The sequence below is a fragment of the Brachybacterium sacelli genome, from assembly GCF_017876545.1.
In the GTDB taxonomy this organism is placed as follows: Bacteria; Actinomycetota; Actinomycetes; order Actinomycetales; family Dermabacteraceae; genus Brachybacterium; species Brachybacterium sacelli.
In genome coordinates, this window is the sequence record NZ_JAGIOD010000002.1 from 1,644,219 (window position 1) to 1,728,701 (window position 84,483).

General features: G+C 65.7%; 85 protein-coding genes and 2 pseudogenes (1 of these 87 cut by a window edge). 45 read left to right on the forward strand and 42 right to left on the reverse strand.

Features of this window, described 5'->3' with window-relative positions; translation table 11 throughout:
• Positions 1 to 838: pseudogene (locus JOF43_RS23345) on the reverse strand (multicopper oxidase family protein); it reaches 665 nt to the left of the window's first position.
• Positions 835 to 1,107, reverse strand: coding sequence for an SHOCT domain-containing protein (locus JOF43_RS21965; protein ID WP_209905247.1), 273 nt, complete (start codon positions 1,105 to 1,107; stop codon positions 835 to 837). The pseudogene JOF43_RS23345 and the gene JOF43_RS21965 overlap by 4 nt, the downstream one beginning before the upstream one ends.
• Positions 1,108 to 1,269: 162 nt before the next feature.
• Between JOF43_RS21965 and JOF43_RS21970 the strand changes: the two genes are divergently transcribed.
• Positions 1,270 to 1,980 (forward strand): response regulator transcription factor, encoded by a 711-nt coding sequence (locus JOF43_RS21970; RefSeq protein ID WP_245354659.1) that lies wholly within the window; start codon positions 1,270 to 1,272, stop codon positions 1,978 to 1,980.
• Positions 1,981 to 2,047: 67 nt separating this feature from the next.
• Positions 2,048 to 3,124, forward strand: coding sequence for a sensor histidine kinase (locus JOF43_RS21975; protein ID WP_209905248.1), 1,077 nt, complete (start codon positions 2,048 to 2,050; stop codon positions 3,122 to 3,124).
• Positions 3,125 to 3,151: 27 nt separating this feature from the next.
• Here JOF43_RS21975 and JOF43_RS21980 read toward each other — a convergent pair whose 3' ends face one another.
• From JOF43_RS21980 to JOF43_RS21995, 4 genes are all read right to left on the reverse strand, one after another.
• Positions 3,152 to 3,919 carry a cytochrome c biogenesis CcdA family protein gene (locus JOF43_RS21980; RefSeq protein WP_209905249.1) on the reverse strand — a complete coding sequence of 256 codons (768 nt, stop codon included), beginning with the start codon at positions 3,917 to 3,919 and terminating at the stop codon, positions 3,152 to 3,154.
• A complete protein-coding gene (locus JOF43_RS21985; protein WP_209905250.1) occupies positions 3,919 to 4,542 on the reverse strand; it encodes a TlpA family protein disulfide reductase in 624 nt (207 codons plus the stop codon). The genes JOF43_RS21980 and JOF43_RS21985 overlap by 1 nt, the downstream gene beginning before the upstream one ends.
• A gap of 35 nt (positions 4,543 to 4,577) precedes the next feature.
• On the reverse strand, positions 4,578 to 5,141 hold the full coding sequence (locus JOF43_RS21990; RefSeq protein ID WP_209905251.1) for a CueP family metal-binding protein: 564 nt from the start codon (positions 5,139 to 5,141) through the stop codon (positions 4,578 to 4,580).
• Positions 5,142 to 5,230: 89 nt separating this feature from the next.
• Positions 5,231 to 5,824 (reverse strand): YdhK family protein, encoded by a 594-nt coding sequence (locus JOF43_RS21995; protein WP_209905252.1) that lies wholly within the window; start codon positions 5,822 to 5,824, stop codon positions 5,231 to 5,233.
• 222 nt (positions 5,825 to 6,046) lie between these two features.
• Between JOF43_RS21995 and JOF43_RS22000 the strand changes: the two genes are divergently transcribed.
• Positions 6,047 to 6,457: a four-helix bundle copper-binding protein gene (locus tag JOF43_RS22000; RefSeq protein WP_209905253.1), complete on the forward strand. Its 411-nt coding sequence runs from the start codon at positions 6,047 to 6,049 to the stop codon at positions 6,455 to 6,457.
• Between the two features lie 76 nt (positions 6,458 to 6,533).
• Here JOF43_RS22000 and JOF43_RS22005 read toward each other — a convergent pair whose 3' ends face one another.
• The 6 genes from JOF43_RS22005 to JOF43_RS22030 form a co-directional block, all read right to left on the reverse strand.
• Complete coding sequence (locus JOF43_RS22005) at positions 6,534 to 7,358, reverse strand: C40 family peptidase (RefSeq protein ID WP_209905254.1); 825 nt, start codon at positions 7,356 to 7,358, stop codon at positions 6,534 to 6,536.
• A gap of 390 nt (positions 7,359 to 7,748) precedes the next feature.
• On the reverse strand, positions 7,749 to 8,066 hold the full coding sequence (locus JOF43_RS22010; protein WP_209905255.1) for a histone-like nucleoid-structuring protein Lsr2: 318 nt from the start codon (positions 8,064 to 8,066) through the stop codon (positions 7,749 to 7,751).
• Between the two features lie 76 nt (positions 8,067 to 8,142).
• Positions 8,143 to 9,135, reverse strand: a complete 993-nt coding sequence (locus tag JOF43_RS22015) for a hypothetical protein (protein WP_209905256.1) — start codon at positions 9,133 to 9,135, stop codon at positions 8,143 to 8,145.
• The gene (locus tag JOF43_RS22020) at positions 9,132 to 9,584 is read right to left on the reverse strand and encodes a hypothetical protein (protein WP_209905257.1); all 453 of its coding nucleotides are present in this window, start codon (positions 9,582 to 9,584) and stop codon (positions 9,132 to 9,134) included. The genes JOF43_RS22015 and JOF43_RS22020 overlap by 4 nt, the downstream gene beginning before the upstream one ends.
• Positions 9,585 to 9,594: 10 nt before the next feature.
• Positions 9,595 to 10,524 (reverse strand): hypothetical protein, encoded by a 930-nt coding sequence (locus JOF43_RS22025; protein WP_209905258.1) that lies wholly within the window; start codon positions 10,522 to 10,524, stop codon positions 9,595 to 9,597.
• Positions 10,509 to 12,320: a CpaE/TadZ family protein gene (locus JOF43_RS22030; protein WP_209905259.1), complete on the reverse strand. Its 1,812-nt coding sequence runs from the start codon at positions 12,318 to 12,320 to the stop codon at positions 10,509 to 10,511. The genes JOF43_RS22025 and JOF43_RS22030 overlap by 16 nt, the downstream gene beginning before the upstream one ends.
• Positions 12,321 to 12,427: 107 nt before the next feature.
• On the opposite strand from JOF43_RS22030, the gene JOF43_RS22035 reads away from it, so the two are divergent.
• From JOF43_RS22035 to JOF43_RS22070, 8 genes are all read left to right on the forward strand, one after another.
• Positions 12,428 to 13,117: a hypothetical protein gene (locus JOF43_RS22035; protein ID WP_209905260.1), complete on the forward strand. Its 690-nt coding sequence runs from the start codon at positions 12,428 to 12,430 to the stop codon at positions 13,115 to 13,117.
• 321 nt (positions 13,118 to 13,438) lie between these two features.
• Positions 13,439 to 13,801, forward strand: coding sequence for a cupin domain-containing protein (locus tag JOF43_RS22040; RefSeq protein ID WP_209905261.1), 363 nt, complete (start codon positions 13,439 to 13,441; stop codon positions 13,799 to 13,801).
• A gap of 1,022 nt (positions 13,802 to 14,823) precedes the next feature.
• Positions 14,824 to 17,886 carry a toprim domain-containing protein gene (locus tag JOF43_RS22045; RefSeq protein ID WP_209905262.1) on the forward strand — a complete coding sequence of 1,021 codons (3,063 nt, stop codon included), beginning with the start codon at positions 14,824 to 14,826 and terminating at the stop codon, positions 17,884 to 17,886.
• Between the two features lie 143 nt (positions 17,887 to 18,029).
• Complete coding sequence (locus tag JOF43_RS22050; RefSeq protein WP_209905263.1) at positions 18,030 to 19,493, forward strand: RecB family exonuclease; 1,464 nt, start codon at positions 18,030 to 18,032, stop codon at positions 19,491 to 19,493.
• A 3-nt stretch (positions 19,494 to 19,496) separates the two neighbouring features.
• Entirely contained in the window at positions 19,497 to 20,051 is a 555-nt protein-coding gene (locus JOF43_RS22055) for a hypothetical protein (protein WP_209905264.1), read from the forward strand.
• 196 nt (positions 20,052 to 20,247) lie between these two features.
• Positions 20,248 to 20,802, forward strand: a complete 555-nt coding sequence (locus tag JOF43_RS22060) for a hypothetical protein (protein WP_209905265.1) — start codon at positions 20,248 to 20,250, stop codon at positions 20,800 to 20,802.
• 52 nt (positions 20,803 to 20,854) lie between these two features.
• Positions 20,855 to 21,901 carry a hypothetical protein gene (locus JOF43_RS22065; protein ID WP_209905266.1) on the forward strand — a complete coding sequence of 349 codons (1,047 nt, stop codon included), beginning with the start codon at positions 20,855 to 20,857 and terminating at the stop codon, positions 21,899 to 21,901.
• Position 21,902: 1 nt separating this feature from the next.
• Positions 21,903 to 24,419, forward strand: a complete 2,517-nt coding sequence (locus JOF43_RS22070) for an ATP-binding protein (protein WP_209905267.1) — start codon at positions 21,903 to 21,905, stop codon at positions 24,417 to 24,419.
• Between the two features lie 257 nt (positions 24,420 to 24,676).
• Here JOF43_RS22070 and JOF43_RS22075 read toward each other — a convergent pair whose 3' ends face one another.
• Positions 24,677 to 25,411: a hypothetical protein gene (locus JOF43_RS22075; RefSeq protein ID WP_209905268.1), complete on the reverse strand. Its 735-nt coding sequence runs from the start codon at positions 25,409 to 25,411 to the stop codon at positions 24,677 to 24,679.
• Between the two features lie 281 nt (positions 25,412 to 25,692).
• Here JOF43_RS22075 and JOF43_RS22080 point away from each other — a divergent pair, with 281 nt between their 5' ends.
• The 3 genes from JOF43_RS22080 to JOF43_RS22090 are packed head-to-tail and all read left to right on the forward strand — an operon-like array spanning position 25,693 to position 29,424.
• Positions 25,693 to 26,847 (forward strand): hypothetical protein, encoded by a 1,155-nt coding sequence (locus tag JOF43_RS22080; protein ID WP_209905269.1) that lies wholly within the window; start codon positions 25,693 to 25,695, stop codon positions 26,845 to 26,847.
• On the forward strand, positions 26,844 to 27,233 hold the full coding sequence (locus tag JOF43_RS22085) for a hypothetical protein (protein ID WP_209905270.1): 390 nt from the start codon (positions 26,844 to 26,846) through the stop codon (positions 27,231 to 27,233). Before JOF43_RS22080 ends, JOF43_RS22085 begins: the two co-directional genes overlap by 4 nt.
• Before the next feature lies 1 nt (position 27,234).
• Positions 27,235 to 29,424, forward strand: a complete 2,190-nt coding sequence (locus tag JOF43_RS22090; RefSeq protein ID WP_209905271.1) for a DEAD/DEAH box helicase — start codon at positions 27,235 to 27,237, stop codon at positions 29,422 to 29,424.
• A 228-nt stretch (positions 29,425 to 29,652) separates the two neighbouring features.
• On the opposite strand, the gene JOF43_RS22095 is transcribed toward JOF43_RS22090, so the two are convergent.
• The 6 genes from JOF43_RS22095 to JOF43_RS22120 all read right to left on the reverse strand — a co-directional run bounded on the left by JOF43_RS22095 (position 29,653) and on the right by JOF43_RS22120 (position 33,841).
• Positions 29,653 to 30,162 carry a hypothetical protein gene (locus tag JOF43_RS22095; RefSeq protein ID WP_209905272.1) on the reverse strand — a complete coding sequence of 170 codons (510 nt, stop codon included), beginning with the start codon at positions 30,160 to 30,162 and terminating at the stop codon, positions 29,653 to 29,655.
• Complete coding sequence (locus JOF43_RS22100; RefSeq protein WP_209905273.1) at positions 30,155 to 30,529, reverse strand: helix-turn-helix domain-containing protein; 375 nt, start codon at positions 30,527 to 30,529, stop codon at positions 30,155 to 30,157. The genes JOF43_RS22095 and JOF43_RS22100 overlap by 8 nt, the downstream gene beginning before the upstream one ends.
• A 33-nt stretch (positions 30,530 to 30,562) precedes the next feature.
• Positions 30,563 to 31,105, reverse strand: a complete 543-nt coding sequence (locus tag JOF43_RS22105) for a hypothetical protein (protein ID WP_209905274.1) — start codon at positions 31,103 to 31,105, stop codon at positions 30,563 to 30,565.
• Between the two features lie 423 nt (positions 31,106 to 31,528).
• Positions 31,529 to 31,795, reverse strand: coding sequence for a hypothetical protein (locus JOF43_RS22110; RefSeq protein ID WP_209905275.1), 267 nt, complete (start codon positions 31,793 to 31,795; stop codon positions 31,529 to 31,531).
• A gap of 48 nt (positions 31,796 to 31,843) precedes the next feature.
• On the reverse strand, positions 31,844 to 32,362 hold the full coding sequence (locus JOF43_RS22115) for a helix-turn-helix domain-containing protein (RefSeq protein WP_209905276.1): 519 nt from the start codon (positions 32,360 to 32,362) through the stop codon (positions 31,844 to 31,846).
• A 336-nt stretch (positions 32,363 to 32,698) separates the two neighbouring features.
• Complete coding sequence (locus JOF43_RS22120) at positions 32,699 to 33,841, reverse strand: ATP-binding protein (protein ID WP_209905277.1); 1,143 nt, start codon at positions 33,839 to 33,841, stop codon at positions 32,699 to 32,701.
• A 158-nt stretch (positions 33,842 to 33,999) separates the two neighbouring features.
• On the opposite strand from JOF43_RS22120, the gene JOF43_RS22125 reads away from it, so the two are divergent.
• The 4 genes from JOF43_RS22125 (at position 34,000) to JOF43_RS22140 (ending at position 38,100) form a co-directional block, all read left to right on the forward strand.
• The gene (locus JOF43_RS22125) at positions 34,000 to 35,073 is read left to right on the forward strand and encodes a hypothetical protein (RefSeq protein WP_209905278.1); all 1,074 of its coding nucleotides are present in this window, start codon (positions 34,000 to 34,002) and stop codon (positions 35,071 to 35,073) included.
• Between the two features lie 65 nt (positions 35,074 to 35,138).
• Positions 35,139 to 35,867, forward strand: a complete 729-nt coding sequence (locus JOF43_RS22130; RefSeq protein WP_209905279.1) for a hypothetical protein — start codon at positions 35,139 to 35,141, stop codon at positions 35,865 to 35,867.
• Between the two features lie 58 nt (positions 35,868 to 35,925).
• The gene (locus JOF43_RS22135) at positions 35,926 to 37,125 is read left to right on the forward strand and encodes a site-specific DNA-methyltransferase (protein WP_209905280.1); all 1,200 of its coding nucleotides are present in this window, start codon (positions 35,926 to 35,928) and stop codon (positions 37,123 to 37,125) included.
• A gap of 219 nt (positions 37,126 to 37,344) precedes the next feature.
• Entirely contained in the window at positions 37,345 to 38,100 is a 756-nt protein-coding gene (locus JOF43_RS22140; protein WP_209905281.1) for a hypothetical protein, read from the forward strand.
• On the opposite strand, the gene JOF43_RS22145 is transcribed toward JOF43_RS22140, so the two are convergent.
• Positions 38,081 to 39,091 (reverse strand): IS481 family transposase, encoded by a 1,011-nt coding sequence (locus tag JOF43_RS22145; RefSeq protein WP_209897794.1) that lies wholly within the window; start codon positions 39,089 to 39,091, stop codon positions 38,081 to 38,083. The genes JOF43_RS22140 and JOF43_RS22145 overlap by 20 nt on opposite strands.
• A 320-nt stretch (positions 39,092 to 39,411) precedes the next feature.
• On the opposite strand from JOF43_RS22145, the gene JOF43_RS22150 reads away from it, so the two are divergent.
• The 4 genes from JOF43_RS22150 to JOF43_RS22165 all read left to right on the forward strand — a co-directional run bounded on the left by JOF43_RS22150 (position 39,412) and on the right by JOF43_RS22165 (position 41,893).
• Complete coding sequence (locus tag JOF43_RS22150) at positions 39,412 to 39,564, forward strand: hypothetical protein (RefSeq protein ID WP_209905282.1); 153 nt, start codon at positions 39,412 to 39,414, stop codon at positions 39,562 to 39,564.
• 102 nt (positions 39,565 to 39,666) lie between these two features.
• Positions 39,667 to 40,188 carry a hypothetical protein gene (locus JOF43_RS22155; protein ID WP_209905283.1) on the forward strand — a complete coding sequence of 174 codons (522 nt, stop codon included), beginning with the start codon at positions 39,667 to 39,669 and terminating at the stop codon, positions 40,186 to 40,188.
• Positions 40,185 to 40,595, forward strand: coding sequence for a hypothetical protein (locus JOF43_RS22160; RefSeq protein ID WP_209905284.1), 411 nt, complete (start codon positions 40,185 to 40,187; stop codon positions 40,593 to 40,595). The genes JOF43_RS22155 and JOF43_RS22160 overlap by 4 nt, the downstream gene beginning before the upstream one ends.
• Before the next feature lie 62 nt (positions 40,596 to 40,657).
• Positions 40,658 to 41,893 (forward strand): hypothetical protein, encoded by a 1,236-nt coding sequence (locus JOF43_RS22165; RefSeq protein WP_209905285.1) that lies wholly within the window; start codon positions 40,658 to 40,660, stop codon positions 41,891 to 41,893.
• 79 nt (positions 41,894 to 41,972) lie between these two features.
• Here JOF43_RS22165 and merA read toward each other — a convergent pair whose 3' ends face one another.
• Positions 41,973 to 43,421, reverse strand: a complete 1,449-nt coding sequence (gene merA / locus JOF43_RS22170; protein ID WP_245354660.1) for a mercury(II) reductase — start codon at positions 43,419 to 43,421, stop codon at positions 41,973 to 41,975.
• 71 nt (positions 43,422 to 43,492) lie between these two features.
• Between merA and JOF43_RS22175 the strand changes: the two genes are divergently transcribed.
• Positions 43,493 to 43,882, forward strand: coding sequence for a heavy metal-responsive transcriptional regulator (locus tag JOF43_RS22175; protein WP_209905287.1), 390 nt, complete (start codon positions 43,493 to 43,495; stop codon positions 43,880 to 43,882).
• Positions 43,883 to 44,373: 491 nt separating this feature from the next.
• Here JOF43_RS22175 and JOF43_RS22180 read toward each other — a convergent pair whose 3' ends face one another.
• Together JOF43_RS22180 and cmtR are read right to left on the reverse strand one after the other, a co-directional pair.
• Positions 44,374 to 44,976, reverse strand: a complete 603-nt coding sequence (locus JOF43_RS22180; protein ID WP_209905288.1) for a cadmium resistance transporter — start codon at positions 44,974 to 44,976, stop codon at positions 44,374 to 44,376.
• Positions 44,973 to 45,332, reverse strand: a complete 360-nt coding sequence (gene cmtR / locus JOF43_RS22185) for a Cd(II)/Pb(II)-sensing metalloregulatory transcriptional regulator CmtR (protein ID WP_209905289.1) — start codon at positions 45,330 to 45,332, stop codon at positions 44,973 to 44,975. The genes JOF43_RS22180 and cmtR overlap by 4 nt, the downstream gene beginning before the upstream one ends.
• A gap of 717 nt (positions 45,333 to 46,049) precedes the next feature.
• Here cmtR and JOF43_RS22190 point away from each other — a divergent pair.
• From JOF43_RS22190 to JOF43_RS22205, 4 genes are all read left to right on the forward strand, one after another.
• Positions 46,050 to 46,352 (forward strand): hypothetical protein, encoded by a 303-nt coding sequence (locus JOF43_RS22190; RefSeq protein ID WP_209905290.1) that lies wholly within the window; start codon positions 46,050 to 46,052, stop codon positions 46,350 to 46,352.
• A gap of 39 nt (positions 46,353 to 46,391) precedes the next feature.
• On the forward strand, positions 46,392 to 46,865 hold the full coding sequence (locus JOF43_RS22195) for a hypothetical protein (protein ID WP_209905291.1): 474 nt from the start codon (positions 46,392 to 46,394) through the stop codon (positions 46,863 to 46,865).
• Positions 46,865 to 50,428: a TrbL/VirB6 family protein gene (locus tag JOF43_RS22200; protein WP_209905292.1), complete on the forward strand. Its 3,564-nt coding sequence runs from the start codon at positions 46,865 to 46,867 to the stop codon at positions 50,426 to 50,428. Before JOF43_RS22195 ends, JOF43_RS22200 begins: the two co-directional genes overlap by 1 nt.
• 95 nt (positions 50,429 to 50,523) lie before the next feature.
• Positions 50,524 to 51,222: a hypothetical protein gene (locus tag JOF43_RS22205; RefSeq protein ID WP_209905293.1), complete on the forward strand. Its 699-nt coding sequence runs from the start codon at positions 50,524 to 50,526 to the stop codon at positions 51,220 to 51,222.
• A gap of 122 nt (positions 51,223 to 51,344) precedes the next feature.
• On the opposite strand, the gene JOF43_RS22210 is transcribed toward JOF43_RS22205, so the two are convergent.
• The 7 genes from JOF43_RS22210 to JOF43_RS22240 all read right to left on the reverse strand — a co-directional run bounded on the left by JOF43_RS22210 (position 51,345) and on the right by JOF43_RS22240 (position 57,342).
• On the reverse strand, positions 51,345 to 51,896 hold the full coding sequence (locus tag JOF43_RS22210; RefSeq protein ID WP_209905294.1) for a GNAT family N-acetyltransferase: 552 nt from the start codon (positions 51,894 to 51,896) through the stop codon (positions 51,345 to 51,347).
• A 47-nt stretch (positions 51,897 to 51,943) separates the two neighbouring features.
• Positions 51,944 to 52,516, reverse strand: coding sequence for a crossover junction endodeoxyribonuclease RuvC (locus tag JOF43_RS22215; RefSeq protein WP_209905295.1), 573 nt, complete (start codon positions 52,514 to 52,516; stop codon positions 51,944 to 51,946).
• Complete coding sequence (locus tag JOF43_RS22220) at positions 52,513 to 53,475, reverse strand: hypothetical protein (protein ID WP_209905296.1); 963 nt, start codon at positions 53,473 to 53,475, stop codon at positions 52,513 to 52,515. Before JOF43_RS22220 ends, JOF43_RS22215 begins: the two co-directional genes overlap by 4 nt.
• Before the next feature lie 73 nt (positions 53,476 to 53,548).
• The gene (locus tag JOF43_RS22225; RefSeq protein ID WP_209905297.1) at positions 53,549 to 54,058 is read right to left on the reverse strand and encodes a hypothetical protein; all 510 of its coding nucleotides are present in this window, start codon (positions 54,056 to 54,058) and stop codon (positions 53,549 to 53,551) included.
• 144 nt (positions 54,059 to 54,202) lie between these two features.
• On the reverse strand, positions 54,203 to 54,454 hold the full coding sequence (gene nrdH / locus JOF43_RS22230; RefSeq protein ID WP_209905298.1) for a glutaredoxin-like protein NrdH: 252 nt from the start codon (positions 54,452 to 54,454) through the stop codon (positions 54,203 to 54,205).
• A 170-nt stretch (positions 54,455 to 54,624) separates the two neighbouring features.
• Positions 54,625 to 55,890, reverse strand: a complete 1,266-nt coding sequence (locus tag JOF43_RS22235) for an AAA domain-containing protein (RefSeq protein WP_209905299.1) — start codon at positions 55,888 to 55,890, stop codon at positions 54,625 to 54,627.
• A 135-nt stretch (positions 55,891 to 56,025) separates the two neighbouring features.
• Positions 56,026 to 57,342 carry a vWA domain-containing protein gene (locus JOF43_RS22240; RefSeq protein WP_209905300.1) on the reverse strand — a complete coding sequence of 439 codons (1,317 nt, stop codon included), beginning with the start codon at positions 57,340 to 57,342 and terminating at the stop codon, positions 56,026 to 56,028.
• A gap of 156 nt (positions 57,343 to 57,498) precedes the next feature.
• Here JOF43_RS22240 and JOF43_RS22245 point away from each other — a divergent pair, with 156 nt between their 5' ends.
• Together JOF43_RS22245 and JOF43_RS22250 are read left to right on the forward strand one after the other, a co-directional pair.
• Positions 57,499 to 57,738, forward strand: coding sequence for an addiction module protein (locus JOF43_RS22245; RefSeq protein ID WP_209905301.1), 240 nt, complete (start codon positions 57,499 to 57,501; stop codon positions 57,736 to 57,738).
• A complete protein-coding gene (locus tag JOF43_RS22250) occupies positions 57,735 to 58,055 on the forward strand; it encodes a hypothetical protein (RefSeq protein ID WP_209905302.1) in 321 nt (106 codons plus the stop codon). The genes JOF43_RS22245 and JOF43_RS22250 overlap by 4 nt, the downstream gene beginning before the upstream one ends.
• Positions 58,056 to 58,094: 39 nt before the next feature.
• Here the strand turns inward: JOF43_RS22250 and JOF43_RS22255 are convergent, their stop codons facing one another.
• From JOF43_RS22255 to orn, 7 genes are all read right to left on the reverse strand, one after another.
• The gene (locus JOF43_RS22255; RefSeq protein ID WP_209905303.1) at positions 58,095 to 59,204 is read right to left on the reverse strand and encodes a sigma 54-interacting transcriptional regulator; all 1,110 of its coding nucleotides are present in this window, start codon (positions 59,202 to 59,204) and stop codon (positions 58,095 to 58,097) included.
• A gap of 38 nt (positions 59,205 to 59,242) precedes the next feature.
• Positions 59,243 to 60,361: a hypothetical protein gene (locus tag JOF43_RS22260; protein WP_209905304.1), complete on the reverse strand. Its 1,119-nt coding sequence runs from the start codon at positions 60,359 to 60,361 to the stop codon at positions 59,243 to 59,245.
• Positions 60,358 to 60,585, reverse strand: coding sequence for a hypothetical protein (locus tag JOF43_RS22265; RefSeq protein WP_209905305.1), 228 nt, complete (start codon positions 60,583 to 60,585; stop codon positions 60,358 to 60,360). The genes JOF43_RS22260 and JOF43_RS22265 overlap by 4 nt, the downstream gene beginning before the upstream one ends.
• A 38-nt stretch (positions 60,586 to 60,623) precedes the next feature.
• Positions 60,624 to 61,493, reverse strand: coding sequence for a hypothetical protein (locus JOF43_RS22270; RefSeq protein WP_209905306.1), 870 nt, complete (start codon positions 61,491 to 61,493; stop codon positions 60,624 to 60,626).
• 24 nt (positions 61,494 to 61,517) lie between these two features.
• Complete coding sequence (locus tag JOF43_RS22275) at positions 61,518 to 61,802, reverse strand: hypothetical protein (RefSeq protein WP_209905307.1); 285 nt, start codon at positions 61,800 to 61,802, stop codon at positions 61,518 to 61,520.
• Positions 61,803 to 62,211: 409 nt separating this feature from the next.
• Positions 62,212 to 62,982 (reverse strand): DUF5677 domain-containing protein, encoded by a 771-nt coding sequence (locus JOF43_RS22280; RefSeq protein WP_209905308.1) that lies wholly within the window; start codon positions 62,980 to 62,982, stop codon positions 62,212 to 62,214.
• Between the two features lie 94 nt (positions 62,983 to 63,076).
• A complete protein-coding gene (orn, locus tag JOF43_RS22285; protein WP_209905309.1) occupies positions 63,077 to 63,667 on the reverse strand; it encodes an oligoribonuclease in 591 nt (196 codons plus the stop codon).
• Between the two features lie 116 nt (positions 63,668 to 63,783).
• Between orn and JOF43_RS22290 the strand changes: the two genes are divergently transcribed.
• From JOF43_RS22290 to JOF43_RS22315, 6 genes are all read left to right on the forward strand, one after another.
• Positions 63,784 to 64,227: a hypothetical protein gene (locus JOF43_RS22290; RefSeq protein WP_209905310.1), complete on the forward strand. Its 444-nt coding sequence runs from the start codon at positions 63,784 to 63,786 to the stop codon at positions 64,225 to 64,227.
• Positions 64,228 to 64,235: 8 nt separating this feature from the next.
• The gene (locus tag JOF43_RS22295) at positions 64,236 to 64,550 is read left to right on the forward strand and encodes a hypothetical protein (protein WP_209905311.1); all 315 of its coding nucleotides are present in this window, start codon (positions 64,236 to 64,238) and stop codon (positions 64,548 to 64,550) included.
• A gap of 38 nt (positions 64,551 to 64,588) precedes the next feature.
• Positions 64,589 to 64,948, forward strand: coding sequence for a hypothetical protein (locus tag JOF43_RS22300; protein ID WP_209905312.1), 360 nt, complete (start codon positions 64,589 to 64,591; stop codon positions 64,946 to 64,948).
• Between the two features lie 333 nt (positions 64,949 to 65,281).
• Positions 65,282 to 67,978, forward strand: coding sequence for a class I SAM-dependent DNA methyltransferase (locus tag JOF43_RS22305; protein WP_209905313.1), 2,697 nt, complete (start codon positions 65,282 to 65,284; stop codon positions 67,976 to 67,978).
• Positions 67,979 to 67,986: 8 nt separating this feature from the next.
• Entirely contained in the window at positions 67,987 to 69,948 is a 1,962-nt protein-coding gene (locus JOF43_RS22310) for a DEAD/DEAH box helicase (RefSeq protein ID WP_342592263.1), read from the forward strand.
• Entirely contained in the window at positions 69,945 to 71,138 is a 1,194-nt protein-coding gene (locus JOF43_RS22315; protein ID WP_209905315.1) for a GIY-YIG nuclease family protein, read from the forward strand. Before JOF43_RS22310 ends, JOF43_RS22315 begins: the two co-directional genes overlap by 4 nt.
• Positions 71,139 to 71,222: 84 nt before the next feature.
• On the opposite strand, the gene JOF43_RS22320 is transcribed toward JOF43_RS22315, so the two are convergent.
• A complete protein-coding gene (locus JOF43_RS22320) occupies positions 71,223 to 71,828 on the reverse strand; it encodes a hypothetical protein (protein ID WP_209905316.1) in 606 nt (201 codons plus the stop codon).
• Positions 71,825 to 72,487 carry a hypothetical protein gene (locus tag JOF43_RS22325; protein ID WP_209905317.1) on the reverse strand — a complete coding sequence of 221 codons (663 nt, stop codon included), beginning with the start codon at positions 72,485 to 72,487 and terminating at the stop codon, positions 71,825 to 71,827. The genes JOF43_RS22320 and JOF43_RS22325 overlap by 4 nt, the downstream gene beginning before the upstream one ends.
• A gap of 1,050 nt (positions 72,488 to 73,537) precedes the next feature.
• On the opposite strand from JOF43_RS22325, the gene JOF43_RS23230 reads away from it, so the two are divergent.
• From JOF43_RS23230 to JOF43_RS22345, 4 genes are all read left to right on the forward strand, one after another.
• Complete coding sequence (locus JOF43_RS23230) at positions 73,538 to 74,020, forward strand: tyrosine-type recombinase/integrase (protein WP_342592047.1); 483 nt, start codon at positions 73,538 to 73,540, stop codon at positions 74,018 to 74,020.
• Positions 73,998 to 74,348: a helix-turn-helix domain-containing protein gene (locus tag JOF43_RS22335; RefSeq protein ID WP_209897632.1), complete on the forward strand. Its 351-nt coding sequence runs from the start codon at positions 73,998 to 74,000 to the stop codon at positions 74,346 to 74,348. The genes JOF43_RS23230 and JOF43_RS22335 overlap by 23 nt, the downstream gene beginning before the upstream one ends.
• A gap of 515 nt (positions 74,349 to 74,863) precedes the next feature.
• Positions 74,864 to 75,805, forward strand: coding sequence for a site-specific integrase (locus tag JOF43_RS22340; protein ID WP_209897634.1), 942 nt, complete (start codon positions 74,864 to 74,866; stop codon positions 75,803 to 75,805).
• Between the two features lie 107 nt (positions 75,806 to 75,912).
• Positions 75,913 to 77,078, forward strand: a protein-coding gene (locus JOF43_RS22345) for an IS3 family transposase (RefSeq protein ID WP_245353964.1) whose coding sequence is annotated in 2 segments (ribosomal slippage) — positions 75,913 to 76,197 and positions 76,200 to 77,078 — 1,164 coding nt in all. Because the reading frame shifts where the segments join, the coding sequence is not laid out codon by codon here.
• Here JOF43_RS22345 and JOF43_RS23235 read toward each other — a convergent pair.
• On the reverse strand, positions 77,075 to 77,401 hold the full coding sequence (locus JOF43_RS23235; protein WP_342592048.1) for a type IIL restriction-modification enzyme MmeI: 327 nt from the start codon (positions 77,399 to 77,401) through the stop codon (positions 77,075 to 77,077). The genes JOF43_RS22345 and JOF43_RS23235 overlap by 4 nt on opposite strands.
• An 89-nt stretch (positions 77,402 to 77,490) precedes the next feature.
• Here JOF43_RS23235 and JOF43_RS22350 point away from each other — a divergent pair, with 89 nt between their 5' ends.
• Positions 77,491 to 78,246 (forward strand): SDR family NAD(P)-dependent oxidoreductase, encoded by a 756-nt coding sequence (locus JOF43_RS22350; RefSeq protein ID WP_209897636.1) that lies wholly within the window; start codon positions 77,491 to 77,493, stop codon positions 78,244 to 78,246.
• Positions 78,247 to 78,290: 44 nt separating this feature from the next.
• On the forward strand, positions 78,291 to 79,235 hold the full coding sequence (locus JOF43_RS22355; RefSeq protein ID WP_209897638.1) for an SDR family oxidoreductase: 945 nt from the start codon (positions 78,291 to 78,293) through the stop codon (positions 79,233 to 79,235).
• A 109-nt stretch (positions 79,236 to 79,344) separates the two neighbouring features.
• Here JOF43_RS22355 and JOF43_RS22360 read toward each other — a convergent pair whose 3' ends face one another.
• A complete protein-coding gene (locus JOF43_RS22360) occupies positions 79,345 to 80,112 on the reverse strand; it encodes an SDR family oxidoreductase (RefSeq protein WP_209897641.1) in 768 nt (255 codons plus the stop codon).
• Positions 80,113 to 80,212: 100 nt separating this feature from the next.
• Between JOF43_RS22360 and JOF43_RS22365 the strand changes: the two genes are divergently transcribed.
• From JOF43_RS22365 to JOF43_RS22380, 4 genes are all read left to right on the forward strand, one after another.
• Positions 80,213 to 81,064, forward strand: a complete 852-nt coding sequence (locus JOF43_RS22365) for a helix-turn-helix transcriptional regulator (RefSeq protein WP_209897643.1) — start codon at positions 80,213 to 80,215, stop codon at positions 81,062 to 81,064.
• Positions 81,065 to 81,157: 93 nt separating this feature from the next.
• On the forward strand, positions 81,158 to 81,943 hold the full coding sequence (locus JOF43_RS22370; RefSeq protein ID WP_209897645.1) for an SDR family NAD(P)-dependent oxidoreductase: 786 nt from the start codon (positions 81,158 to 81,160) through the stop codon (positions 81,941 to 81,943).
• Between the two features lie 87 nt (positions 81,944 to 82,030).
• A complete protein-coding gene (locus tag JOF43_RS22375; RefSeq protein WP_209897647.1) occupies positions 82,031 to 82,201 on the forward strand; it encodes a hypothetical protein in 171 nt (56 codons plus the stop codon).
• Between the two features lie 85 nt (positions 82,202 to 82,286).
• Positions 82,287 to 83,429 (forward strand): AAA family ATPase, encoded by a 1,143-nt coding sequence (locus JOF43_RS22380; RefSeq protein WP_209897649.1) that lies wholly within the window; start codon positions 82,287 to 82,289, stop codon positions 83,427 to 83,429.
• Between the two features lie 134 nt (positions 83,430 to 83,563).
• On the opposite strand, the pseudogene JOF43_RS22385 reads toward JOF43_RS22380, so the two are convergent.
• A pseudogene (locus tag JOF43_RS22385) lies at positions 83,564 to 84,483 on the reverse strand (IS3 family transposase); the annotation flags it as partial.

Genomic DNA, 84,483 nt, shown 5'->3' on the forward strand with positions numbered 1-84,483 from the left:
CGGCGGAGGCATTGATCAAGCGGATGCGCACGCGCTGGCCGGGCTTCGCCTCGAATGTCTCCGGCGCTTCGGGAACTCGGCCGTTGATGAGGAAGTGGGGGTAGGTCACGTCACCGGCGTCGCCCCAGGGCTCATCACCCATCGGCATGTCGCCATGGTTAATGACGGCGGATCCGCCGTCGCCCATGGGCATGTCGCCATCGTCCATACCGCCGGCATCCTAGGGACCGGAGCCGGTCAGCGCGGCCAGGACCTCGTCGGGTGTTTGCCCGGTGCCATCGATCCAGTCATCGAGGGTCACGATCCATTCCGCGTCGTAGTCACCGGGTTCGTCGGGATCGTCGATGATCAGCGGGGCGTAGAGCCCGCGGTCGAGCTGCAGGCCGACGTGGGAGTGGAGGAAGTAGGTGCCGGGGTCGGGGGCGACGAACTCGTAGGTGAAGGAGGTATCCGGCTCGACCGGGTCCTGCGTCATCCCCGGCACCCCGTCTGCCGCGTTGTGCAGCCGGATCCCGTGCCAGTGGATCGTGGAGGTCTCGGGCAGGCGGTTCTCGAGCGTGATGCGCAGCAGATCGCCGGCCGTGGCCCGGATCAGCGGCCCGGGGAGGTTCTCGCCGTAGGCCCAGGTTGAGACCGTCTTCCCTCCAAGATCCACGATCGTCGGGGCCGCGGTAAGGGTCTGGGTGACGACGTTCTGACCGGCGTTCGGAGTCAGCACAGGAGGCGGCGAAAAAGTTCCTGCTTCGGTCGGGGCGGTGCGGTTGCCACATGCGGCGAGCGTCAGAGCTGCCGCGCCGAGACCCCCGGTGAACACGGTGCGGCGGGAAATACTCTTCACAGGCGCAGTCCTTCTGAGTTGAGGGGAGGATTTTGCGGTCGAAAGACGTCCATGACCAGTTGTCGCTGCTGCTCGAACTCGTCGACCGAGATCTCACCTCGGGCGAGACGCAGTGAAAGTTCCCCGATGGCCTCGTTCTCATCCCGAGTGCGTCGGGGGCGCCCGGGCAGCACGGTGCGTGCCAGCAGCAGCGCTGGGGCCCAGAGGAGAACGACGAGACCGGCGACCATCGCCCACATCAGCCACGACATCGCATCGGTCGGCATCATCGAGCGGCTCCCTTGGTCGAGTACGTACGCGACACGGTCCCCACCAGGTTCCCCCGGGGCGGTCGAAGTTCTCGTCGAGAGTTCCTCAAGATCTGGTCCAGATAGTCCGCCTGCACCTCCGTAGACGCGCGGTGTCCAGGAACGGAGACCAGACTGGAGCTCATGAGGAGTGAAGCGGATCAAGCAGCGGCGATGGTTCTCGTCGTCGAGGACGAGGTCGCGCTGTCGGACGTTGTCCAGGCGTACCTGGCGAAGGCCGGCTACGCGACTTCGAGCGCGCGAAGCGGTCCAGAGGCGGTGGAGATGGCCCGCACCATGTCGCCGGACGTGATCGTCCTCGATCTCGGCCTGCCTGGTCTCGATGGCTTGGAGGTGATGCGCAGGATCCGCGCCTTCTCGGACTGCTATGTGCTGATCACGACGGCGCGATCCGAGGAGGTGGACCGCCTGGTGGGGCTGTCGGTGGGGGCGGATGACTACCTCACCAAGCCGTTCAGCGTGCGTGAGCTCGTCGCTCGGGTCCAGGCCGTGCTGCGGCGGCCTCGCGTCGAGTCAGGGAATGCTTCAGGCATGGTGCGTACGTTCGGAGAACTCGAGATCGATACGACCGCGCAGGAGGTGCGGTTGGCCGGCCGGCCCGTCCCGCTGACGCCCACCGAGCGCGGCCTGCTGATGACCCTGGCGCACCGGCCGGGCCAAGCCTTCAGCCGCGGCCAGCTGATGGAGGCCGTCTGGGGCGACAGCTGGATCGGAGATGACCATATCGTCGATGTGCACATCGCTAACCTGCGACGAAAGCTTGACGAGACGGCTGAGTCCGCACGGTATGTCACCACGGTTCGCGGTATCGGCTACCGGATGGGGAGGGGGTGAGCTCGTGACTGCACCCAGGTCATCGGCGCGAACAGTTCGCCGCGGCACGAGTCTGGCCTCACGTCTGATGATCGGCCAGCTCATCGTGCTGTTTGCCGGCGCCCTCAGCATCGCGGCACTCACCGTGATGATCGGGCCCGCAGTCTTCCACTATCACCTGCTCCAGACTAATCTTCCCGTGGGCAGCGCGGAACTCATCCATATCGAGCGTGCCTACCGCGACGCGCTCGCACTTGCCCTGGGAGTAGGGCTGGTTGTCTCGCTTCTGGCGGCAGGTCTTGTGACCTGGAGCCTGGCACGACGACTCCGTCAGACGCTCCACGGCCTCGCCTGGGCCGTCGACGAGCTGTCTCGGGGCCACTACTCGACACGTGTCCCCTCCGTCGGGGCCGGGACCGAGCTGGACTCTCTGGCCGCCACGCTCAACGACATGGCTGCACGTCTGGACACCGTCGAAGAACACCGCCGCCAGCTGCTCTCCGACCTCGCCCATGAGCTGCGTACTCCGATCGCCACCCTCTCGGCACATCACGAGGCGATGGCCGATGGTGTCATCGAGCCCGACTCGGCCATGCCCATCCTCGCCAGCCAGACCGTGCGACTGTCGCGGTTGGCTGACGACATCAGTGAGGTGTCCCGGGCTGAGGAGGGGCAGCTCCCGGTGGAGCTGCGCCCCCTCGCTGTCCATGACCTGCTGGCATCGACCCTCCAGGAATGGGAGGAAAGGTTCGAGACGGCCGGGGTGGCGTTACGACGAGAAATGGCCTTGCGTCACTCTCCGACCATTCAAGCGGACCCGGACCGCCTCGCCCAAGTCCTCGGGAACCTGCTAAGCAATGCTCTGCGGCACACCTCACCCGGAGGCATCGTCACGGTCTCGGCAACTACCAACGCCAGCACGGTAGAGATCGCGGTAACCGATGACGGCGAGGGATTCACCGCTGAGGACAGCTCACGCCTGTTCGAACGCTTCTTCCGCGCCGACAGCTCGCGCACCCGTGAGAATTCTGGATCAGGCATCGGACTGACGATCAGTCGAGCCCTTGTCGATGCGCACGGCGGGACCATGGCTGCAGCCAGCGAGGGCCCGGGACGGGGAGCCACCTTCACCATCAGCCTTCCCCGAGCGACTGCTGACCGCTGAGCCCGCCGCACATGGCAGGCTCAGCGATCAGACGATCGTGGTGAAGCTGCCGATCCGCACCTGCAGCAGGGCCATCCACTGCTCCCAAAGGCCGGTGACCAGCAGGAGTCCGATGACGATCAGGACGGAGCCACCGACGACCTGGAGCGTGCGGCGATGCCGGGACAGCGCTCGGGAGATGCCCAGGGCACGCCGAAACATGAGAGCGAAGAGGATGAACGGGATCCCGAGCCCGATCGCATAGCCGAAAGCCAGGAGAGCGCCGCGACTGGCGGACGCCTCCCCGAGGCTGAGCGCCGCGACTGCGGCGAACGTCGGCCCGATACACGGGGTCCACGAGAAACCGAACGTGATCCCGAGCAGCGGGGCGCCGACCAGGCCGGCATCGGGGCGCTTCCGGATCCTCTTCTCACCGGAGAGGCGTGGGAAGATTCCCACGAACACCAGGCCCATGAGGATGACCAACACCCCGGAGATCCGATTGATCGCGCTCGTGTACTGGACCATCAATGACCCGAGGGCACCGACGAACCCGCCGATGACCAGGAACACCGCCGTGAAGCCCGCGACGAACAGCACAGCTCCGGCGACCAGGCGCCACGGCCGCTCTCCCGGATCGCTGGTGCGGCGCACCCCAACAGCCTGTCCGGTGAGTCCCGTGATGTATCCGAGGTAGCCGGGGACCACCGGGAGCACACATGGGGAGAGGAACGCGACCAGACCGGCCACTATCGACAGCAGCAAGGCTACGGCCAGCGGCCCGCTCAGCACGGTGGTGGCAAACTGTTCACCCATCAGGCGGCCTCCTCCAACACGATATCCAGGAGGCTCTCGAGGGTGCTCTGATCGGCCGCGCCCGCGATCCGGGCGGCTACTCGTCCTTCAGCATCCAGGATCAAGGTCGTAGGGACAGCGTTGGGCGAGACGCTGCCGTCCATGGACGCGATCACCGCGCCGTCGGCGTCGGGGATCGAGGGATAGGTGATGCCGAAGCTATCCTCGAACGCGGCGGCCGGCCCGGCCTTGTCGCGCGTGTTCACGCCCACGAATCCCACTCCCAAGGCGCTGTACTCGGAGTGCACCGCCTTCAGCGCCGGTGCTTCGACCCGGCACGGCGGACACGACGCATACCAGACGTTGATCAGCAAGGGCGCACCGCGCAGCGCCGTGGAGTCGAAGTCGGCGCCGTCGTAGGTCGTTCCCTGTATCTCCAGAGGATCGGCGCGACCCTCCGGAGGGATCTCGACGACGACACCATCGCCGGAGACGTACCCGGCGTTCGCCTCGCTCGCCACATCCGAGGAATTGCTGCACGCCGCAAGGACGGGGGCAAGGAGGAGCAGGCTCCCGCCCAGCCGCAGCGTGGTCCGCCGATTTGGACCGGGTCGGGCCCCGCTCCACGCAGCGGGGCCGACCACCGAATGCCAGAAGGCGGACTGGGTGCTTCGCCTGCTCACGTCAGCTGGAGACTGGTCAGACAGGTCAGATCATCCTCCGCCTGAGTCGAGATGGGCGCGGTCCCTGTGTAGTCCTCGAGGGTGCACGTGAGCTCTGCGGTGATCCCGCGCGGCAGCCAGAGACCGAGGAACCCGTTGTCATGCGTGGCGCGAGCGCCCTCCTCAAAGATCTCGCCTGAGCTGCTGTCGACCACGCTCACAGTGATCTCGCGGCTGCGCAGTTCTCCGCGGCACGTGGTCAGGCTGTGGAAGGCGCACTCGTGGGTGGTCTCGACGAACGGGGCCACCGACAAGTAGAACTGGTCCTCGGGAAGGGGCAGCTCGGCCTTTCGCTCAGCATCGTCCTGGAGCTGGAGAGACGTCGCAGTGACGCTGGCAATCAGGTTCTGCGGTCGCTCAGCCACCGGGAGCGCCTCGAGCTGGTCAATGATCTCGTGTGCGTCGGCGTCTTCGAAACCGTGTTCCTGGAGTAGGTCCTCGTCACCCGTGACCGAAGTGGGCTCGGATCCGCGGGTCCCGCAACTGGCGACCACTAGCGGGAACAGGCCGGCACCGAGCAAGAGCGATCGTCGGGGCAGCCGCACGGTGCGACGACGGGGCCCATCTCGGGAGGGGGCGAGCGGGCCGTGAGGGCTCGACGGGGTGGTCATCACGCAGGCTCGATCTCGCTCTCGACGACCCACTTGTGGTTCGTCATCATCATCCCGTCGACCTCGTAATCGACCATGTACACGGTCTCTTCGGTGGCACTGTCGATGGTGGCTTCAGCGCCCTGCATACCCTCCATGTGATCGGCGGTGATGGCCACCTCGGTGCCCTCCGCCAGCGGCGCCTCGCCCGGGTTCTCGAGCTCCTCGTGGACGACCCACTTGTGGTCGGTGACCGGATCACCACCATCGGTCGGCGTGAAGCTGACCGAGTAGGTCGTGGTGTCGAAGGCGCCGGAGATCGTCGCCGTCGCCCCCTCCATGCCCTCCATATGGTCCGCCGTGAGCGTCACCTCCCTGCCGATCGGGAACTCGGGATCCTCCGCAGGCGCCATACCTTCGGGCGCAGGGCCGCCATCCATCGGGTGCTCCATGCCGCCGTGGCCATCACCATCGGACGCCTCCGACGCCTCCGACGTCTGACTAACGTCAGACCCGTTGTCCCCGTTGTCGGAGCATCCGGCAAACACAATTGCACCGGTGAATACGACGGCCGCGAGGCGACCGAAAGAACGACGAGAACCACGAGAACGCATAATCTCTCCTAGTCAGAGGACACTTTTCGCCAGCCTACGACCGTCAGATCAAGGTCTCCTCAAGGTCAGATCTGGACTTCTTCAGCACAGCGCTGACTAGTCAGCACGCACTGCCTCCGAGACGAACGGTCTACTTGCTTCCGTCACTGGTGATGCCCTGGCTATCGTCGTCGGGGCGGGCTGGTATCCGCCGGTCCGTTCGGAGCGAGAAGGAGCACCGCCATGAACCATCACGTCGCCTCAATGCTTCAGACCTACCCGAAGGACCTCGGCAACATCGACCAGCAGAAGCTCACTGAATGCATCGAGGCCTGCTTCGAGTGCGCCCAGACCTGCACAGCCTGCGCGGACGCCTGCTTGGCCGAGGACATGGTGGCGGAGCTGACTCATTGCATCCGCCTGAACCAGGACTGCGCCGACGTCTGCGAGACCACCGGCCGAGTCCTATCCCGTCAAACGGGCAAGGGCGTCGCCTTCAATCGTGCCCTGCTCGAGGCGTGTCAGGCAGCGTGCCAGTCCTGCGCCGAGGAGTGCGAGAAGCACGCCGATATGCACGAGCACTGCAAGGTCTGCGCCGACGCCTGCCGTCGCTGCGAGCAGGCCTGCGCCGAGCTGCTGGCCTCGATCAGTTGACGACGCTGCCTCTGCACGCAGAGGGAGCCCCGACCGGTGGTCGAGGCTCCCTCTGTGTTGGCGTTGTGGCGTGCGGTCAGCGGAAGGTGACGAAGGTCGGCGAACCCCAGATGGTCCGCTCGGTGACGGCACCCGGGGTGCGTCCCGCGTCGATGATCGTGTCGCCGCCCGCGTAGATCCCGAGGTGGCCGGGCCACACCACGAGGTCGCCGGGCTGGGCCTCGGACTTCGAGATCGTGGTGCCGGCCGAAACCTGCTGCGAAGATGTGCGGGGCAGATCGATACCGGCCTGTGCGTACGCGTAGGAGCTCAGGCCGGAGCAGTCGAAGCTAACGCCCGGCTTGGAGGTCCCCCAGGAGTAGGAGGCGCCGATCTGGCTGCGTGCGGCATCGACGATGGCCTGCCCCGAGCTGCTTGTGGACGAAGCGGGGGCGGAAGCAGACGTTCCACCGGTGGAGGCCGAAGCGTCGCTGCCGCTCAGTGCTGCCTGGGTCTTCGGACCCACGACTCCATCGACCTGAAGGTCCTGGCTGCGCTGGAAATCCTTCACAGCACCATGGGTGAGCTTGCCGAACTTACCGTCGACAGACAGCGATGCGCCGTGCTCGTTCAGTGTCGACTGGAGCTGGTCGACGGCAGTTCCCTCGGAACCCCACCGCAGCTTCTCGGACGCCACGGCAGACTTCGCGTGTGCAGGAGCCGGAGCGGCAGCTACAGCCGAAGCGGCAGGCGCGGCAGGCGACGCAGCAGGCGCGGCCTGTGCCGGGCCTGCCAGCAGTGCGGAGCCGATGACGACTGTGCCGAGGACAGCGGCACCGCCGGTGCCCCGCAGAGCGCGGCCAGCGGTCCCGACGGGGGTGACAGCGCGGCCGAAGGCGCGGTGGGTGTTGTTCTGGGCCATGGTTCTACTCCGTAATTTTCCCTCCTCGATACGAGAGGGAGTCGATGACTTCGTCAGCGCCACAGGGACGGCAGAGCGAGCAACGAAACGCTGGCTCAGGTCGTGGGCAGTGGGACCAACGTACGGGCCAACCTGCGCGAACTACGGAAGCATGGGGCGACCTGCTTGAAGCTTTAACCGCGTCTTTACGTGCGCTCCAGGGATACCCCCGGAGGGTAGGCGGGACCTTTACTTGTACCGTCGAAACGATGACGCGCACCATCGAACGCGATCTTAAGATTGTGTTTAGACGGCGCTCCGCCACTCAGTGGACAAGCTCTGCTGACGAGACAGACGCACTGCAGCCCGGCACCCCTCAGAGCGTGCCGGGCCGAGAAAGGAAGGGCGGAGTCAGTGCACCTGGGCGTACGCCTCGCGGATCTCGATCGGAATGCGGCCACGCTCGGAGACCTCGTAGCCGTTCTCGGTGGCCCACAGCCGGATCTTCTTCGCATCGCCGCCCGCGCCAGCTCCAGTGCCACGCTTCGCGCGACCGCCGGTGCGCCGCGCCAGAACGGTCCACTTCTCCAGCTCGGAGCGCAGCTGGCGAGTGTTATCGTCGTTCAGATCGATCTCGTACGAAACGCCATCCAGTCCGAACGTCACCGTGTTCGTAGCATCGGATCCGTCGATATCATCAACGAGGAGTACTTGGGTCTTGCGGGACATTGTGACCTCCATTGATTAGAGTGTTTGCGCGGACAGTCTAGGCACACCTCCCTTGAGGAGTCGTGCATATTGGCGGTCATTGGGCGTTTCGGTAGTCCGCGAACCGTCGGCGAGAGATCGCGAGAATCTCATTCAGATGCGATCCGATCTCGCGACGGCCAGCTGGCTCGGTCACCCCGAGCTCGGCGACCAGTTCCTTTCGGGTGGGGAACTCTCCCTCGCCGTGATGCGCGAAGAACGCCCGTGCCACGCTCGCCATCATCACCGGCTGACGCTTCGGCGCGCGAATACGCGCAGCCTCTCGTTCGGCGTCTCTCCGCGCGCATTCGGCCACGATCGACCGAATACGCTCAGTTCGCTCAGACGCCGCCTCATCCGGTACATCCCTCCAGGCCAGGCGATCCTCACTGAACAAGGACGGATCCTCCAACGGTATCGACCGGAGGCTGCCGAGACCCCGGATCGTGATCAGGACGGACTGCCGCGCGGCATCCTTCCGGGTCGCGTGCATGCGCGTGTTGTGGAAGTCGACGAGTTCGACATCGGAGGGGGTGCGCGCGTACTCGGCCTCGAACAGCTCACGGGAACGCTTCACGAGCTTCGCCCGACGATCGTGAGAACTGTCGCCCGGCACCCCCGCAGTCCCGTTGAGCAGACCCTTCCGTCGATCTTCACGGATCCAGTACCGCGTCTCCGCCTCCAGGATCGTCGGCAGGTTCCTCGAGTAGTTGAATATGGGACTGGTGCCGGGCTCGGACTTCGCCCTCCACCGCGTCTCGAGCATTCTCATGAGCGCGTCACCGAAATAGGAAAACACGAGATCCTTGTCACGGTAGTCGAGATGCGAGATGTGCTGTGCCCGCTTCAGGACCCGCGCGATCGCCGCTTCATGAGCGAACAGGAATTCGTCCAGCAATGCCCGCTTCTCGACCCGGGTACGGGCATGGAGGATCTGGCACATCTCAGCCTTCCACGGCGTCTCGAGCGTGTCCCGATCACACTCACAGCGGCGATCGTGCTCGGCTCGACGACGAAGCCTCGCAGCGGAATCCAGCAGCAGGGCAGTCATCGTGTGTCCTCCCGGGGGAGAGGGGCGGCGGCGAATGGGAACCCCGGCCACACGGTCAGATCCTGGGCCTGCTGGATCAGTCCGTGGGAGATGAACGCGTCCAGCACCGCCAGGAGGCGCCGGCCGCGGGCCTGCTCGTCGAGGATGTAGGCGAGGGTGACGTGTCCGGTCGCGGTGCGGGACTCGGTGGCCCCGAGGATGTGCAGCACCTGGGCGATGACGCGGCGGGCGCGGGCCGCGCCGATTCCTGGGCCGGCGGTGATGATCTGCTCCAGGCGAAGGCGCAGCAGCGGCTTCTCGCCCGACGTCGCGGCGGCGATGATCGCCTCCCACGGGCTGACGGTGCCGTCGGTGATCAGCTGCAGGAGTTCACCGCGTGCCGCGTTGGCGACGCGCCGCTGGCTGATAAGCAGGGTCATGTCGATCTCGTCGGTGGGGTGCTCAGACATCACTGGCCTCCTAGACGTCGCGGACCGCGGTGGATTCCAGAGACGGGGCCACGGTCAATGCCCGGATGGCGCGAGTGGTGGATACCCGGTCGGAAGGGTGGAGGTCGTTGTAGCGGGAGATGATCTCCTCGAGATGTGCTCCGGTGCCGAGCGAGCGGGCGACGCGCCGAACTCGGGGGCCGACCTGCGGGTCGCCAATGGCGACGCGCACCTGGTCGCTGAGGTCCCGTCGGATCTGAGTGGTGAGATAGCGGATCGGGTCGACGTTCCGGGTGGTGGCCGGGTCCAGGCAGCGGTCCAGGGAGCGCAGGACGCGACTGTCCGGGCCGGCCGAGCCGTAGAGCACGTGGGTGACGACGAGGTTGAGCTGCTGATCATCTAGCAGCCGCACCGCGGTCTCGTGATCCTCGATGCCGGTGATCTCCCGGCAGATCGATGCCGCGATCTGATGGACGCATTCGTGGGCGAACTGCTCCAGGTGCGCCAGCATCGTCCACCGCGCGAGCTCACCGCGCTCAGTGAATTCATCGAGCTGGCGCGTCGCCTCATACGCGCGCAGCACGGGTGCCCGGTGCGTCGGCCACATCGAGCCCGTGGGCCGGCCGAGGTCGGTGTGTCCTTCGGTGAGGTCGGTGGTGCCGTTCAGGTGGGTGCCGGCGGCATCCACCCTCCATCCTGCCGAGACAGGTCGTTCCGTGGCGGGGTCGGCGGCTTGCAGGACCCCGTCCCGCCAGGCGATGGTGGCAGGCAGGGATCCGGTCTGGGTGGCTTTGTGGCCTCCGACGCCGCGGGCCGGTCGGATCCACATGGTCGGCGGTAAGGCGTGCAGCCGCACGGGACGACGCGGCCGCGCATGCTCGGTTGCGCAGCGCGCCCAGATCATCTGGTCCAGCAGCGTGCACAGCTGCTCGGAGGTGGCCCGGTTCATCGGTGGAGCCACCGCTTCCACCACGGCCGTCCTGAGCGCACCGTTCCTGGGTCCCGTAGGTCGAACTCCGGGTCGCCGGTGACGGAGAGGAGGACGTCCATGACGACGCCGTACAGGGTCGGGACCGCGTAGGGGATGCGCCGGGCGACGAGGTCGTCGTAGATCCGGTCGTCGTAGTGGATCGCTCCCTTCCACGTCGAGTCTCTGCGCAGAAGCTGCGGCAGCTTGCCGTAGTCGGTGATCGACGGCCGGACCTTGTTGGCCAGTGACATCATCCGCGCACCGTCGGCGCCGTGCTGACGCAACGACTCCATTGCCACCAGCAGGTTCTCGACCCCCGGGGTGGTGAGCTCGCAGATCCCGACCCCGTAGCCACCGCGGGCGAGCAGCGGCGCGATGAGCCGGTCGATCACGCCGGTCGTGTCCAGCCCTTCGGTGATCTGGGTGTCGATGATGACCAGGTCGAAGCGGTCGCGCGCGATTTGGAGGACCTCGGTGTAGTGCTCGGCCGTCACCGTAGCGATCTCGGCAGAGATATCGCCGCTGCCCTTCACCGGACGGGGTGCTTGGACGAACGAGAAGGCGAGATGGTCGCCCTTGCCGTTGCGTGCCTGGTTCAGCTGGTCGGGGGAGAGGATCGCCGAGGCGGGGTCACCGATCATGACGGCGTCGTAGATCGAAGGGAGGTCGGTGGGCCGCACCCGCAGATACAGGCCGAGATCGCCCTGGGCCCGGTTCGCATCGATCAGGCACACCGACTTGCCCCCGACCTCTGCGGCCGCCTGCGCGAGTGCGAGCGCAAGGGCGGACTTGCCCTCCCCGCCCTTACCGGAGAAGCACGTGATCACCTCGGCCGGGGCAGTGCTGCGCCGGGTGCGCCTGGAGGCACTGGCCCGGGTGACGTCATCCAGTGCGGTATCGGTATCGACGTCGTCCTCGACATCCGTTTCCTCGAGGGTGTCCGTGAGGTCGTCGAAGAGTTCCGCATCCAGGGGATCGAGACGCGGATCCGGGTCGGTCACCGGCGCCGAGTCCATGCCGGTCGCGAAGGCCGGCAGGGCGATCCGGCGCCTACCAGGAAAGATCGGCGAGCTCTCGTCCGGCTCCATCTCGGTGCGGTGGCTGCGCGTGATGGGCCCGGAAGTGGGGGAGTGGAACCCGTCGAGTTCCTCCTCGTCCGCCGCAGGAACTTCCGGTCGCTGTTCCATCGCCTCTGGGGCATCGCCGTCGTCCTCGAGCCAATCCGACAGTGCCGACTGTGCCGCGGCGGGCTCGGTGTACGGAGCAGGCTCGGCGGGAATCGGTACGGGGGGCGCGTCATCGTCGCTGAGCCAATCCTCGACGGGATCGACAGACGCCGAATCGGGTGAGTCGGGCTCGGTCGCGGACGAGGCGTTGTCGAGGCTCTGCGTCCGAGGAGTGGGCGCGTCGGGCAGAGGCTGGAGGATCGTGCCGTCGGCCTCGACGCGGATGCTCTGCAGCTCCGGGTCGAGATCCTGGAACCCGAGCGCTCCGAGGTAGTCGCCGAGGCTCGAGGCCAGCGGGATCGAGCTACGCGTCTCACCCAGGATCGGCTCAGCCCCACGCACGATCATCACCGGAGCGGTCTCGGGCAGGCGCGAGATCAACTGCTCGAGCCCGATCTGCTTGTGATCCTCGACCAGCACCGGCAGCGCCGAAGTGGCCGCCGCCTCACGGATGCGCCGAGAGGCCTCGGGGAATCCATCGCCCGAGACGACCTCGAATCCGAAGCTCTCCAGCGCTTCTCGCACGTGGGGCAGTCCGATGACTGCGAGTGAGTTGCTCATACTGGTTATATGCCACGGTGCACCGAATCAAGTGCACGAGACTTCGTTCCTGCAGGCAGACATGGAACGATGACCTGATGCAGTTCGAGCGGACGACGGGCGGAATTATGGAGATCACACGCGAGGAAGCAACCTCGCGCCGGCGCACATTCGCCCAGTGGGCCGCCGCCGCGCACGACCCCCTCGTGCCCATGACGACCCGCGTCGACATCGACCGCCGCTTCCGCGAATGGACCCGCCGCACGCCCGCCTTCACCATCGCCTGGGCCACCGGCGTGACCGCCACGATCCTGGACACCCTGCCGCCCTCGGACCCCTGGCGGACCCCCCACCCGGGCTTCGGCACCTTCCGCGACGGCAGCGACGTCACCTTCGTACCCGAGGACGAGGAAGAGTGGGATCGCGAACGCCTGCTGCTGGACATCAACCTGATCGCCATCGCTGACCCGATGCCGCCTGGCGCGGCCCGCGTCATGGCTGCGTGCGCCGCCAGCAGCGAAGACGGCCAGTTCACCCTCACCGAGCTCCGCAAAGCGACCGAGAGCCGCCGCGACGCCGTCACCGCTGACGTCGCCCAGTCGATCGTCCTCTGGTCGCTATGGCGCCGACGCAACTACTGCGGCAACGACGACGAGTTCCCCTTGTCGATGATGTACGGCTGGCTCTCCTACGCCTCCGCCGTCGAAGACGGACGCCCCGTGCCCCACGAGATCATCGACCCCGACATCTTCACCGCAGCACTCACCGACGAGGACTACCGCGCCACCGCTGCCACCGAGGATCAGCGCGAGATCTGACCGCCCACGCCGAACGGACGGCAATCCTCGGCCCCGGAATCGACCGAGCCGTTCTGGTCGGTGTGCTCGCCAGTGTCCTCGACTTCCGGTGGGCCTTCCTCATCATGACGGGACTCCCGCTGCTCGCGAGTGGCACCTTGTTCCGTCCCCCAGGGCCACGGCGCCTCCTGACAGTTCACGAGGACACCAAAGGGCGGGGATCGAGGACAATCTAGTCACTGGGACGGCGCCCGACGCTCTGTTGGGGCGTCCGCCGACCCCCGCAATCAACGACCAGATCTTCACGCCCCCGACGACGATTCTGAGGTGCAAGCTGGACCTATGCGAATATTTGCCGTCCCCACCCGTCAGATCACTGTGCATGCCAGCCATGGGGTTGTGATGGACTTCCTCCCGCGAATGGCGCGCACTGACGGCATCCGGGTCAACATCGCCCGCATCGAAGCAGGCGGAACCATCGGTGAACACCGGGCACCGGTGCGGCAGATCTTCGCAATCGTCGACGGACGCGGCGAGGTAGCGGCTGGCGGGGGTTCGCGGCGGCAGATCGAAGCGGGCCAAGCTGCAGTGTGGGAACCGGGGGAGATGCACCAGTCGTGGGCGACCGTGGACATGCTTGTCGCCATCGTCGAGACGCAAGGTGAGATCGAGCTCGGTGAGCAATTCGTGGAGATCCATGACTAGCGCGTCGGGGGTCATGCCTTCGCAACGGCACGAGGTCATGGTGGACGCCCGGTGTAGCCGGGGCCCTCGGGGCTGCGTTCGAGAACCGATAGAGATTTCCCCTATAAGGTCATACTGGGGAACATGGGATATGTACGCAAACCCGGCCTGACCTGCACGCTATGCGTTGGCACCACGGTGGCACTGCGATCTCTGTCCGGAGCTCGAAAGCAGGCCTCACCTGCGCAAACGGATGAAACGTGCACGGCCGCAGATGTTGGCGCTCCGTTGGTGAACCCGGAATGACCTGCACGGATGGCGACCCCGGACGTCTGGAGCCGTTTTGAGGGACCGATAGACATTTCCCTTATAAGGTCATACCGGGGAACGTGGGATATGTACGCAAACACGACCTGGCCTGCACGTTATACGTTGGCACCATGGCGGCGCTGCCCTCGCCGGACGAGTGGCGCAAACGACTCCCGACCTGCACGAACAGACGAATCTCGTGGGGAACGCGGCTGTTGGCGCACCGTTGGCAAACCTGGGGTGACCTGGGTAAACGATCAACGCCCCTGAAGTGGTCCAGGACACCGAATGGGCTGGGGTCCCGCCTGTCGAGGCGTGCATGGTGGCGCAGCGCCAACGAACGCCGCAACAAAACTCCAGGTCAGACTGGGTTTGCCAACACCGCCAACGGAGCGCCAACGTCTGAAGGTCGGTGTTCGTGCAGGTCAGACCCCGTTTGACACCAAATCCCACATTGCGCGCCGGAAACTGCATACGTATAGGGGATCTGGTTTCATATCTCCTCTTACTACTACTACCTACTTCTCTATAAAGGTTATAGTGGGAGATGTGGGATATGGGGGTAAACGCAGACTGACCTGCACGTTTGATGGGTGGAGCGCGTTGGCGTTGGGGTGGAGAAAATCGCCGAATGCGTATGTGACCTGGGCGAACGCTCCGTTGGCGCATGTTGGCGCTAGTCGATCTGTGGGCGAGTGTCCTGCGAGAGTTCGGCTCCGCCCACTGCGGCCATCATGAACACCCCGGATCCGCGCGCTCAGGCCCAGCACCCCGCCGATCAGGACGCCCACGCCCACCCCGCAGTCCCGAACCCGGCCGCCGACGAGAGCGACGACGCCGCGTTCGACGAGGACGACGGACTGTCGGTCGCCGACATCGAAACCGCGATCTCGGCCATGCGGGAAGAACCCTTCCCCGCCTCGCACTACGCCGGCTCCATCGGCGACGTGTCCGTCACGAAGCTGCGCTCCTCGATCGTTGCTCCGCTCGTTGCCCAAGCCCGCGGCTACCGCACGATCTCTGGCACCGACGACGCGAAGGATTCCCTGCGCCGCTTCGGGTTCGACGGACGCCGGAACCCCGGCCGGCACCTGCTGAGTCTTGCCCGGCAAGGCGCGTGGATGGAGATCCCCTACTTCAAAATGGATTCCATCGCCCGGGGCGAACCGATCCTCGGCACGCTGCAGCTGCGCCCGGAGAACGACCCACCTGCGGGGTCCAGCTGGGCGAAGTACATGTTCCTCGCTGGTTCCGGCACCGCGATCGACGCCCATCCCGCCACACCGCCGGCATGGTTCGCCGACCCCACGGTCCCGATCCTGTTCACCGAAGGCGTCGTGAAGGCCGACTCGGTCCTGACCGCCGTCCTGCGCGACAGCGGCGTCACCAGCGAGACGTTGCGCACCGCCGTCGGCGCCACCGACCCCCTCAAGCAGCTGCAGAAACTGCTCACGGCCATCCCGGCAGCGAAGCGGATCCTGGTCCTCGCGATCCCCGGGGTGCAGTCCTGGCGGCGCAACGACGAGTGGAACACCGTGAGCATGCGCGACCGGGACGCGATCATCTGCTTCGACGGCGACATCGCCCGCAACGCCGCCGTCTGGGACGCCGCCTACGGCCTGATGGACTTCCTCGCCAAACGCAACGTCGCCTCCACCGGACTGATCGACCTGTCTCCGCGCGGTGACGAGACCGTGGACCCCAAGCGCGGCATCGACGACTTCCTGGCCTACTCCGGCCGCTGGAGCGACGCCCTGGACCTGCAGATCACCGACCTGCCCGAGCGGCCCGTGGACGACACCGGCGAGAAGGGCCAGACCCGCGTCTCCCAGGACGGGTTCGCGATCGAGGTGTGCAACGTCCGCCCCGACCCCGCCGGCGGCCCCGAGCTGAAGAACTGGCAGAAGATCGACGACCTCGGCGGACGCCTGGTCAGCTTCGAAGAGTTCCGCCTACCCACCGCGGACGAGCTCGACGGCGGACGGATCATCCCCGGCGCCGTCTCCCGCACCGAACGCCAAGTGGTCGTCGCGGTCCAGTGGCGCACGGCCGACGGCCTGGTCGATACCGCCACGATCCGCGGCCCCAAGGCGATGCTGGATGAGGACCCCGCGAAGTGGGAGACCCGCTACGGCGCCGACATCCCCACGAAGGTCTCCGCCCTGCCGTCCTGGCCGCCCCGCTCCGGAATCAACTTCACCCGCGCCATCAAGGACTACCGCGCCTCGGAGACCACTGACGACGTGCTCTGGGGCTGTCAAGGCTGGGTCCCCACAAAGGACGGCATCCCCTCGTTCATTGCCGGACGCCAGGTGATCGGACCGGCCGGAGCGAGCGACGAGCGCGCCCAGGCCGGCCTGACCGCCGACGAGTTCGCCACCATCGACGACTTCGGCGTGATCGACGAGGAGATGAGCCCGGATCAGCAGCGCGACCTGCTGCGCCGCATCATCGACGCGTACACGTCCCCGGACACGTTCGTCGATGCGCGCTTCGGGATGGTCGCCCTACTCGCCGGGATCCGACCCATCGTCCCGATCACGCCGCACAGCGTCCTGTACATCGTCGGCGGACGCCGCTCGGGCAAGTCCTGGCTCGCCTCGATGATCCAGGGCTTCTGGGCCTCCCGCGGCGGGGCCTGGAGCGCCGAACGACTGCCCGGCTCAGCCATGGACACCAGGGCGTGGATGGAGAACTCGGTCTCGAAGTCAATGATGTGGGTGATCGATGACTTCGCCCCCAACTCTGATCAGCGCCAGTGGGAGAAGCAGACCAGTGACCTCGAGGCCATGGTCCGCTCCGCGTTCAACGGCGCCGGCAAGGGCCGCATGACCTCGGATATGAAGACTCGCGTGCAGAACCCGCCGCGCGCGTTCGTGGTCGTCACCGCCGAGAACGAGCTGCAGATCGACTCGGTCCGCGATCGGATGCTGACGCTGTACTCCGACGGCGGGGGAGGGTTCATCAACTCCGCCACCGCCGATCCGCTCGCGACGCTGAACGACATGCTCGCAAGTGGCGACCAGGCCCGCCTGTCCGCGCAGATGCTGCGCTGGATGGGCAGCTGGTCCGCCCGGACCGGATACCCCGCGGTCCGGACCACGTTCGTGCTCGAACGGGACGACTCAGCCCGCGACGCCAAGCGCCACGTGGAGGCGGCGCTCGGCAGCAAGGTCAACGCCACCCGCCACTCACAGATCATGAGCGAGTACCTCCTCAGCGTCGCCCTGCTCGAGCAGTACGCGATCGGTCTCGACATGGACGAGGCGTTCCTCGCGCGCATCGAGGCGATGCGGGAGGACCTCGCGGAGCTGACCGTGGACCTCTCCCGCACCCAGCAGCAGCGCACAGCCGGCCACGCCCTGGTCGACTCGCTGAGATACCTGCTGGAGAGCCAGAAGGGGTACGTGGAGTCCGTGGTGCCCAAGGATGTCGGGGCGCCGCCGACGAATGACACGAGCCTGAACCTGCGCCTGGGATGGCCGGCAGGCCGGGACCCGCGCGGCGAGCTCCTGGGACGCTATGTCGCTGATGCTCGCGGCTCTGGTCGCGATGTCATCGTGTTCAACCGCGACGCGTTCCAGGTCGCTCGCCAGCAGGCCCGGCACCTGATCCCGGCCGGGCAGACTGCCCGCACGAGCTGGCAGGCCGTCTGGCACGAGGGGCTGGTTGCGGAGGGGATCTGGGAGCCGCGGGTGCGTGACGGGCTACGGACCGGAGACGTCGAGACTCGCACTGGTGGGGCTCGGGTACGTGGCGTCCCGATCGAGCTGAGCACGCTGTTCGATGACGTGTGACGGAATCACAGAGGTCGTCATTGAACACTGATGTCGTCACTGAGGCATCACTGAGCCGGCAGTGACGCGACGACGAGGTGTCCTGCCAGGGGACGGGTTCGCCCACTGTCACCTGGTCCACGATCCTCACGAAGGGAGCAGGCATGGTCTCGACACTGACCCGGCAGGGCCTGCACCTCGACGCGGCTGATCTGGCCCAGGTGCGGCGCACGGCGCTGTCTGCGTCGACGGCCAAGGCGCTGTCGCACAACTGTGCGGCGGGATACGCGTTCGGCAAGCTTCTCGGTGAGCAGGCACCGGACCCGTTCGCTGCGACGACGCAGGGCACGGCAGTCCACTCCGTGCTCGAGGAGCTGTACAAGCTGCCGGGCGGCAAACGGACTAGGCGGCGGGCAGCGAACATCCTGCTGTCGATGGTCGCGCAGTGGCGCCATGGTGACTTCCCGCAGCTGAACGATCCGGTGACCCGGCAGTTGTTCATCGCCGACGTGATCGGCAAGTACCAGGGGATCTTCGACATCGAGGACCCGCGCGAGGTGGACGTGGTGGCGACCGAATGGCCGCTGCGGGGGATCGAGCTCGGGGGAGTGCCGTTCATCGGCTTCGTCGACCTCACCCTGCGCGTCACTGCACGCGGACGGACCGGACTGCGCCCGGTGGACTTTAAGACCAGCAACAAGATCCCTGACAAGCGGAAGCTCGAGCTGTACGGCGATGACCACGGCGACCAGATCCGTCTCTACGCCGCCGGGCTGCGGAAGGTCCAGGACGAGCCGGTGATCGAAGGGCGCGTGAACTACACCCGCCACGGTAAGTCCCGGGTCGTTGCCGTCTCTGAGAAGCGGGTCGCCCAGACCGTCGGGGAGTTCGCCCGCGCCTGGGATATCCACAACGAGATGGTGCAGGAGGCGATGTTCCCGACCCAGACCGGGCCCCTGTGCGGGTGGTGCCCCCTGGTGAACCTGTGCCCGGCCGCGCAGGCCTCGAAGTTCAACACTGATCGGACCGACTCCCAGACCGCTCTCTGCCAGACGGATCTGATCGACATCGAGGCTGCGGTCCCGTCCCGCGAGGACCAGGCTTCGCCCACTGCCGTGGTGTCCCCGGCAGAGCCGGGAGAGACGACGGAGACTTCGATGGAGGGACTGATCATGGCCGAGCACGCACTTGCCGAGGACAAGCCGTGGGAGGAGGTCGTGCGGGGCAAGCTCAACGGGGCCAGCTACGCGGCGACCGGCTACTTCGGCATCTCCAGCCTGGCCTACGAACTGCTGGGCACGCACGGCGTCCCGATCCAGCGCATCGCCGTGGACGCCATGACGAACGTGCTCGCCTCGATCGTCACCGATGTGCAGGAGGGCCTGTCGGGGTCGACCTCGTTCCAGGAGGGCACCAACACTCGCATCCGGGGCGTGCTGCGCACCGTGCTCGTCTCCGTGCCCCCGCCGTTCGGGGAGGACGCCGAGACGTGGGCGACGTGGATCAAAATGGTCACCGGTCACACCCGCTCGATCGCCGCGGCCGCGGTACGCCTGGCCGGGACCGACGAGATCACCGCCGACATCGACACCCTCGCGAGCATCGCCCCGATGCGGAAGGAGGCCTGACCCATGACCGCGACGACCGATCACGTCCAGATCATCATGGCCGCCCACGACCGGGTGGCGAAGCTCGAGGTCACCGACGACGGGCTCGTGAAGGTCCCCGGTATCGAGCGGGCCGTGCCCCGCCAGGTGGCGGTGTCCAAGGCGATCCGAGAGCTCGTCGCCGAACTGTCCGAAGGCTCCACGTCCTGGAAGCTGATCGACCGGCTCACCGGCGGCGCCGACGGGTTGGAGCTGAAGCGCTTCGTCGGCACGATCGTGAAGGTGACACGGGAGAAGTCCTCCACTCGCGGGAAGCTGCTGCTGTACACGGGCACGAAGAAGGAGATCGACGGTGTAGAGCCGGGCTACGAGATCGCCCGCACCGAGCGGACCGATGACCCCGAGGGGCTGATGCTCGCCTCCGAGGCGAAGGCCCTGATCGGCCACCGCGTCCTGCTGTGGGTGATCCTCGAGCCCTGGGCCAACAACCCGGACAAGAAGACCCGCGTGGTCCTGCACCTCATGGACCTCGGCGAAGACTCCCACTTCGACGCCGACAGCCAGTCCATCGCCGCCTGACCAGACCACCCTCGACGAAAAAAAGGGGGGTCATCGGGGCCGCATCCATCCCATCACCGGGGGTGGGTGTGGTCCCTTCCCCTGCTCCGCCAGGGGTAGTGAGTGGGCGGGCATGGGGTGGTCGTGGCGACGAGTAGGAAATTCTCCGCCCACTACCGATCCCGATACCGACCCCGTGCACCTGTGAGGAGCATTCATGAGCGAGCAGACCGTCCTCGACCCACCCGTCCAGGCAGATCCGCCCGAGGCACCTGACGACGCACCTGTAGTGCCGAAGCCCCGCAAGCGCCGGGCCCCCTCGGCGAAGAGTGCGGGCAAGCGGGGGCGTCCCTCGACCCGGACCGTGAAAGCCTCGCTACGACGCATCGCCGTGAAGGCCGAAGAGATCGCGGAGACGGACGATGACACCCGCCTCCTCGCCGCCGAACTCACCGGTGCCCCCTCGCCAGGCATCGCGGATCTGACGACCACGATTATGGCCGCGAAGACCTCCCCGCTCGAGGCAGCGGTCGCGGACCTCACGATCATCCAGGCCGGGTCCGTCCCCGAGGCCGTCGTGCACCTGGTGGGCATGTCCCAGCCGGAGCTGCAGGCACTGACCCAGCTCGTCGATGCGTTCTCTGACCAGGCGCTGCCGGGGGAGCTCCCCGCGAAGTCGACCGACGCGGCGCTAGTGCTCGTGGACCCGGTACGGGCAGCCCAGATTGACGACAGCGCCCTCCAGCGACTCCTCGCCCTGCTGGCCACGTGAGACCGCCGGCCAGGACCACACGCACGCTGAGCTGACAGGGAGAGGGATTCGGATGCCGACCAGGAGACGCCATCAGGTCGATGACCTGTTCGACACCGCCGAGGCCGTGCCGGACCTCTCCGCGCGAGCTCGGGGCATGCGCCGCTACCGCGCTGCACGCCGTGCCGTGTTCGCCAGCGTGATCCTGGCCCCGCTGAACGTGCTCGGCCTGATCCTCATGTTCAGCATCGTCCTGAACGGGGTCGAGACCACCGGGCCCGGGACCGCACAGGTCGAGGCGACCCAGACCGGCCGTACCCAGGCAGAACGCTCCCTGGAGCAGTGGCTCGCGGCCGACGAGTCCGTGTTCGCCGGCGCCGAGATCACCTCTTGGGACGGGACCAGCCACGTCGAGGCGGTCGAGGCGACTGCGCAGGACATCGGCTACCAGCTGATGACCCACGATTTCACCCTCCGCACCGCTGACGGGGTCTACTACCGGGCCGCAGTCCGCACTGCCTACTCACCATCGAAGGGAGTCAAGGTGCTGTCCACACCGACGGTGACGCCGCTGCCACCGAGCGCCGTCGCCGACTGGGAACCGACCGAACCCACCGAAGGATGGGAGACCACCGGCGACTCCGCGTCGACGACCGACGCGATCACCTCATGGGCACAGGCACTGGCCACCTCACCGAACGAACTCAAGCTCGCCACCCGCGACGAGGACCCCGCCCACGTGTACTCCACCCTCACCGGAGTGGACGTCACCTCGGTGTCGATCATCCAAGCCGTCTCACCCGTCAGCGATGACGGGGAGATGGACTCTTCTACTGTCGTCGCGACAGTCTCGGTTGAGCTCACCGATGCGGACGCCGAGGAGAGCACCGGGGAGGCCTCGACGACGGTGCAGTACGACGTGCTCGTGCGCGGCGCCGACACGGCCGCACCGTACGTGACCGCCTGGGGCGCGACCGGATCCGGGACCGGGCTGAGCGACTACGAGAATGCCGCCTCGCTGGACGGCGACGTCGACGACCCGACAACGGACACGTCGGCTGCTTCCGATGGTGGGGGAGAGACCGCCGAGCCGGCACCGACCACGGAAGGGCAGGAATGACATGGCGACCGCAACGATGAGAGACGTCCGCCTGGAGGACCACAAGGTCCCGAAGATGCCGACGGCTACGAGGGTCCGCTACGGCGACGGTCGCGTGCTCCCCGTCGGCGGCGGACTGTGGCTGTACCGGAAAGCACCCCTGGCACCCGTCAAGGACGCGAAGACCCATGCCAAAGCTCTTGAGGTCGGCGACCCGATTGCTGCCGCGATCGAAGAGCTCGCCGCCGAAACTCCGTATACGACCGCGCGCCGCTCGATGGCCCGCGCCCGCTACCGTCCCTTCCACCTCCTGCTGGTGAACCTGCCGCGCCGGTACTCGCCCCCGGAGGGCTCACGCCACGGCGAGACGCTGCAGCAGTGGTTCGGGGATGAGCGCACCCAGGACCGACTGCTGCTGATGGGCACCCGGCTGAACGACATTGTCGGCGGGGCTGATCGGAGCATCGGCGATGTCATCGACTCGGTCGCGACCTCGATGACGACCTATGAGGTGCCGATGGTCGACTACCAGCAGGACCTCGAGGACGTCGGCGACATGATGACCCGCTCCGGGTTCACCATTCCGACCCCGAAGGACTTCCACCTCGCCGAATCCTGGTGGGCAGCGGGCGGATCCACCGGCGCCTCGCTCCTACCCCACGCCGATCACCTGCACGTCTTCCGCACCGTCGCCGGGTCGCAGACAGCCGCCCGGCACGACGTCGACTCCTGCGCGTCCTGGCCCACAGGGATCGAAGGCCACCACGTGCTCCGCATGGGATCGGTCTACGGACTGGATCTGCCCTTCCAGGGTGCCGCGAACTCGCTGAGCACCTGGGCCTCGACCCTCCTGGACCGCGGCGCGGTGATGGTGTCGATCCGGGGATTGATCGAGCCGAGCCCGATCACGCGGAAGGAGCTGCGCCGACAGCGGGACCGTTACCTGCGCGACATCCGCAACGCGAAGGCCCAGGGCAAGCTCGATGACCAGCAGCAGGAGGAGATGGTCCAGACCCTTGAGCAGGTCGAAGGCGCTTACTCCACCGGGAAGGCATTCCCGACTCTTGTAGAGACGAGTGTGGTCGCGGCGTTCACCGGGCAGGGCAAGAAGCGCCTGGACACTCTCGGCAACGGCACCGCGTTCGAGGTCGCCCCGATGGACAACCGCCAGCCGCTCGCTCTCGCGGAGTCCTGGATTGGTTCCCCAGTGCGCGCGAACCCGAACCTGATGGATCTGCCGTCCTCGAGCGTGGCCTACTCGGGCATCGCCTCACTCGGGACGGTCGGCGACGCGCATGGCGCAAACGTGGGGTTCACGATCCGTGACCGACAGGAAGCGCTCATGAGCGCCACGGCCTCCTCGGACACTGACGTCTACCCAATATTCGGGTGTGTGGGCAGTAGCGGAGCGGGAAAATCGCAGTTCATGGCCTACTCCGCGTACCAGTACGCGCTCGAGGGCCGTCCCGTCATCGTCATCGACCCCAAGAAGAACAGCGACTTCTCGGAATCGTTCGGGGATCACGGGACCACGTTCTCACTCGACTCCTTCGCCGGAGGCTCCGGGGGCTTGGGCGGTGCCGGCGGTACGGGAGTGTTCGACCCGCTGCGATTCTCGAAGACCCCCGGCGACGGGATCAACACCGCCGTCTCGATGCTGCACGCGGTCAACGTCTGGCCGCACTCCACGCAGAACTTCGAAGCGGACCTGCAGGAGGCGCTGAAGTACGGAGTCACCCGCGGCGCGAAGGCCATCGGCACGACACTCGAGATCGCGAAGGCGGACGGGAAGGCGACTCCGGAGCTTGTCGATCCGATCCTTCGCCAGTCGAAGAACGACCCTCTGTTCGGTGCCATGGTCGGTCTGCAGGACGATGGGGAGGTCCTCAGCGCCGCCGAAGGCATCACCTACATCAAGGTCGGCAACGCCAACCTCGAGCTCCCGCCGATGGGTGTCGACCAGGCCACCCTCGGTCTGACGCAGAGAGTCTCTGCCGCACTCATCCGCATGATGGTCTTCGGATCCGCCGAAGCTCTCCGAGGACGCCGCGGTGTACTGATGCTCGATGAGGCCTGGGTGTTCCTCGGCGCCGGGGCTGAGGAGATGGAACGCCTCGGCCGGCTCGCCCGCTCCCTCGAGGTCTTCCCGATCCTCTTCACCCAGCGGATCTCCGACCTGATCGAAGCGAACCTCACCCACCACATCGCCCGCGGGATCATCCTGCACACGAAAGACCCCAAGGAAGCAGAGGCCGCGTTCCAGCTGTTCGGCGTCGAACCGACCCCGGAACGTCTACGGTTCACGACGGCACCGGAGCGCATCGGCAAGGGCGGAGCGAACTTCGGCAGCCGCAAGCCGCTGTTCGAGTACGACGACAAGGACAACCGCGTCCGCCTGATCCGCGGGGCCATCGGCCTGTACTGCGACCTCGACGACCGCGCTGTGGATGTGGAAATTAAGATCCCGCCGGACTTCCTGGCTAAGTCCTCTACCAACGCGTTGGACCGTGCGCGCCGCGAGGGCCGCATCGTGATCTGACCCATCTACCGATCCGGCTCCGCTTGGCGATTCTTGAGACGAACCCAGGCCATCTCGGTAGTCCTCTATCGGGCGCCCCAAGCTGCGCAGTTGCTGGCGACGAGGTTGCGACGACGTGGGAGTGGGCGCGTGGCGATCTGATCTTTGGGGGACTTCAGTCAACTGATCGTTTATCAGCCCCTCAGTGCCTCGCATATGGCCTCTTCACCGGACCAATCAACGGACAGGTCTTTCGGGACGCCCTGCCAGGGCCACAGCTATTCTCCCAGTCCGGCCGTGGGTGTGTCCGATGAGGTTTGATTTTGCGGCACCGCAAATGCATTAGTGATCGCGACGAGCAAAGCATCGTCGTCATCTGGGCGTCCCCAGGTGACGACCCCGTGGCGAGCCGTGCCGGGTGGCTTCCCCGAGGTCACTAGGAGGGAGCCAATGCCCGCCGGCCCTACCCGCTCCAATGACCGCAGCCACTGCGTTAACTGGTGGGTCGACGGCGGCTCGTCGGACCATTTGCATTCCACGCGCGCTATCGCTCCATCCCTCGAGCGCTGTACCTCGAAGTCAAACGGGCCGCTATTGGGCCCATCGGCCACCTGCCACTCTGCTCCGCCGATTCGCGTCAATGCCTCGCCCACGTCGGCTTCGTACTTCATGGCTTGATCCTGCCGCGAGAGGATCTGCTGTGTGGCGCGCCGCAACGGCGGAGGAAGGGCTACGTCTTGAACGTGATCACTAATGCGGGCCTTGACGGTTTCGGGTACTTCGGGATCGCGCAGGGTCTGTGTGACCGCGTCCGCCAGTGTCGCCTCCACGCCACCGGCCTTAAAGGCCGTGATCTGTTGACCGGTGTAGGCGACATACACGAATAGCGCGCCTACCCCGAATGCAAGGAGTGCGATCGATTCCATGTTCTCTAGGAGCCCCCATACGAGCACGGCAACCATGGCGAGGGCGCCACCAACGCCGAGCACCCATCGGACCGAGACCTGGTTCATGAGCTGAGTGTAGGGGTCGAAGACCCTCTTGACCACGTTAGGTTCTGCGAGCACCTGTAAGGCACCACATGGTTGCTCGGAGCGTGCCGGTGCGGGATTTGCCTGCGGTCCGCCGACGCTCAGTTGAGAAGAATTGCGTACGCACGGGGCTTGACCCTGAATGTGAGGCCTCATGAGTTTTACGGAGATCGCGCACGGCAGGTCACCGCGGGGTCCGCCAGACAGATCACGTGACAACTCGTAACGTCCCGTGAGGGGATTGCCTCGCCCACTGCGCTGGCATGAACCCGCGTGCCTACGTCCCCTCGGCGGCCTCCGGCCTGTTGGACGAGCGTGCCCGGATTCTCGGCCAGCAGTTCTGGACCGGGACGCTGACGCGGAGTGAGGCGGCCGCGAAGATCCTCTCGGCGGCTGTAGACAGCGGGGTGGCCCAGCTGATGTGCCACCGCCACCATGGCCGGCTGGCTGAGGTGTGGGGGAGTGACGAGGTCACCGCCGCGGTGACGTCCATGCTGGTCCGCTACGCCCTGGGACGCGCCGAGCATGACGGGCACTTGGACCCGGATCGCTTCGCCGATGGCAAGTTGTCGGCTGCGGGTTGGATCGGCAAGGTCATCGGTACCATGCGCACAACCCGGATCCTGAGGGAGATGTCCGTCGAGACCCGCGAGCTGGCCGCTCCGCTGGTACTCGAGCAGGCGGCGGTCGTTAGCGCGGAGGATGCGGTGCTGGCAGGGACTGTGCCCGAGGTCGATGAGTCCACGCGCGGTCTACCGGCGACCAGCGCGACGATCCGCTTGGTGCATGCCTCTGCGCTCCACCAACTGCTCGGTCTGCCGCCGCTGAGCCCGTGGAACCTCGCCGACGAACAGCGAGCTGACCTGCAGCACGAGCTCGAGTCCCGCCCTGATTCGCTACGCCGAGTACTCGCCGGGGAACTCGCGGGGATCGAAGGATCGGTGCGCGAGTCGGTCGGCCTGCTCTGGGCAGACTGGAACCGAGATGACGTGGCGGCGTTGCATGCGCTCACCACGTCCGAGCGGGACATCCCCCGGGTGCTGGCCAGTGCCGCGCTGCGACCACTGCCGCGACCTACTGCCCGGTCCGGCGACCTCGAACGGTTGCGAGCTCGCGCCCGCGACGGTGTCCCTGCGTCTGCAACCACCGTGGTCAGTGAGGCGTTCGAGGCGTTCCTGGATTGCCAGGTGGAAATCCACACGGACTTCGACCGGATTCGCCGCCGGCTCACCGCTACCGAGACCGCGCGACGGGATGCTTCCCGAGAGGCACTTCCCTTGCTGTTGCGGCGAGCCTCGTTGCAGGTCGGCGTCGATCACTTGGACCTGCTCTCGGGGCTGATTGCTCTGTTCATCGAGCCGCTGCCCGTCGCCGACCCCGCCTATTTCACCCCGACCTCTTGGAGGTTCCCAGCATGACCACTTCCTCGGCCCGCACCCGGTCCGCCACCGGCTCTGACCCGCGACGAACGCGCGCTGCGGCAGCGACCGCGACCAGGTACCTGTTGCCGTTGGCGACCAGCGTCGGAGGAGCGTCTTTGTGGCTGATCGTGATGTCAATGGTGACCGAGGCGACCGGCAGTTCACTGCTGGTCCTGGGTCTCGCGGGACTGCCTGGCGCTGTCGTCATGGGCATCTCAGCCCGGGAGCGGAAGCACTGGTATGAGTACGTCCTGGTGTGGATCGGGTTCTTCACCGCCGTGCCCCTGTACGGCATCGTCCTGCTAGTCGGCGGGTACGGGATCGTCCTCGCCCGGGCTTGGCGACGCCGCCGGCCCCACCCCACCGAGCACGTCGGGGAGTGACGTGCGCTTCGCAGCACTGGTCGGCGACCGACATCGGCCTCGACTGGAGTTCACGGTGCTGGCTGGGGGAGACCTCGCCGCGCTCCTGCACACCGTCGATGGCATCGACGTCGACGACGCCACGGGACGATGCAGCGCGACCGCCCCGACGTCTCGGATGCTCGAGGCGCTGGCCCGGGCGGGGATCGTGGTGGATTCGTACGAGTTCCCCGAGACGCTCGCGTCACTTCAGAACCCGCTCGTCCTCGACACCGGCGACGGAACGGCGCGCGTGTTCCCGCGCCTCGCCGCACGGGCCGACATCGCCTACGAGCTCGGCGACGACTCGGCCTTCGACCCCGACGCCGGCGCATTCATCGCACCGGCGTCGGCCGTCGCGGACTGGCCCGAACACCTGCTGCCGGATTCGCTTCGCGGACGCAGCACCGCGAGTAGCGCGAAGCCCGACGTCTCTGCTCCAATCGTCGGTCTGATCGAGGACCCACAGACCGTCACCGATGCGGTGCAGAACCTCGCCGGGTCGTCCGGAACAGACGGACACCAGAGAGAGATCGACATTCTCACGGATGTCGTCGGCGATGTGCCCGACTGGTTTGGCATGACCCCCTACCCCTACCAGCGCATCGGTGCCCTGTGCGTCGCTGCCGGCCGCCGACTCCTCGCCGACGTCCCGGGCCTCGGCAAGTCCGTCCAAGCCATCCTCGCCAGCGTTCTCCTCGGCGCAAGGCGGTGGATCATCGTGTGCCCACCGGTCGCGCAAACGAGCTGGGCCACCGAGGTCCAGCGCTGCCACGTCCCCGAACACCTAGAGGACGCCCCGATCGTGCTGATCCGGCCGGGCCGCAAGGTGCCCGAGCTCCCGGCCACCGGGATCGTCATCGTCACCGACTCCCTGCTCGCCGCCCCCACCCGGCGACCCCTGCTCGAGGACCTGAAGACCTGGGCCGCGGACGTGCTGATCTACGACGAAGGCCATCGGGCGAAGAACTGGCACTCTCGCCGGGCGAAAGTGATGCGTGAGCTTGCCGCCACCGTCACGGACCGCATGGTGCTGACCGGCACCCCGGTGATGTCGAACCCCGCCGACCTGCCGTCGCTGCTGGCGATCACCGGACAGCTGCAGCCCATCTTCGGCTCCCGCACCGCCTTCATGTCCCGCTACACCCGCACTTACGAGATCCCTGTCGGGCGGCAGACCATCGAGAAGGTCGTTCCGTACAAGCGCCTGCTTCCGGAGCTTGGACGGATCCTGCCCGAGCAGGTGTGGGTGCGTCGGACGAAAGATCAGGTGCTGCCGGACCTGCCGGAGAAGCAGTACTCGACCATGATCGTCGACGTCCCCACCACCGAATACCGCACCGCTACCCGCGACGTCCAGGCGAGAATCTCGGCTTATCTGCGCGAACGCACACGAGAGCTAGGAGAGGCACCATCGGAGAAAGAGATGCGTGCCTGGTGCTCGGACCAGATGGGCTGCGTGTCGATGCTGCGCCGCGCCGCCGGGCTCGCGAAAATCCCCGCCGCCGCCGAGTACATCGCCGACTGGGTTGATTCCACTAGCTCCGACGACGGTGAGGAGGTGGTGTTCGAGCGGCCGCTGATCGTGTGGGGGATCCACCAGATCGTCATGGACACCCTCGATGCGCACCTCGACCAGCTCGGCGTCCCGCACGCGGTCATCAACGGCAGCACCTCACTCACGCAGCGCGACCGCATCACCCGCGACTACCAGGACGGCAAGATCGCCGTGATCCTCGCGAACATCGTCGCCGCCGGCGTCGCCATCACCCTCACCCGCGGCTCCGACGCCCTCTTCGTCGAAACCGAATGGCTGCCCGACCTCGTCTCCCAAGCCGTGGACCGCCAGCACCGCATCGGTCAGAAACGCACCGTCATGGTCACGACCATGGTCGCCCCCGGCACACTGGATCACACCATCCAGAAAGTGCAACGCTCCAACATCGACGTGCTCGACCAGCTCGTCGGCGGCACCGGACACCACGTCTCAGTCGAGGAGGATGACATGACCTCCCTCGCCATCGGGGATGTCATGTGGGAGCTCGCCGAGCCAACGTGGCGGAAGTTCCTCCGGTCCGTCAGATGGGGAGAATCGCACGAAGGGGGAGTGCACGACCGAAGCTCACTCACCCGGCAGGTGCGGCATCGGTGCTCAGCCACTTCCGAGTGCTGAGTATCCAGAGCAGGGTGCCATGCGCAACGAGTGCGGTCGCGTGCTCTGCAAAGTTGCTGCAATCCAACCAATAGTTGTTTACGGCGAAATGGACCACCTATCGGTGACGATCCTGTGAGAAGTGCAGCTCGGAAGCGACGCGGCCGCCTGGTGCGCACGCCTCTCCGGAGTCGGTGTCTTCTCGGATTCATCTATGACCCACACAGAATCTAGAAAGATCTACACGCGTTAGTCTTCGGTGTTAAATTTTTCGTTCGTAAAGCTGACATCACCCTGGCGGATCGTGGGGAGCAGAAAGCTCGTGCCGACGGTCCGCTGCGTCAGGTTGCCGACAGTCTCCCGAATATATGGGTAGAGGGTCATCACGCCGACCTTGTCGGCAAAGTCGACACGAGCCGCCTCAGACGCGACGAAGGCCTCATTCGCCTCGAACTCTGCGGAGACGTCTAGGGAGACGCGCCAGGTCTCCTGCGACGCAGTGAACTCGATGCGGACGCCGATCAATCGCCCGCTCTGGCGCGTTCTCAGGCCGATATCTACCGCGATATCGGCACCCTCTTCGTCGTCATCCGCGGTCAAGTCGCCGACTGAGGTTTCGTTCTGGCTTGAAGCGTCATCCGCCTCGACGAGCTCCGCCGAGATCTTGAAGAATCGGACGTCGCGGAGTACAGGCGCCGGCCCGCGCACAATCTCCTCCGCGCTCTGTAGCTCGGGGCCAGTGGCTTCTTCTTCAGGCATAAGTGAGCTCCGAGAACCGCGCCCGGGGCGCAGATCGTCGCGGGGTCCGAAGGCGCACACTCCGCTCGACAGGATCGGACCAGTCACTCGGGATGCCATTACCGCAGTCGTCGATGACGCGAGTGTGCAAGACCGCGTCAACGGCCATGGCGTAGCGCTGGATCGTGGCCAGGGTTGGGTTGGAGTCATAGTGCTCGAACGCTGCAACGGTGGGCTGACTGACGCCCATACGCTCAGCAACGTCCTTCTGCGTGAGGTCGTGCTCGCGGCGCAGCGCTATCAGAGACTTCATAAGTTCGTCGCGATCTTCGACGAGCCGTTCCGCCCGCTGCTCGAGCCGGTCCGCATCAACGTGGGGTGCTGACATAGATTGGACTCTATATCCCTTGCTAGCTGATGATCAACCTGCGGTGCGTCTCTTCACGCCCCAATGGCGCGGGGCTGCCTCGACGTAGATGCTGGCCGCTGTGTCGATCTCCACGTCCTGGGCCCGCTTGATCTCGTCATCTGTGCCCCAGTACTGCTTCTCGTGGGCGTGCAGACCGATGAAGCTGAGGCTTAGCTCGTGAGGCTCGCCGTGGATGAGTCTCACCTCGACGTCGAAGAAGCGTTCAGGGCTGCCGTCTTCGGGGCGCTCGCGTACATGGATGGCGCTCCACCGGATCTCGTAGAGGGGAAGCCGACCGTTTCCTAGGGGTTTGAGCTCCTCAGGTGGCTCGAGTTCGCCCCGAGCGGCCTTCTCAATCCGCTTCTTGAACCCCGCCTTCACCAATGCAGTGTTCTGCGGGGACCACAGTCGGACACCGGGGATGCTGATCGCCGCGATGAGCGCTTCGACGGCCTGCGAGATGTGGTCTGACTCGTCTTCTGAAGGGTTGTCCACCCAGTGGAAGTTGACCTGGACGCCCAGGCAGACATTTGAGCGCACCTCAGACCAGTCCATGCAGCGATTGTATCGACGCGTTCCGACGTTCGGGAGGCGAATGCTTTGGGGCCAAGTGGACTGACGAGACCGAGGGGCGCGACTTGCTCGGTGAGGCGTGGGCGGAACAGGCTAAGACCTCAACGTCCATTCCACCGATGTCCTTGCAGGCGGGTCGCACCGTCCCTCGGCGGGCTCCGATGGACGCCCTGTAGGAAAGACGTCGAGCGTCGATCTTCGGGAAGGCCTATTCCTTGTCCCGGTGAGTGATGAGCGCCGGAGGCGTACATCATGAGCCGGAAGCTCAACGTCTCGCAGAGGGCGGTTCTCGAAAGGCTCTGCACGTATCCAGAGAGGCCGCCTTCGTCAGAGACCTGGAGGCACGCGACCCGGGCGCTTGAGGGAGGTGGGCTAGTCCCCGTCTCCAGTGTCGGCCAAAATTGCTCAGCGCTGCTCGTGTCGGCCGATACATGCTGGAGTACGGCGAATATCCAGAGAGCAGTGCGGGCAGGCGTTGGATGCCTTCGGCATCGTCGCGATCAGCCGGTCCGATCGTGCCTCTGCATCGGCATCAGGAGTCCCGCGTCGGATCAGCTTCTGGGCTTCGTGGTGGACCAGCTCGTCGAGGATCGCTGAGCTCCGCAGCGGTCGGTAGGTGCCCTCGACAGCCAGGGACAGCAGGAAGTCCCGCTGCAGGGTGGGCCACAGCACGCTGGTGTCGAGGACGGCGGCAAATATCTGGCCAGTATGTCAGCGGGCTCAGCGACCTCGACGCGCGGCGGTCACGGCCTTCCGTGCTGACTTGAGATCGTTCAGCACCTCGTCGATGTCGTCCGACTCGTTGACATCGACTGACAGGGCCTCGATCGCCGCGTACTGGTCCCGTCGTCGCTGCTCGCGATAGTCCAGGACATCGGTGAGCGCCAGGCGCCTGTGCGCGCCGGATCTCGTGAAAGGCAGCTTGCCGTTATCGAGCGCCTTGATCAACGTCGGCCGACTGATGTCGAGCAGGTCGGCGGCCTGTTGAGTGCTCAGCGTTTGCGAGGTCGGCGAGATCGTGACTGACAGACCCTTCTGCATTGCGTCGACGACGCGGAGAAGGACACGGTAGACCTCCTCGGGAAGCTCGACCGGATCGTCGGAGCCGCCGCCGACGAGGTAATGGCGGGGGACGGGTTGCGTGGCCTCGTCCGCGGTGAGCAGTTCGTAGACGCGACCCAGCTGGTGTACGTCGCTCTCGGTATGCGTGGACGATGCCAGGATGCTTGCGGCGGCCATGGAGAACTCCTCAACTACAGGTAACGCAATAGGTTGCGTCTACTGCGATTGGGTATAGCGGTCTGATATTTACCGGGGGGAAGGACACCGAACTTTGGCGCCACGCCGCCGACAGTTCGACGTCGTCTCAAGCCGTCGACCGGCAGCACCGCATCGGTCAGAAGCGCACCGTCATGGTCACGATCATGGGCCCCCACGGAACCGTGGACCACACCATCCAGAAATGGTCGCTCCAACATCGACGTACTCGACCAGATTGTCAGCGGCACCGGCCACCACGTGACGGAGGACGAGACGGACATGAACTCCCTCGCGATTGGCAGCGTGAGTTCAGGGTCAGCGGTCCTCGAGCGAGATGACGTGCTCGATGAACCCTGGGGCGGTGAACGACAGCAGCCCGTGACCGGCGATCTGGATGATTCCCTTGTCCAAGAGCGACTGCCGCACGGTACCCAGTGCCCCGCTTGTCACGCCGAGGGCTTTGGCGATGTCGGCTCGGACGACGTCCACGCTTCCGAGGTGGGCCATCGCCGAGAGAACCTCCCGCTCACGGGGTGACGCCTTCGACCATCGGGCGCGGTGCAGCGCTGACATGTCCTGGTTCACCGAGTTCTGGGCTTCATCGAGGGACTCGGCACCGATGACGCCTCCTCGGTCAGGGGAGCCCGCTGCCTGCCACATGGCATCGCCCCACAGCTGGACTGCGTACGGGTAGCCCTGGGAGCGCTGGACGACTTCCTGAAGAGCGGGTGTCTCCCAGCGGACGCCGAGGTCTGTCGCGGGCTGGGTGAGCGCCTCACGCACTTCGTGATCCTCCAGGTCTCGCATCGTGCGGAACTGGAAGCGTTCGGCGCTGGTGACTGCTGCCGTGACGACGTCGGCAGTGTGGCTGAGGCCCGCGGCGACGAACACTGCTGGCGTTTTGCTGCCCTGGAGTTCCTGCCACGCATAGGCGATCGTGCGCAGGCTCTCTTCATCGGCGTCCTGGAGCTCGTCGACGAGGACTGCGATGCCCTTCAAGCCCTGGTTCAGGGCTTCCTTCGACATCTTCTCGAGGAGCTTGCGGAATGCTCTCGTCGCCTGGGGAGAGGACACGCCCGGGCTGGTCTCCGCGGTGACTTGTGCGATCCCGGGGACGCCGAGGGTGACCGAGAGCCGGTCCAGCCAGTCGCTCGTGGCGCTCGGTGCTCCCCACTCGCCCACGAGCGTGCGGGCTTCATCGGCGATCACTGCGGCCAGTGGGCCGTTTCCGGCGGTGACGTAGAGCGGTGCGAGGCCGAGCAGGATGGCGTCTTCTTGGACGCGTCGCAGGAGGCTGGTCTTTCCGACGCCACGTGGGCCGACGTCGACCCTGATGCGGCCGGAAAACCTGCCGTGCAGTGCGGGAAGGGTCAGCATGCCGCCGATTTGCTGCAGCTGTGCCTCACGGCCGGGGACCTCTCGGGCGACTTCGCCGGGGGTGTACGGACTCAGCTGCATCTCGACTCCTACATATGCCTACAGATAGCTTCAAGTGTAGGGAAGTGTCTGACGAACGAAGGGCTCCCTTGGGCTCTGTGGATACCCGGCAGTTGCAGGGCCCCTGTACAGCCTTCGCGGATGTCCTGCGGGCGCGGCGCCTCGCCCACTGGCTAGTCATGAGGACGAAAGCCGAGAAGGGCAGGGCCCGCCACCGCGACATCATCACGCGTTACAAGCGCAACGAGCCCGCTTGCCCGAGCGCCCACCGCGCACCGAACGCCGTAGTGGTCCTGGTGCATCCCGAGCCGGAGGCGATCCGGTTTCGGGAGGTGGAGCAGGAGCGGGTTCATGATCGCGAGACGCTGCTGGGGGCGTGCCGGCGCGTGTTCGATCTGCAGGCCCGGGCGTGGGCGTACTCGAGCCGCCACCGCGAGGACCTCGTCCAGGACTCGTGCGTGATCGCGATGTCGAAGATCGTGCGCGCCGAAGCCGAATGCCCCGGGGCGGAGGCTCTGGTGCCGGAGGGGCTGGTGTACAACATCGTGCGTGGCGCGATGAGGCACCGTTCCGAGGGTGATGGCCGGTACATGGCTACCGAGTCCGGGCAGGGACGCGAGATCCTGATGGGCCGGTGGGAGGAGCACGTGAAGGCCGGTGGGATCGAGTCGATGAAGCGGTTCGAGGAGATGGCCGACCAGGTCCGGTCCGCCTTCCCGATCGGGCGCCGCCCGACCCGCGGCTACCACCTGGGTCGACTCGAGCAAGCCCACGTGTACGCACGGGAGCTGGCCGAACTCCAGGCCCGCCGCGACCAGGATCCCGACCCCACCGCCACGGCGGCGTTCGCCCGCGACCCGGAGACGTGCCCGATCGACCTCACCGAGTCGATCGCACGGCTCGTTGAGAAGCGCGCCGCACGAGGACAGTCCATCGGGCAGCTGGTGACGTTCGCGTACCGGCTGCCGACACCGCGCGGCAGTGCTGCGGTCCGGCGTGGCCGCGAGGTCGCGGAATACGTCCTCGAGCAGTACGGCGACCACGTGGACGCCCACGCAGCGGCCGCGCTGTGGCGGCACCGAGGCTGGTCACCGCTGGAGACCGTGTTCGCCATTCGCACCATCGAGGATCGAGACGTCGTGCTCACCGTGCTCGAGCGGCTCGATGGCGACCAGGCCGATGCCTTCCTCCACTCTGTGCTCGAGGACTTGGCTACTGGGGTCACGTACCTGCGCCGACCCTCTGCCGCGTGAGGAGTGGGGCCCCGCCCACTTGACGGGGACAGACCAGTGCGGCGACAGCAGATGGAGGCAGGATCATGACGATCGCCAAGAAGGACACCGAGACGGCCGGGGCTGTACGGAAGGCCTCGGGTTCCGCAGGGCACCGACCGGAGGGAGGAGCTCTCCGGAAGGATTCGAGTTTCGGGGGGAGCCGACCGAAGGGAGGTGCCCCCCGGAAGAAGGACACGGGGGAGCGGGGCAACGGCGGTCAGTTCGGTTCGCTGGCGCGGACGGACGCCGACATCGCAGTGCTGACGCCCGATCCCGTCGAGGGGATGCGGGCGCAGGGACGGTCTGGGAAGCTCATCGCCAACCTGTGCGACGAGATCGACACGGAACGGGACGGGTACGCAGGCGCGCTCGAGGTCGCGGCCGCGGACGGGCCCCGCGAGTACTACCTGCGCCCGGACGGGCCCGACAAGATCCACGTCGAATACCTCCACAACCAGGACAGCAACGACGGCACTCTGTCCCAGGCCTCGTTCGATCTGAGCACCGGGAAGGCCAACTTCATCTACGACTTCGAGGAGACCTACCCGGGCATCGGGAACGACGCCAGCACCGAGGCACGATTCGATCCCGACGGGGATCCGAAGCAGATCTCGCAGCTCATCCAGGAGTTCTCCTTCGATGATGGGGGAGCCGAGGACCAGATCAAGGAGTCGTTCGAGGACCCCGATGAAGCGGCTCGCGACGCCTACCTCCGCGGCATCGGCGTGCGCCGGCACAGCTACGTGACCGCGCCTCGTCCGCTGCACTGGTGACCGGCCGGAGCACCGGCACATCGCAGATCGGGTCTGCCCCCGCGCACTGGGAAGGGGTATGACCACCACAGCGCCCCATCCCGTCCACATCGGCGACAACCTCGACGTCCTGCCACACCTGGAGGGCCCCTTCGACCTGATCTACCTCGACCCGCCCTACAACACCGGCGGCCGGGTCGTCACCGGCTACACCGACAGGTTCGAGGACTGGACCGGCTTCATGGCACCCCGCCTGGCCCACCTCCCGCGCCTCCTCGCCGAGCACGGCATCGTGATCGCGTCCATCGATGACCGGGAGATCCACCACCTCCGCGTCCTCCTCGACGACGTTCTCGGCGCCGGCAACCATGTCGGGACCGTCGTGTGGGACGGGTCGACCATCAACTCCTCCCACCTCCTCAGCGTCTCCCACGACTACCTCGTCATCTACGCGAAGAACCACGCCGCGCTCAAAGCCTCCGGGACAATGTGGCGCCAGCCGCGGGATGACGCCCAGGCCATGCTCGATGCCGCCGCGACAGCCTGGCGAACGGCAGCCGGCGACCGGGCCGTCGCGCAACAGCGCTTCCGGGCCTGGCTGACACCACGGCGCTCCAGCTTGCCCCGGGGCCTGACCGAGTACGACCGCATCGACGAGACCGGAGCGCTGTACCGGGTCGGCGACCCCGGCGCCCCCTCCGTACAGGCCAGCAGGTCCTTCCGCGAGCTCACCCACCCGAGAACGGAACTCCCCTGTCCGGTGCCGAAGCGGGGGTGGCGGATGAACGACGCGTCGATGGACCGCATGCTCGAGACCGGACTGATCGAGTTCGGCCCCGACCACACCACCCAGCCAAAGCTCAAGCGGATGCTGGCCGACAACGCTACCGCCGTACCCCGCTCCGTGTTCCGCCAAGAACGTGAAGGAGCCCGGCACCTCGCCGGCATCGACGGGGTCGGCGAGTTCCCGTTCCCGAAGGACCTCGCCGTGCTCGCCCGCTGGTTCGACACCGTCACCGGGCCGGACGCACGAATACTGGATCCGTTCCTCGGCTCTGGCACCAGCATCGAGGTGGCGATGGCGCTGAACCTCGCAGACGGCGGCACCCGGCAGGTCACCGGGATCGCGCTCGATGAGGGTGGGATCGTGCAGGATGTGCTGGTCCCGCGCCTGCGCCACTGCGAAAGAACCTACGGACAGACGGTGTCATGGAGTGGGACCAGTTCGTCGTCGCTTGCCGGCAAGCGTCCGAAGAGGGGTAGCGAATCGGCGGCATGACGGCCGGGACAGTCTCCGAGCGTCGGAAGTACGGCATACCTCCTCAGCTCCGACCCCAGGCTGTGCTGGTCGTCGTCGGCCGTCAAGGAAGTCAATCTCTCCGTCAACACGCTGAAGTTGACGGCTAGCGAAGAAGGGAAATGTCTGCCCCAGGGCCTACGGTGAGGGAACATCAACGGCATTGCGCGACGGCCATGACAACTCACAGAGAGCAGGACCATGACGAGTCCGGACCGCACGTTCCCCTACGACGCGTTCTACGATCATTTCGACCGCTCTGCACTGCTGGCGATGCTCAAGAGCGCAGGACTCTACCTAGACGACATAGACGATCTGACTCGCGCAGAACTGATAGACACCATCATCGACAGCAACATCGAGGCCGAGTACGACGCGGAAGAGATGGGTGACGACTACCCGTTGCGGCGTCCGACTCAGCCGCAAGACCTTTCGACTCTTCGTGAGATCACTCGGGGCGACGGGAACCACGTGTACTGGTGTTGGATGGACGATTGGGAAGTTGCCGTCGAAGCGCTCGTCGGTGACTTGACGGAGGTCTCCTGGGGTCTCCCTGCGGAGGTTCGAGCGGGTGATGTGGTCGTGACGGCCGTGAACTCGGAGCCGAGCCTCGTGGCCTGCGTGGAACAAGTCAGCCGCGTCGATGGTGGGACTGTGTTCGTGGAACCTCGCTGGACGATCGACCAAGCGGTTCCGGTGCGTCGGTTGGAGAGAGGGGTCGGAGCGCTGCTTCCTCACGCCACGACGGTATTGGCGGACGGGACGGGAGATGCACTCCTCGATCTACTGGGCGACATGCTCGAGCAACCGAAACCCACATTTGTCGTCGCTGGTAATTGCAACACCGACGGGCGCAAGAATATGGGATCCGCGGTTCATGCTCTCCGTATCCTGCAGGACAACGAAGTGACGTGTGCAGCCTGTGGTGCTGACGGTGTTAGCTGTAGTTGGTCATGACGTTGTCGACGCCGGTGTGAAGTCGTGAGGCCGGGGGCTGGTCGCCGCAGGCGGTGTGGGGTCGGTGGAAATTGTAGTGATGGACCCAGATCGCGATCGCTTCGCGCCGCTCGGTCTCGGAGCCGTAGGGGCGGGCGTAGAGGCACTCCTCGGCCAGGATCCGCTGGTAGCGCTCGATCTTGCCGTTGTGGCGAGGTGTGTAGATCCTCGTACGCTGGTGCCGGGAGATGAAAGCGCAGGTCGATCGCCGAAACGCTGAGGCGGTGTAGTTGCTGCCGTTGTCGGTGACCAGCCGCGTGATCCAGGTGATGCCGTGCGCGGCGAAGAACACGCGGGCGCGATGGAAGAACCCGATGGTCGTGATCGCTTTCTCGTCCTCGAGCGACTCGGTGTAGGACAGGCGGGAGAAGCCGTCCTCCATGGAGTGGAGGTAGGTGTAGCCGACCTTTTGCTTGTGGGCGCGCTTGCCGGCGAGGGCCAGTTCGCTGCCACGACCATGGGCCCGCCAGCCGCCGCCGTCGGGAATCTGACCGACCTTCTTGACGTCCATGTGGACTATGTGGCCGGGGTAGCGGGCGGTGATCTTCCCTGGTGAACGCAGGTTCTCACCGTCTGGGGTGATATCGCGGATCCGGTTCAAGCCGAGGCGGTCCAGCCACCTCGTCACCGTCCTCACGCAGCACGCGAACCCGTGGCCGTCGGCGAGCTCGCGGGCGATCCGGCGCGCGGACCACTTCCTCTTCCGCCGCCAGGACTCGATCAGCTCGAGCACCCAGATCGGGAGGCGGGTGGGGCGGTTCGCCGGCGCGCTGGAGTGGTCTTGCAGGCCTGGGTCGCCGTGCTCGCGGTAGCGGCCGACCCATTTCGAGAGCGTGGTGCGAGCGATGTGAAACTCGGCCGCGACGTGGGCGATCGGGCGACCGGAGTCGATGACCTGCGCGACAGCTCGCTGCCTTCCAACGACGGTCAGCGGCGCATTACGGTGGTGCATGGAACGGGCCTCTTCCTGCGAGACGGTTGCTTAGACACCACCCATCGTGCAGTCCAGGGGCCCGTTCCTTCATCCCATACGCCGTGACCACAACGTCATGACCCGCAACAGTTAGCTTCGAGCTGCACTACTTCCGTCCAAGGCATTTTGATCTTCAACTGGAGGTCCAGGACCAGCTTGACGACGCTGCCCAGCTGTGCTCCGATTGCCACCGGATGTGCCACTCACCGAGCCTGAAGAGGCTCCGTGACTTCGTGCGTCCGATGCCGTTGAAGTGCCCTGAATGCGGAGCGGGCAATCCGCGAGAGCATGTCTGGGGAATGCCTGCCGATCCGGACATCTTCGAGTCTGACGACTTCGTCATCGGCGGTTGTGTGCTTCCGGGCGGACCGGCTCCTGAGTATCAGTGCCGTGCCTGCGAGACGGACTTCAGCGTCGTCCGCACCATGGATATGTCGGAGCCGCAGTTCTGATCTGCGCCTTCAAGCTACGACGTCGCCACCGGCAGCTGTCGGAGTTGAGCTGCAGCAGGTGTCTTTGTCCCACGAGGTGATGGGCGCGCCCACTGCGGCCGCATGAACGATGTTCCTACGAACGATGCCGTGTTTTCCATGAACGCGGCCCTGAACTCCGCCCTGCTCACCCTCGACGCCGGACGGGTCGATACCGCGCCAGGCCTTGAGCAGGACGGTGCCTACCTGTACGCCCGAGGCCTGCGCCATGAGGTCCTGGCCAACAATCGCGGCATCTCCGAGCTCTTCGCGCCGTACCTGATTGCCGGGATCGTGTTCGCCGGACTCGAATCGCGCAGCATCCCCCACCACCCACAGGAACTCCTGGCGAGCATCGAGTTCGTCTGCCTCGAGGAGACCTCGTCCTGGGACCCGCGGCTCCTCTATGCCCGGATCCTCCAGCGCATGTCCGAGCCAGACCTGACCCGGGCCCTCGTGCTCGTGTGCGCGGGGATGCTGTCCGGGATCGCTGATGTCGTGGGCACCACGCCCGAGGACCGTGCCCGCGAGCACCGGTGGGCGTTCAGCGAAGACATGGTCACCAGCGTCGACTGGGACGCACTGCTCGGCAGGCAGCAGCCATGACCGGCTTCACCATCCAATGGGCGCTCGAAGACCACCTCACGAACCGGGCCCGCGCCGTCCAACACGCCCTGGTCATCCTGCAAGCAGCGAAGGTCACCACCTGGGACGAACTCGCCCACATCCTCAAGACCGACCCGGACCGTGCAGCCGAGATCCGCGCCGGCGTGAACCTACCGCTCCACGACCTCGAGAACCTCGACGCCCACGAACAGACACTGCGCGGCCTGCGCCGACGAGTCGGCACCCGAGCCGCCGTGGTCACCACAATCCTCGAATGCGGCACCTGCCAGCGCTGGGGATACATCGCCGGCGGGGCCCCGCCCAAGAACTGCCCCTGGACCACCCGCTGCACGGGAAGCGTCGCGAAGATCGGCCCACCCGACGCTGTCCTGCGGGTCCGCTCCTGATCACTCGAGCGTGAATTCGCCGCCCACTACCCCTCGTGACGGCACACGAGTGGGAGGGCGCGATGAGCAGCACCACGAACAGAGCACACACCGACACGGGGCACCGGCCGAAGACCCTGCGGAAGGGTTTGGATCATCCAGGTGTCCTGCGAAAGAAGGACACGGGGGAGCGGGGCAACGGCGGCCAGTTCGGGACCCTCACCCGCGACGACGCCGACATCCAGGTCCCCGCGGACGATGGGCCGGAGATCCGCTACCTGACTGTCGGCTGGTACAACGAGAAGCTCGGCGACCACTTCGACGCCTCGGCACTGCTGACTCGTGCTGAAGTTGACGCCAATCGCGAGCTGCTCGACGAAGAGGCCGTGTTCGAGCGGATCCGGCAGGACGCCGAGAAGCTGTGCCGGCGCCGCGGCGCGATCGAGCACACCGACGACGTCATCGGCGACACCGCGTACGACGTCATCAAGCGGATCCGCGACAGTGAGGACCGCGATGCCGGGATTCGAGCTGTCGCCACCGCTGCCCTGGTGCGCCGCATCGTCCACGGCCACCTCGACCACCGACTCAGCTCCGGCGAAGTCGAACGCTCCGAAGTCCGCTCCGGACAGGCACGGCTGGCCCGGCGCATCGGCCAGATGCAGCAGGAGAAGGGCCGCGAACTCTCCGGTCGGGAGATCGACCATCTCGCCGCCGAAGTCCGCGCCGGATTCCGGGCCAACAACCGGCCCCCGGAGGGCTTCCACATCTTCCGCAAGTCGCGCCACGTCCCCATCGACGCGCAGGACAACCCCGGCAACCTGCTCTCCGTCCCCGCCGACGAATCCGTGCTCGATGAGTCCCGCCGCGATCCGTTTCCCGAAGCGATCGACCGCTCGAGGATGGACGCCGCCGAGATGCTCTACTTCGTCCAGCACCGCGACCAGTCCCCGGTCCCGATCCACTCCCGCAGCACCGGCTCCACGATCTACAACACGATCGCCCAGTCCATGCGCGTCCCACCCGCGCAGCCGGACTCCATCTCCCACCGCCAGGCCCTGTCCGCCGGCCGCACCGTCCGCGCCCACGATCGAGGCGTGCAAGGAGTGTGCGCCGACTACCTCAGCGGAATCCGGGACGAACGCACCGACGCCCTGTTCCTCCCCTTCGGCGACATCGACGAGGAGCGGCGTGAAGCGTTCGCGACCCGCTTCGAGGACAACGCCTACGCCGAAGAGATGTGGGGCTCAGCCCTGAAATGCGCCGACCCGCAGCTGAAGAACGTCGAATTCCCGACCCAACTGAACCAGCCGGCGTGAACACCCAAATGACTGTCGGCTTCAACGGTCCGTGGCGCGGAATCTTCAGCGCGCGGCGTGACGCATCGACAGGTCAGGCTCAGGCGGCGCAGCAGGAGAGTCTGGTGACGTCGGTGGTGAAGGACTGGGCGGTGAGCTTGAGGCCTTCAGCCATGGTCAGGTAGGGGCTCCAGAGGTTGGCGACCTGGTCGACGGTCATGCCGGCCTCAAGGATGTAGACACCGGCGGCGGCGAGGTCTCCGGCGTCCTGGGCGAGGGCGGTGATGCCGACGATAACGCCGGTGTCGGCGTCAGCGACGATCTTGATGAGCCCGCGGGTGCCCCTGTTCACGATCGCCCGCGGGACGTGCTCTAGGGGCAGGACGCGGCAGTCGCAGCGGATCCCGGCGGCGCGGGCCTGGTGGTCGGTCATCCCGACGGAGGCCAGGGCGGGACTGGTGACCACGACCCGGGGCAGGTGGCGGTAGTCGACCTCACGGCCGGCGCCGGTGAAGGCGTTATCGGCGACGAGGGTGCCGTGGGCGGCGGCGACGTACACGAACTGCGGGTGGGCGGTGACGTCTCCGGCCGCCCAGATGCGCGCGTTGGTGCTCCGCAGGTGGTCGTCGACGATCACCTCGCCGCGCTTACCGGCGCGCACGTCGACGGTGTCGAGACCGAGCGTGCCAGTGACCGGGCGGCGGCCGGTGGCGACGAGGACCTCGGCACCCCGGATCTCCTGTGAGCCGACGGCGGTGGTGGCGGTGACCGTAACCTCACCGCCGGCCGGGTCGCGGCGGACCGCGCTGGGCAACGCCCCGCGGATGATCTGGATGCCCTCATCGGCGAAGATTTCTTCCAGGGCGGTGGCGGCCTCAGGTTCCTCGTGCGAGGCCAGGCGTGAGCGGACCAGCATGGTGACCCGGGCACCGAGCCGGGCGAAGAGCTGGGCCTGCTCCATGGCGACGTAGCCACCGCCGATGACCAACAGCGATTCCGGGACGTAGTCCAGCTCCATCGCGGTCGTCGAGGTCAGGTAACCGGCCTCCTCGAGACCGGGGACCGGCGGCGCCCAGGGGGTGGAGCCGGTGGCGATGAGGAAGTGCGCGGCGCGGACCGTCTCCACCGTGCCGTCAGGGCCGGTGACGTGAAGTGCCGGCTCGGTCGGTGTGCCGACGAATGTGGCCTCCCCGGGGAGGAGGTCCCATCCGTACGCGGTAGCCAGGTCCAGGTACTTCTCGCGACGCAACGATCTGACGAGCTCATCCTTACCGGCGACCAGGACGGGCATGTCCACCGGTCCGACGTCGGGGAGCGCTAGGCCGGGGAACCGGGTGGCGTCGAGTGTGACGTGGCGGGCCTCGGCGGCCGCGAGTAGAGCCTTGGAGGGCACGCACCCGGTGTTCACGCAGGTACCGCCGACGGTGCCGCGCTCGATCATCACCACCCGCTTGCCCAGGTTGGAGGCGCGGATCGCGGCCGCGAACGCCGCCCCACCGGACCCGATCACCGCCAGGTCATACCACCTGCGCTTAGCCGCTGCACTCATGAGCTCCTCCTTCATCTCCCTCAGGATCGACCTTCCAGTGCACTGGAAGGTCAAGAGGGAGAATGAGTGGCATGCGGATCGGTGAGGTGGCCCAAGCGTCAGGCACGACAACCAAGACCCTGCGGTACTACGAGGAATTCGGACTGCTGCCGGCCGCGGACCGGACCCCGGCGGGTTACCGGGACTACGGCCCCGACGTGCTCGACCGGCTGGACTTCATTCGCCGGGGGCAAGCCGCCGGGCTGGCCCTGGCCCAGATCGGCCAGGTGCTGGGCATCCGTGACCGGGGGCAGGCCCCCTGCCAGCACGTCACCGACCTGCTCAACAGCCGCCTCGAGGTGATCGACCAGCAGATCACCCAACTCCAGCAACTGCGCACTACCGTCACCGCCCTGCGCGACGAGGCCGCATCTGCCGACCCGGCCACCTGCTCGCCCGGAGACGTCTGCCGCTACCTCTGACCCACTGACTCCCGATCCGGCTACGTGGCACCATCTCGGACATGACCGATGACAAGAGGTTGCGGTGCTCCTGCTGCGGACTGCTCCGGCCCCGCACGTCCCTTCACGCCCTCGGCAGTGAGCCCGCCTACATCTGCCGGCGCTGCGGACTCTGGGTCGCACTCCGGCTCCATAGCGACTACTGACAGCGCGTCACTTGCTCCGTGAACCGAACCAGGTCGGCTGCCGCTACCTTGCGGGCTCTCGATAGCCTGCTCCCTCGCGGCCTCGTCGAGCCGGTACCAAACAGGGGCACCCCAGCAAGCCAGTTACGTGCCGGTAGTTTACGGATGCCAATAGGGTGTGAATTCGTCTACCAAATGGCGGGGTTTTTCCACCGCTCCGTGGCGCCCTACCGCCGCGGTTCCGCGGACAACAACTGAGTGCAAGCGTCGCGATCCGTACGGCAACGGGCGCATCTGATCGAACCGTTGGCGCCCGTTGCTGCCCAATCAGAGACCGAAGGCTCCGCCGGTGACGAGGATGACGATGCCGAGGCCGATGAGAACGATGGGGAAGAGGATGTGCTCCCAGCGTTCGAGGACTTCGGCGATCGGTGGGCGGGTGGCGACGAACTTGGCCAGCACCACCAGGACCGCGACGAGTGCGAGGAAGACGATGCAGTATGCGACCACTGCGAGAGGCTCCACGCTCAGGAAGACCGGGGTGTAGACACCGATGTTGTCACCGCCGTTGGCGAGGGTGACGCCTGCGACTGTCCACACGCCGACCTTCTTGCCGGCAACCTTGGCCTCGTCATCATCGTCGTCATTGTCTCCGCGCCAGGCTTGCCACGCGGCCCAGAGACCGAGGCCCAGAGGGATGAGGCCGAAGTACGGGATGGCTGCCGATGGCAGGAACGCTCCGGCGCCGATGGTCACCAGAACAGCGGCACCGAGGATGCCGGCGAACCCGAGGTACTGCCCGGCGAGAATGCGGGCGGTGGTGCCGCGCTGGCCCGCGCCTCGGGCGAAGAAGAGGGAGAGCACGATGATGTCGTCGATGTTGGTCGCTACGAACAGGCCCACCGCCTGCAGGACCGAGGCGAGGATCACGCGCCCTCCCCAGCTGCGTCGCATCCGTAAACGGAGCAGGCAGGATCGATGCACGGGGCATCTTCGTCCACTGCCAGGGTGGCATCAACCAGCGCCGTCAGCGCCTGCGCCAGGTGCGAATCGGCGATCTCATACCGTGTCCGGCGACCCTCGGGCTCGGAGACGACGATCCCGCAATCGCGCAGGCATGCGAGATGGTTGGACACGTTGGGGCGCGTCAGATCCAGATCTCGGGCCAGTTCCGCCGGGTAAGCGGGCCCATCGAGCAGAGTCAGGATGATCCGGGACCGGGTCGGGTCGGCCAGTGCGCGACCCAGGCGGTTCATCACGTCGAGACGTGAAGCAATAGTCAGCATGCACTGAACTATACAGCGCGGCTTGAACAGTCGATGACCGGCGGCCTGGTGTTCTCGATCTCGTGACCCATTGCACGGCTATCGCAGCTGGAATCCTTCGGACAGTGAGGCGGCGACGTCGCCGGGGGTCAAGTATCGAGACGCTTCGGCAAAGCCCGTCCTCGGCGGCGCCCCATGATAAACGTGCTCGGGTGCGTCCCAAGAAGCTTCAGCTTTATGGGGCACGCGACTGGGCCCTTGTGGACTCGCCTCGAGCTGGGTCGATAGTGGGCCGGGATGTCTCGCGAAGCCGTCGCACCGTATTTCGTCTCAGATCTTCCGCGTGCTGGTGAGCCAGGCTGTCACTATCGGGTACACCCCAGCGCGACAGTCTGTGCCGAGGGGTGCCAGCCGTGTCAGTGAGGTCATGCTCGGCCCACTGCGACAGTTCTGCCCGAGGGTCTAAACACGGTGAAACCCTCCGGGCAGCGCGTGGCCCACGTATGTCGGCTTCAACGGTCCGGGGCGCGGAGTATTCGATGCTCCAGGGCCCGAGCTCTGGGCCGTGCGAGGCCTATCTGATCTATCCCTGGCACGTCCCATCGCCAGGGCCGCGCCCCGAGCGATCACCGCAATACTCGGCGACGAGTTGAGAAACCCCCGCCCACTACTCACGCCGAAAGGGCACCAGCCCGCAGCATCGACTTGTGAAGGAGGCAGCGGGAGACCGCGACTCGTATGGATGCAAGCTCCGTCGACCTCAGCGGCGCCTGGTCGCAGATCTGGGCCCGCATCGCCCCGGAACTGCAGGGCTTCGACCTGTTCCTCATCTTCCTCGCCGTGGCGGTCGCCGTCGTGGTGACCGTCAAGTACATCTACGACAGCCGACGCAAGGGCGGCGGTGACGTGCGCTCCGTGACCGTCGGACTGGTGATCGCCGCACTGCTCGCCGCACCCGGACTGATCATCCCGCTGCTGCTACTCATCGCGGATGGCCTCATCGCGATCTTCATCGCCATCATCGGCCTGATCGACATGTAGCCGAAAGGTCCAGGACAGCAGCAGAGGGAGGAGTCGCGGGTGAACGACGAGCAGACTGCCGACCGGGAGGTGTACCTGTACAACCTCACCGACATGACTGGCAAGAGCGCACAGGCCGAGCGCCGGTCCGTGCACTTCACTCTCGAGATGCGTCGCGGAACGCTGATCGCCAACGTCCTCGCCGTCCTCACCTCAGTCCTGGTCATGCTGATCGCATTCCCCGTCGTGCGCCTGCTCCCGCTGGTGCCATTCTGGGCGGTCGTGATCCCCGGGACGGCGGCCTACGTCGCGATCCTCGCCATCACGCTGCTCCGGCAGCGACGGGGACTGCGGCTCTCGCAGTGGCGAGCGTTCTACGACAAGAAGCGCGCCCAGACCGGCGTGTTCATCCAGTGCGGCGCCGTCGTGGACCCGCTGTCCTCGACCGCCGTGCTGATCACGCCCTCGAGCACCTCGAACGAGCACCGCCCCAACTGGGACCCTGACCTGATCCTCGACGAGGTGAACGCCTGATGAGCTCCACGAAGCAGTGGGTACGCATCCTGGCCCCGCTGGCACTGATGATCGGAGCATTTTCTCTCCTCCTCGGACCCGCGTACGGTGACGACCTCTCCGCGCCGGGAGAGACGATCACCTCTGCCCCGCAAACCGTCATCCTCCAGGCCGCCGGAGTACAGCCTGCCGTGCTGGACAGGGGCACCCCGGCGGACAATATGCCCGCCTGTGCGAGCGTTGGTGGTGGCGAGGACCCCATCAAGTGCCTGCCCATCGTGCGCTGGGCGAACGCCATGCAGCTCGGCGACAGCGTCGAGTTCAACGTGACCCAGCCGCTGCGCAGCGTCGAAGTCAACATGATCGAGAAGACCAGCTTCACGGGAATCCTGGCCGTGGGAAACTTCGCCTGGCTCGCCGCGGCACTGCTGGTAAACGCCGTCACCAACTTCCAGGTCAACGCTCTCCTGGCCAAGCCGCTGAACGACTTCGCGGCCACGTTCGGCAGCTCGATCATCGAGTCCGGAGCGATCTTCCTGATCCTCACCGTCGGCCTTCTCAGCTTGATCCTCGGAGCATTCAGGGGCCAGTTCGGGCTGCGGCGCCTCGCGATGATGATCCTCAGCCTCGGCATCTTCACCGCCATGGTGATGGGGTCGATGAATGATCGAGGCCAAGGGACCACCTACGAGCCCGGCACGTTCTCGCCCGCCTGGATGGTCCAGGAGCTCTCCGCTGCCTTCTCTGCGGCGTCCGACGCCATCGCTGCGCCGATCTCGAACCGATCCTCGCAGGCGTCCACCGTGTTCTCCACGGAGGCGAAGGCTGACCCCACGTCGTGCAAGTCCTATATCGACACGCTGCATGCCCAGTACACCGGCTACTACGAGGACACCGGCCAGACCGCCCCCGCCGCGCTGGACGTGATGTCCCGCTGGTGGGAAGAGACCGCCTACCGGGCCTACGCAGCCATCCAATACGGGGACCAGTCCAGCCTCGGCGCCGACTACGCCGCCTGCCAGCAACTCGAGACCAACGCCAACATCGACCCTCACGACCGCGCGGCGATCCTCGAGGAGGCCTACTCCAGCGGAGAGGATGACTACTCCGCTGCGGTTCCGCCGGCCGGATCGCCCATGCTCGATGGTGGATTCACCAACGACGACCGCGCAGCCCGCCAGAACCAAGCCTGGGGCCTGTGCCAGGTCGACGCGTCGGGCAACTACACGCTCCGCTCCGACCTGCCCGCCGAAGGTATCGAGGGCGGCAAGATCGGCGGACCCCTGACCCCCGAAGCCTGTACCCAGATCTTCACCGGTGACGGCGTGAACAACGAGACGGGGGTCGTGTTCGCCCTGCCCTTCGCCGACAAGGTCTCCCCGGACGTTACCGTCGACAAGGTCAAGAAGATCCAGTTCGCCGTCGTCGGCGACGCGAGCCTCCTGTCGGACCCCGAGAACGGACTCGCTGAGTACCCCGAGGCGTACTCCTACGTCTCCAACTCCGCTGGCACGATCCGTACCTCGACCACCATGCTCGCCATCACCTACATGATCAGCGCGCTCATCGGCGCCGCGGCCATGACGGTCCTCGCCACCGCCCTGTTCATCATGAAGCTGCTCTCCCACGTCATGGCGTTCTTCCTCATCATCGCGGCACTGGCCGGAGTCATCTCCCAAGGGTTCGGCTCCGCCGCCAGCTTCTTCAAAGGCTGGATCGGCTACACCGCCATCACCTCCGTCACGACGCTACTGTTCGCCCTCGTCCTACTGATCGCCACGGCTCTCATCCGCGCCGGCGACGCCGTCCTCGGCGGCTGGGCCACGGCCATGATGCTGTGGATCGGGATCTGCCCCGCCATGTCGATCCTGCTGTTGAACTGGATGTTCAAGCGACTGTTTCGGACCCACAGCCCGTTCACGCTACGAGGGATGCAGGCCATGGCCGGCAACCCCCTGGCCGTCGCAGGCGCCGTTGGCGGTGGGGGAGCACTCACCAAGAATCTGCTGGAGCAGGGCCGCAGGAAGCTCACCGGAGCCGCGATGGACACCGCGAAGGGCCGACTCCTCGGACGCAAGGACACTGCCAACTCCAAGTCCGCAGCCGCCAACGAAGAGCTCGTCGGCGACGCCACGAACACGCCCCAGGTCGACTCCGATGAGTCGAAGCAGAAGGAGATCACAAGCGGTGCCGAGGACGCACAGAGCACCGTCGCCGACGGCGCGGAGGACTCGGGAGATGACCAGGCTGTCGCGGGGGACAGCGAGAGTGCCGGAAGAGTCACCGACGGTTCGGACTCCTCGGCGACTGAGCACGATGGGGACCTCTCGTTCGAGACCGGAGCAGACAGCATCGGGATAGTTGCCGACACGATCGACGGGCCCGAAGCTGAATCGCGAGCTCGCATGCCCTTCAGTGCGCGACTGGAGGCGTTCGAGGCTGGCGGCCGCCACGATGACCGGCTCGACGATGCGACCGATCATGCTGCCGGCATGGCAATTGCTGCCGGATCCGAGACGAAGTCCCTTGGCCGTCACGGTCGGCTCGCGATGCACCGGATCCGCTCGGTCCCGGACAACGTACGCCGACAGATCAGCGGCAGTGCCGGACTACTCCAGCAGAAATGGTCTGAGGGCAAGGCCACCCGCAGCGCGATCTGGAACAACAAGGCTCTCACCGCGCAGTACCTCGCCACCCGCGGTGTCGGCGCAGCCACCAAGGTTGTCGGCACCGCAGGCACCAAGCTCGCCGCGGCCGCCACGAACCCCACCACCTACAAGGCCGCAGTGAAGGGTGCCGCCTTGTACGGGGGCCTGGCCATGGCCTCGGGCGGTCTGGCCGTTCCCGCAGCAGTGATGGGTGGACGAGCCCTGTTGAAGCACCGCCGGAACATCGCCCAGGGCACCGCGACGGCCGCCGGGACCGGAGCCGCAGCGTTGACCGGCTTGGCCAAGACCGCATACCGGGCCGGCATCCCGGAGATGTCGACCGATGACCGGCAGGAGGTGGTGGAGTCGATGGAGCTCGAGACCCGCATCCGCGCCGACCAGTCCGAGAACACCCGCGCCCCGATCACGGAACTCGCCCACGGCCTGCCGGTGGTCCAGGAGCGTCAGCTCGCCGCCGAGATGCGCGATGCCACGGCATCGTTCGATGCCTTCGAGGCGGAGAACGGCCGCTCCCCCGATGCAAGCGAGCGCGCCGCGATGGTCGACGGGCTGCCGTTCTTCGCGTCGATGAACCAGGACGCCCAGCTGAGAACCCTGTTCGAGCAGAAGGTCGCCGCCGAGTCCGCGCAGGCGCAGGAGATCTTCAACGCACACGCCGAGGAGCACGGCACGCAACTGGAGCCCGACCAGATGGAGGCACTGACCAAGCAGCTGCCGTTCTACGCCCAGTCCATCCGTGGACTCGACCCACGCCAGGGCACTCTCGAACTCACCGGCACGGGCAACGACTCCGCGCCCCGTCTCGACACGGTGGACGAGCTCCGGTCGTATGACCCGCTGGCAACATCCGCGCCCGTCGCTGTGCCGGTTGGACAGGGGGCGTTCGACCTCGAAGGGAGCCGTGAGCAGCGATGACGACGCAGCCACGCACCCCGTCCGGAAGTCCTGAAGGCGGGCAGTTCGAGCGCACCCCTCGTCCCGAGGCGCTCGTGGGTGCCACACTCGTGCCCATGAGCGAGAACGGAACGAACGGGTCGATCTACTTCCCCGAGCGCCTCCACAGCGCCGACGAGCACCTCGCCTGGTGGTCCACCGTGCCCGTTCCCGATGAAGTCCTCCAGTCCGTCATGGACGACTACAGCAACAGCCGGGTCGTCACCGTCAACTCGATCGTGGGCAAGTACCAGCGGATGCAGAAGCAGCCCGAATGGAGCGACGCGGAGTACGCCGCGCGGGTCAAAGACGATTCTCTGGACTTCGATCGCCGCGTCCAACAACTGAAAGAGCGGATCCCCGAGAAGCTTGATCGATTTGCAGTCCGCGATGCCGTGCGCACCCACCTTGCCTGGAGCTACCGCTACACCCTCCCCGCCGATGAGCAGGCCAAGGTCGAACAGGCACAGGTCACCGTCGGCGACTTCCGCGGCACACCGGCCGAGGTCTCCACGCATTACGCAATGCCCGGCTTCGCCGCCCGCCATCCGGAAGCATTCACTCGCCTGCCCGACGACAACGCCGCCGTGCGCCAGCAGCTCGCCCAGCTCCGCGCACAGATCGACGCAGTCGACACGACCACCAAGAAGATGTACGTCAGCGACATGGTCGAGCAGGGGTACACCGCCGACCAGATCGAAGCCGACTTGCGCGGTGAACGTCCCGGGGCTCCAGTCGGCGGCAGGAAGGCGCTGAAGAGCTTCAAGAAGGGTTGACCTATACGCGCCTTAACCGTCCGCTTCCGGCATTGGCGAATTCATCGCACGACGTCGCCCACCGCATCGGAGTGGCTGTGCCGGGCTGGCGGCTATAAGTCCTGCTGGCCACGCTCTCGGTGTCAACGCTCGAGCCGCTTGTAGAACCAGAACGCGGCGTCTGTGGCATGCGGTGGCACCCACTCGACTCCTTTGAACGGTGGGAGACGAGCTCCGTCAGGAAGCACTGTGAATCCCAGTTTCTCGTAGAAGTTGCGCAGACGATCAACGTCCAGATCGCTCGTAACGCACCCGAACCAGTACTTCGTGCCGCGCACCTTGAGAATGGATTCTGACTCGGAGATGAGGGCACTGCCGATCCCCGTTGATCTTGCAGAAGGATCCACGGCGATGAGGTCTAGCTCAGCATGCAGAGGCGTCAGGCGACGAACCTTGTCCATGTGCTCGTCTATCCCCTCCGGTGCCATGAACGCTGCGGACGCGATCTGCGTGTAGCAGGAAAGTAGACCGGCGATCAGCTTTCCTTCCTCGCGGACCGTAAGCGCAATCGTTTCGTAATGTCTGTCCCACTCAGGTTTTGGAACTGCATCAGGGGCAATATCGTGAAGATGTTCCGCGAGGAAGTCGCGAAGCTCCATGCGCTCTTCTGCCGAGCTGGCGTGGGTGATGTTCATGGTCTGAGTATCACCCATTCCGCTGTCTCGCGTGGCGCGAACGGGCCTCAATAGTTGGTAGCCGAGGCGAGGTCCATTTCGGTGGGGAGCCGTACCTTCTCCAGAGCTCTCATTTTTGCCTGCGCGGGCTCACGTAGCTCGATGGGCTGGCCGGCGAGACGGGAGACCATCGCGGCGATGACGACGGCGTCGGCGACGTCGTTGCCGGTGATCTCGGCTTGCTTGTAGGTGGCGGCGGCGGTGACGAGCACGAGGTCCTTGCCGGCGTTGCCCTTGCCGGTCGCGTACATCATCCGTGACGGCGGGGTGACCTCGGTGACCGGGACGCCGCGAGCTTCGAGCTTCCCGACGATCCACCACCATAGCCCGGAGCGGTCGTGCACCTTGCCGGCGTTCCGCATCCCGTAGGCGGGTGATTCGATCCCGACTACGTCGGCGTCATCGATGAGCTCCAGGATCCCCGCCGTGATCTTCTCCATGCGCTCGAAGCGGGTGCGGACCGTCTCCGTCCCCGGAGCGGGCGGCTTCGACGTCACGGTCGCAGTCTCCACTCGTTCGGGGGAGCGGACCACTGCCACCCCTGTGCTGGTGAGGGAGGGGTCGATCCCGGCGACGATCATGCCGCGTCCCGCTGCTCGTGGAGGTGTTGGCTGTGGGTGCGGAGACGCCGGAGCCCGCGCTGCAGGTCCGACTCCAGGTCGACGGCTTCAACACGGACGCCTGTGTGCCGGCAGCCAGTCTGGATCCGGGTGTGGAGTTCCTCGCCGACGGGGCTGAGAGTCTCGTTGCCGTCGTACCGGTTCCGCATCATCGTGTCCGGAACGTTTCGCACGTCTACGCTCAGTGACGGCCTGCCGCGGTCGATGGTGATGACGGGGATGTAGCTCGGGCCGGTCGGCAGCGCCTGGTCCTGGCACTGCTCGGCGAAGGTCTGCAGCAGCTGGTCCTGAAAGCCCCGTGCCTCATCGAGCGTCGCCGGCCTATCTCCGACTCCGGCGCGGGGGTTCTGGGGCTGAGGGTGCTGCTGCATCCACACGGATAGGGCGTGCTGCTGGGCTGCCGATTCGCACAGCGCCTCGGCCTCGTACAGGTCATCTTCGCCCATGCGCTCGGCGATCGCACGGGCGATCCGGTCGGCGTTCGCAGAGTCGTGCGCTGCCAGGGCCGGGCTCAACTCTGCAAGACGTGCCTCGGCTTCGGTGGGGGAGAGCTCGTGGGTCTCGTAGGCGAACTCCGCCAGGCGGCGATGGACGACGTACGGGTGGTCCGGGTCGCCGTTGATCAGGACCGTCGAACCGTCATCGAGCGTGACGTGCGTGAGCGTGCCGTCGTCATCATGGTGCTCGATGGTGCCATCGAGCAGGACCCGGTCAGCGATCGTCCCATTCTCGTGGAACGTCGAGTCCGCATCGGACGTCGGGTACTCCCAGGAGATCCCTGCGTCTTCGTGATCCCAGCCCGCCGTCGGATCCAGCGGGTCCAAGTCGACGTCGATGTCGGCCTCGGCGCGGGTGGTGGTGGCGAACTCTCCCGGATTGCCCTGCTCGCCGGTGTCTCGCTTGCGGGTGTGCTCCGGCATGGTCCGCTCCTCGTTCTTGTGATCGGGTCTCATCGCGGGCAGTGGGCGAGCACGCATCCTCGCGGGACGGGGTTCAGCTCCACTCGTGTAGACGCAGGTCGTTGCGGAAGTCGCCGAGGCTGGCGCTGACCGTGGAGGAGAGCTCATCGTCGGTGACGCCCTCGTAGCCGGTGTGGGTGAGTTCGAGCGTGCTCGAGGCCGAGTTCCACCTGGCCTCGCCCGGGAATCCCAGGTCGTCACCGAATACCTCGGGGTCGTCGCTGCACGCCTCGAGGTAGGTATCGACCTGCTCGTCGGAGACATCTTCGTCGCGGACGTCCCAGGGCGCGGATCCTTGGCGGTACCCGGAGGTTGGCAGTTGGTCCCGGTTGATCTGGATCGAGACGACGGTGCGCCCATTGGCATCGAACCGGGATTCGACGTGCTCGGCAAGGTAGCGAAGGGCGGGAGACACGACCAAGTCCCGCCCAGGTGCCGGGGACTCGGGGACCTGGACGGCGACGTCGTGCCGGGTAGCGGTTGCGAATTGGCCACCGTTGCCTTGTTCGCCAGTGTCGTGCTTGCGAAGCTTCGTCGTGGTCATGCCCCGTGCCCTCCTCGCTAAAAGTCTCTCGTCCAGGAAGTGGGCGAAGGGTCGATGCGGCAGGACAGCAGCCCGGACGTGGAGGGGCCCCTCGCACCCGTAACTTGCGCGGGTCGAGGGGCCGGCGGACTGTAATGCGCGCTGTCAGGCAGCGGTAACCGTGCGGGCCCTGGTACTGGTGAGGGCCTTCAACTTCGCGGGGCGGAACCCCGACCAGTGATCCCCGTCGGCGACGACGACCGGCGCTTGGACGTAGCCCAGAGACTGGACGGTCACCAGCGCGTCGGCGTCCTCGGTGAGGTCGATGACGTCGTAGGCGATGCCCGCCTTGTTCAGCGCGCGCTTGGTCGCATCGCACTGCACACAGTGGGGTTTGGAGTACACGGTGATGGCCATCGGGGGAGTCCTCACTTCCGGGTGGGGCTGCACGCCGGTCGCTCCGGCGCCGTAGATATGCACCAGGTGAAGTGGGCGGAGGATTCACGAGCTAGTTGCCCGAAGACTCGGGCAGGCGGCTCGGATCCGGGCAGGTGCAAGCGGACTACTGGTCCAGAGAGTGGTCTGCGTCAGCCGATGAGGTTCTGCCGCACCTTGATCATGGTGGCGGAGGCCTCGCCTCCTTCATGGGCCTCGATCAGGCACTGCCAGTCCCCGCCATGGACCCAGGTCAAGTGGGTCATGTGGCGGGAGGCCATCACGCACAGCCTGCCGAGGGCGAGGTGATGGTCGGAGACGGTCGAGGCAGATGCGAGGGGGTCCAGGGCGATCACGGCGTGCCACTGCCCTCCCTGCAGGCGATCCGCAGTCCCGACGGTGATCCCGGGGTAGTTGCCCATGGCGGAGAGGAACCCGGCGATGCCGTTGACGGCCATGTTGTCCCCGGCCACGACGCACACATCGCTCGGGGTCAGCGGGCGGCTCCCGTCGGCGGTGATGACCTCCTGCCCGACGTAGGCAGCTGCCAGGTGGGCGACCTCCGCGTACAGGTCCACCGGATCTGGGCGGTCGATCCGGATGCTCTCGATCTCGTCGTGGCCGACGATGCGACGGTCCGGCCGGGAGGAGTCGAAGGGGAAGTCGTACAGCGGGGCGATCGCGTCGACAGTGCGCTGCCCGAGCCGGAAGGAGGTCGGTAGATGCGCGACCGTCGCGGACGGGTGATGGCGCAGCACGTCGGGGGCGCGGCCATGCGGCGGGTAGGGACTGTCGTCGAACACGGACGGGTCGGCGGTGATCACGGGGCCGATCTGGCCGGGGTCACCGACCATCAGCACCTGCTCGGAGCCCTTCGCCGCAGCCGTCAGCGATGCGAACGTGGACTGGTAGGCCTCGTCCACGATCAGCAAGTCGCAGGTGGTGGAGGTGCTCATGGCCGTCGATGCCATGGTGCGGACGACGATGTCCCCAGCCTGACCTTGGAACGCGCCGCTGCCGGGAGTGTGGATCGCCGAGCTCGAGGCCTTATCCACACCGTTCAGGGCCAGGACGACGGATGCCTGCTCGTGCACGTCGGCCAGCCGCTCAGCAACCGAAGTGGCCGCGGCGCGGGTCGGTGCGGCCACCGTGACGGTCAGGTCCGTGTTCGCGCCGAGCCACAGTGCAGCGTTGACCAGCAGGGTGGTCTTCCCGGAGCCCGGCGGGGAATCGATGATCGTCACCCGCCGCCCCGAGACCGTCTCGTACAGCGCCTGCGACAGCACCGACCCCGGCACCAGCGTCTGCCACGCCGGGACCTGCCGGGCAGAGGTGACTTCCTCGGGTGACGGCTCGACCCGGGGTGCCTTCGACGTGTCGATCCCCAGGGTGTTCAGGTCCGCCGCGCTCAGGGCCACGTCTCCTCCTCCATCCGGTGCTGCGTGCCCTCACCAAGTGGGCGAATCGGAGCGCTTGCAGGACGCCCGGGCAGGCATGCCGGCCACGGACACCGACGGCATCGCGGCTCCTGCGCCGCCTGCATCCCATCCTGCTCAGGCGGGAACCTCCGCCACCGACACTGACGGCATCCAGTCCGGCGTCGTGTCCGTGCCATCCGAGGTGATCAGGGCGATCGTCGGGAACGTCGTTGCCGTCTCCGGCCAGTTCGTGCCGCCGTCGGTCGCGACGATCACCAACTCGGGCTCCTTCTCGAACGCCTCCGGGATCGCGGCCAACCCCAGACGCATGTCCGTCCCGCCACCGCCGGAGGCCGAGCGCAGCACGTCCTTCTCGGACAGGGCGCGCGCCCGGTAGACCGCCGCGTCCACGTCCATGACGAACACGCGGTCGTCGTGCACGCTGCAACGCTGGGCGATCTCGCGGACCTCGCGACCGACCTCGCCGAGTTCCTGATCGCTCACCGACCCGGACGTGTCGCGGATGACCACGATGGTGGGATCAGGGCGGAACGTGCCCGGCAGGATGATCTTGCGGCCCTTGGACCCATCGGGCATCCGCACCCGAACGCTCTGGCGGCGCGAAGCACGTGAGAACGTCTTGAACGTCCCACGCGGCTTCCGGCGCACTGCACGACGCAGGTACCCGCCGATGACCGTCTGCCACGGGATCACGCTCGGCGCGGTCACTTCGACCGCCCAGCGGCCCAGCCGACCGGCAGCGGCTCCCTTGTCCTTGAGGATCGCCTCGGCGACGTTCTGCACGGCGGCGACGACCTCGAAGTCCTCCGCCGGGGGAGCCAGCAGATCCAGGTTCTCCCAAGTGCGCGTGAGGAATGCCAGCGAGGCACGGTCAGCCAGGTCGGTCCCGAGCGTCACGGCCCCGTCGAACAGGTCCCCGGCCAGGTCGTCGAGAGAGAACACGTGCTCCATGTCGGAGGCGTGGGCGCGGCGGGCGAGAGCGTCGTAGAACTCGATGACGCTCAGCCCCCGGTCCATGTCGATCTTCTCCGCCGTGTTCGAGACGGTCGAGGGGAAGGCGAGGCCTGCGTCCTCGAGGTCGTCGTTCACGGCGGCATCGGCGGCCATACGCCACAGGTCGGGGGAGAGGGTGCTATCCGCCTCGAGCTTCGCCACCGACAGCGCGTGATGGTCGAACATGACGTGGTACATGAGGTGGACCAGGACCTGTGCGCTCTCGTCGTCGCTGTAGGCGCGGTCCATCGCATCCACGTCGAGGAACACCCGCAGGCGGGGATCGACGGCGCCGAGGGTCTCGAGGCCCGGCACGTTCACATACCGGGAGGCGTACAGCAGCGCAGCGATGTAGGGGGCGCGCTTCTCGGCGATCGCACGCCACACCGACAGACGGTCCTCCTGGTCGGCGGTGAGCTTCCGAGCGTGATCGGACATGGCGTCCTCCTCCTGGTGGGGTACCTGGGAAGTGGGCGAACAACAGGCCCGAGAGGACAGGGGGCCCCGGGGCGCGCTGTACTACCGGCGGCACTACAGCACTGCCGACGCGTCGTGATCCTGGCTGACTGTCACCTCTGCGCGTAGGCTGGTTCCATGACGTCGAGGCTGGAGAACTACATCGCCGAGGGCAGGACCCTCGATGCCGATGAGCGCGAAATCGCCGCGCTCTTCCTTCAGCAGGTCGACGAGGATCGCCAGGCCGAGGTCGACGCCGCATGGGACGAGACCATCACGCGCCGACTCGATGAGCTGATGAGCGGGAAGGTCGAGCCGGTCAGCGGCCGTGCGACCCGAGCGAAGGCGCGCGAACTCCTCGCTCAGCGCCGCAAGTGATCCTCGACTGGTTCGAACACCCCGAAGCGAGCTCCGAGTACCTCGATGCTGTCGTCAAGTACGCAGATATCGACGACGGCAGGCTCGGTGACGAGTTCGCCGACGTGGCGGATGCCGCCTCTAACCTGATCCTTCAGTGGCCGGATTCGCCGCCCCCGTACATGGGGCGTCAACATGATCCCGTAGTGCGGAGCTGGCACCTCGGAAAGTTCCCTTACCGCCTCATCTACGTTGTCCGCGCCGGCGAGATTTTCGTGCTTGCCTACGCTCACGAGTCCCGGGAGCCCGGATACTGGACGGACCGTCTCAACGGCTGATATTTCCACAGTTGAGCTTCCCGGCGTGGATCCCGGAGCTCATCGCCACGCGCCGATGCTCCGCAGCATCGGACCGAACGTCTCCTCCGCCGACGCAGGGATCTTCGCACCCTCCGGTGCGCGGGAGAGCAGCAGCCGGGCCGAGCGCAGGCACACGTCCTTCCGCCCGGTGACCTCTGCGCAATGCATCAGGACGGCGAGGGCGTCGCGCCACACGTCCAGTGACCCCTGCTCGACAGCGAACGTCGAGACCGCGCCGAGCACCGTGAGGGTTTTACTGGGGTGGTGGTCGCTCCAGTCCTCGACGGTCGGGTCGTTCAGGACGGTGCGGAGGTCGAAGTCCGCCGCCTCGATCCGCCACCGCATGAACGCCTCCGCCGCCGCACGACCCACCAAGCCCCGCAGCGCGGTGGTCTGCACGTCCGTGGCGTCCTCGTCGATACGGGACAGGACCCGGATCGTGTTGTCCCACGAACGCGGCGACGGCCACGCCCCACCCACGCGTGCCGGGTCCGTCGGCTGGTCGTGGATGTAGGGACGGTGGGCGTCGAGGAAGGCGAGCACCAGCGACTTCTCCCGTGCCATCCGGTCCGTTCGGGCATCGCCGTCATCGATGATCCGCTCGGTCGCCGTCGGCCAACCGGAGGTCATGCCGTCCAACCACGCCTGCCGGTCCAACTCCCAGTCCAGGTGAAGCAGACGGTTGGCAATCTGGCTGGGCAGGTCGCTCGAGGTCGCGTACCGCTCGGGCGGGTTACCGTCCAGCACGATCGCGACCGATTCGGGCAGGTAGGTGTTCTCTCCGACCTGACGCTCCTGCAGCACGTTCATGCACGCCTGCTGGACATCGACCTCGCCCATATTGAACTCGCTGAGCAGCAGCAGCCCCTTGTCGGCCTCGACCAGGCGATGCCCCCAGCCGGGGACGGCGAACTCGGTCGTGGTGATCGTGCCCTCACGGACGGTGGGGATCCCGCCGATGTCGGACTTCTCCTTGTGGGCGAGGACGACCGATTCGAGGTGGCGCTTCGCGGCGGTGGCGTAGTCGCGGATGAAGGCGCTCTTGCCGATGCCGGAGTCGCCCTTGAGGAACACGGGGACGTTCGCCGCGATGCTCGCGCGGAAGACTGCTTCTTGAGTGCTGACCATGACCTCGAAGTGGGCGAGGCTCCCAGTCCACGGGACGATCAGGCAGGTGCGGTGGCCATCCCTGCCAGTGCCAGTTCGGCGGGCACGATCCGCTGCACCGGGTCGACCGGCGGCACCCCTCCGTCCCAGGGCGAGGGCTCCTTGCGGGAGAAGCGCGGCGAGGCCCCGAACGGTCCCTCCACCAGGAAGATCTCTCGCCCGTATGCGGAGCGGAACGACCAGATGCCCTTGGCGTCCGGGGTGACCTCCAGGACGAACTGTCCGTGGTGGTACCCGAACCCGGCGACCTTGCCGCCGCGCAGGTCGGAGTCCGGGCTGCTGGGGTCGACCACCCACACGGTGGACGAGTTCCGGAACGGGATTGACCCACCGGGGATGATCAGGCGCTCAGTAGTGGTCTCGTGGCTGGGCCGCTCGGGGATCGCTGCGATCGTCCGGCGGGAGGCGAGGCTGTAGGGACGCAGGGTCTCGTCCACGGCGCACAGGGTCTTCCACTGGTCGCCGAGCGCTTCCATCGCCACGAACGCCTGGGCGTCGTTGAGCGATCCGGGGAGGGTGCGGGCGCGGGTGATGCGGTCGGAGGCGGCGGTGATGCGGGTGCAGAGGCTGCCGTGTGTGCTCGAGCCCCGGATCGACAGCCGGTACAGGTCGCTCAGCCCGGTGCTCGAGTGAGGGTCGGCGACGCCGAGGGCGCGAGCCCATGTGGTGAGGTCGTCGGTGTCTTCGAACGGTGCCCAGTAGCGGGCGGTGAGGGCCCGGGTGATGATGGTGAGCGAGGAGAACCACGGGGTCACCAGGGCGACGTCGAGGACGCGCCGCGCGGCGAGGACGGCGTTGCGCTGGTCGATGGTTGTGAAGCGGGCCTTGGAGAACGCCCGTACCAGCAGGCGCAGGTCTCGGTGGGTTGGCATGACGATCTCGCGACGCGATTCGGACTCGTTGTCCGTGTTCAGCAGCACTGCCGCGATCTCGTGACCCTTTAGCGGCCCGTCGGAGGTGCGGACCCGGCCCTTGTCGACCCAGACGAACAGCTTCTCGCGCACGTGCAGGCTGGGCAGCGTCTCGGACATCCGCCGTATCGGCCGACCGGTCCGGGCGGCCTCCTGGCGGCGCTGCGCGGCGTACTCGGCGGCCTTCATCGTGCCGGTGGTATTCACGCCGACTCCTCCGGGTCGACCAGCCACCCATCCGGGGTCAAGCAAGCACCGAGGATCGTGACGAGCACGCCGCCGAGCGCGAGGAGCAACGAGGGCAGGCCGCTGTCCCAGAGGAACGCCACGGCAGCGCAGAGCGCTCCGAGCATCGCGGCCACCTGCGCCGGGCGTCGACCCCGGTGGGTGGGGGAGTTTTCTGGTGCGGTGGTCGAGTCCTCTGCGTCCATGCCCTGCCAGTGGGCGCGCGGGTTCCCTGGTGGGACGGTCAGGAGACGATCACCTTGCAGGCATGGTCGGTGGCGGAGCCGTAGTAGCGGCCGCAATCCTCGCACTGCAGGGCGACGTCGATGCTGGTGTTCCCGGCCCGGCGCACGTAGGTGTTGTAGGCCTTCCCGACCGACGACGAAGACGCCACCCGCCCCCACGTGTCCGGATCCATGTCGTACACGTACGCGCCGGTGGGGTTCGCCTTCGACGGCTGCATGACGATGGTGGCCTGCTGCGCCTCGGAGTTGTAGCCCATCTCCTTGATCCACGTCGAGGCGGCGCGACGAGTGTCCACGCCGTTCCCCGCGGCGCGGTGACGGTAGGTGGCTACGAGCTGGGCGGTGTGCTCCCGCGTCAGGGTCGGACGGCGGGACTCGAGCGTCGCCCGGACCGACTCGGAGACCTGGGCCTTCCGCTCAGGATCGAAGCCCGCAGGCATGCTCACCTCGAAGGAGCGACACCGCTTCGAGATCCGCACCGCGCTCATCATCGAGTCACCCTCCGGGCCGGTGTACTCGATCGGCATCTCGAAGGGACGCGACTCATCGCCGGTGTGCTCGGCGACCTGGCCGGCGAACCGCCGCACCGAGGCGTGCGACGGCATCGTGATCGCGTAGTCGTCGCCGGTGTAGGTGCGCCGCTGGGGACGCCCGTCCTCCCTGCCCATCGTCGGCACCGTGCCGGAGGCATCGGTGAGCTGCGCGGCGCGATCCCACCACTGCGTCGCCGACTGCTCGCCGCCATCAGTCGCCGCGAACCGGGACTGGGGGACCGCCACCTCGGCCTCCCCGCGGGTCAGAGTGCCGAACTGGCCCCTGTTGCCCCGCTCACCGGTATCGCGCTTGCGGATCTTCCTGTCCGTGCTCATGTCGCCTCCTCCTGATTGGTGTGCTCACCAGGCAGAAGTGGGCGGGGCCAACCCCGAGGCGCTCTCGAGCTCGTCGACCGCCACCTGCATCTCGAAGGAGAACTCGCGAGCACTGGCCCGGACGGACTCGTCGAAACGCAGCTGAGCGAGCCGGCGGACCGCGGACAATGCCGAGGCGTAGTACTCGTCCCGTGCCGCGAGGATCCAGAGGGCGGATCGCTCCTCGGGCCGAATCAAGCCGGGGGAGTCCAGGAGGGTCCGACGCAGCGCCTCCATCGCGGGAACGCCGCTGAGATCGTCCGCGAACAAGCATCGGAGTCCCGGGTCCGGCACATCGAGCAGGGCGGCAGCAGGATCGACGGGATAGCTCGGCGCCAGCTGCAGGCGCGGACGGATGATCCCGAACAGCAGCTGGCGGAAGCGTCGCGTGGGGATCGAGCGGCCGAATATGCCTGCCGTTCAGCGATCAGACGGGACCGGAACTCTCGCGCCCCATCACCCGGCGGCACCGGCACGAGCAGGTCGGGCCCGCGCCGGCAAATCCGCACGCAGCAGTCACCATTGGCAGCCTTCTCGATCCGATACGGGGGAGAATTCGAGGAGAGGAGAACGACGATTGTGTCGCCGCGTGCGCTGGTCATGCCATCTCGAAGTAGGCGGGACCCACAACGTTGTCAAGACTCGGATGGCGCCTGCGTCGACTTAAGGAACATTCTTTCTATCTTGCCGACCAGAACTTGTCGAGGCTGACGTTCAACTTTCTTGCCACTCGGTGGAGATCACTCCGACGCTGTCGATCGCGAGACATATAGTTTACAATTCGCGCACACTTGAGCATCATAAGCGGAAGTACGCGTGTAGTGATGCCGCTTCGAAAGTCAGTCTCGGCGTGCGCGTGATAGGCCACCTTATTGTCGCCGATGTCGTCCAGATATGCATCAACCAGATCGATTCCCGGGTGCACGACTGAAGAGTACATGCGGTAAAACACATATAAGTCGATCAGACCGAGAGAGTTTGCCATCGATTCGAGGCTACGGGCCTGGTGGCCAGAGCTGGTTTCGAGGTCTGTCCACGTCTCGAGCGTGATGTTCTCCCTGTCTATCGGGATCAGAGAGCTCTGATTCAGCGTCTTCAGCATGTTGCGGCGCTGGTGCTCGCTCCTATTCAAAGCGGCTGCTGCGGCGTCGTCATAACGATCGACCCAGATGACCCAGAGGGTTGTTTCGAGCGCGGAGCGAGCAACCGGCATCAGCGTGATTGGGAGATCGTCCGGGAGGTATGGTCGGATCACGGAAGCCTGCTCGAAAAGATGTGTCGTGAGAGTGACGAGCATGTGTGCCTGGGGCTCCGACTTCAGGAACTCGGGGCGGGGATTCAGGATTACCGTACCGGCATCGACCCAGGACTGCCAGATGCTGGTGAGCTCATCCATGGCCTGAAGCACATCTTCATTACTGACGTCAGCAGGTTGTCCACGGGAGATCATGGCAAGACCCTAACCCGGAAGGGGTCGCTCTTTACGCTGTTCTGAGATCGTCGACCGCGGCGGCACTTGCCCCGGTCCGAGAACCCGTGGCCCTTCACGGGACCAGGGGTCGGACTCGGCGGATCGAGCGCAGCGCGTCGAGCTGGCGGATCGAGTCGCGAATGTCGCCGAGAGCCCGATGAGCTTCCGAGGGCTCGAACCGGTCCCTCCACGCGGTGATCTGGCGGTCGTAGCCGTCGCGGAGCATCTCCTGCTCGATGCCGGAGGCGTCGATGGAGCGGTAGTGCAGGCGGGAGAAGGTCTGCGGTGCGTGCCGGGCGAGGAAGCCGCGGTCGTGGGTGATCGAGTTGCCGCCGAGCAGGAACGGGCCGGCATGTCCGACGGTGAAGCGGTCGATGGCGCCGGCGACGAGCTGGTCCGCGACACGGGGGTCGTGTGCGTCGGGCCCGTGCATCGCGTCGATCAGCCCGTTGGCAGTGTGCATCTCGCGCACGAAGTCGTTCATGCGCTCGATGGTGGCGTCGACGTCAGGGCTGGGGGCGATGACGGTGTCGAAGGCGCCGATCTCGGTGAGGTCGTTGCGGGTGACGACCACGGCGATCTCCAGCAGGTCATCGGTGGCGGGGTCGAGTCCGGTGGTCTCGGTGTCGATCCAGACGATCAGATCGGGGTTCGCGGCAGGCATGGGTTCCTCCTCGGTGGTCGTGCCGCGGAAGTGGGCGCGGATCGACTCTGATGGGACGTCCCGCGGTAGGGGAGGGTCGCCCACTGGCCCCGGCATCAATCCTGAACGGAGCCGCTATGACTACCACTGAGCTGACCACTCGCTCCGAATGCGCCGCCTGCGGCATCCCAATGCAGCGCACCTGGACGGACGACCTCACCGACTACACCTGGCGAGCCGTCGATGGGTCGATCGTCGGCACCGCCGAGGACGTGCCGGCCGGCGCTCCGACCAACACCCCGGAGCTCCTCGAGCTGCTTGCTGAACGCGGCGACATGCACTCGTACTCGACAGTGCTCGCCCGCTACCAGCTGGGGCACCTCGAGCTGCCCTGGGAACACATCCACCGAGCCATCGAGCCCGCCTCGACGATCGATCCGCAGGACGTCCCCGAGTGCCACGGGTGGCCGATGCGCGCCGCCCCCGGCGCCTGGATCTGCCGCGTTGACGGCGCCATCACTCGCCGGGAACTCGCGGCCGACGGCCAGCATCCGCAGCAGGGATCAGGGCAGCGGGGATGAGTGCCATCATGGACGCCGCGTTCGAGTCGTACCGGATGATGCGCGCCGACTTCGAGCTGCACCGCCACGCCCGCTTCCTCCGCGCCCACACGGAGCTCCGCGGCGAACTCCTGAACACCGCCGGCCGCGCCGCACGCATCGACCCTGCCTCCCTCTTCATGGGGCCCTCGTCCCGCGTCGTGCGATACGCCTCCGAGGAGCTCAAGGCCTGGTTCGAACAGCATGGGCGGATCACGGTCGAGGAGTTCGAGACTCAGTGGTGGAACGGACGCGACAGCAGCCTCGGTCAGCAGTTCCACGCCTTATTGGCCGAGATCGCCTGACCGGCTCACGCGTCAGGGCCAGGTGAGATCGTCCCTGTGTGAACCATCCGAATGTGCAGCGCTACGCCGACCATCTCGCCGGCGAGGCGATCGAAAGAGCCGTGCACTCGGTGACCATCGGATACCGCCTCACCCTGACCGGAGCACCACCCGTCGAGGTCGCCTCATGGCACCAGGACCCCACTCTCGAGCTCTACACCGTCCGCATCCGCGCCGACGGCGACGAGCTCACCCTGACCGTCCCCGACTGGGGTGCTCGGACCGACGAGATCGGCCCCTTCCTCCGCCAGTGGATAACCGAGCACGTGCACCTCGAGCAGGCGAAGCTGCGCAAGGGGTGCCGACGCCCGGATCCGTACTGGGTTGAAGCCTGGCGCCGTACGCACCCGTGGCTGTGAGGTGTAGGGACGGGACATGAAGAGCCCCGCCGGAAGCCGGTGACCACCAGCTGGCGGGGCCAGTTGGAGAGGCGGATGGGCCGGTCCCTCTCCGGACGACGAGCCGAGTCTCTACGATTCGCCGAGACCTGAAGCCGAGGGGTGCACACTCGGAATCGGGTCTCCTATTCGCAGTAGTGGGCGCGGACCCGGTCACGCAGGACGCAGACGCGACTCCGGATCTGCCCGCAAGTGTTGGAGACGGAGTGCTCGTCCTGGCGCAGAAGGCGAAGGCACGCCAGCTCTCCGATAATGTGACCCTGAACAGGTGCGCAAGGGAACAGGGAGATCGATGTGGCGAGGCTGAACCTCAAGGCGGTCGAAGAGCGGGTCACACCGCTCGGAGCCCGTGACTCCTACGACCGCGAGTTCCTTTTCGAGCTGCTGCTCGCCTATGGCAAGCCCAAGGGCAACGTCACCCGGCTGCGCAACGGCTCGCTGAACGTCGCTGCCGAGCCTGAACGCGAGGTGGCTCAGAAGAACGTCGTCTACTTCCGCGAGGCAACCGGCGATCCTCTTGCCGAGGTTGAGGAGCTGCGCAAGGCCGCACACGTTGTCCGGTTCAACCCCCGGTTCGTGATCGTGACGGACTATGTTGAGCTCGTCGCCGTCGACATGAAGACGGGCGAGAACCTGGCGATCCCGATCCACAACATCGACAAGCACTTCACCTTCTTCCTGCCCTGGGCTGGGATGGAGAAAGCTCTGTACGTCGCCGAAGCCCACGCGGATGTCAAAGCCGCCGAGCGTATGGGCAAGCTCTTCGACGAGCTCCTGGCGACGAACCCCGATCTGTTGAAACTGCCGCATGGCCGGCATGCGCTCAATGTCTTCTTTACCCGCCTGCTGTTCTGCTTCTTCGCGGAGGACACGGGGATTTTCGGGGAGAGCCAGTTCACAAACGCCGTCGGCTCCCACACGCAGCTGGACGGTTCGGACGTCGATGGCTTCCTTAACGATCTCTTCGTCGCGCTGGACACCAAGGAGCCGTCCGCGAAGCCGACATATCTCGCTGACTTCCCTTACGTAAACGGACGGCTGTTTGCTGCGAAGGATACGCAGGTGGTCCCGAGCTTTACGAGGCAGGCACGCCAGCTGCTCATCGACCTGGGCACGCTCATCTGGCAGGAGATCAACCCGGACATCTTCGGATCGATGTTCCAGGCGATCGTCACACCGGGAACACGGTCCGACCTCGGTCAGCACTACACATCTGTGCCGAACATCCTTAAGACGATCGAACCTTTGTTTCTTGATGAGCTCAAAGAAGAGCTGGACTCCTGGTTCAACAGCGTGAAGAAGCTTGAGGCACTTCTCGACCGGATTAGTGAGATAAGAATCTTCGATCCGGCCTGCGGGTCGGGGAACTTCCTCATTATCGCATACAAGGAGCTTCGGAGGCTCGAGCACGCGATCCTCGAGCGCCTTGCAGAACTCGATCCCAAGTACGTGGTGCTGTACGCCGAGTCACGCATCAGCATCGAGAATTTCTTCGGCATTGAAATCGACGACTTCGCCGTCGAGGTGGCGATACTCTCGCTTTGGATCGCGAAACATCAGATGAATGCCGAATATAAAGATAAGTTCGGCGTCGCTATCCCGCTCATCCCCCTTAGGGAAGCGGGGCAGATCCAGGCAGGTAACGCGATCACGACGAAGTGGTCAGAAGTCTGCCCGGGAGACAAAACGTCCGAACTCTACGTTATCGGGAACCCCCCATACTTAGGTAGTCGAAACCAGTCCGCTGAGCAGAAGCGCGAACTTTCGACTTTGACACCTAAATACAAAAGCCTCGATTATGTGTCAGCATGGCTTATTAAGGGCGGTGAGTACATTCGCGAAACTAATGCGCAGGCCGCTTTTGTGACCACCAACTCCGTTACGCAAGGCGAACAGGTTGGGATTCTTTGGCCGCAAGTACTCGGAGAGGATCTGGAACTTGGGTACGCCTACACTTCGTTTAAATGGTCGAATCACGCCAAGAACGCTGCTGGCGTGACATGTGTCGTGGTGTCGCTGAGGGGGCGCTCATCGGCGACGAAGTACATTTTCACCGATGAGATCCGAGTTGTGGCTGAGCGCATCAATCCGTACCTGGCAGACGCACCCGATATTTGGATCGGAAGGCGTAGTGCACCGTTGGCGAATCTGCCCAGACTTGGATTCGGCTCGATGCCGAACGACGGTGGAAATTTGATCCTCACCGATGCCGAGAAAGACGAGCTTCTCGCAGTTGCGCCGCAGATGACTCCGTACGTCCGCGGCTTTAGCGGCTCCGAGGAGTTCATTAAGGGAAAGACGCGCTGGTGCCTTGTTATTCCTGATGACGCACTCAAAAGCTCAATACAAATACCTGAAGTACGTCGCCGCATTGAGGGGGTTCGAGCACACCGACAAAAGAGTACCGAGAAGTCCACCAAGGAAAAGGCTGCAACGCCGAACCGCTTCTATTTTTGGGCGCACCGCGAAGCTGATTCCGTTATTGTTCCTGCAACCTCGTCAGAACGTCGTGAGTATATCCCTATCGGCTACCTCGATCGCACTACAGTTATTTCAAACTCAGCTAACGTGGCATACGGGGTTGCGCCGTGGGTATTTGCGCTTCTAACGTCCAAGACTCACATGGTTTGGGTTAAAGCGGTGGGGGGAAAGATGAAGACCGACTATCGATATTCGGGGACAATTATCTACAACAACTTCCCCGTCCCGCCGCTCTCCGAGGAGATGGAGGAGAGCCTGACGGTCGCCGCTCTGCGGGTGCTCGATGTACGTGAGTACCACTGCGAGAGAACACTGGCGCAGCTCTACGATCCTGATCTCATGCCGGACGAACTTCGGGCGGCTCACGGCGAAGTGGACCGAATTGTAGATTCCATTTACTCCAAACGCGCGTACGAGACGGATGAGGCGCGACTGTCGGACCTCTTCGCTATGTATGAAGCCATGATTGCAGAGGAACAGTCTACTATCAAAGAGCGGGTAGCGAAGTGAGTAGATCAGTGAACATCGTCGATGTCGCGTACGCGCAGACAGGCGCGTCGGTCAACACCGATTCTCTGGGGATGCGGGAGATGCAGCAGCGGGTGTTCGCAAAGCGGGTCTCCCAGCACCTGCTCATCAAGGCTCCTCCAGCGTCGGGCAAATCCAGAGCGCTCATGTTTGTCGCCCTTGACAAGCTCTACAACCAGGGGCGGAAGAAGGTCATCGTCGCAGTCCCCGAGCGATCGATCGGTGCGTCGTTCTCCGCAATGAAGCTGACCGCGAACGGCTTCTTCGCTGACTGGGAGATCAAGCCCGAGCACAATCTCTGCACGCCTGGCTCCTCGGCAGGCAAAGTCGATGCGCTCATCGACTTCCTCAACGGTCCCGATGCCACCCTGGTCTGCACGCACGCGACGCTGCGGTTCGCTTTCGAGCGGCTCACTCCGGACGCCTTCAACGGCACCGTCCTCGCTATTGACGAGTTCCACCACGTCTCCGCCGACACGGAGAACAGCCGCCTGGGAGCGTTGCTGCGGGACGTAATGGCCGGCTCGGACGTGCACATCGTTGCGATGACGGGTTCGTACTTCCGCGGGGACTCGGTGCCCGTCCTTGCCGCGCACGACGAGGCGAAGTTCACTGCGGTCACGTTCAACTACTACGACCAACTCAACGGATACCAGCACCTCAAGTCGCTGGGCATCGGCCACCACTTCTACCAGGGCCGGTATACCGAGGCCATCCATGAAGTCCTAGATCTCGATAAGAAGACGATCCTCCACATCCCGAACGTCAACAGTGGAGAGTCGACGAAGGACAAGATCGAAGAGGTCGGGTTCATCATCGACACGATCGGTGAGGTGCTCGACACCGAAGAGGGCACTGGGATCATCCGTATCCGACGGAAGGACACCGGGCAGGTACTACGGGTCGCAGATCTGGTCGACGACACCGACCAGAAGAAGCGGGCGGACACCCTGCACTACCTCGCCACGGTCGCCTCGAAGGATCGCGACGCTGCGGACATCATCCTCGCCCTCGGCATGGCGAAGGAAGGATTCGACTGGCCGTTCGCAGAGCACGCTCTCACTGTTGGGTACCGCGCCTCTCTCACCGAGATCATCCAGATCATCGGCCGTGTCACCCGCGACAGCCCCGGCAAGAGCCACGCACAGTTCACGAACCTCCTCGCAGAGCCAGATGCTGCGCAGAGCGAAGTCACCGTGTCGGTGAACAACATGCTCAAGGCCATCACGGCCTCGCTCCTCATGGAGCAGGTACTCGCCCCGAACCTGGACTTTAAGACCAAGCGCACCGGCGACGACGCTGCGGAGCCTGGCACCCTCAAGATCAAGGGATTCAAGGAACCCTCGACCGAGCGGGTCAAGCAGATCGTCGAGACCGACCTGAACGATCTCAAGGCGAACATTCTGCAGGACGATTCGTTCGCTCGCGCGGCTGCCGGTCACGTGGATCCCGAGACGACCAACAAGGTGCTCATTCCAAAGATCATCCGTGAGCGCTACCCAGACCTGGACGAGTCGCAGATCGAGGAGCTTCGCCAGCAGGTTGTCGTTGACTCGGTGATCAAGAATGGCGAGATTCGCGAGGTTGGCGACAAGCGCTTCGTGAAGATGGCCGAGAAGTTCGTCAACATCGATGACGTCAGCATCAATCTCATTGACTCTGTGAACCCGTTCCAGCGAGCGTTCGAGGTGATGTCGAAGTCCGTGACCCCCTCGGTGCTACGGATCATCGAAGGCGCCATTGCCGCGACGAGGGTTGACATCAGCGAGGAGGAAGCCGTGGCACTGTGGCCGAAGGTCCAGCAGTGGGTCAAGGTCAATGGTCGCCGGCCGGACCGCGGCTCGGATGATCCTACGGAGAAGCACTACGCCGAGGTCTTGCTGTTCCTCCAGCGTCGGAAGCAGCAGCGGGACGCCCAGCAGCGCGTCGAGAGCGCGGAGGTGGCGGAATGAGCACGCCGGACAACAAGGAATCTGCTACGTCGAACGATGCGGCTCTAGATGCACTCTTCGACTCTGACATCGATGGTCTGCTCGACGCTCCGGAGAAGCCCAAGAAGGTCACCTCAAGTGACCGACTCGAGCGCGCGTTCCTGGAGATCGTGGCATACCGCCGCGAGCACGGCCGTAACCCGAGCTCGACGACACGCGAGATCGCTGAGCGCAAGCTCGGAGCCAGGCTCGACGGGCTGCTCGCCAACCCGCAGAAAATCGACGCGCTCAAGCACCTCGACGAATTCGAGCTGCTCGCCGAGCCCGAACCGCCTAGCTCGCTCGATGAGCTTCTCGACAGCGATGAACTTGATCTGCTCGACGACGACTCCGGTATCCTCGACCTCTCGTCACTGCCCGCCCGAAAAAGTCCTGCCGAGGACTTCGACGTCGCGCGGCGCAAGAAGTCGGAAGACTTTTCAAATTTCGAGCACCTGTTCAAGGCCAAGCACACGGAACTCGCCGACGGGACCTACCGGCTGATCCCGTTCCCCGGGGTCCAAACGATCGTCGAGGGTGCATTCTTCGTCTTGGGCGGCATCCTGCTCTTCATCGCGGAAGTTGGCGAGACACAACATCGCGTCGTTGGAGGGAAGCAGGAGCAAAAGCAACGACTGCGCGTGATTTTCGAGAACGGCACTGAATCATCCCTGTACCGGCAGTCCCTCTCAATCCGCCTCCACGAGCAGGAAGGCCTCGCCCTCGCACGCACGGGTCACGATCTGAGTGAGATTGGCGATGCAGACATTCAGACCGGTTACGTCTACGTACTGCGTTCGCTCAGCGTTGACCCGCAGATCGCAGACGTTCCGGACCTGTACAAGATCGGGTTCTCCCGCGGCCCGGTCGAGAAGCGAGTCGCGCGTGCCGAGCACGAACCGACCTACCTCATGGCCCCCGTCGAGATCATCGCGAGCTACCGCACCTACAATCTCAAGACCTCAGCACTCGAGCATCTCCTGCACAGAGTCTTCGCCGCCGCCCGGCTACGAGTCAGCCAGGTTGGTATCGACGGTCGGATCTACGAGCCCTCGGAGTGGTTTATCGTCCCTCTGCCTGTCATCAATCAGGCAATCGATCTGATTTCATCGGGCGACATCGTGCACTTCGTCTACGAGACGGGATCTCGTCGGCTCGTCGAGCGCGGCTGACGCGCTCATTGCCCTCGCGAACGAATACTCCGGGGCGTCGACAGCGTCGCTACTTCACGCACCTGGTTCGTGTGGGGCTCGGAGTTAGAGCTCCGGACCCTCATAGGTTGCTGCCCACTCCATTAGGCGGGCTTCGAGGCGTTCCCGGTTGGGAGCTCGAACCTGATCGTCAGAGGATTCGCTGCCTTGGGCGAGGTCCACGATGTCGCCGAGCGGAGTCCCAGTCAGCTCCACCAGAAGCCCGAGAACGAGATCCGAAATGCCCCACAGCACGTTGACCTCAGCGGCACCAGACGCATAGAGGCCACGTAGCCGGTCGTCCGTCATAGGTACGTTGCGAACGCTTCGTGGGCGGATCCCCGTAAGGTCCAATGCTCGGCGAAGTGGTGCGAGCGCGGCAAGGTCCCCGAGAATGAACGGGTGGTCAGGCCCCAGGTCCATTGAGAGCAGAAGCAGCCCGATCCACCCATCGCCATACGGGGTGTTCCCATAAATTGTGGCGAATAGCTGCGGGACGAAGGTGGACAGCGCGCCAGCGAACGCGGATGGGTCGGATCGCCCGTCGAGGCGGATGATCTGGAGGTGGAGCGTGTTGGCGTTCAAGAGATCAAACTCGTCAAGGGGGTGCAATGAGACCTCGGTAAGGCGGGAACCTTCGGCGAGTTCCAGAATGTGTCCGAGCTGGCTCATGCGTCCCACTCCTCGTCATCTGCGTCCTCGCCGGTCCATTCCGCAAGTTCGAGTGCCGCAGCGATTAGATCAGAGCGGGCTACATCAAACGCGAGTCCATCGTGGCTGGGTACGTCGCTCGTAGGGTCGCTGATGATGCTGAACTCGAGCGTCACGGCGCGATCGGTTGACTCGACGACGCTGATCGAGAACTGGGCTTCGTCATCCTGGAAGGTCGGAACCGTCAACTCGGGATGCGCCTCCTCGGCCGCCTTCATCCAGAAGTTTCGGAGGACGGCGATCGAGTTAGGGGCCGGTGTCCGGCCGAGGTAACGAACCATGCGGTCAGGGCTCAGCAGCTCGATATCTACTGCAGCCGGTCCGTGCTCGTCTAGCTCAGGAATAGGGAGTAGGGCAAACGCCGCGCCAGCCTCGGAGAGCAACCTTACGGGTGACGGGTTCTCTCGTTCGCACCACCACTGGAGTCCGCAGATCTCGCATTCTCGGTCGCAGGATCGGAGAATCCCTTGCCAGTCCACCCACTCGGGGTCTTCGATCTCAGACCGATCCTCGAAAGGTCCGGCGACGAGGTGTCGGACGTTCTGCGAACCACAGCCGGGGCAGATGCCACGAGGAGCGATGTATGGCTCCGGCGGCAGATCGGTTGCGAGGATGATCATGGACAGGACGATAGGCCACGGAGCCGACAACTGCTCCAGGATCGCCACGGTCTGAAGTTGGGTAAGTCGTAGAAGTCCTTGTAGCCGATCGGGCTCGCACGGATACTGAGGGTCTTAGCTGACCATCCGAGGAGTCCGCGATGTGTGGCCGATTCACGCTTCAGTTCGAACTGGGCATTATTTAGCGGACGCAACAGGGCAGGCTGAACCTTGTTTCTGCCTATGAGGGTTCGGCTGGGTTCCTTTCAATGGTCTGTCGGGGCTCTCGATCAGTCACGTCATCGCCGGGCAGATCCAGATGCTGCATCGCCGCTGGCAGAGCCCCAGCCCCGCGCACGTCGACGAAGGCAGAATCTGCCCCCGTCTGGCCAGGCTTGATGCATCATTGTTGCAACGGATGCAATACTGGCGTCGTGGATCAGAACCGCCCTGGTGTATCTCCGCTTCGCGAGCTCCGCAACGTGCGTGCGCTGGACGAGCATCGCTTCGTGTTCGACGCGATGCTCTCCGGTTGGGCGGATCAGCAGAGCAGCCGAGGGCTCTCCGAGCGGACCATCGGGAGTAGGGAGCGAGTCGTCCGGTCTTTCGAGGAGTTCGCTGGCCGATACCCGTGGGAGTGGTCTCCTGGAGATCTTGAGGACTACACCACGCGCGTGATGTCGCGGACGCATCCGGCGGCTCGGTCCACGATCCGGGGCTACCACTCCATCATCCGTCTGTTCTGCGACTACCTCACCGACCCTCGCTACCAGTGGTCGGTGGATTGCGAGGAGCGGTTCGGAACGACGCCGCAGCAGGTCTGCCATGAGTGGAACACGCTCGCACATTTGCTCGGCTATGAAGGACGCGCACAGCGGCGCGCTCTGACCTACGACGAGCTCGAGACGTTCTTCTCCGCGGCCGACCAGCGAGTCGAAGTCATCCTCCGACGCGGTCGAAAGGGGGCCCTGGCGGCGCTGCGCGATTCCCAGATCTTCAAGACCATCTACGCATACGGGCTGCGTCGCGCCGAGGCGGTAAGGCTAGATGTAGCGGACCTGAGGCCCAACGGTGCGGCCCCGCGGTTCGGACGCTTCGGAGCCGTGGAGGTGCGCTGGGGGAAGGGAGCTCACGGATCGGGCCCAAGGCGCCGCTCGGTGCACACTTCCCGAACTCGACTGGATCACGGAAGGTCTGGCCCAATGGATCGACCAGGCTCGTCCCCGCTTCACTACCGAATCAACGGGCCCCCTGTGGCTGACCGAACGAGGGACTCGGGTCTCGTTGCGCTACATCGACCTTCGCTTCGCCCAGATCCGTGACGAAGCCGGGCTACCCGGGGAGCTCAGCGTGCACGCTCTACGCCACACCTACGTCACGAACCTCATCGAGTGGGGGTACGCCGAAAAGTTCGTGCAGGACCAGGTCGGACACGCCTACGCGTCCACCACCGCGATATACACCTCTGTCGGCGACGACTTCAAAAACCGCATGATCAGCCAAGCACTATCACGCATCTACGGAGGAAACCATGCCGACGACTCCCACACCTGACGCCCCGATCACCTGGAAGCTGCGCCAGATCATGGCTACCTCGGGGATGTTCAACACCACCGATCTGATCGACCCCCTACGAGACCAAGGCGTACAGCTCTCCCGCGAACAGATCTACCGCCTCGTGACCAAGACTCCCGAGCGATTGAACGTCGAAGTGCTCGCCGCACTCTGCCGAATCCTTGACTGCACTCCAAACGACCTCATCGAGATCCCCCAGGTCCAGGTCCAGCGACCACGCCGAGCAGCAGGAGCAGCGCAGCACACCGGGCCGACGATAGGCGATCTGCGCCCCGTCCGGCCTCGGCTGCACCGCCCAAACGAGTGAGTCGGCAGAAGGTCACGGTTCAGATCGGCTGTGACCGCTGTGCTCGAGAAGTCGCGGCCCGGTACGTGATCCTCGAGCAGCGCATCTGCAACGCCTGCTATTCCAGGCTTCGTCGGCACCCCGGTCGCTGCCCGAGTTGCGGCTACATCAAGGTTCTTGCCTTCTACGATCCATCTCGGCAGATCGTCTGTGCGGCCTGCGCTGGCGTACCGCCACGATTCGCATGTACTACCTGTGGGGGCGAGGAGCAGCTCACCGGTTCGCAGTGCGGCACCTGCCGGCTGACTGCTCGCCTCCGTGACGTGCTTGCGGACGGTCACGGTGGCGTTCACCGGGGCCTGACGTCGCTGTACGACCATCTCCTGACGGCTCGTGATCCACGCTCGGTCGTACGGTGGCTACGGCGGAACCCCATCGGAGAGACGCTGCGCGCAATGGCTACAGACCAAGCCCCGATCAGCCACACCACGCTCGACGCGTTACCCCCCTCGCCTCGAGTGCGCTACCTACGACGCATGCTCATCAGCGCCGGCACGCTACCCGCGATCGATGTTCGACTGAACGACCTCGAAAACTTCGCCGCCACGTTCATCGCTGACCTTCCTGCCGAACACGCGGCCATCGTCGGCCAGTACTTCAACTGGGAAGTGTTCCGTAAGCTCCGCCAGCGATCCTCGAAGCGGACTCTCTCGACCGGCGCTTACGACACACGCGCCACCGATCTGCGCAAGATCGCGAACTTCCTGTACTGGATAACCAACCACGGTCTTGACCTGCCCTCATTGAGTCAGGCCACGGTGGATCGGTACTTCGCCGGCCATAGCTCGCAAGCTGCCGTCGGAACGTTCCTGAACTGGGCAGTGCGCCGGGGATTAACCGGCCCAGTCACCGTGCCTCGTCGCACACCTACCATTCCCTCGACTACGGTTCCGGACGACACCCTCTGGAGCAAGGTTGACCTCCTCATCGAGGACGACAGCATCCCTCTAAGCAGCCGCATCATCGGCCTGCTCGCCCTCGTGTTCGCCCAACGGCTCTCCGACTGCGTCCGCTTGCACCTCTCCGACATCACGGCGCACGATGGAACCATTCGCATCGCCTTTGGTACGACTCCGCTCACGCTGCCCGAAGCCATCGCGGACCTGCTTAGCCGACATCTCGAGGAGCTGAGCGGTCACCGACCGTTCGTGGGGGATGCACCAGAATGGCTGTTCCCCGGAGCCACGCCCCAGCACCACACCAGCGAAGCCAACGTCGCCCTACATCTCGCCCGCCACCGGATCCAGATCCGGAAGGCCCAGCAGGCACGGATCGACCAACTCGTCCAACAGGTACCGGCCAGCATCGTCGCGGACACCCTCGGCATCAGCATCAACACTGCCATCAGGCACGCGGCTCGCACGAACGCGACCTGGGGTGCCTATCCGGAACTCCGAGCAACACCACCGCAGGATTAGTGCAGGGCCGAACGATGCCGTGCCCCGGGAATCTGGGGGGACTGATGCGCAGGTAGGTGTCACGTGATCTGTGGCGCTGAGGAGCGTTGCAGGGAAGGATGTGCACCATGCCTGCTCCCTACCCCCAGGAGTTCCGGGACGACGTCGTCCGCGTCGCGAGGAACCGTGAACCTGGTCAGAAGCTCGCCGTGATCGCGAAGGACTTCGGGATCTCCGAGTCGTGCCTGACGAACTGGATGCGTCAGGCTGACGTCGAAGACGGTGCCCGGCCCGGGAAAACTCGGGAGGAATCGACCGAGCTGCGCGATCTGCGTCGCCGGAACCGGCTGCTCGAGCAGGAGAACGAGGTCCTGCGCCGCGCGGCCGCCTACCTGTCCCAAGCGAACCTGCCGGGAAAAGGTTCTACCCGCTCGTGAGCGAGCTCGCCGCAGACGGCATTCCCGTCGCGGTGTCCCTGCGGGTCCTGAAGCTCTCCCGCCAGCCCTACTACCGCTGGTTGCACCAGCAGGTCACTGCAGCTGAGCTGACCGAGGCCTATCGAGCCAATGCCCTGCTGGATGCCCATCGCGACGATCCGGAGTTCGGCTACCGCTTCTTGGCCGGCGAAGCCGCAGCAGCAGGCGTAGAGATGTGTGAGCGCACGGCGTGGAGGATCTGCCGGGACAACCAATGGTGGTCCGTATTCGGGAAGAAGCGCGGCAAGAATGGAAAGCGGCCCGGTCCACCGGTCCACGATGACCTCGTGAAGCGCGAATTCACCGCCGACGACGCCAACGAACTCTGGCTCACCGACATCACCGAGCACTGGACCGACGAGGGGAAGCTCTATCTCTGCGCTATCAAGGACGTCTTCTCCGGCCGGATCGTGGGCTACTCCATGGACTCCCGAATGAAGGCTCGCCTCGCAGTGAACGCCCTGGGCAACGCGGTATCGCGGCGCCGAGATGCGGCTGGCTGCATCGTGCATTCCGACAGAGGTTCGCAGTTCAGAGCAAAGAAATTCGTCCATGCTCTGAACCGCCACCACCTCATCGGCTCGATGGGCCAGGTCGGTGCCGCCGGTGACAACGCCGCCATGGAGTCCTTCTTCGCCCTGCTCCAGAAGAACGTCCTGGACCGCAAGCGCTGGCAGACCAGAGAAGAGCTGCGGACCGCGATCATCACCTGGATCGAACGCACCTACCACCGCCGACGCCGGCAGGCCCGACTGGGTCGATTGACCCCCATCGAGTACGAGACCATCATGAACCCGACCGTCAGTCTGGCGGCCTAACCCCAGCTGACACCTGATCGCGCATCAGTCCCCTGTGCGTCGTGCGCCTTGATGAGGGCGGGGGACATAGCGAGTGGGTTGTAGTGGTCGGCGAGGGAGCGGTCCGGGTACTGGGCCCTTGCCTCGAGAATGCCTTTGCCTGCTTCGATGATCTGCTGCCGTACACGATCAGTGGGGTTCGGGAGTGGCAGGTTGCTCCAGACGACTGTGGCAGAGAATCGCAAGTCCGACTTGATGCGGCCTCCTGTGGCGCGTTGCGAGGCGGCGCACTCCGGAACGGGCAGCGCCGTCCCTTCGTTTCGCTTCTCGTCGATACCAGGCATCGACAGACCCTGGTTAGGTCTGCGGGCCCGCGCGATCCTGAACTACGTAAGCAATACACACACGTAGACAGTTCGCAGAGGAGAAGAAGATGTCGGATCTGGCTGGAAAGGTCGCGGTGGTTACAGGATCGGCCCGCGGCGTCGGCAAGGCGATCGCCCAGAGGTACGCACGCCTGGGCGCGAGCGTCGTCGTCAACTACTCGAGCGACGAGCAGAACGCGCGCCGCACCGTCGAGGAGATCGAAGCGGCCGGGGGCGACGCGATCGCCGTGCAGGCGGACATCGCGACGCCGGCGGAGATCGACAGGCTGTTCGCAACCGCGGTCGAGACGTATGGAAGCCTCGACATCGTCGTGGCCAATGCCGGTGTCGAGATCGTCGATGAACCGGTTCTCGACGCGACGGAGGAGCAGTTCGACCGGCTGTTCGCGATCAACTCCAAGGGCGCGTTCTTCACGCTGCAGAAGGCGGCGAAACTGCTGACAGACGGCGGCCGGCTCATCAACATCGGCTCGAGTTCGACGGTGAGCCCCGTACCCGGCACCGGTCTGTACTCGTCGAGCAAGACCGCCTCGCGCCAGCTCGTACGGGTGCTCGCCCTCGAACTGGGCCCGCGGAACATCACGGTCAACACGATCCTCCCGACGGTGATCGCCGGGGCGGGTGTGTTCACACAGGTCACCGAGGACGACGAGTTCCATCAGGTCAACGCCGGGATGCGGCCGCTCGGCGGGCGACCCGGCACTCCGGAGGATGTCGCCGACGCCGCCGAGTACTTGGCCGGCGACCTCGCCGCCTGGGTCAGCGGACAGGCGCTGCTCGTCAGCGGCGGCGCCGTCCAATAGCATCCGCGAGAACCTTGGTCGAGTCGAGAGTCAGGAGCGAGAAGATGGCACGCAAGAAGGTCGATATCAGCATCCCGGATCTGTCGGGTACGCGCGCCGTGGTCACCGGCGCGAGCGACGGGATGGGCCTGGGCATCGCCACCCGCCTGGCCCGTGCCGGCGCCCAGGTGATCATGCCGGTCCGCAATCTCCGCAAGGGAGACACCGCGATGGCGAAGATCGTGCAGGCCGTTCCAGGGGCCGACGTGTCGCTGCGCGACCTCGATCTCTCGTCACTGGCCTCCGTCGCCGCCCTCGGCGAGACCCTGCGTGATGAGGGTGCGCCGATTCACATCCTCATCAACAACGCCGGTGTGATGACCCCGCCCGAACGGCAGGAGACCGCCGACGGACTCGAGCTGCAGTTCGGCTCGAACCACCTCGGGCACTTCGCGCTCGTGGCGCACCTGCTGCCGCTCCTCAAGGAGGGGCGTGCACGGGTGACCTCGCAGATCAGTGTCGCGGCGAATCAGAACTCCATCAACTGGGACGATCTGAACTGGGAGCGGTCGTACAACGGTGCTCGTGCGTACAGCCAGTCGAAGATCGCGTTCGGACTGTTCGGGCTCGAGCTGGATCGACGCAGCAGGGCCAACGGCTGGGGCATCAGCAGCAACCTGTCGCATCCTGGAGTGGCTCCGACCAATCTGCTGGCAGCTCGCCCGGAACTCGGCCGTTCTCGCGAGACGCCACGCCGCAGGCTCATCCGCAAGCTATCCGAGCGCGGCATCCTGTTCGGCACTGTCGAGACGGCGGGCATGCCCGCCCTCACGGCGGCGACCGATCCGGCGGCGAAGCCGGGCGCGCTGTACGGGCCGAGCGGCCCGGGCCATCTCGGAGGGGCACCGGCCGAGCAGAGACTGTACTCGCGTCTGCGCGGAGCCGAAGATGCCAAGCGCATCTGGGATGTCTCGGAGCGTCTGGCCGGGGTTGAGTTCCCGGCGTCCTGACGCGGGACGGGGCTCGGGTTGGCGCGGACGCCCCCCGGAAAGCAGGATGATGCGCCGCCCGGCACCCGGCCTGGCGGCGCATCATCCTGCCCGCTTGACGAACTACATATCACTCCGCCGCGTGCGGGTCGCTCGCGTTCAGGGTCTTGACGACCTCGGCGTAGTCGCCGCGCGCCTCGCCGTATCGCAGGAACTTCACACGCTCGACCTGCACCTCGGTCACGTCGGGCTCGTCGCGCAGGATCGAGATGACCTCGTCGGCGAACGCGTCGAGCGGCATCGCGAACGAGCTCTCGCTCTGACCTGGCATCAGGTCGGTCGCCACCGACGGCGGCTCCAGCTCCACGATCCGCACCGAGGTGTGGGCGAGTTGCAGTCTGAGCGACTCGCTGAGCATGTGGATCGCGGCCTTCGTGGCGTTGTACGTCGGGGTCACCCGCAGGGGTGCGAACGCAAGCCCTGACGAGACCGTCATGATCGTCGCATCCTCGCGAGTCTGCAGGTGCTCGATGAACGCTCCGATGAGTCTGATCGGGCCGAGCAGGTTCGTCGTGACGGTCTCTTCCGCCGTCGAGACGAAACCGGACGGACGGGTCCAGTCCTCGATGCGCATGATGCCCGCCATCGCCACAAGAACGTTCAGGTCGGGGTGACGCTCGATGACCTCTGATGCTGCGGACGCGATGGATGCGGCATCCGTCGTGTCGATCACGACCGTGTCGATCCCCGGATGCCGGGCGGCGATCTCGGCCAGCAGCTCGCGGCGACGTCCGCCGACGATGACCGTGTTACCCGCATCGTGCAGTCGTTCGGCGAGAGCGAGGCCGATGCCGCTCGTCGCGCCCGGGATGAAGATGGTGTTTCCGTTGATTCGCATGTTCAGAGTCTCCGCCGCGCAGGAGAGCCCTACCAGGGACCGCTTATCGAGGGATCGTCGATCCCTGGATGCCGTCTCGCAGTGCGTGCATCATGGAGGCATGGATCGTGAAGCCCTGGCCGAGTTCCTCCGCCGTCGTCGCGGTGAACTGCAACCCGGCGATGTCGGCCTCACATCAGGACCGCGACGCCGAGCGCCGGGTTTGAGACGTGAAGAGGTCGCGCAGCTCGCCCTCATGTCGACCGAATACTACACGCGCCTCGAACAGCAACGCGGACCGCAGCCGAGCACTCAGATTCTCTCATCGCTCGCCCGGGCATTACGGCTCACGGCCGACGAGCGCGACTATCTCTACCGCACGGCGGGGCACGCCGTCCCCGATCGCCTGGGGGCCACCGGGCACGTCGCACCGGCGCTGCACCGCGTCTTCGATCGGCTCTCCGACACACCTGCGTTGATCATCTCCGCCCTCGGGGAGACCCTGTTGCAGAACAGACTCGCTGCGGCGCTGCTCGGCAATAACGCTGGCGCGACAGGGTGGGAGAGGTATGAGTCGTGGCGATGGTTCGTCCACCCGGAAACGGGCCGGCAGCACTATCCGCAGAGCGATCACGCTCGACACAGTCGGACCCTCGTCGCCGGTCTGCGCGCAGCGTACGGTGCGATGGGAACCTCATCGCGGGCCGCCGAGCTGGTCTCGGAGCTGCACGGGAGCAGTGCGGAGTTCGTCGAACTCTGGGAGCAGCACGAGGTCGCCCAGCGCTTCGCCGACCACAAGGTGATCATCCACCCCGAGGTGGGGTCGATCGAGGTCGACTGCCAAGCGCTGTTCACCGAGGACTGGTCGCAGGCGCTCCTGGTTCTCACCGCCGAACCGCACAGCGAGGACGAGGAGAAGATCAGGCTGCTCGGCGTGCTGGGGGTTCAGCGGTTCTCCGCCTCGCGACAGTGACGAGCCGTCAGAATCAGACGCTGACCGGGTCAGTGTGAGCCTGGTACAGCCTGTGCCTGTATCTGGCGCTCGCCCGAGCGCAGAGTTGTCACCATGACGAACAACATCAACACCACTCCCGTCGGCCTGCTCGCCGGCAAGGTCATTCTCATCACCGGCGCGAGCCGCGGCATCGGCGCGGCCGCAGTACGCCTCTTCGCCGCTGAGGGCGCCTCGGTCGTCCTCGCCGCTCGTGGCACGGAAGCCCTCGACCGCATCGCCGATGAGATCCGCGAAACCGGCGGCACTGCGGACGCCCTCGCCCTCGATCTCGCCGACCCGTCGAGCATCCGCGCCGTCGTCGGCAGTGTCGAGAAGCTGCACGGACGCCTCGACGGAGCGTTCAACAACGGTGCAGCCCCTCAGCAGCAGTTCGGTCCGGCCGACACCACGACCGACCACGACATCGACGAGCAGTTCACCGTGAACTTCCGCGCGCACTGGATCGCCATGAACGCCGAAGCCGCTCTCATGCGCAGCAACGGCGGCGGCGCCATCGTCAACACGTCGAGCATCGGTAGCCGCCGAGCGAGCCCGGCACTGCCCGCCTACGGCGCCATGAAGCGCGCCCTGAACAGCCTGACCGAGACGGCAGCCGTGAGCTGGGCGGCCGGCGGCATCCGGGTCAACGCCATCACCCCGGGCGCCACGGCCACCGAGATGATGGACATATGGGAGGAGGCGGCGCCCGGAACCCTCGCGGCTACTGCCGCTTCCGTGCCCCTGGGCCGGCTCGGCGAGCCGCGTGAGATCGCCGAGGTCGCCGCCTGGTTACTCAGCGACCGCGCCTCGTATGTCACTGGCGCGATCGTGCCCGTCGACGGCGGCGCCGGGGCCTGAATCCGATCGCGAGATGCGCGAGCGGTATGCAGCCGAGAGCCTCGCCCACGGCGGCCGTCCTCTCGGATGTCTGGATCTGTGCGGCCGATGAGGGCTGGTGAGGCGCGAGATGCTGGCGGTGAGGTTCACAATCGGATACTGGCCTTCCTGACCGAGGGCACGCTCGAGGAATGGTTCTCCCCCAGCAAGCTCAGGGCTGAGCAGAAGGCGCCACTGCCCGCGGAGCTCGAGGAGGCCTCTACCGCGATCGCCGGATAGCTCGTCACCCGCCCCGTCAGCCTGAACGTAGTCCGAGGATCTTTTGATCCTTTTTGATGTGGGCGCTGCCCTTTATACTTTTTGTATGCCACGCAACCTATTCAAGCCGTCGTTCGGCACCTACCCACACCTCCTTGTCGGCCGCGACCAGCTGATCGACGAGTTCGAGGACACCTTCGACGGGATCCTAGACCCTGCTGGCCTAACGGTCCTCCTGTCCGGACAGCGCGGGATGGGCAAGACCGTGCTGCTCGACGCCTACCGACGAGCGGCCGAGGGCGCCGGATGGCTGGTCATCACCGAGAGCTCGAGCAGCGGACTCCTGGAGCGCCTTACTCATGACCATCTGCCGCGCCTGCTCCAGGAGCACTCCAGCAAGCCGCCGGCACAGCTCGGGTCCGCGAGCGGAACGATCGGCCCCCTCGGGGGCAGCGCCTCGTGGACCGAGCGCTACCCCGCAGAGTCGACGCTCCGATCGCAGATCACCGAGCTCACCGACGCTCTCCAGGCCGACGGGAAAGGCCTCGTCATCACCATCGACGAGGTCCAGGCCGCTGACATCGAAGATCTCCGCAAGCTCGGCGAGATCATCCAGTACGGCCGCCGAGAGGAACGTCTGCTCGCCTTCGCAGCGGCGGGACTCTCCACTCCCATCGAAGAGCTGCTCGACCACCCAGGGGCGACGTTCCTGCGCCGCGCCGAACACCACCCCATCGGCCGCGTGAGCCGCGCAGAGGTCCGAGCCGCACTTGCGGGGACGATCGCCGACAGCGGGCACGAGATCGACGTCCACGGGCTCGACCTGGCGGCCGATGCCGTCGACGGGTATCCCTTCATGATCCAGCTCGTGGGCTACCACACCCTCAAGGCCCACACGACCGCTGGCCCGATTACTACCGAGGACGTCGACACTGGAATCGCCGCTGCACGACGCCGCCTCGGCCGGCACGTCCACACCCCCGCCCTGCGTCCGCTATCGAGCGTCGACCGCACCTACCTGCTCGCCATGGCCCAAGACGACGGCCCTTCCCGCACAGGGAAGATCGCCGAGCGGATGGGCGTGAGCGCCCAGTACGCCGGCGAGTACCGCCGACGCCTCATCCGCGACGGCATCATCGAGTCGGCCGGCCACGGACAAGTCCGCTTCACCATCCCCTACACCGCGGACCATCTGCGCGAGCATGCCGCTCACAATGCACTCGAGGGCCTCGTCGACGAGGACACGTGATCCCTCCCTGCCATCGGAGAATGTCTTCCCGGTCGCGGTAGGACAGAACTTCCGCAGTCAGCCCACCCGCTCCAGAACAGGAACCGCAACATGTCCATGACTCACACTGAAGCGCCCTGGGTTCCGTTCCGTGGTTAGACGGTCGCGGGCGCGGTCGTCGTGGGGTGAGTGTAGGACGCTTCGACTTCGGCCGGGGTGCGATAGTCGAGTGCTTCGTGCAGGCGCTTCGTGTTCCACCAGGTGACCCAGTCCAGAGTGGCGATCTCGACGGCGGTCGCTGAGGGCCAGGTGCGGCGTCGGTGGATGAGCTCGGCTTTGTAGAGGCCGTTGACGGTCTCAGCCAGGGCGTTGTCGTAGCTGTCTCCGACGGATCCGACCGAGGCCTGGACTCCGGCGGTGATCAGCGCATCGGAGTAGGCCAGCGAGACGTAGTTGCTGCCCCTATCGCTGTGATGGATCAGCCCAGTCCGAGACGCTTCTGCGGGGAGGTCTGGAGGCCTGCTCGAGAGCCTGCAGTGGCAGTGCCTCAGTGCGGAGGCTGGTGGCCACTGCCCAGCCGACGATCCTTCGCGTGAAAACGTCCGTGATGAACGCGGTGTAGCAGAACCCGGACGGGATCCGGACGTAGGTGATGTCAGCGACCCAGAGCTGATTCGGTCCGGCAGCCGTGAAGTTCCGCTCGACCAGATCAGGACGACGGTCCAGGCCACCAGCAGGGCTCGTCGTGAACACCTTTCGACCACGGCGTATCCCGCACAGACCAGCAGCTTTCATCAGCCGAGCGGTCTGGTCGCGGCCGACTTCCCATCCGGCACGGCGCATCGCGTGATGCATCTTCCGATACCCGTAGACGCCGTAGTTCTCGGCATGAATCCGACGGATCTCTTCGACGAGCACCTCGTCACGGACCGCTCTGGCCGATGCCGGGCGCTGCTTCGCGGCACGGTATCCGCGAGAGGTGAGGAACCCACGTTCCGTCGCGCCCAGGACGCGGCAGATGGCCTCGACCCCGAAGTGATCGCGATGCCTATCGATGAAGGCGATCATTTCGTCG

What these genes read in the sequence shown, in the direction of transcription:
- JOF43_RS21965 (WP_209905247.1), bottom strand. Translation starts at nt 1,107, where the DNA reads ATGATGCCGACCGATGCGATGTCGTGGCTGATGTGGGCGATGGTCGCC.
- JOF43_RS21970 (WP_245354659.1), top strand. Translation starts at nt 1,270, where the DNA reads ATGAGGAGTGAAGCGGATCAAGCAGCGGCGATGGTTCTCGTCGTCGAG.
- JOF43_RS21975 (WP_209905248.1), top strand. Translation starts at nt 2,048, where the DNA reads ATGATCGGCCAGCTCATCGTGCTGTTTGCCGGCGCCCTCAGCATCGCG.
- JOF43_RS21980 (WP_209905249.1), bottom strand. Translation starts at nt 3,919, where the DNA reads ATGGGTGAACAGTTTGCCACCACCGTGCTGAGCGGGCCGCTGGCCGTA.
- JOF43_RS21995 (WP_209905252.1), bottom strand. Translation starts at nt 5,824, where the DNA reads ATGCGTTCTCGTGGTTCTCGTCGTTCTTTCGGTCGCCTCGCGGCCGTC.
- JOF43_RS22000 (WP_209905253.1), top strand. Translation starts at nt 6,047, where the DNA reads ATGAACCATCACGTCGCCTCAATGCTTCAGACCTACCCGAAGGACCTC.
- JOF43_RS22005 (WP_209905254.1), bottom strand. Translation starts at nt 7,358, where the DNA reads ATGGCCCAGAACAACACCCACCGCGCCTTCGGCCGCGCTGTCACCCCC.
- JOF43_RS22010 (WP_209905255.1), bottom strand. Translation starts at nt 8,066, where the DNA reads ATGTCCCGCAAGACCCAAGTACTCCTCGTTGATGATATCGACGGATCC.
- JOF43_RS22015 (WP_209905256.1), bottom strand. Translation starts at nt 9,135, where the DNA reads ATGACTGCCCTGCTGCTGGATTCCGCTGCGAGGCTTCGTCGTCGAGCC.
- JOF43_RS22020 (WP_209905257.1), bottom strand. Translation starts at nt 9,584, where the DNA reads ATGTCTGAGCACCCCACCGACGAGATCGACATGACCCTGCTTATCAGC.
- JOF43_RS22030 (WP_209905259.1), bottom strand. Translation starts at nt 12,320, where the DNA reads ATGAGCAACTCACTCGCAGTCATCGGACTGCCCCACGTGCGAGAAGCG.
- JOF43_RS22035 (WP_209905260.1), top strand. Translation starts at nt 12,428, where the DNA reads ATGGAGATCACACGCGAGGAAGCAACCTCGCGCCGGCGCACATTCGCC.
- JOF43_RS22040 (WP_209905261.1), top strand. Translation starts at nt 13,439, where the DNA reads ATGCGAATATTTGCCGTCCCCACCCGTCAGATCACTGTGCATGCCAGC.
- JOF43_RS22045 (WP_209905262.1), top strand. Translation starts at nt 14,824, where the DNA reads ATGAACACCCCGGATCCGCGCGCTCAGGCCCAGCACCCCGCCGATCAG.
- JOF43_RS22050 (WP_209905263.1), top strand. Translation starts at nt 18,030, where the DNA reads ATGGTCTCGACACTGACCCGGCAGGGCCTGCACCTCGACGCGGCTGAT.
- JOF43_RS22055 (WP_209905264.1), top strand. Translation starts at nt 19,497, where the DNA reads ATGACCGCGACGACCGATCACGTCCAGATCATCATGGCCGCCCACGAC.
- JOF43_RS22060 (WP_209905265.1), top strand. Translation starts at nt 20,248, where the DNA reads ATGAGCGAGCAGACCGTCCTCGACCCACCCGTCCAGGCAGATCCGCCC.
- JOF43_RS22065 (WP_209905266.1), top strand. Translation starts at nt 20,855, where the DNA reads ATGCCGACCAGGAGACGCCATCAGGTCGATGACCTGTTCGACACCGCC.
- JOF43_RS22070 (WP_209905267.1), top strand. Translation starts at nt 21,903, where the DNA reads ATGGCGACCGCAACGATGAGAGACGTCCGCCTGGAGGACCACAAGGTC.
- JOF43_RS22075 (WP_209905268.1), bottom strand. Translation starts at nt 25,411, where the DNA reads ATGAACCAGGTCTCGGTCCGATGGGTGCTCGGCGTTGGTGGCGCCCTC.
- JOF43_RS22080 (WP_209905269.1), top strand. Translation starts at nt 25,693, where the DNA reads ATGAACCCGCGTGCCTACGTCCCCTCGGCGGCCTCCGGCCTGTTGGAC.
- JOF43_RS22085 (WP_209905270.1), top strand. Translation starts at nt 26,844, where the DNA reads ATGACCACTTCCTCGGCCCGCACCCGGTCCGCCACCGGCTCTGACCCG.
- JOF43_RS22095 (WP_209905272.1), bottom strand. Translation starts at nt 30,162, where the DNA reads ATGCCTGAAGAAGAAGCCACTGGCCCCGAGCTACAGAGCGCGGAGGAG.
- JOF43_RS22100 (WP_209905273.1), bottom strand. Translation starts at nt 30,529, where the DNA reads ATGTCAGCACCCCACGTTGATGCGGACCGGCTCGAGCAGCGGGCGGAA.
- JOF43_RS22105 (WP_209905274.1), bottom strand. Translation starts at nt 31,105, where the DNA reads ATGGACTGGTCTGAGGTGCGCTCAAATGTCTGCCTGGGCGTCCAGGTC.
- JOF43_RS22115 (WP_209905276.1), bottom strand. Translation starts at nt 32,362, where the DNA reads ATGGCCGCCGCAAGCATCCTGGCATCGTCCACGCATACCGAGAGCGAC.
- JOF43_RS22120 (WP_209905277.1), bottom strand. Translation starts at nt 33,841, where the DNA reads ATGCAGCTGAGTCCGTACACCCCCGGCGAAGTCGCCCGAGAGGTCCCC.
- JOF43_RS22125 (WP_209905278.1), top strand. Translation starts at nt 34,000, where the DNA reads ATGAGGACGAAAGCCGAGAAGGGCAGGGCCCGCCACCGCGACATCATC.
- JOF43_RS22130 (WP_209905279.1), top strand. Translation starts at nt 35,139, where the DNA reads ATGACGATCGCCAAGAAGGACACCGAGACGGCCGGGGCTGTACGGAAG.
- JOF43_RS22135 (WP_209905280.1), top strand. Translation starts at nt 35,926, where the DNA reads ATGACCACCACAGCGCCCCATCCCGTCCACATCGGCGACAACCTCGAC.
- JOF43_RS22140 (WP_209905281.1), top strand. Translation starts at nt 37,345, where the DNA reads ATGACGAGTCCGGACCGCACGTTCCCCTACGACGCGTTCTACGATCAT.
- JOF43_RS22145 (WP_209897794.1), bottom strand. Translation starts at nt 39,091, where the DNA reads ATGCACCACCGTAATGCGCCGCTGACCGTCGTTGGAAGGCAGCGAGCT.
- JOF43_RS22150 (WP_209905282.1), top strand. Translation starts at nt 39,412, where the DNA reads ATGCCTGCCGATCCGGACATCTTCGAGTCTGACGACTTCGTCATCGGC.
- JOF43_RS22155 (WP_209905283.1), top strand. Translation starts at nt 39,667, where the DNA reads ATGAACGATGTTCCTACGAACGATGCCGTGTTTTCCATGAACGCGGCC.
- JOF43_RS22160 (WP_209905284.1), top strand. Translation starts at nt 40,185, where the DNA reads ATGACCGGCTTCACCATCCAATGGGCGCTCGAAGACCACCTCACGAAC.
- JOF43_RS22165 (WP_209905285.1), top strand. Translation starts at nt 40,658, where the DNA reads ATGAGCAGCACCACGAACAGAGCACACACCGACACGGGGCACCGGCCG.
- merA (WP_245354660.1), bottom strand. Translation starts at nt 43,421, where the DNA reads ATGAGTGCAGCGGCTAAGCGCAGGTGGTATGACCTGGCGGTGATCGGG.
- JOF43_RS22175 (WP_209905287.1), top strand. Translation starts at nt 43,493, where the DNA reads ATGCGGATCGGTGAGGTGGCCCAAGCGTCAGGCACGACAACCAAGACC.
- cmtR (WP_209905289.1), bottom strand. Translation starts at nt 45,332, where the DNA reads ATGCTGACTATTGCTTCACGTCTCGACGTGATGAACCGCCTGGGTCGC.
- JOF43_RS22190 (WP_209905290.1), top strand. Translation starts at nt 46,050, where the DNA reads ATGGATGCAAGCTCCGTCGACCTCAGCGGCGCCTGGTCGCAGATCTGG.
- JOF43_RS22200 (WP_209905292.1), top strand. Translation starts at nt 46,865, where the DNA reads ATGAGCTCCACGAAGCAGTGGGTACGCATCCTGGCCCCGCTGGCACTG.
- JOF43_RS22205 (WP_209905293.1), top strand. Translation starts at nt 50,524, where the DNA reads ATGAGCGAGAACGGAACGAACGGGTCGATCTACTTCCCCGAGCGCCTC.
- JOF43_RS22210 (WP_209905294.1), bottom strand. Translation starts at nt 51,896, where the DNA reads ATGAACATCACCCACGCCAGCTCGGCAGAAGAGCGCATGGAGCTTCGC.
- JOF43_RS22215 (WP_209905295.1), bottom strand. Translation starts at nt 52,516, where the DNA reads ATGATCGTCGCCGGGATCGACCCCTCCCTCACCAGCACAGGGGTGGCA.
- JOF43_RS22220 (WP_209905296.1), bottom strand. Translation starts at nt 53,475, where the DNA reads ATGCCGGAGCACACCCGCAAGCGAGACACCGGCGAGCAGGGCAATCCG.
- JOF43_RS22225 (WP_209905297.1), bottom strand. Translation starts at nt 54,058, where the DNA reads ATGACCACGACGAAGCTTCGCAAGCACGACACTGGCGAACAAGGCAAC.
- nrdH (WP_209905298.1), bottom strand. Translation starts at nt 54,454, where the DNA reads ATGGCCATCACCGTGTACTCCAAACCCCACTGTGTGCAGTGCGATGCG.
- JOF43_RS22240 (WP_209905300.1), bottom strand. Translation starts at nt 57,342, where the DNA reads ATGTCCGATCACGCTCGGAAGCTCACCGCCGACCAGGAGGACCGTCTG.
- JOF43_RS22245 (WP_209905301.1), top strand. Translation starts at nt 57,499, where the DNA reads ATGACGTCGAGGCTGGAGAACTACATCGCCGAGGGCAGGACCCTCGAT.
- JOF43_RS22255 (WP_209905303.1), bottom strand. Translation starts at nt 59,204, where the DNA reads ATGGTCAGCACTCAAGAAGCAGTCTTCCGCGCGAGCATCGCGGCGAAC.
- JOF43_RS22265 (WP_209905305.1), bottom strand. Translation starts at nt 60,585, where the DNA reads ATGGACGCAGAGGACTCGACCACCGCACCAGAAAACTCCCCCACCCAC.
- JOF43_RS22270 (WP_209905306.1), bottom strand. Translation starts at nt 61,493, where the DNA reads ATGAGCACGGACAGGAAGATCCGCAAGCGCGATACCGGTGAGCGGGGC.
- JOF43_RS22280 (WP_209905308.1), bottom strand. Translation starts at nt 62,982, where the DNA reads ATGATCTCCCGTGGACAACCTGCTGACGTCAGTAATGAAGATGTGCTT.
- orn (WP_209905309.1), bottom strand. Translation starts at nt 63,667, where the DNA reads ATGCCTGCCGCGAACCCCGATCTGATCGTCTGGATCGACACCGAGACC.
- JOF43_RS22290 (WP_209905310.1), top strand. Translation starts at nt 63,784, where the DNA reads ATGACTACCACTGAGCTGACCACTCGCTCCGAATGCGCCGCCTGCGGC.
- JOF43_RS22295 (WP_209905311.1), top strand. Translation starts at nt 64,236, where the DNA reads ATGGACGCCGCGTTCGAGTCGTACCGGATGATGCGCGCCGACTTCGAG.
- JOF43_RS22315 (WP_209905315.1), top strand. Translation starts at nt 69,945, where the DNA reads ATGAGCACGCCGGACAACAAGGAATCTGCTACGTCGAACGATGCGGCT.
- JOF43_RS22320 (WP_209905316.1), bottom strand. Translation starts at nt 71,828, where the DNA reads ATGAGCCAGCTCGGACACATTCTGGAACTCGCCGAAGGTTCCCGCCTT.
- JOF43_RS22325 (WP_209905317.1), bottom strand. Translation starts at nt 72,487, where the DNA reads ATGATCATCCTCGCAACCGATCTGCCGCCGGAGCCATACATCGCTCCT.
- JOF43_RS22335 (WP_209897632.1), top strand. Translation starts at nt 73,998, where the DNA reads ATGCCGACGACTCCCACACCTGACGCCCCGATCACCTGGAAGCTGCGC.
- JOF43_RS22340 (WP_209897634.1), top strand. Translation starts at nt 74,864, where the DNA reads ATGCTCATCAGCGCCGGCACGCTACCCGCGATCGATGTTCGACTGAAC.
- JOF43_RS23235 (WP_342592048.1), bottom strand. Translation starts at nt 77,401, where the DNA reads ATGCCTGGTATCGACGAGAAGCGAAACGAAGGGACGGCGCTGCCCGTT.
- JOF43_RS22350 (WP_209897636.1), top strand. Translation starts at nt 77,491, where the DNA reads ATGTCGGATCTGGCTGGAAAGGTCGCGGTGGTTACAGGATCGGCCCGC.
- JOF43_RS22355 (WP_209897638.1), top strand. Translation starts at nt 78,291, where the DNA reads ATGGCACGCAAGAAGGTCGATATCAGCATCCCGGATCTGTCGGGTACG.
- JOF43_RS22360 (WP_209897641.1), bottom strand. Translation starts at nt 80,112, where the DNA reads ATGCGAATCAACGGAAACACCATCTTCATCCCGGGCGCGACGAGCGGC.
- JOF43_RS22365 (WP_209897643.1), top strand. Translation starts at nt 80,213, where the DNA reads ATGGATCGTGAAGCCCTGGCCGAGTTCCTCCGCCGTCGTCGCGGTGAA.
- JOF43_RS22370 (WP_209897645.1), top strand. Translation starts at nt 81,158, where the DNA reads ATGACGAACAACATCAACACCACTCCCGTCGGCCTGCTCGCCGGCAAG.
- JOF43_RS22375 (WP_209897647.1), top strand. Translation starts at nt 82,031, where the DNA reads ATGAGGGCTGGTGAGGCGCGAGATGCTGGCGGTGAGGTTCACAATCGG.
- JOF43_RS22380 (WP_209897649.1), top strand. Translation starts at nt 82,287, where the DNA reads ATGCCACGCAACCTATTCAAGCCGTCGTTCGGCACCTACCCACACCTC.